The sequence below is a fragment of the Aneurinibacillus sp. Ricciae_BoGa-3 genome (genome assembly GCF_028421645.1).
Classification (GTDB): domain Bacteria; phylum Bacillota; class Bacilli; order Aneurinibacillales; family Aneurinibacillaceae; genus Aneurinibacillus_B.
Genome location: NZ_CP116887.1, coordinates 3,097,549 through 3,212,891, shown reverse-complemented (window position 1 = coordinate 3,212,891; position 115,343 = coordinate 3,097,549). Strand labels below are relative to the sequence as shown.

The 115,343-nt window shown below is 43.9% G+C and carries 115 protein-coding genes and 7 pseudogenes (2 of these 122 only partly in view); 107 read left to right on the top strand and 15 right to left on the bottom strand.

Annotation, left to right across the window (positions count from 1 at the left end; translation table 11 throughout):
* Both PP175_RS16265 and PP175_RS16260 read right to left on the bottom strand, forming a co-directional pair.
* Positions 1 to 300, bottom strand: partial view of a DDE-type integrase/transposase/recombinase gene (locus tag PP175_RS16265; RefSeq protein ID WP_272439373.1) — the 5' portion only. The gene continues 1,056 nt to the left of window position 1, outside the view; the window shows 300 of its 1,356 coding nt (coding positions 1-300); it begins with the start codon at positions 298 to 300; its stop codon lies beyond the left edge, outside the window.
* A 273-nt stretch (positions 301 to 573) separates the two neighbouring features.
* The gene (locus PP175_RS16260; RefSeq protein ID WP_272439372.1) at positions 574 to 801 is read right to left on the bottom strand and encodes a DUF6431 domain-containing protein; all 228 of its coding nucleotides are present in this window, start codon (positions 799 to 801) and stop codon (positions 574 to 576) included.
* Positions 802 to 1,095: 294 nt separating this feature from the next.
* Between PP175_RS16260 and PP175_RS16255 the strand changes: the two genes are divergently transcribed.
* The 8 genes and pseudogenes from PP175_RS16255 to PP175_RS16220 all read left to right on the top strand — a co-directional run bounded on the left by PP175_RS16255 (position 1,096) and on the right by PP175_RS16220 (position 8,484).
* A complete protein-coding gene (locus tag PP175_RS16255; RefSeq protein WP_272439371.1) occupies positions 1,096 to 1,425 on the top strand; it encodes a four-helix bundle copper-binding protein in 330 nt (109 codons plus the stop codon).
* 263 nt (positions 1,426 to 1,688) lie between these two features.
* Positions 1,689 to 2,916: pseudogene (locus tag PP175_RS16250) on the top strand (ISL3 family transposase).
* A gap of 694 nt (positions 2,917 to 3,610) precedes the next feature.
* On the top strand, positions 3,611 to 4,024 hold the full coding sequence (locus PP175_RS16245; RefSeq protein ID WP_334314216.1) for a DUF6789 family protein: 414 nt from the start codon (positions 3,611 to 3,613) through the stop codon (positions 4,022 to 4,024).
* A gap of 76 nt (positions 4,025 to 4,100) precedes the next feature.
* On the top strand, positions 4,101 to 4,454 hold the full coding sequence (locus tag PP175_RS16240; protein ID WP_272439369.1) for a DsrE family protein: 354 nt from the start codon (positions 4,101 to 4,103) through the stop codon (positions 4,452 to 4,454).
* Between the two features lie 250 nt (positions 4,455 to 4,704).
* Positions 4,705 to 5,640 carry a thioredoxin-disulfide reductase gene (gene trxB / locus PP175_RS16235; RefSeq protein ID WP_272439368.1) on the top strand — a complete coding sequence of 312 codons (936 nt, stop codon included), beginning with the start codon at positions 4,705 to 4,707 and terminating at the stop codon, positions 5,638 to 5,640.
* A 314-nt stretch (positions 5,641 to 5,954) separates the two neighbouring features.
* Positions 5,955 to 6,272: a thioredoxin gene (gene trxA, locus PP175_RS16230; protein ID WP_272439367.1), complete on the top strand. Its 318-nt coding sequence runs from the start codon at positions 5,955 to 5,957 to the stop codon at positions 6,270 to 6,272.
* Positions 6,273 to 6,660: 388 nt separating this feature from the next.
* Positions 6,661 to 8,010: a dihydrolipoyl dehydrogenase family protein gene (locus tag PP175_RS16225; protein ID WP_272439366.1), complete on the top strand. Its 1,350-nt coding sequence runs from the start codon at positions 6,661 to 6,663 to the stop codon at positions 8,008 to 8,010.
* Between the two features lie 164 nt (positions 8,011 to 8,174).
* Positions 8,175 to 8,484, top strand: a pseudogene (locus tag PP175_RS16220) (thioredoxin family protein).
* 401 nt (positions 8,485 to 8,885) lie between these two features.
* Here the strand turns inward: PP175_RS16220 and PP175_RS16215 are convergent.
* Both PP175_RS16215 and PP175_RS16210 read right to left on the bottom strand, forming a co-directional pair.
* Positions 8,886 to 9,563, bottom strand: coding sequence for a Crp/Fnr family transcriptional regulator (locus tag PP175_RS16215; protein WP_272439365.1), 678 nt, complete (start codon positions 9,561 to 9,563; stop codon positions 8,886 to 8,888).
* Positions 9,556 to 9,792 carry a glutaredoxin family protein gene (locus PP175_RS16210; RefSeq protein WP_272439364.1) on the bottom strand — a complete coding sequence of 79 codons (237 nt, stop codon included), beginning with the start codon at positions 9,790 to 9,792 and terminating at the stop codon, positions 9,556 to 9,558. Before PP175_RS16210 ends, PP175_RS16215 begins: the two co-directional genes overlap by 8 nt.
* A 185-nt stretch (positions 9,793 to 9,977) precedes the next feature.
* On the opposite strand from PP175_RS16210, the gene PP175_RS16205 reads away from it, so the two are divergent.
* From PP175_RS16205 to PP175_RS16115, 21 genes and pseudogenes are all read left to right on the top strand, one after another.
* The gene (locus PP175_RS16205; RefSeq protein ID WP_272439363.1) at positions 9,978 to 10,403 is read left to right on the top strand and encodes a DUF6789 family protein; all 426 of its coding nucleotides are present in this window, start codon (positions 9,978 to 9,980) and stop codon (positions 10,401 to 10,403) included.
* Between the two features lie 160 nt (positions 10,404 to 10,563).
* On the top strand, positions 10,564 to 10,701 hold the full coding sequence (locus PP175_RS16200; protein ID WP_272439362.1) for a hypothetical protein: 138 nt from the start codon (positions 10,564 to 10,566) through the stop codon (positions 10,699 to 10,701).
* Positions 10,702 to 10,756: 55 nt separating this feature from the next.
* Positions 10,757 to 11,338 (top strand): annotated as a pseudogene (locus PP175_RS16195) (methyl-accepting chemotaxis protein); the annotation flags it as partial.
* Positions 11,339 to 11,478: 140 nt separating this feature from the next.
* Positions 11,479 to 12,456 carry a sodium/glutamate symporter gene (locus PP175_RS16190; RefSeq protein ID WP_272439361.1) on the top strand — a complete coding sequence of 326 codons (978 nt, stop codon included), beginning with the start codon at positions 11,479 to 11,481 and terminating at the stop codon, positions 12,454 to 12,456.
* Between the two features lie 54 nt (positions 12,457 to 12,510).
* Complete coding sequence (locus PP175_RS16185) at positions 12,511 to 13,155, top strand: TVP38/TMEM64 family protein (RefSeq protein WP_272439360.1); 645 nt, start codon at positions 12,511 to 12,513, stop codon at positions 13,153 to 13,155.
* A gap of 31 nt (positions 13,156 to 13,186) precedes the next feature.
* The gene (locus tag PP175_RS16180; RefSeq protein WP_272439359.1) at positions 13,187 to 14,617 is read left to right on the top strand and encodes a dihydrolipoyl dehydrogenase family protein; all 1,431 of its coding nucleotides are present in this window, start codon (positions 13,187 to 13,189) and stop codon (positions 14,615 to 14,617) included.
* Between the two features lie 6 nt (positions 14,618 to 14,623).
* Positions 14,624 to 15,721: an FAD-dependent oxidoreductase gene (locus PP175_RS16175; RefSeq protein WP_334314164.1), complete on the top strand. Its 1,098-nt coding sequence runs from the start codon at positions 14,624 to 14,626 to the stop codon at positions 15,719 to 15,721.
* A 112-nt stretch (positions 15,722 to 15,833) separates the two neighbouring features.
* Complete coding sequence (locus PP175_RS29755; RefSeq protein ID WP_334314163.1) at positions 15,834 to 16,040, top strand: acyl-CoA dehydrogenase family protein; 207 nt, start codon at positions 15,834 to 15,836, stop codon at positions 16,038 to 16,040.
* Between the two features lie 20 nt (positions 16,041 to 16,060).
* The gene (locus tag PP175_RS16170) at positions 16,061 to 16,939 is read left to right on the top strand and encodes an acyl-CoA dehydrogenase family protein (RefSeq protein WP_334314162.1); all 879 of its coding nucleotides are present in this window, start codon (positions 16,061 to 16,063) and stop codon (positions 16,937 to 16,939) included.
* A gap of 83 nt (positions 16,940 to 17,022) precedes the next feature.
* A complete protein-coding gene (locus PP175_RS30040; protein ID WP_442870474.1) occupies positions 17,023 to 17,292 on the top strand; it encodes a signal peptidase II in 270 nt (89 codons plus the stop codon).
* Between the two features lie 497 nt (positions 17,293 to 17,789).
* A complete protein-coding gene (gene bshA, locus PP175_RS16165) occupies positions 17,790 to 18,914 on the top strand; it encodes an N-acetyl-alpha-D-glucosaminyl L-malate synthase BshA (protein WP_272439357.1) in 1,125 nt (374 codons plus the stop codon).
* 316 nt (positions 18,915 to 19,230) lie between these two features.
* Positions 19,231 to 19,689: a signal peptidase II gene (lspA, locus tag PP175_RS16160; protein ID WP_272439356.1), complete on the top strand. Its 459-nt coding sequence runs from the start codon at positions 19,231 to 19,233 to the stop codon at positions 19,687 to 19,689.
* 366 nt (positions 19,690 to 20,055) lie between these two features.
* Positions 20,056 to 21,318: an ABC transporter substrate-binding protein gene (locus PP175_RS16155; RefSeq protein WP_272439355.1), complete on the top strand. Its 1,263-nt coding sequence runs from the start codon at positions 20,056 to 20,058 to the stop codon at positions 21,316 to 21,318.
* A complete protein-coding gene (locus PP175_RS16150) occupies positions 21,302 to 22,189 on the top strand; it encodes an ABC transporter permease (protein WP_272439354.1) in 888 nt (295 codons plus the stop codon). The genes PP175_RS16155 and PP175_RS16150 overlap by 17 nt, the downstream gene beginning before the upstream one ends.
* Positions 22,189 to 23,004, top strand: a complete 816-nt coding sequence (locus PP175_RS16145) for an ABC transporter permease (RefSeq protein WP_272439353.1) — start codon at positions 22,189 to 22,191, stop codon at positions 23,002 to 23,004. Before PP175_RS16150 ends, PP175_RS16145 begins: the two co-directional genes overlap by 1 nt.
* 16 nt (positions 23,005 to 23,020) lie before the next feature.
* Positions 23,021 to 24,124 (top strand): ABC transporter ATP-binding protein, encoded by a 1,104-nt coding sequence (locus PP175_RS16140; RefSeq protein WP_272439352.1) that lies wholly within the window; start codon positions 23,021 to 23,023, stop codon positions 24,122 to 24,124.
* 19 nt (positions 24,125 to 24,143) lie between these two features.
* The gene (locus PP175_RS16135) at positions 24,144 to 24,734 is read left to right on the top strand and encodes a CDP-alcohol phosphatidyltransferase family protein (RefSeq protein ID WP_272439351.1); all 591 of its coding nucleotides are present in this window, start codon (positions 24,144 to 24,146) and stop codon (positions 24,732 to 24,734) included.
* Positions 24,735 to 24,869: 135 nt separating this feature from the next.
* Positions 24,870 to 25,220 (top strand): bacillithiol system redox-active protein YtxJ, encoded by a 351-nt coding sequence (gene ytxJ, locus PP175_RS16130; protein WP_272439350.1) that lies wholly within the window; start codon positions 24,870 to 24,872, stop codon positions 25,218 to 25,220.
* Between the two features lie 87 nt (positions 25,221 to 25,307).
* Positions 25,308 to 25,745 carry an OsmC family protein gene (locus PP175_RS16125; protein WP_272439349.1) on the top strand — a complete coding sequence of 146 codons (438 nt, stop codon included), beginning with the start codon at positions 25,308 to 25,310 and terminating at the stop codon, positions 25,743 to 25,745.
* A gap of 40 nt (positions 25,746 to 25,785) precedes the next feature.
* Complete coding sequence (locus PP175_RS16120) at positions 25,786 to 26,466, top strand: haloacid dehalogenase type II (RefSeq protein WP_272439348.1); 681 nt, start codon at positions 25,786 to 25,788, stop codon at positions 26,464 to 26,466.
* Positions 26,467 to 26,665: 199 nt separating this feature from the next.
* Positions 26,666 to 27,319, top strand: coding sequence for a peroxiredoxin-like family protein (locus PP175_RS16115; RefSeq protein WP_272439347.1), 654 nt, complete (start codon positions 26,666 to 26,668; stop codon positions 27,317 to 27,319).
* Positions 27,320 to 27,463: 144 nt separating this feature from the next.
* Here the strand turns inward: PP175_RS16115 and PP175_RS16110 are convergent.
* Positions 27,464 to 27,754: pseudogene (locus PP175_RS16110) on the bottom strand (flavodoxin family protein); the annotation flags it as partial.
* 721 nt (positions 27,755 to 28,475) lie between these two features.
* On the opposite strand from PP175_RS16110, the gene PP175_RS16105 reads away from it, so the two are divergent.
* The 3 genes and pseudogenes from PP175_RS16105 to PP175_RS16095 form a co-directional block, all read left to right on the top strand.
* Entirely contained in the window at positions 28,476 to 28,721 is a 246-nt protein-coding gene (locus PP175_RS16105) for a helix-turn-helix domain-containing protein (RefSeq protein ID WP_272439346.1), read from the top strand.
* 720 nt (positions 28,722 to 29,441) lie between these two features.
* On the top strand, positions 29,442 to 29,582 hold the full coding sequence (locus PP175_RS16100) for a hypothetical protein (RefSeq protein WP_272439345.1): 141 nt from the start codon (positions 29,442 to 29,444) through the stop codon (positions 29,580 to 29,582).
* A 189-nt stretch (positions 29,583 to 29,771) separates the two neighbouring features.
* Positions 29,772 to 30,197, top strand: a pseudogene (locus PP175_RS16095) (reverse transcriptase domain-containing protein); the annotation flags it as partial.
* Positions 30,198 to 30,281: 84 nt separating this feature from the next.
* Here the strand turns inward: PP175_RS16095 and xerA are convergent.
* Both xerA and PP175_RS16085 read right to left on the bottom strand, forming a co-directional pair.
* Positions 30,282 to 31,244, bottom strand: coding sequence for a site-specific tyrosine recombinase/integron integrase (gene xerA, locus PP175_RS16090; RefSeq protein WP_272439344.1), 963 nt, complete (start codon positions 31,242 to 31,244; stop codon positions 30,282 to 30,284).
* Positions 31,237 to 31,842 carry a tyrosine-type recombinase/integrase gene (locus tag PP175_RS16085; protein WP_272439343.1) on the bottom strand — a complete coding sequence of 202 codons (606 nt, stop codon included), beginning with the start codon at positions 31,840 to 31,842 and terminating at the stop codon, positions 31,237 to 31,239. Before PP175_RS16085 ends, xerA begins: the two co-directional genes overlap by 8 nt.
* A gap of 129 nt (positions 31,843 to 31,971) precedes the next feature.
* On the opposite strand from PP175_RS16085, the gene PP175_RS16080 reads away from it, so the two are divergent.
* Entirely contained in the window at positions 31,972 to 32,253 is a 282-nt protein-coding gene (locus PP175_RS16080) for a transposase (protein ID WP_272439342.1), read from the top strand.
* Positions 32,223 to 33,128 (top strand): IS3 family transposase, encoded by a 906-nt coding sequence (locus PP175_RS16075; protein WP_334314215.1) that lies wholly within the window; start codon positions 32,223 to 32,225, stop codon positions 33,126 to 33,128. The genes PP175_RS16080 and PP175_RS16075 overlap by 31 nt, the downstream gene beginning before the upstream one ends.
* On the opposite strand, the gene PP175_RS16070 is transcribed toward PP175_RS16075, so the two are convergent.
* Complete coding sequence (locus PP175_RS16070; protein WP_272439341.1) at positions 33,105 to 34,418, bottom strand: tyrosine-type recombinase/integrase; 1,314 nt, start codon at positions 34,416 to 34,418, stop codon at positions 33,105 to 33,107. The genes PP175_RS16075 and PP175_RS16070 overlap by 24 nt on opposite strands.
* An 86-nt stretch (positions 34,419 to 34,504) precedes the next feature.
* Here PP175_RS16070 and PP175_RS16065 point away from each other — a divergent pair.
* Positions 34,505 to 35,350: pseudogene (locus PP175_RS16065) on the top strand (reverse transcriptase domain-containing protein); the annotation flags it as partial.
* A gap of 309 nt (positions 35,351 to 35,659) precedes the next feature.
* Positions 35,660 to 35,908 (top strand): annotated as a pseudogene (locus PP175_RS16060) (MBL fold metallo-hydrolase); the annotation flags it as partial.
* A gap of 180 nt (positions 35,909 to 36,088) precedes the next feature.
* Here the strand turns inward: PP175_RS16060 and PP175_RS16055 are convergent.
* From PP175_RS16055 to PP175_RS16045, 3 genes are all read right to left on the bottom strand, one after another.
* Positions 36,089 to 37,276 (bottom strand): MFS transporter, encoded by a 1,188-nt coding sequence (locus tag PP175_RS16055; RefSeq protein WP_272439340.1) that lies wholly within the window; start codon positions 37,274 to 37,276, stop codon positions 36,089 to 36,091.
* A 42-nt stretch (positions 37,277 to 37,318) separates the two neighbouring features.
* Positions 37,319 to 38,602 (bottom strand): VTT domain-containing protein, encoded by a 1,284-nt coding sequence (locus PP175_RS16050; protein WP_272439339.1) that lies wholly within the window; start codon positions 38,600 to 38,602, stop codon positions 37,319 to 37,321.
* A 404-nt stretch (positions 38,603 to 39,006) separates the two neighbouring features.
* Positions 39,007 to 40,290: an IS110 family RNA-guided transposase gene (locus tag PP175_RS16045; protein ID WP_272438740.1), complete on the bottom strand. Its 1,284-nt coding sequence runs from the start codon at positions 40,288 to 40,290 to the stop codon at positions 39,007 to 39,009.
* Between the two features lie 326 nt (positions 40,291 to 40,616).
* Between PP175_RS16045 and PP175_RS16040 the strand changes: the two genes are divergently transcribed.
* From PP175_RS16040 to PP175_RS16020, 5 genes are all read left to right on the top strand, one after another.
* Complete coding sequence (locus PP175_RS16040; protein WP_272439338.1) at positions 40,617 to 41,186, top strand: undecaprenyl-diphosphatase; 570 nt, start codon at positions 40,617 to 40,619, stop codon at positions 41,184 to 41,186.
* Between the two features lie 185 nt (positions 41,187 to 41,371).
* A complete protein-coding gene (locus PP175_RS16035; protein WP_272439337.1) occupies positions 41,372 to 41,926 on the top strand; it encodes an RNA polymerase sigma factor in 555 nt (184 codons plus the stop codon).
* Positions 41,927 to 42,433: an anti-sigma factor family protein gene (locus tag PP175_RS16030; protein ID WP_272439336.1), complete on the top strand. Its 507-nt coding sequence runs from the start codon at positions 41,927 to 41,929 to the stop codon at positions 42,431 to 42,433.
* A 154-nt stretch (positions 42,434 to 42,587) separates the two neighbouring features.
* On the top strand, positions 42,588 to 43,280 hold the full coding sequence (locus tag PP175_RS16025; RefSeq protein ID WP_272439335.1) for a DUF8173 domain-containing protein: 693 nt from the start codon (positions 42,588 to 42,590) through the stop codon (positions 43,278 to 43,280).
* 383 nt (positions 43,281 to 43,663) lie between these two features.
* Complete coding sequence (locus tag PP175_RS16020) at positions 43,664 to 46,786, top strand: efflux RND transporter permease subunit (protein ID WP_272439334.1); 3,123 nt, start codon at positions 43,664 to 43,666, stop codon at positions 46,784 to 46,786.
* A gap of 294 nt (positions 46,787 to 47,080) precedes the next feature.
* On the opposite strand, the gene PP175_RS16015 is transcribed toward PP175_RS16020, so the two are convergent.
* A complete protein-coding gene (locus PP175_RS16015; RefSeq protein ID WP_272439333.1) occupies positions 47,081 to 47,464 on the bottom strand; it encodes a four-helix bundle copper-binding protein in 384 nt (127 codons plus the stop codon).
* 154 nt (positions 47,465 to 47,618) lie between these two features.
* On the opposite strand from PP175_RS16015, the gene PP175_RS16010 reads away from it, so the two are divergent.
* The 4 genes from PP175_RS16010 to PP175_RS15995 all read left to right on the top strand — a co-directional run bounded on the left by PP175_RS16010 (position 47,619) and on the right by PP175_RS15995 (position 51,388).
* A complete protein-coding gene (locus PP175_RS16010) occupies positions 47,619 to 48,248 on the top strand; it encodes a nitrite reductase (protein WP_272439332.1) in 630 nt (209 codons plus the stop codon).
* A gap of 272 nt (positions 48,249 to 48,520) precedes the next feature.
* Positions 48,521 to 49,219, top strand: coding sequence for a response regulator transcription factor (locus tag PP175_RS16005; protein WP_272439331.1), 699 nt, complete (start codon positions 48,521 to 48,523; stop codon positions 49,217 to 49,219).
* Positions 49,216 to 50,619, top strand: a complete 1,404-nt coding sequence (locus tag PP175_RS16000; RefSeq protein ID WP_272439330.1) for a sensor histidine kinase — start codon at positions 49,216 to 49,218, stop codon at positions 50,617 to 50,619. The genes PP175_RS16005 and PP175_RS16000 overlap by 4 nt, the downstream gene beginning before the upstream one ends.
* A gap of 160 nt (positions 50,620 to 50,779) precedes the next feature.
* Complete coding sequence (locus tag PP175_RS15995; RefSeq protein ID WP_272439329.1) at positions 50,780 to 51,388, top strand: YdhK family protein; 609 nt, start codon at positions 50,780 to 50,782, stop codon at positions 51,386 to 51,388.
* 122 nt (positions 51,389 to 51,510) lie between these two features.
* Here the strand turns inward: PP175_RS15995 and PP175_RS15990 are convergent, their stop codons facing one another.
* Positions 51,511 to 52,455, bottom strand: a complete 945-nt coding sequence (locus tag PP175_RS15990; RefSeq protein WP_272439328.1) for a polysaccharide deacetylase family protein — start codon at positions 52,453 to 52,455, stop codon at positions 51,511 to 51,513.
* A gap of 182 nt (positions 52,456 to 52,637) precedes the next feature.
* On the opposite strand from PP175_RS15990, the gene PP175_RS15985 reads away from it, so the two are divergent.
* The 7 genes from PP175_RS15985 (at position 52,638) to PP175_RS15955 (ending at position 58,145) form a co-directional block, all read left to right on the top strand.
* Entirely contained in the window at positions 52,638 to 53,480 is an 843-nt protein-coding gene (locus tag PP175_RS15985; protein WP_272439327.1) for a polysaccharide deacetylase family protein, read from the top strand.
* 382 nt (positions 53,481 to 53,862) lie between these two features.
* Positions 53,863 to 54,630 carry a ribonuclease HII gene (locus tag PP175_RS15980; protein WP_272443289.1) on the top strand — a complete coding sequence of 256 codons (768 nt, stop codon included), beginning with the start codon at positions 53,863 to 53,865 and terminating at the stop codon, positions 54,628 to 54,630.
* Between the two features lie 43 nt (positions 54,631 to 54,673).
* On the top strand, positions 54,674 to 56,359 hold the full coding sequence (locus PP175_RS15975; RefSeq protein ID WP_272439326.1) for a hypothetical protein: 1,686 nt from the start codon (positions 54,674 to 54,676) through the stop codon (positions 56,357 to 56,359).
* Positions 56,356 to 56,622, top strand: a complete 267-nt coding sequence (locus tag PP175_RS15970; RefSeq protein ID WP_272439325.1) for an EscU/YscU/HrcU family type III secretion system export apparatus switch protein — start codon at positions 56,356 to 56,358, stop codon at positions 56,620 to 56,622. Before PP175_RS15975 ends, PP175_RS15970 begins: the two co-directional genes overlap by 4 nt.
* Positions 56,622 to 56,990, top strand: coding sequence for a YraN family protein (locus tag PP175_RS15965; protein ID WP_272439323.1), 369 nt, complete (start codon positions 56,622 to 56,624; stop codon positions 56,988 to 56,990). The genes PP175_RS15970 and PP175_RS15965 overlap by 1 nt, the downstream gene beginning before the upstream one ends.
* Before the next feature lie 415 nt (positions 56,991 to 57,405).
* Positions 57,406 to 57,924, top strand: a complete 519-nt coding sequence (locus PP175_RS15960; RefSeq protein WP_272439322.1) for a reverse transcriptase domain-containing protein — start codon at positions 57,406 to 57,408, stop codon at positions 57,922 to 57,924.
* Positions 57,921 to 58,145, top strand: coding sequence for a group II intron maturase-specific domain-containing protein (locus PP175_RS15955; RefSeq protein WP_272439321.1), 225 nt, complete (start codon positions 57,921 to 57,923; stop codon positions 58,143 to 58,145). Before PP175_RS15960 ends, PP175_RS15955 begins: the two co-directional genes overlap by 4 nt.
* A gap of 369 nt (positions 58,146 to 58,514) precedes the next feature.
* On the opposite strand, the gene PP175_RS15950 is transcribed toward PP175_RS15955, so the two are convergent.
* Together PP175_RS15950 and PP175_RS15945 are read right to left on the bottom strand one after the other, a co-directional pair.
* Positions 58,515 to 58,664, bottom strand: a complete 150-nt coding sequence (locus tag PP175_RS15950; protein WP_272439320.1) for a sporulation histidine kinase inhibitor Sda — start codon at positions 58,662 to 58,664, stop codon at positions 58,515 to 58,517.
* Positions 58,665 to 58,851: 187 nt separating this feature from the next.
* On the bottom strand, positions 58,852 to 60,384 hold the full coding sequence (locus tag PP175_RS15945; RefSeq protein WP_272439319.1) for a YifB family Mg chelatase-like AAA ATPase: 1,533 nt from the start codon (positions 60,382 to 60,384) through the stop codon (positions 58,852 to 58,854).
* A gap of 230 nt (positions 60,385 to 60,614) precedes the next feature.
* Here PP175_RS15945 and sucC point away from each other — a divergent pair, with 230 nt between their 5' ends.
* The 55 genes from sucC to PP175_RS15670 all read left to right on the top strand — a co-directional run.
* Positions 60,615 to 61,775: an ADP-forming succinate--CoA ligase subunit beta gene (sucC, locus tag PP175_RS15940; RefSeq protein WP_272439318.1), complete on the top strand. Its 1,161-nt coding sequence runs from the start codon at positions 60,615 to 60,617 to the stop codon at positions 61,773 to 61,775.
* A 20-nt stretch (positions 61,776 to 61,795) separates the two neighbouring features.
* Positions 61,796 to 62,701 carry a succinate--CoA ligase subunit alpha gene (sucD, locus tag PP175_RS15935; RefSeq protein WP_272439317.1) on the top strand — a complete coding sequence of 302 codons (906 nt, stop codon included), beginning with the start codon at positions 61,796 to 61,798 and terminating at the stop codon, positions 62,699 to 62,701.
* 108 nt (positions 62,702 to 62,809) lie between these two features.
* Positions 62,810 to 63,895, top strand: coding sequence for a DNA-processing protein DprA (dprA, locus tag PP175_RS15930; RefSeq protein WP_272439316.1), 1,086 nt, complete (start codon positions 62,810 to 62,812; stop codon positions 63,893 to 63,895).
* A gap of 114 nt (positions 63,896 to 64,009) precedes the next feature.
* Entirely contained in the window at positions 64,010 to 66,088 is a 2,079-nt protein-coding gene (gene topA, locus PP175_RS15925) for a type I DNA topoisomerase (RefSeq protein ID WP_272439315.1), read from the top strand.
* A 39-nt stretch (positions 66,089 to 66,127) separates the two neighbouring features.
* Positions 66,128 to 67,447 carry an FADH(2)-oxidizing methylenetetrahydrofolate--tRNA-(uracil(54)-C(5))-methyltransferase TrmFO gene (gene trmFO / locus PP175_RS15920; protein ID WP_272439314.1) on the top strand — a complete coding sequence of 440 codons (1,320 nt, stop codon included), beginning with the start codon at positions 66,128 to 66,130 and terminating at the stop codon, positions 67,445 to 67,447.
* Between the two features lie 48 nt (positions 67,448 to 67,495).
* Positions 67,496 to 68,398, top strand: coding sequence for a tyrosine recombinase XerC (gene xerC / locus PP175_RS15915; RefSeq protein ID WP_272439313.1), 903 nt, complete (start codon positions 67,496 to 67,498; stop codon positions 68,396 to 68,398).
* Between the two features lie 26 nt (positions 68,399 to 68,424).
* Positions 68,425 to 68,970: an ATP-dependent protease subunit HslV gene (gene hslV / locus PP175_RS15910; protein ID WP_272439312.1), complete on the top strand. Its 546-nt coding sequence runs from the start codon at positions 68,425 to 68,427 to the stop codon at positions 68,968 to 68,970.
* A 30-nt stretch (positions 68,971 to 69,000) separates the two neighbouring features.
* Positions 69,001 to 70,398, top strand: a complete 1,398-nt coding sequence (gene hslU / locus PP175_RS15905) for an ATP-dependent protease ATPase subunit HslU (RefSeq protein WP_272439311.1) — start codon at positions 69,001 to 69,003, stop codon at positions 70,396 to 70,398.
* 22 nt (positions 70,399 to 70,420) lie between these two features.
* Positions 70,421 to 71,200 (top strand): GTP-sensing pleiotropic transcriptional regulator CodY, encoded by a 780-nt coding sequence (gene codY / locus PP175_RS15900; RefSeq protein WP_272439310.1) that lies wholly within the window; start codon positions 70,421 to 70,423, stop codon positions 71,198 to 71,200.
* 196 nt (positions 71,201 to 71,396) lie between these two features.
* Complete coding sequence (flgB, locus tag PP175_RS15895) at positions 71,397 to 71,804, top strand: flagellar basal body rod protein FlgB (protein ID WP_272439309.1); 408 nt, start codon at positions 71,397 to 71,399, stop codon at positions 71,802 to 71,804.
* A 5-nt stretch (positions 71,805 to 71,809) separates the two neighbouring features.
* Complete coding sequence (gene flgC, locus PP175_RS15890; RefSeq protein WP_272439308.1) at positions 71,810 to 72,268, top strand: flagellar basal body rod protein FlgC; 459 nt, start codon at positions 71,810 to 71,812, stop codon at positions 72,266 to 72,268.
* A gap of 12 nt (positions 72,269 to 72,280) precedes the next feature.
* Entirely contained in the window at positions 72,281 to 72,595 is a 315-nt protein-coding gene (gene fliE, locus PP175_RS15885) for a flagellar hook-basal body complex protein FliE (RefSeq protein WP_272439307.1), read from the top strand.
* Between the two features lie 37 nt (positions 72,596 to 72,632).
* Positions 72,633 to 74,216 carry a flagellar basal-body MS-ring/collar protein FliF gene (gene fliF / locus PP175_RS15880; protein ID WP_272439306.1) on the top strand — a complete coding sequence of 528 codons (1,584 nt, stop codon included), beginning with the start codon at positions 72,633 to 72,635 and terminating at the stop codon, positions 74,214 to 74,216.
* Between the two features lie 15 nt (positions 74,217 to 74,231).
* The gene (gene fliG, locus PP175_RS15875; protein WP_272439305.1) at positions 74,232 to 75,245 is read left to right on the top strand and encodes a flagellar motor switch protein FliG; all 1,014 of its coding nucleotides are present in this window, start codon (positions 74,232 to 74,234) and stop codon (positions 75,243 to 75,245) included.
* Positions 75,238 to 76,071: a FliH/SctL family protein gene (locus tag PP175_RS15870; protein ID WP_272439304.1), complete on the top strand. Its 834-nt coding sequence runs from the start codon at positions 75,238 to 75,240 to the stop codon at positions 76,069 to 76,071. The genes fliG and PP175_RS15870 overlap by 8 nt, the downstream gene beginning before the upstream one ends.
* Complete coding sequence (fliI, locus tag PP175_RS15865; RefSeq protein WP_442870473.1) at positions 76,058 to 77,383, top strand: flagellar protein export ATPase FliI; 1,326 nt, start codon at positions 76,058 to 76,060, stop codon at positions 77,381 to 77,383. The genes PP175_RS15870 and fliI overlap by 14 nt, the downstream gene beginning before the upstream one ends.
* 3 nt (positions 77,384 to 77,386) lie before the next feature.
* Positions 77,387 to 77,839: a flagellar export protein FliJ gene (gene fliJ / locus PP175_RS15860; RefSeq protein ID WP_272439302.1), complete on the top strand. Its 453-nt coding sequence runs from the start codon at positions 77,387 to 77,389 to the stop codon at positions 77,837 to 77,839.
* A 14-nt stretch (positions 77,840 to 77,853) separates the two neighbouring features.
* Entirely contained in the window at positions 77,854 to 78,762 is a 909-nt protein-coding gene (locus tag PP175_RS15855) for a MotE family protein (protein ID WP_272439301.1), read from the top strand.
* Positions 78,763 to 78,828: 66 nt separating this feature from the next.
* Positions 78,829 to 80,325, top strand: a complete 1,497-nt coding sequence (locus PP175_RS15850; RefSeq protein ID WP_272439300.1) for a flagellar hook-length control protein FliK — start codon at positions 78,829 to 78,831, stop codon at positions 80,323 to 80,325.
* Positions 80,326 to 80,348: 23 nt separating this feature from the next.
* Positions 80,349 to 80,807 carry a flagellar hook assembly protein FlgD gene (flgD, locus tag PP175_RS15845; protein ID WP_272439299.1) on the top strand — a complete coding sequence of 153 codons (459 nt, stop codon included), beginning with the start codon at positions 80,349 to 80,351 and terminating at the stop codon, positions 80,805 to 80,807.
* A gap of 16 nt (positions 80,808 to 80,823) precedes the next feature.
* Positions 80,824 to 81,210, top strand: a complete 387-nt coding sequence (locus tag PP175_RS15840; RefSeq protein ID WP_272439298.1) for a TIGR02530 family flagellar biosynthesis protein — start codon at positions 80,824 to 80,826, stop codon at positions 81,208 to 81,210.
* 87 nt (positions 81,211 to 81,297) lie between these two features.
* Positions 81,298 to 82,182, top strand: coding sequence for a flagellar basal-body rod protein FlgF (flgF, locus tag PP175_RS15835; RefSeq protein WP_272439297.1), 885 nt, complete (start codon positions 81,298 to 81,300; stop codon positions 82,180 to 82,182).
* Positions 82,183 to 82,331: 149 nt separating this feature from the next.
* Complete coding sequence (locus PP175_RS15830) at positions 82,332 to 82,562, top strand: flagellar FlbD family protein (RefSeq protein ID WP_272439296.1); 231 nt, start codon at positions 82,332 to 82,334, stop codon at positions 82,560 to 82,562.
* A gap of 1 nt (position 82,563) precedes the next feature.
* The gene (locus tag PP175_RS15825) at positions 82,564 to 83,016 is read left to right on the top strand and encodes a flagellar basal body-associated FliL family protein (RefSeq protein WP_272439295.1); all 453 of its coding nucleotides are present in this window, start codon (positions 82,564 to 82,566) and stop codon (positions 83,014 to 83,016) included.
* A 64-nt stretch (positions 83,017 to 83,080) separates the two neighbouring features.
* A complete protein-coding gene (fliM, locus tag PP175_RS15820; RefSeq protein WP_272439294.1) occupies positions 83,081 to 84,076 on the top strand; it encodes a flagellar motor switch protein FliM in 996 nt (331 codons plus the stop codon).
* Entirely contained in the window at positions 84,069 to 85,391 is a 1,323-nt protein-coding gene (fliY, locus tag PP175_RS15815) for a flagellar motor switch phosphatase FliY (protein WP_272439293.1), read from the top strand. The genes fliM and fliY overlap by 8 nt, the downstream gene beginning before the upstream one ends.
* Before the next feature lie 28 nt (positions 85,392 to 85,419).
* The gene (locus tag PP175_RS15810; protein ID WP_272439292.1) at positions 85,420 to 85,782 is read left to right on the top strand and encodes a response regulator; all 363 of its coding nucleotides are present in this window, start codon (positions 85,420 to 85,422) and stop codon (positions 85,780 to 85,782) included.
* A 57-nt stretch (positions 85,783 to 85,839) separates the two neighbouring features.
* Positions 85,840 to 86,445: a flagellar biosynthetic protein FliO gene (locus tag PP175_RS15805; protein ID WP_272439291.1), complete on the top strand. Its 606-nt coding sequence runs from the start codon at positions 85,840 to 85,842 to the stop codon at positions 86,443 to 86,445.
* On the top strand, positions 86,442 to 87,209 hold the full coding sequence (fliP, locus tag PP175_RS15800) for a flagellar type III secretion system pore protein FliP (RefSeq protein ID WP_272439290.1): 768 nt from the start codon (positions 86,442 to 86,444) through the stop codon (positions 87,207 to 87,209). Before PP175_RS15805 ends, fliP begins: the two co-directional genes overlap by 4 nt.
* A gap of 10 nt (positions 87,210 to 87,219) precedes the next feature.
* Entirely contained in the window at positions 87,220 to 87,489 is a 270-nt protein-coding gene (gene fliQ / locus PP175_RS15795) for a flagellar biosynthesis protein FliQ (RefSeq protein ID WP_272439289.1), read from the top strand.
* A gap of 4 nt (positions 87,490 to 87,493) precedes the next feature.
* Positions 87,494 to 88,276, top strand: a complete 783-nt coding sequence (gene fliR, locus PP175_RS15790) for a flagellar biosynthetic protein FliR (RefSeq protein ID WP_272439288.1) — start codon at positions 87,494 to 87,496, stop codon at positions 88,274 to 88,276.
* A complete protein-coding gene (gene flhB / locus PP175_RS15785; protein ID WP_272439287.1) occupies positions 88,273 to 89,364 on the top strand; it encodes a flagellar biosynthesis protein FlhB in 1,092 nt (363 codons plus the stop codon). Before fliR ends, flhB begins: the two co-directional genes overlap by 4 nt.
* Positions 89,365 to 89,391: 27 nt before the next feature.
* Entirely contained in the window at positions 89,392 to 91,425 is a 2,034-nt protein-coding gene (gene flhA / locus PP175_RS15780; RefSeq protein WP_272439286.1) for a flagellar biosynthesis protein FlhA, read from the top strand.
* Positions 91,425 to 92,684, top strand: a complete 1,260-nt coding sequence (gene flhF / locus PP175_RS15775) for a flagellar biosynthesis GTPase FlhF (RefSeq protein WP_272439285.1) — start codon at positions 91,425 to 91,427, stop codon at positions 92,682 to 92,684. Before flhA ends, flhF begins: the two co-directional genes overlap by 1 nt.
* Positions 92,677 to 93,552: a MinD/ParA family protein gene (locus tag PP175_RS15770; protein WP_272439284.1), complete on the top strand. Its 876-nt coding sequence runs from the start codon at positions 92,677 to 92,679 to the stop codon at positions 93,550 to 93,552. Before flhF ends, PP175_RS15770 begins: the two co-directional genes overlap by 8 nt.
* 13 nt (positions 93,553 to 93,565) lie before the next feature.
* Positions 93,566 to 94,708 (top strand): protein-glutamate methylesterase/protein-glutamine glutaminase, encoded by a 1,143-nt coding sequence (locus PP175_RS15765; RefSeq protein ID WP_272439283.1) that lies wholly within the window; start codon positions 93,566 to 93,568, stop codon positions 94,706 to 94,708.
* Positions 94,709 to 94,720: 12 nt separating this feature from the next.
* A complete protein-coding gene (locus PP175_RS15760; protein WP_272439282.1) occupies positions 94,721 to 96,790 on the top strand; it encodes a chemotaxis protein CheA in 2,070 nt (689 codons plus the stop codon).
* A 13-nt stretch (positions 96,791 to 96,803) separates the two neighbouring features.
* Complete coding sequence (locus tag PP175_RS15755) at positions 96,804 to 97,280, top strand: chemotaxis protein CheW (protein ID WP_272439281.1); 477 nt, start codon at positions 96,804 to 96,806, stop codon at positions 97,278 to 97,280.
* A gap of 13 nt (positions 97,281 to 97,293) precedes the next feature.
* Positions 97,294 to 97,902 (top strand): chemotaxis protein CheC, encoded by a 609-nt coding sequence (locus tag PP175_RS15750; protein ID WP_272439280.1) that lies wholly within the window; start codon positions 97,294 to 97,296, stop codon positions 97,900 to 97,902.
* Positions 97,899 to 98,381: a chemotaxis protein CheD gene (locus PP175_RS15745; RefSeq protein WP_272439279.1), complete on the top strand. Its 483-nt coding sequence runs from the start codon at positions 97,899 to 97,901 to the stop codon at positions 98,379 to 98,381. Before PP175_RS15750 ends, PP175_RS15745 begins: the two co-directional genes overlap by 4 nt.
* A gap of 2 nt (positions 98,382 to 98,383) precedes the next feature.
* Positions 98,384 to 98,776 (top strand): hypothetical protein, encoded by a 393-nt coding sequence (locus PP175_RS15740; protein WP_272439278.1) that lies wholly within the window; start codon positions 98,384 to 98,386, stop codon positions 98,774 to 98,776.
* An 18-nt stretch (positions 98,777 to 98,794) separates the two neighbouring features.
* A complete protein-coding gene (locus tag PP175_RS15735) occupies positions 98,795 to 99,583 on the top strand; it encodes a FliA/WhiG family RNA polymerase sigma factor (protein ID WP_272439277.1) in 789 nt (262 codons plus the stop codon).
* A gap of 40 nt (positions 99,584 to 99,623) precedes the next feature.
* Positions 99,624 to 101,057: a flagellar assembly protein A gene (locus PP175_RS15730; RefSeq protein WP_272439276.1), complete on the top strand. Its 1,434-nt coding sequence runs from the start codon at positions 99,624 to 99,626 to the stop codon at positions 101,055 to 101,057.
* Between the two features lie 19 nt (positions 101,058 to 101,076).
* Positions 101,077 to 101,403 carry a hypothetical protein gene (locus PP175_RS15725; RefSeq protein ID WP_272439275.1) on the top strand — a complete coding sequence of 109 codons (327 nt, stop codon included), beginning with the start codon at positions 101,077 to 101,079 and terminating at the stop codon, positions 101,401 to 101,403.
* A gap of 15 nt (positions 101,404 to 101,418) precedes the next feature.
* Positions 101,419 to 101,910, top strand: a complete 492-nt coding sequence (locus PP175_RS15720) for a DUF6115 domain-containing protein (protein WP_272439274.1) — start codon at positions 101,419 to 101,421, stop codon at positions 101,908 to 101,910.
* Positions 101,911 to 102,096: 186 nt separating this feature from the next.
* A complete protein-coding gene (gene rpsB, locus PP175_RS15715; protein WP_272439273.1) occupies positions 102,097 to 102,801 on the top strand; it encodes a 30S ribosomal protein S2 in 705 nt (234 codons plus the stop codon).
* Between the two features lie 104 nt (positions 102,802 to 102,905).
* Positions 102,906 to 103,793 carry a translation elongation factor Ts gene (tsf, locus tag PP175_RS15710; RefSeq protein WP_272439272.1) on the top strand — a complete coding sequence of 296 codons (888 nt, stop codon included), beginning with the start codon at positions 102,906 to 102,908 and terminating at the stop codon, positions 103,791 to 103,793.
* A 110-nt stretch (positions 103,794 to 103,903) separates the two neighbouring features.
* Entirely contained in the window at positions 103,904 to 104,626 is a 723-nt protein-coding gene (gene pyrH, locus PP175_RS15705; protein ID WP_272439271.1) for a UMP kinase, read from the top strand.
* A gap of 4 nt (positions 104,627 to 104,630) precedes the next feature.
* Positions 104,631 to 105,188: a ribosome recycling factor gene (gene frr, locus PP175_RS15700; RefSeq protein ID WP_272439270.1), complete on the top strand. Its 558-nt coding sequence runs from the start codon at positions 104,631 to 104,633 to the stop codon at positions 105,186 to 105,188.
* A gap of 127 nt (positions 105,189 to 105,315) precedes the next feature.
* Positions 105,316 to 106,086 carry an undecaprenyl pyrophosphate synthase gene (locus PP175_RS15695; protein WP_272439269.1) on the top strand — a complete coding sequence of 257 codons (771 nt, stop codon included), beginning with the start codon at positions 105,316 to 105,318 and terminating at the stop codon, positions 106,084 to 106,086.
* Between the two features lie 24 nt (positions 106,087 to 106,110).
* Positions 106,111 to 106,887, top strand: a complete 777-nt coding sequence (locus PP175_RS15690) for a phosphatidate cytidylyltransferase (RefSeq protein ID WP_272439268.1) — start codon at positions 106,111 to 106,113, stop codon at positions 106,885 to 106,887.
* Between the two features lie 27 nt (positions 106,888 to 106,914).
* A complete protein-coding gene (locus PP175_RS15685; RefSeq protein ID WP_272439267.1) occupies positions 106,915 to 108,060 on the top strand; it encodes a 1-deoxy-D-xylulose-5-phosphate reductoisomerase in 1,146 nt (381 codons plus the stop codon).
* 47 nt (positions 108,061 to 108,107) lie between these two features.
* A complete protein-coding gene (gene rseP, locus PP175_RS15680) occupies positions 108,108 to 109,349 on the top strand; it encodes an RIP metalloprotease RseP (protein ID WP_272439266.1) in 1,242 nt (413 codons plus the stop codon).
* 24 nt (positions 109,350 to 109,373) lie between these two features.
* A complete protein-coding gene (locus PP175_RS15675) occupies positions 109,374 to 111,080 on the top strand; it encodes a proline--tRNA ligase (RefSeq protein WP_272439265.1) in 1,707 nt (568 codons plus the stop codon).
* Positions 111,081 to 111,185: 105 nt separating this feature from the next.
* Positions 111,186 to 115,343, top strand: partial view of a PolC-type DNA polymerase III gene (locus PP175_RS15670; protein WP_272439264.1) — the 5' portion only. The gene runs 144 nt beyond the window's last position; the window shows 4,158 of its 4,302 coding nt (coding positions 1-4,158); it begins with the start codon at positions 111,186 to 111,188; the stop codon falls past the right edge of the window.

Below are 115,343 nucleotides of genomic sequence, written 5' to 3'. Positions count from 1 at the left end.
CTGTGCCACGCTTCGACTGGGTGCTTCCCTTCGAAGGAGAATCGCCTGCTCCAAAAGGTGTGCTGGAGTCGCCTCTGATTTGATCTGTATGGATTTTCCTTTCGGCTTCAATCCTGCAAAACCTTCGGTACGATACTGGGATAGATAGCGTCTTATCGTTCTTTCTGATAGACCGCTGGTCTTACAGATTTGATCCTTCAACTGCTTTACCCTTCCAGCATCAAGACCTTCAGTTAGTAGAGGTGCAATAAGCTGGAAGCGCTGTGCAGCTGTCTCTTCTGCCTTTTGCTGATCTCTCATGATAACACTCCTTTCCTTGTGTTTATCATGAGTGTAAATCAGCCTCCCCTGGACAAAAATGCAGAACGGGTATGTACCCATAAATTTATATTTACGATGGGTCGGACAATTCTCGCCAGCCATCTCGGGGCATTGCCCACTAAACGTCCAATTGTATGGAGTGCGGTCTGTGAATCTGTGGACGTCAAATTCAAAGGGTTATTTTCCTGTTTAGTGCGGAGCATAATGGACCTTAGACAACCAATCCAGTAATCTACGAAACTTTTAAACCAGTCAAACCACCGATATAAAGTAGACATCGGCAGGAATATCATGATGAGAAGGTTTCGATAAAACCTTTTCAATGCACGCTGATTCGTATCGCTTGTAAGGCACCAGAAAGTCTGGCAATTCATGATGAATTCTCCCACAATGATTACAGCTAAGACGGCGGATATTATAAACCTTTGTCTCCCCCGATCTCTGTTTAGATTTTCGGTCTCTCGTTCCGATGATTCTCATGTTTTTTGCACAACAGGGAGAAGGAATTTTCCCCGCACCCCTAACTAAAAACGCCCGAAAGGGTGTTTTCAACCAGTTTGTAATCTGATACAATAACCATAATTGTTTTTGTGGGACGTCTCCTGTGTAACTGGTGGTGCAGTTATACGTAATGGGAGACGTCTTTTCCTTTCTCCGGAATCCGTGATGATACGAGGACATTATACTCGTCAACTTCCGGACAGGCAATCCCATCAACTTTGGGTTATTTTGAGGTATCAATAACATTTTATGTAGCGAAAGGAGGCAATTACAATGACAGTAGAAGAAATAAATGAATGTATCTCGGAATGTCTGGCCTGCATAAAAGCATGCAACATTTTTTATGGTACTTGCCTTCAAGAAGAAGACCTGTCCATGATGAAAAAATGCATTCAACTTGACCGGGATTGTGCCGACATATGTGCGTTAGCCGTTCAATATATGACGACACAGAGTTCGTTTGCAAAGGAAATTTGCAGATTGTGTGCAGACATTTGCGAAGCATGCGCCGAAGAATGCACAAGACACAATCATGAGCATTGCCAAAAATGCGCCAAAGCGTGCAGAAGATGTCCACAGGCTTGCCGCAAAATGGCCGCTTAATTTAGTAAGTGAATCAGATGGAGATGAAGGGATTTAATCAACAGTTAATCCCTTTTTTTATTTGCGTTTTCCCTGCATGTTTTCATCAAATCTACTAGTAAAATAAAAAGCAATTCGGTACTTGGCCGGCTTATTTTACGTCGGATAATTTGGCTATTTAAACAAGCCATTCAATATAAATTTTTTCTGCTTCCTCGCTGTCTAGCGTGAAACATATATGTTAATGATAGAGCTATCATACTTTTTACAAGGGGAATAGCTCAATGAAAACTAATGAACAAGACTTAGAAATGTATCAAGCAGCTTTACAACTTGAATATCCTTGGTATGTCATCCGCAAGGAATTTGATTTGAACAATGGTCGTTTGGATATTTATTTAGATTTTGATCGTAAGGGCAACTTTCCCTGTGCCACTTGTGGTACAAAGAACCAGCCCTTCTATGACATCGTGGTAAAGGAACGTGTCTGGCGACACTTGGATTTCTGGCAGTATACCTCTTTTCTGCATGCTCCTCTTCCGCGTGTACGTTGCGAGCAATGCGATAAAGTGAAAGCTGCTTCTGTTTCTTGGTCTCGCCCAGGCAGCGGCTTTACGGAACTCTTCGAGTTTCGGGTATTAGAACTTGTAAAAGAAATGCCGGTGAATGCGGCTGCTCGTATTATGCGCGAACATGACACCCGTTTATGGCGTACTCTTCGCTTCTATGTCGATAAGGAACTCGAAAAGCAAGATTTGTCAAAGGTAACGAAAGTGGCCATTGATGAAACATCCTCTAAAAGAGGACATCAATATGTGAGTTTAGTTGTTGACATACAACAGCGAAAAGTCATCTTTGCTACAGAAGGAAAAGACGCTTCTACACTGAAGCGATTTAAAGCTGAATTAGAGACGAAAAATGGAGCAGCAGAACAAATAGAAGAATTCTGCAGTGATCTATCTCCCGCTTTTATTCAAGGAGTGAAAACCCACTTTCCTAATGCAAATCATACCTTTGATAAGTTTCATATTTTGAAGCTGATTAATGAAGCGGTCGATGAGGTGCGTCGACAGGAACAAAGAGAAATACCGGAACTAAAAAAGAAGCCGGTATGTTTGGCTTAAAAATGAAAAGAATCTCAATGTAAAACAGAAAGAGCAGCTCATTCGCTTAAAAGAAATGAATCTGAAAACGACGAAAGCGTATCATCTAAAGCTGGCTTTTCAAGATTTCTGGACAAGGCCCGCCTTACTAGCCGATCTTTATTTGCAAGAATGGTACAACTGGGCTGTTCGCTCCCGGCTTGAACCGATGGTTCAAGTAGCGAAAACCATTAAGCATCACAAACAAGGCATTTTACAATGGTTTCAGTCGAAAATAACCAATGGTCTCTTGGAAGGCATCAATAGCCTTGTTCAAGCAGCAAAACGTAAAGCACGAGGCTATCGAACGATACAAAATCTTATGACGATGATTTACCTAATCGCTGGAAAGTTAGAAATAGCCAAGTAAAGAAAAAAGGACAATTACCGGTATGAAAACAAGCATCATTCGCTCGTCCAACCAATAACAGTCCCTGTCCTACTCCAAGTATGAACAGGATAAGAAAAACATATACCGGGTGGATTCAAGCGGATTTCGTGAGTTTAACCAATAACAGTTCCCTGTCCTATTAATCTTTTAAATTATCTCTAAATCATGGTAATTAGCGAAGAGCCGAAAAAAGGACAATTACCGGTATGAAAACAAGCATCATTCGCTCGTCCAACCAATAACAGTCCCTGTCCTACTCCAAGTATGAACAGGATAAGAAAAACATATACCGGGTGGATTCAAGCGGATTTCGTGAGTTTAACCAATAACAGTTCCCTGTCCTATTAATCTTTTAAATTATCTCTAAATCATGGTAATTAGCGAAGAGCCTTTTTTCTTTTGAATATATGATAGTGATTGATCAACAAGTACGCTAGAAGTACACTAATGATTTCATGTTCAATGCTATTCATATTTTTATCGTAACGAAGGGGATAATTAGATAATGCTTTGTAAAAAAATTAACAAAGCATCTGTAATGTATCATACAGAACGAATCAATATAAAAAAGTAAGATTGAAACGTAAGAACGGCAATTTTTTTGCCTGGAATACAAAAAAAAATAGATAGAGAGGAGAGTGAATTAATGGAGAAACTGAATTAGGGCCGTGCGATTTGGACCGGGGTAGTCGGTACCATCCTGTTCAATATCGTGATGTATATCGATATAGCAATAACCGGTATTCCTGTAGATATTCCCGTCCTATTAGGAAGTAAACTAATCGGCGAGAGAAGTGGAACTTTGTTCGCAGGCCATCTGGTTCATCTGCTCAACGGTATTGTTCTGGCTATCATTTTTTTCGCTCTGATTCCGCATATGCCTGGAAGAAACAATATCGTCAAAGGTGTTCTGTTTGCTGTCGCTGAACTTATCGTCGGAGTTGGGTTGTTCATGCTTCCCATCATGGGAGCTGGCATCATAGGCCTTGGTATGGCAAAAGCCATCCCCATGATTACGCTTCTGCGCCATGTAGCATACGGCAACGGAATCGGATGGGTTTATCGTGGTTCTAAAGGGATTGTATAAAGCCATATTTAACTGGAGAGAGTATCGTGTTTAACACTATGGAAAATAGTAAACAAAAACTCAGGAGGAATTTAATATGAAAAAATTCGCTATTTTTGTCCATGCATCTGAAAATGAAGGAGCAAAAGCTTTACACGCATTACTCTATGCGCAAGAATTACATGAAGCCGGCCATGATGTGAAGGTTATTTTTGATGGAGCGGGTACGGTTTGGATTAAAAAATTTGAAGATGAACAAAATGACTTCAACCCATTGTACAAAGCTGTTAAGAAACTGGGAGTCATTGCAGGAGCTTGTGAATACTGCGCGGGTGCATTTGGTGTAGAGAGCGAGGTTCGCCAGTCCGGCATTCAAACTTTGGGTGAAAGCAAAGGGCATCCCAGCTTAGCGGAGTTAGTCGCAAATGATTATCAGATCATTATCCTGTAATAAAAATCATCAGTTATCCATTTGCAGTAAATTACTGTAAATGGATTAAAACATAGAAAATATCCGATTGCTTAACGAATCCCAAAAGAGAGTATATGGGGGACGGATTTGTCGTTGCGGTCTCTTTCCGACTGAAATCGGGAGATCCGTTCCTCTAAAATATCCTACTTTACTTTTGTAAGCTATCTTACAGACGTCAGAACTCCTGACGGTTAAAATGAAATAAATAATAGGGAGGGAGGTTTCGACCATGACTAATCTTTACGATTTAGTGATTTTAGGTGGAGGTCCTGCTGGGCTATCTGCTGGCGTGTATGCAGGGCGGGCTGGCTTAAAAACAGTCATTGTTGAAAAAGGATTAATTGGAGGACAGCTTCAAAATACTGAAGATGTTGAAAATTACCCGGGGATTCGTAAAACGACTGGTCCCGAGCTATCAGAAGTGATGGGAGCACACCCGAAAGATTTTGATGTGGAAGAAAAATATGGGGAAGTACAATCTCTCCAACTAACAGGTGAATATAAGATTGTTGATTTAGGTAAAGAAAAACTCACCACGCGGGCAATTTTGATTGCAACCGGTGCCACACCACGGAAATTGGGTGTTCCAGGGGAAGCAGAGCTTTCTGGACGAGGAGTATCTTACTGTGCTATTTGTGACGGTGCTTTTTTTAAGAACAAGGAACTTTTAGTGATTGGCGGCGGAGATTCTGCAGTGGAGGAAGGGAATTTCCTCACTCGTTTTGCTTCTAAGGTAACGATTGTTCACCGTCGTGACAAACTTCGTGCTACCCCGATCCTGCAGCAAAAAGCAATGGATAATCCCAAAGTTGATTTTGTATGGAATCATGCTGTGGAGAGCATCGAAGGGGGACGGAAAGTCGAGACTGTCGTACTAAGAAATACAGTGGACGGCAGCAAACAAACCGTGAAAGCAGACGGGATTTTTATTTATGTCGGGTTGAACCCGAATACTGATTTTTTGAAAGAAAGTTCGATACTAGACGAACATGGCTACATTGTAACCAATGAAGAAATGGAAACCTCTATTCCGGGAGTATTTGCAGCAGGAGATGTGCGACAGAAGAAGCTGCGTCAGATTATTACTGCAGCTTCCGATGGGGCGATTGCCGCAATGAATATTTATGAGTATATCGAGAACAAGAGTAGTATCACAGTAAAATAAATCTATATTCTCGAACTATAGAATGAGAGCTTATGTTTAAATTAGTGGTTGAATCCATACAGACGAACCTTTATTTTATGCAAGCCTTCATTCATTATGAGGGTATTGAACACTTTACTGAATTTGTTTGAGTGATACAAAATGGTTTTTCTTATTCTTCTCCCCTTTGCTTAAATCGAATTTTATAGATGGATATGAAAATTGATAGTAGCATGCTGTTAATGGTATGCGAGTGGTGAGATGAAGTACAACCGGTATATGACATAACTTTATATGTTAAGGAAGAGTTATATAAATCAAAGGAGGAATATTACATGGCGATGGTACAAGTTACGGATAATACGTTCCAAACTGAAGTAGAAAGCGGTGGCACAGTTCTTGTTGATTTCTGGGCACCGTGGTGCGGACCTTGCAAAATGGTCGCTCCTGTACTTGAAGAAATTAGCACCGAACTCGGGGATAAATTGAAAATCGCTAAAGTAAATGTTGATGAAAACCCTAGCTCTGCTCAGCGTTTCTCTGTTATGAGTATCCCAACTTTAATGGTATTCAAAGACGGTCAAATTGTTGATAAAATCATCGGCTTCCAACCGAAAGAAAACTTAATGAGCGCAATTACCAAGCATCTCTAAGTATAACGGTTTACTCAAAAATCTCCCGGCTTAATAGCTACCGGGGGATTTTTTTATGGTGGAACATTCGCTTTGCAAAAAGATAAAAACAAATCGTTGTAAAATTCGGATTAGATAGAGATAATTTTCAGGATACGCTAGTGTCTTATCTAACAATGGCAGAAGGTCTAAAACTAGTGTCGATTAAAATATATTCAAATTGTCTTGCTATGCTGGTTAATTTAACTGTAGATCATTCCATTCATCGCTATACAATTGATGGATTTTTTTAAAAAAATTTAAAACCCTGGATGAGCTACAGGGTTTGATGGTACTTCCTGAAGGGAAGTGTTATACAGACAAGTACATAGTAAAAGCATGATATATCGATAACAAGGAGTGACATGATATGAAGCGAACATTTGATTTAATTGTAATGGGTACTGGTTCGGCAGGTTCTGTAGCCGCGGCTAAATGTAACAAAGCGGGCTGGAAGGTAGCGATGATCGACTCTCGTCCGTTTGGTGGAACTTGCGCGCTCAGAGGGTGTGACCCTAAAAAAGTATTAGTAGGAGCTGCCGAAGCCATCGATTGGATACAAAGAATGAAAGGACGTGGTATTACATCAGGTAGTCGTATGGATTGGAGTGAATTAATGGAGTTTAAACGTACCTTTACAGAGCCTGTTCCTGAAAAACGAGAAGAGGGTTTAATTAAAGCTGGTATTCAAACGTTTCATGGTCGAGCAAAGTTTATCGGTGAAGACCAGATCCAAGTAGGGGATGACATTTTAAAGGGAAAATATATTTTAATTGCCAGCGGCGCTAAACCTGTTCCTTTACCAATCAAGGGAATTGAACATCTTACTTACAGCGACGGATTTCTAGAATTGGATGAACTACCTCAAAAAATCATTTTTGTTGGAGGCGGGTATATATCCTTTGAATTTGCTCATATCGCAGCGAGAGCTGGCTCTGAAGTTCATATTGTTCATCGCGGTCAACGTCCACTCGAACAATTTGATCCAGACCTGGTTGAATTATTAATGCGAAAATCGGAAGAAATCGGCATTACTTTGCATCTCGAAACCGAAGTGCAGGCGATTGAAAAACAAGGGGATGGATTTGTCGTACGAGGTACTCATAAAGGAAAAAACATAAAATTAGAAGGCAATTTAGTCGTTCATGGGGCAGGGCGTATCCCAGAATTAGAGGATATGGATTTAGAACGTGGAAATGTAGAACGAGAAAAAGACGGTGTTAGGGTGAATGATTACCTTCAAAGTATTAGCAATCCAAACGTTTATGCTGCGGGAGATGCAGCAGCTACCCATGGTCTGCCTTTAACTCCTATTGCTGGGATGGAGTCGCAAATCGTTGCCTCAAATTTATTGAAAGGAAACCACCGTAAGCCCGATTATAGAGTCATGCCAACAGTCGTTTTTACCATTCCAAAAATCGCTTCCGTAGGGTTGACAGAATCGCAGGCAAAAGATCAGGGATACGACGTGTTAACCAATTTTGTTACTACTTCGGAGTGGTATACGTATAAACGAACAAATGAAAAATATGCAGCGGCTAAAGTAATTATCGATAAGAAGACTGATCATATTCTTGGTGCGCATTTAATAAGTAATGAAGCCGATGAACTGATTAACCATTTTGCTATGGCGATACAATTTAACCTTACAACAAAAGATATTAAGAAAATGACATACGCTTATCCTACCAGTGCTTCAGATCTGAGATACATGCTATAAAGTTTATTTACTTGTGCTTTGAGAGGCAGCGGAAATTAATTCTGTGCGAATAACTGACGCCGAAGCCTTATTATATCCTTTGTGAAGTACATTACATAAATTAAGTGACTATGTATTGTATATTTATAAACGTGAAAGAAATTTACATGAAGGAGCCGAAAGCAATGCAAAAAATTTTATCTGAACAAGAGTTTCAAAATGCAATTAATCAAGAATCAGTAGTAATCATGAAATTCTCCACGACTTGGTGTCCAGATTGCAAAAGATTAAATATGTTTATTGATGATATTGTGACCGATCACCAAGATAAACAATGGTATAAAATTAATAAAGACGAGTTTCCTGAAATTGCTGAAAAATGCGGGTATTCCAAGCTTGCTTGTTTATAAAAACGGAGAAAAAGTGGCTCATTTACACAGTGCCAATGCAAAAACGGCAGATCAGGTACGGGAGTTTTTAAAGACTGTCTCCTAATCAACAACTAGCCAAAACCTTTTATTGTGAATGGTAAAATCAGGATGAACTAAATCGAATACTTGTAGTTCAATGATATTCTTGAAGTCGCTCGGATCGAAACAAATTGAATAAAATCCTAACAGTTCGCAGAAAAGATAAATCTTCAGGAGGTTTGATGTGCATTAGATAGATAAAAGCCAGGATTTTGATGTTCTGGTAGTTATTTGACGTTCACCTTGTCATTCAAAAATGTGAGGAACTTTTTCACATCAAAAAAGCCGACTTCATTAACGTATACTGGAAGTCGGTTTTTTATTCAAAAATCTTTAGTGTACAAAAATCCAAGTTCTCTGCATAACATGCCTACCATCGAATACCAAATATACAGTGGAATTAAATCGTATGAAAAGCAGCAAGCTTTAGTGTATATATTCTTTGGCTTTATTTATATTTACCTCAATGGACATCCGTCCTGTACGTACAATGTCCCTTTTTGATAATTCTTTTAGAACCATCGTAACCGACTCCCTTGTAGCTCCGACCATATTAGCCAGTTCCTGATGAGTCAAAGAAAAATCAATTTTGTGATAGTCGCCATCCTCTATACCAAACTGCTTAGATAACTTCATTAACAAATGAAGCACTCGATCTCGTAAATCTCCCAGAGCAAGTTGCTCAAGCAGAGCATCGCGTTCTTGCAAACGCTCGCTTAGGACTTTCAAAAATTTCAGTGCCAATTGAGGTCGAGAAGTGAGAAACGCTTCAAACTGTTCTTTACCGAAAGAACAGAGGAGCGTTTTATCGATCGTTTCAATAAAGATATCCCGCGTACCCAATGAAAAGGAATCTATCTCTCCGAAAAGGTTCCCTTTTCCTAAAATTCCCAACGTGAATTGTTTTCCTTCCGCATTCATTTTATAAAGTCTAAGCTTTCCTTCTTTTATAGTGTACAGTCCTTCATGAAAGGTTTCCGGCGTTTGAATAATGGTATTGCGTTCTAACGTAGACATGGGTCCCATCTTTTCCATTTCCATTAAATCTTCCTTAGGAAGAGCGTTAAACATACTGATTTGTGATAAATACCATAATTTATTCATTTTTCTCCTCCAGTACTTTGTCTAATTTTGCTCGTTCAAAGGTGTAGAAAATTTGATCGTCTATCACGATAAGCGGTGTGGCAATTCCCCCGAGCGTAAGCATTTCAACAAACTTTTCTTGATTATATGTAACATTAATTTGCTTTACATTCACCTCTTTTTCAGTAAAGTATTGAATGGCTTCTTTGCATGAAAAGCAATGATCACTTACATATACTTTTATTACCATTTTGGATCACCATATCTAAAGGTTTATTTTACACATCATTATACTCTTCTTTTAGTTTTAACCTTTGTGAAGTAGATTACATTCCGAAATTTTTGTTGCTATGTAATCCATCTTACAGAGTAATCCCTCTAAAAAGAATATTCTGGGGATGTAAGCAAAAAATTATATAGAGGAGGAAGAAAAATATGGCTCAGGTGCAAGAGAAACCGGAGGCAAAGAAAGCATGGCATTGGAAGGCGGGGATTATAGGGAGTTTGGCTGGAGGATTGGTGTTTGGTATGATGATGGCGATGATGGGAATGCTGCCCATGATTGCGGGAATAGTTCACAGCCAATCAGCAGGTATCGGTTTTCTTGTCCATATGATGATTAGCTTCATTTTCGGGATTGTCTTTACTGTTTTCACTGGAATCGTTAAATGGAATGGAATCATTTCGGGTGTGGTATATGGAATTGTACTCTGGCTCTTATTTCCTTTTATTTTAATGCCTATGATGATGAGAACGCCAAATATGGCATTCCACTTTACAACAGCCAGCATGATGAGCCTGGTTGGACACATGATTTATGGTTTGGTTACAGGAGTCGTTTACAAAAGTATGACAAAGTAAAAAAAGAAATTTATACGAAACGAACTGCTTTAAAAAGTAATCTGTCAGGCTGTGGAACTCAAACGAGTTCCTTTTTTCTTTTGTAAGCTACTTTACAGTAAGATCACAATGCTTTTGATATATTGGTTCCATACTAAGGAAAAGGAACGGTGATTGTAGGGTGGGAGAGATTTCACAAGCCATAAACAAAGTGGAGAAAGCGAAAGAAATCATGCAAGGGCAGCAGAAGCTTGTTCAATCATTGCTAGACATGTCCAGGCAGGTAGCTGTTAATGCGGGGATATACAGGGCCATGTAACCAGTATTACCGAGTTGTCCGAACAGGCGAATAATTTGACGATCGAGGGGGAAGAGCAATTACGCAGGTTGTCGATCAAATGGACCAAATCAGCAGTGGGGCAGAAGGGATTATGGAAAGGATGAACAGCCTCACAGGGTTTTCAAAAGATATTTTAAAAATTGTCAGAGTGCTACAAGAAATGGCAGCTCAAACAAAATTGTTATCACTCAATGCAGCTATCGAAGCAGCGCGTGCCGGTGAACACGGTCTTGGGTTCGGTGTTGTAGCCTCGGAAGTCAGGAAGCTGGCAGATAGTAGTGGTAACTCCGCAAAAGAGGTTGAAAGTATTGTCAGTAAGATTGCAAAAGAGATTGAGAACCTTGTCCTCGAAGCAAAATCAGGTGTGGCTGACGCAGAGAAAAGAAAATCGGAAGTGGAAAAAGCAAAAGAAAATTTTCGGATGATTTGGACAACAACATATGAACTCAAAGAAGGTAATGAAGAGTTACGTTTTAAAGCCGAGGAAATGAGCAGAATCAGCGAGCAAATTCAACACGTCAGTAACCCAATTGCGAAAAATAGGGTGTATATCTCTGAAGGCTTAGATGCGGTACGTTTCCTGCACAAGGGAGTGAGGAAATACGAGGTGGAATGAAGGCGGGTATGATGATTTTAACTGACACAGCAATCATTTTCAGTCTCGTTGTACTTGGATATCGGTGGGAACGTCGATGGAAGCTGTCGAAATGGTATATTTCGCCTCCACTTGCTGGAGGAACCTTTGGAGCCATTTTGTTGGGAATTTATTTTTATTTGACAGGTTCCTCTTGGTCGCCTTCTGATGACATCAATCACGCACTACTTACTAGTTTCCTGTTTTTTATCGGTATCAAGATAGGAATGATTTATGAAAAAAAGCATGGTCTTCGTTTGGTCTATTTGTTCCTGTTTTCAGTGTTTATTATTCTCTTATTAGAGGGTTTGGTGTGGATTTTGTTCCGGCAATCTCCATTCTTAATTCAGTTGTTCGGTTCATCCACATTAGCCTGGAATCAGGAATGGATCGAGCGTGTTTTGCCCTATTTTCCGGAAGAACATTCGGTGAATACTTATTATCAAATCACGCTACTGTTTGTCTTTTTACTGTCTCCCATCGTTATTGGACTTATGCGGTCTTTTATACCTTTGCAACAAACGCCTCAAACGAATCTGACGATACGAAACTGGAATTTATTAGCGTTGATTTTGCAAGCAACCGTTACAAGTATTGCTCTATGGCTCAAGCATGCCTGGTTATCTCATATTCTATTTCTTTTCGATTTTGTTATCTCCATGACATTTGGAATGATTACCGGATGGCTATTGCGAAAAATAACAGGAAAAGGAAGAGAACTCTTTCTTCGAACAGTACAAGAGATTGGAATCTTCTCTTTATACGGATTTATCATTGCCATGATGCTGGTTTCAGCCAGCGAGCTTTTTGTGCATGGTTCATTACTCATTATAGGGTTACTGTTTATCAAAATCATTATTGTCTCCCTTATCTATATCGGGATCTCCCGTAAATGGGCCAAAAACCACCGTCAGTTGGTTTTGTGGAGCGCGTGTTGGGCTTTTACTTTAAGCGCACCCGTTAGCTGCATGAATGCCATGCGTTCTGTAGTTGAGCAGCACGGAGAAGCGGATGAGGTACTTTTCATTGTTCCTCCAATCATATTATGGCTGATTAATTATCCGCATTACGCCATATTTGCTTGGTTCTATGGACCATGAAGAAGCAAGAATAAGATGGGGACGAACAAATGATTTATTAGGAAGGGGGTACTTATGAAACAAAAAATTTTAACTCCTAAACTCATGCTTCTTCTCGTTGTGGTAGGTCTACTTCTTTGGATTAACCACACGTATATCCATGCAACACCTCAGAGCATCCGTGATTGGATTTTATCCTTCGGTTGGATAGCTCCTCTGCTCTATATATTATTGTATACCGTAAGACCGCTTCTCTTATTTCCAGCATCTATTCTGTCATTAAGCGGAGGGCTGGCCTTTGGTACATTATTTGGGACAGTGTATACCGTGATTGGTGCCACCCTAGGAGCGGCATTGTCCTTTCTGGTTGCCCGCTATCTAGGGAAAGATCTAGTACGGAAACAGTGGACAGGAAATTGGGGCAAGCTGGAAACGAAGTTAGCGGAACAGGGCTTTTTGTATGTCTTTCTTCTGCGATTAATCCCTTTATTTCCTTTTGATTTAATTAGTTATATTTCTGGAATATCGAAAGTTCATTTCCGGGCATTTGTCTATGGCACGCTGTTCGGAATCATTCCGGCCACGTTTGCTTACAATTTTTTTGGTGCTAGTCTAACGAAGGGAACAGTAAAGGATATCATCCTTGCGATTCTTATGTTTCTTGCTGCACTTATAATTCCCCTGCTGTTTAAGAAGAAATTCGATCCATCGAAAAAATAAATGAGGAACAATTGATTAGGAGGAGCTACTTATGAAAAAGTATGATCTCATCGTGATGGGAGGCGGTGCCGGAGGCTTGACAGTCGCTGCCGGAGCTGCCAGTATGGGGGCCAAAATTGCATTGATTGAAAAGGAAGAACAGCCGGGTGGGGATTGTCTGCATTTCGGGTGTATTCCCTCAAAGGCTTTGATTGAATCGGCTAAAAAGGTGCATGATGCGAAAAAAACGGCTAAAGAATTCAATCTTGAGCTGCATGGGGAATTGGATTTTCCAGAAGCGATTCGACGAGTGAAAGCGGCTATCGCCCACATCCAAAGACATGACGATGCGGATCGGTTCAAAAAAATGGGGGTGGATGTTTATCACGGGCTTGGACGCTTTAAAGATGACCATCTTGTGGAAATCAGCAGCGGCGATGTGATATATGGAAAGCGAATCGTTATTTCGACCGGATCGCGTCCCGTCATTCCGCCCATCGAAGGGATACAGGAGGTAGATTATCTGACCAATGAAACGATCTTTGACTTAAACGATTTACCAAAGAGACTGGTCGTTGTTGGTGCCGGCCCGATTGGGTTGGAGCTTGCCCAGTCCTTTGCTCGACTTGGTTCACAAGTGACCGTCATTGAATTTGCATCCAGCTTATTGGGGCGAGAAGATCAGGATATGGTGCCGTTTGCTCAGGAGGCATTGGAAAAAGAACTTACTTTCATGTTTAGCAGCAAAGTTCAAAAAGTGGAGAAATTGCTAGATGGCGGGAAAAGGGTCACCGTGCTGCGTGGAGAAGAAGAAATCAAGCTGGATGCAGACGAGATTCTTATAGCAACCGGTCGCCAGCCGAATACGGATCAGATCGGTATAGAAAACACGGGTGTGCAGGTCGATAAAGGGTGTATTGTCGTAAAAGATACCCTTCAAACAACCGTTCCCCATATTTATGGGATCGGAGATGTACTCCGGACATTTCCATTTACGCACGCAGCAGGAATGGAAGGGAAAATTGTGGTAGGTAATGCCGTATTAGGATTAAAAAGAAAAGTCAGTTACGAGCACGTGCCCTGGGTGACGTATATTGATCCGGAAGTATTTCATCTTGGCCTCACCGAACAGGAGGCGAGAGAAAAATACGGGGAAAGTATACGGATATACAAGGTTACGCTGGATGATGTGGATCGATTTGTTGCTGATCGGGAGATGAGTGGATTGGTCAAGGTAATTACCGACCACAAAGGATTGATTTTAGGAGCCCATGCCGTGGGAAAAAACGCAGGAGACTGGATGCAGGAAATTATATACGCCAAGCAACATGGACATAAAATCGGAAACATTTCGAATGTGATTCATCCATATCCTACGCACGGAGCCGCACTGCAGCGTGCTGCCAATCAGTACTGGCGCAACAAATTGTTCAAAGGTATTATCCCTAAAATGTTAAAGAAATATATCGAGTGGTTTCGTTAGACCGAGGTGATTGATGTGAGGAAAACATTACTGCTGATTGGAGGGGGGCATACACATCTTCATATCCTAAAAAAATTGCAATCCGAGAATATACTGAATGTCAAAGTCATCTTGGTATCGCCTTCATTCTTTCAATATTATTCGGGAATGGTGTCTGGATATGCGGAGGGTCTATATGCATTGGACGAAATCAGAGTTGATCTTCAACGTCTGTCACAATTGGGCCGTGTCGAGTTTATCGAAGATCGGGCGGTTTTCTTAGATCCGCTGAATCAAATCGTTCACACACAGCAAGGGTTGGCATTGAAGTACGATGTCGTATCGTTTGACATCGGATCACGTACGGCACATCCTACTATCCCTGGTATTGCTGAAAACGAGATTATGGTCAAACCAATGGATCAGTTTGTTAAGGCCGTGCAAACATTCGACCGGGCTCAACATATCGCAGTAGTTGGGGGAGGCGCATCAGGTATTGAAGTAAGCCTGGCAATTCAGGCACGAAGACGTAAACTTGGAATGCTTACACCTGTTTCATTGGTCAGCGCGGGGCTATTGATGGAAAAGTCCGGTCATTACGTCTCACGTAAAATCACTGAAATCGTACAGCAGAAAGGAATTCGATTGTACCAGAATGATGGAGTTGTCCAAGCATCTTCGAATCGAATGTATTTACAATCAGGGAATCATGTAACATCGGATCAACTCCTATGGTTAACAGGACCGCAAGCCCCATCCTTGTTTTCGAAATCGGGTATGAAGGTGGATGAACACGGGTATCTCGCGGTCTATTCTACGCTTCAATCAGTAGAGTATCCTAATATATTTGGGGCAGGGGATTGCATATCGTTTGCAGAGTACCCTAATCTTGCAAAAGCAGGGGTGTATGCAGTGAGAGAAGCCCCAATATTATGGAGAAATTTGAAACGTTATTTTTCAGGAAATCAAATGATACAGTATCATCCGCAAAATAAATACTTATCCATCCTTTCCGCAGGTAATCGGGAGGCTTTTCTCTTGTACGGTAGTATAGCTCTACACGGTACATGGTGCTGGAAGCTAAAGCGGAAAATTGACAAAGCGTTTATGAACAAATATAAATAAAATTTTTTTCGATGATATACCTACCCATCATTTGATTTCACCAGAAGAGATTTGGATTTTTACTGAATGTATTTTGTAAAATAAAGAAATTGATAGAAAAGGCGGTTGCGGGATGACTGTACATAACGATTCGTTTGTGAAAACAGAACGACAGAAACATTTCGTTAAGTTAGCCGGTGAACTGGCAGAACAATTTTTAAAACATGTGGAATTCGTTGACAAAGAAGGTGTTTTTCCGTTTGAGAACTTTCAAGCATTAAAGAAAGCAGGTTTTTTATCTCTGACTATTCCTAAACAATATGGAGGGGAAGGCATTTAGGGACTATTATGGATGTGGCGATGCGAACTGATTGGGAAGAAACCGCATTTAAGAAATTATGTCTGGATATCGCTATCGGAAAGCATTTAATAAACCGCGTGCATACAGAAATGGAAACTGGGGATCCGTCTCGTGGAGCAGCACCGAAAACCAAGGCAATCAAGAAGAACAACAAATGGATCATCAATGGACGGAAGTCATACGCTTCCATGGCACCAGCCCTTGATTACGTGATTATTTCAGCACTCATTGAAGAAACAGGCGAAGTGGGCGGCTTTCTTGTTCCGTGCCGCTTAGAAGGTGTTCACATAGAAGAGAATTGGGACACATTGGGAATGAGGGGAACCAGAAGCGACAATTTAATCTTTGAAAATGTTGAACTAGATGTCGCTGCTCTTGTGGAATTTGTACCGCCAACAGGAAAGCAGCTCCCTCTTGGCTGGCTTTTGCATATTCCCGCTTGTTACATGGGTATTGCCATTGCAGCCAGGAATGAAGCTGTACGATTTGCAAGTGTATACAAGCCAAACAGTTTATCAGGCCCGATTCAAGAAGTACCTGAAGTAAGGCGTAAAGTTGGAAGCATCGATTTACAATTGTTAACGGCACGCCATTTCCTTTATTCTGTGGCAGAACGATGGGACAAAGAACCGGAAAAACGAGGAAAGATGGAAGCTGAGCTTGCTGCGGTAAAATATGTCGCCACAAACACTGCTGTGCAGGTCGTTGAAGAAGCGATGCGAATTGTTGGAGGGCGAAGCTTGTTTTCTTCCAACCCTATGCAGCGTTATTATCGAGATGTTCAAGCGGGTATTTACAACCCTCCAAACGACGATAGTACGATTTCATTATTAGCCAACAAAGCATTCGAATCAATTAACGATCCCACTTCCTCTTAAAATCGCATTTGTTTTATGGATATAATTTTATTATTGATACTAGATTTGGTTTCTAAAAGTAAAATGGAGACCTTGCCTTTTGGATCAGGCTTTCAACGTTTATCCCTGGCTGGTTGTCATGGAAATTGATCCATAATCCAGGTGCAAGCTTCGGTATTTCATCAGGATCCACTCCTTTTCTAACAGCAATAAGTGCTGTATCTATCTTTCTGTTGTTTTATTTGTATGAAAAAAACAACACAAAATCACTTCTCTTAAAGTGGGATTCGCGTTTGTCATTAAGCGGGGCAGCAGGCAATTTTATCAAACGGATATGGCTCGATTATGTGATTGATTTTATTGACTTTCGTTGATGGCCTGCGATTTTTAATGTCGTAAATATCGAAATTCGAATCAGGGCGATATTGCTATTATTTCTTTTTCTTTCAAAACGTGATCGTAGGCATACAGAAGGACGGACGGGATGATACTGCATTTTGTCCCTTGTTTGATTCGGATGAATTCAAATAAAGTTGTCACATAGGACGAAATTACCGTTGTCTTTGTAAGATGCTTCACAGAACAAAATCAAAAAAACCGGTAAGATTAAGTCATTACTTATAAAGGAGTAATATACCGAGAACAGCATAACCGATCCATTACTTTATAAATGACTACGTTGAACCTCAATTTATGTAGACATTAGTGACGGTATGGAAGTAGAGATACAGGTATTATCTGTTTACCAAACACAATTTAAAAAAAGAAGCTGATTCAGTGATACTCCGTTGACAGAAAGCTTAATCTATGTAAAAGGATTTGTTAGTTCGATTCTACTTTTACTTCCAACCTTTGGGAAAGGGCTAAGAGAATGAAAATTGGCATTTCGTGTTATCCATCCGCCGGCGAGTCTGGGGTTGTGGCAACTCAACTGGGGAAATTACTAGCTGAAAAAGGGCATATAGTGCATTTTATCACATCAGGTATGCCATTTCGTTTAGGGAAATATTATCAAAATATTTATTTTCATGAGGTGGATGTGAATAATTATTCAGTGTTTCAATATCCACCATATGATTTAACGCTCGCGAGCCGTATGGCACAAGTAGCCAAAAACGAGAAACTAGACGTGCTTCACGTTCATTACGCTGTACCGCACGCTATCTCGGCGAACTTAGCTAAACGAATGGTCGGTGACAGTCTGAAAGTAGTGACGACGCTTCACGGTACAGATATTACCGTTCTAGCCAATGATTACAGACTAAAAGATATTATCCGGTTTGGCGTTGAGCAAAGTGATGCAGTAACAGCTGTTTCCAAAAATTTAATTGAAGAGACCAAACAAGTGCTACAAATCGAACGGCCGATCGATCTGGTATATAACTTTATTGATAAACGGGAATATTACCCGCGTGATATGTGTGATATTCGTGGGGAATACGCACCGAACGGCGAAAAGGTGTTTATTCACATTTCAAATTTCCGCCAAGTTAAAAGGGTGCCAGATGTTATGCATGTGTTTAGTAAGGTGCGTGAAATAATACCGGCTAAGCTATTGATGATAGGTGAAGGCCCTGAACTACCGTTTATTCGTGATCTTGCATATGAAATCGGGGTAGCAGAGGATGTGATTGTTCTTGGCAAAGAAGATAGTATGGCTTGTGTGTTATCCATCGCAGATGTGCTTCTGCTAGCTTCCGAACAGGAAAGCTTTGGTCTGGTTGTGCTAGAGGCAATGGCATGCGGAAAGCCAGTCATTGTGAGTAACGTCGGTGGTCTGCTGGAAGTGGTGAAGGATGGGGATACTGGGTTTGTCCTGTCCATTGGTGATATAGAAGGAATGGCGGAAAAAGCACTACAACTCGTCCGGGATGAAGCGATGTACAAACGTTTTTCATGTGCATCAATTGATCGGGCGTACCGTGATTTTTCTCATTTTGATATTATCGAGCAGTATGAGGCGATTTATAAACGCGTAGTGCAATCAACTGCATAGAAAATATATTAACTATCATCATCGGCGGGCCGATTTTAATGCTTTATATGTATTGGCAAACGCAACGATTAGACTGACGAGGAGATTGATTCATCGGACGTTCTCTTTACTATTGGTTTCGCTAAAAGGAATGTACGGTTATATATCAATATATGGTATAAGGAATAGGCTTAATAAAGAAGAATTTCTGCAAGGTTCTGGTGCAAAGACATTCACTAGAATATATATTTAAGATAAATTAACAAGTCTTTAAACCAGGAATGAAGGGAATTCCGGATAAAACGCGTAAAATAGCTTCAGTATGGGGGGATGACATTTGTTTTATGGATCGATACTGTTATTATTGATACTAGATTTGGTTTCTAAAAGTAAAATGGAGACCTTGCCTTTGAATCAAGCTTTCAAAGTTATCCCCGGCTGGTTGTCATGGAAATTGATCCATAATCCAGGTGCAAGCTTCGGTATTTTATCAGAATCCACTCCTTTTCTAACAGCAGTAAGTGCTGTATCTATCTTTGTGTTGTTTTATTTGTATGAAAAAAACAACACAAAATCACTTCTTCTTAAAGTGGGATTCGCGTTTGTTATTAGCGGGGCAGCAGGCAATTTTATCAATCGGATATGGCTCGGTTATGTGATTGATTTTATTGACTTTCGTTGGTGGCCTGCGATTTTTAATGTCGCAGATATCGAAATTCGGACAGGATCCATATTATTATTATTTCTTTTTGTTTTAAAACGCGATCGTAGGCATACAGTAGGGCGGACGGGATGATACTTGTTTTATTCCTTGTTTCATTCGGATGGAATTGAGTATGATTTCAAATGAAATTGTCACATGGGAAACGAAATTGCCATTGCAAAAAAATCGATATGATTAAGTCATTATTTATAAAGGAGTAATAATCAATAGCTGAACTGGTTTTGACTAAAACGAATTTTCACAAACAAATTGTGCAGGTGCTTTTGGAGTATGTAATAAATTATTAGTCGTATACAGCTCTAGGAGAAAACTTTGGAAACATGCTTCCGTTCATGTATTTTCGAAAAGGAATATTAAGGTATCTTACAGAGTCATAAAGGAGGTTCTGTTAAAATTCAAGAAAGAAAAAACAAAATTTTTCGATAAGGGGATGTCTTCTTGAAACGTAAATGGGTATGGCTTAGTTTTATTCTTCTAATTCTTACAGGAATCGTTGTAACAGGCTGTTCGCAAAACAGTATGACAAACGAAAATTCAAAAGCTGCTACAGGCAACTTATTAGATGGAAAATGGGGCGAGGTGCAAGTGCAAGCGAAGGGCCAAACCGTTAACATGTACATGTGGGGTGGTAGTGACTCTATCAATCGATATATTGATGAGTGGGCTGCGCCGCGGCTTCAAAGAGAAGCAGGAGTTACTTTGAAAAGAATTCCTGTGAATGATACAAAGGATATTATTAATAAGCTGCTTGTTGAAAAGCAAGCAGGTAAAAAACGTGGAAGCATGGATATCATTTGGATTAACGGAGAGAACTTCAAGGCGGCCAAGGACAACTCATTGCTTTGGGGATCTTTCGCCAATAAGCTACCTAACGTACAGAAGTATGTTGACGTTAATGCGCCTGATATATCTAATGATTTCGGGTTGGCAACCAATGGGCTGGAAGCCCCTTGGGGAAAAGCCCAATTTGTATTTGCCTATGATTCGAATAGGGTGAAGAATCCGCCGAAGTCTATGAAAGAATTACTGGAATGGGCGAAGCAAAACCCTGGTAAATTCACGTACCCTGCTCCACCAGATTTTACTGGGAGCGCTTTTATACGCCAGGTCCTTTATGAGCAAACAGGCGGGTATAAGCAGTATTTGAAAAATGTTGATCAAAAGACGCTGGACGAGAACTCCAAGCCGACATGGGACTATTTGAATCAACTTAAGCCTTATTTGTGGAGAGAAGGAAAAACATATCCTGAAAGTGAGGCCAAGTTGGATCAATTGTACAGCAGCGGGGAAATATGGATGACTATGGGGTATGATCCAGCCAAAGCGACAAATCAAATCCAAAAAGGGAATTTCCCTAAATCGACACGCACCTTTGTGCTTGACAAAGGCACATTGTCAAACACCCATTATCTATCCATTCCGTTTAATTCTGTTCACCAGGCGGGAGCGATGGTGGCGATTAACTTCCTGCTTTCGCCTGAGGCACAAATTGCCAAGTTTGATCCGGCTAATTGGGGCGAGGATATGTCCCTCAATCCGAAAAAACTATCTGCCCAAGATCAAAAACGGTTAGCTTCCATTAACAGGGGGGTCGCTACATTGCCGGCAGGCGTACTGGCCAGCCATCGTGTTCCGGAGATGCCATCCCAGTATGTCGGTATACTTGAAAAAGGATGGATTGAGAATGTGGCGAAGAAATAAAGCGTTTCTTCTTGTACTTCCTGCATGGACAGTGATAACTATATTATTTTTCGGGGGACTAGTAGATGGATTGATCCAAAGCATGGGATATTTCCCAGCGGCGGGTCAATCCCATTTTTCCTTATTTGCTTATAAAGAACTTCTCAGATCGGATGAATTTTGGAGTTCACTGCTGCTCACGCTCCGTGTTGCCTTCCTTTCTACTATATCGGCGGGGATATTGGGTGTTTTTGTGGCGGTCTGCTTATTTATGCTGGGAAAACCGGTGCATTCCGTCTGGAAAAACGTTTGGCAGAGAACGTTTGGACTTCCCCTTATTGTTCCTCATTTGGTGGGTGCTTACCTAATGGTGCTGCTGTTCATGCAAAGCGGCTGGTTATCGAGAATGGCTTTTCATTTGGGTTGGATTAAAGAGGTGAATGATTTTCCCATCTGGATCAATGATCCGTTTGGATGGGGTATTATCTTTTCTTATGCGTGGAAAGAAGCACCATTTATTGCGCTGATGCTATATCCGGTTTTGTTGCGAACACATCGTTCATGGTTTGAAGTCGCACAGGTATTTGGTGCGAACATATGGAGTTTTATTCGGGAAATTGTGATTCCTCTTTTGTTGCCAGCCTGGCTGTCTTCTTCCTTTATTGTCTTTTCTTTTACGTTTTCCGCATTTGAAGTTCCTTTCTTATTGGGGGTGACGTATCCTAAAATGCTGCCCGTGCTTTCTTATGAACTTTATACAAGTGGGGAAATAGCACAACGCCCGGAAGCCCTTACCGTGAATGTACTATTGGCTCTTATTGCTGCAGGTTTAGGATTGCTGGCTTACCGATTAAGCAGGCGCTGGTTGATTGCCGAAGGGAGGGGATGGTAATGCTGAGCGGCAGATGGATACATACCGTTCATCTGGTGATGACAGCTTTCTTGATTTTTTTGATCCTCATTCCTTTTGTTCCTTTAATTTTATCCAGTTTCTCTGCGGGGTGGAGATGGCCTGAGGTACTGCCTCATACGTTCAGCATGCGGGCGTGGGAATATGTATTCTTAAAGAGTTCGGGAACGTGGGATGCGATCCAGACAAGCGTTATCATCGCTTTGCTCGTTACATTGATTAATTTGGTTCTTGCGGTGCCGGCGGCGGACGCGCTCGCGAGAATGGACTTCAAGGGAAAGCGAATCGTGGAAGGAATGCTGTATGCACCGATGATCATCCCGTCATTTGTCGCTGTGATGGGGCTTTACATGACGTTTATAAGGCTCGATTTAACCGAATCAATGCCCGGAGTGGTTGTTGCACATATTTCTTCGACCCTTCCTTACATGATACGGGCTCTAATAGTAAGCTTTGGGACGCTCGGGTTTCAGTGGGAGGAACAAGGCCGCATGTTAGGGGCGGGAAGATTCCAGCGCTTCCGGTATATTGTATTTCCTCACATATTACCGGGTGTGGTTGCGGGAGCCAGTTTGAGCATTCTGGTTTCTCTAAGCCAATATTTGATTACATTTCTCGTCGGAGGTGGACAGGTTATTACGCTACCACTCATTCTGTTTCCATTTATCAGCGGAGGAGACCCGGCTGTTGGTTCCGCCTATACGGTGCTGTTTGCCGGTGTATCGCTTGTCCTTCTTTGGGGTATGGATATTGGGTTAAAACGCTATTATCGTAAACAAATAACGATTCATTTTTAATGGAGGGAGGAAGCGAGTGTCGAATTTACAGATTATTAATATAGAAAAGCATTATGGAAAGACAAAGGGGGATGCTTTACCTCTCTTCTCGTTAAAGCCAGTGAGGTTGACTGTAAAGGAAGGGGAATTTTTTGCGTTGCTTGGTCCTTCCGGATGCGGAAAAACAACCCTACTGAAAGTAATTGCAGGGCTTCTCCCTCCGGAAAAGGGAGAGATTCTCTTTGGTTCACAAACGATTACTTCGCTCCCTGCCGAAAAAAGAGGTTTTGGAATGATATTTCAGCAGTCGCTGTTATTTCCGCATATGTCGGTAGAGGATAACGTTGCGTTCGGGTTAAAAATGCAGGGAATTAACAGGCGGGAGCGATTGCCGCAAGCAAGAAAAATGTTAAGTGCGGTTGGATTGGAAGGATACGGTTCGCGCCACCCAATGGAATTGAGTGGTGGTCAACAGCAGCGGGTATCCTTAGCCCGCGCTATTGTCTCTAAACCAAAATTGCTGCTTATGGATGAACCGTTCAGTGCTCTTGATCCTAGTCTGCGCGATGAAATGAGGGAATTAGTCAAACGAATCCATCAGCAATATAAGATAACCATTTTATTTGTCACCCATGACCGGGAGGAAGCGTTTCTTCTGGCCGACCGCATGGCTGTCATGAAGAATGGATCTATACTTCAGGTGGGTACACCACAGGAAATATATGAAGATCCAAATGATATTGAAGTCGCCTTGTTTATGGGAGCTAAAAATATAATCGAGGGAGAACTCAATAAAGGCTATTTTTCTGCCCTAGGTTTTCATGTCAAGCTTTATAAAGAAGATACGATAGAAAAAAAACAGGGGTGGCTTGTTCTTAGACCTGAAAGCTTGTATGCCGTAACCCGTGATGCGTTATCTTACAAAGAAGATAAATTTTCAGATACCAATGTAAGGACTCTTCAAGGCACCCTTACGGAAATGTCGTTTCGTCAGGGATTTTACCACATGAAGGTGAAAGTAGGTTCTACTATTATCGACGTGCTTGAAAAACCGGGAGGGGCTTCATTGTCGAATCACGGGGATGCTATTACCATCCTGTTTGATATCCGGCAAGCTCGTTTTATTCCGCAATACCGCTAAAAGAAAGGGGGGAAGAGTAATGCTTGATACACACGCAAGGCATTTGGTACAACCCGTAATTGGAGGAACAGCCAAATTCTTAATTAAATTAGGTTTGTCGGCAAATCAGGTTACATGGATCGCATTTTTGTTAGGTGTATCAACCGGATTCTTACTTTATATGAATCATCCGTATTTAGCGGTTATTGCACTCTGGATATCCGGGTATTTGGACGCGGTGGACGGCTCTATCGCTCGGCTTAAACAAAAATCCACTCCTTGGGGAACTCTTTTGGACATCACATTTGATCGTATTGTCGAGCTTTCGGTACTCATCGGATTGGGTGCAAAGTTTCCGGAAGCCCAATTTATGCTTCTTCTCCTTACGGCATCCATCGTATTTTCTATGACGGTTTTTTTAACCGTTGGAGCTTTGACGGAGAAAAAAGGGATGAAATCTTTTTATTATCAGGCAGGCTTAGCGGAACGCACGGAAGGGTTTATCCTTTTTACGTTCATGATCCTGCTGCCGCATTGGCTATTATGGATTACGGGAATTTTTTTAGTTGTCGAATTGTTTACGGCACTGCAGCGTCTGATGGAAGCCAGAAGGATTTTAAAGAAAGGATAAATATGGTGTCGTCGTCACCTCTATTTTTAATGGTCAATCATAGATACCGAGGAAAGGGAATGGGCTACTGTAATCTACATTACAGAAGGAGTGCGGAAAACTGTTTTATCATAAGAGAGAAGGAGGGCAATGATCATGTCGAAAATAACGGAAATCAGAAGTATAGAAGATTGGAAGACAGTCTTGCAAGGTTCTGAACATCGTCCTGCTCTTGTATTTAAACACAGTACAGCATGTCCGATTAGTGCAAATGCATGGCAGGAATATCAAAACTATGCCAAAGATGCTCACGATCAAGTTGATTTTGTATTTGTGAAAGTAATTGAAACTAGACCCGTTTCCAACAAAATCGCAGATGATCTTGCAATTAAACATGCTTCCCCACAAATCATTTTGGTTCAAAATAAAAAAGGGACATGGAACACATCTCACTGGAATATTACCCGGAAAAATATCTCAGAAGTATTGAACGAAGTATCAGTGTGAATTTTTTATCTTCATAAGTAGGGATAAACTGAGTAGAGAATAACCATGATAAAAATGTAAAAAGTACGAAACACGGAGGAATATAAAATGCCGAAAAATATTGAAAGAGTGACTGCTGTTTCACAAGGAATGCAAACAAAAGCCCGCTCGAAAAATCATGAAGTAATTATCGATGAACCCGCTGCAATGGGCGGACAAGACACTGGGGCCAACCCGCTGGGTACATTGTTAAGTGCTCTTGCTGGGTGTGAAAATGTCATCGCAAATATAGTCGCCAAAGAAATTAATTTTGATTTGCAGGGGATTGAATTTGATATCCGGGGTGAGTTTGATCCGCGTGGATTGATGGGTGATCCGAATGTTCGACCCTACTTTGAAAAAGTAACGATTCATGCAAAAGTGAAAACAAGCGAATCCGAAGAACGAGTACAGGAGCTACAGGAAAAAACGGATTTGCGCTGCCCGGTTTATACAACCCTAAAAGCGGCGAATGTGGAACTCGTACCGAATTGGGTTAAAGCCTAACACTTGCAAGAAAAACTTCATTACTTTGAGGAGGCTTATAATGGGCATATCAGGTGTAAAGGCCATTATTTTTGACGTATATGGAACATTGTTTGACGTTCATTCTGTCATTGAAAAATGTGAGGAGCTTTATCCAGGCCACGGTCAACAAATCAGTGAGCTTTGGCGTACCAAGCAGCTTGACTATGCATTCATACGACATATTATTGGACGCTATCGCCCATTTGATGAAATTACACGAAACGCTCTGCAGTATGCCTGCGAGCAATTGGGCGTATCACTTACCAAAGAAAACGAACAGGAACTCCTGCAGGCCTATTTGAAACTTGCTCCGTATGAAGAAGTCCCGCAGGCGCTTAAACAATTAGCGGGCAGCTATCAGCTTGCTGTTTTGTCGAACGGCTCACCCAGCATGCTTCATCCGTTAGTGGAATATCACCAGTTCAACCCATACTTTAGCCAAGTGATTACTGTAGATGACGTGAAACAGTATAAGCCTTCGCCTGCAGCTTATAACTATGCGTTAGAACAGTTAGACTGCAGAAGAGAAGAGATTTTATTTCTTTCTTCGAACACATGGGATATTACAGGGGCGGCTAGTTTTGGATTCCAAACGGCTTGGGTTAATCGAAAACATGCGGTGTTTGACTACATGGGTCAAAAACCAAATCAAATCATTTCTAATTTGGATGAATTGGTTCGCTTACTTGAAGGTAAATAAACAACCGTTCTAGAACCTTGTTTTACATCCACATATGTCAAACAATCCAATAACTGACAAAATCAACTATAAGTTATTGGATTGTTCAATTAAAGTAAGTGGAAAATGCACCTTACCTTTCATAGATGCTGTTAGTATGATAAAAATTGATTAAATGTTTAAAATGTAGCGAACATATTTAAAAATCGGAGGGAATAATATGGAACGCCATCAATCATTAACTCAAGAGCTTTTAGCTATGCAAGAGGCAAGCACTAAGAAAATCCCAGCAGAAAAGCTCGCTTTGATGGAACAGGCAATTAAAGAATTGAGAGAATCAGAAGCAGCAAAGGGTTTACCTGTGGGGGAGAAGGCTCCTGACTTCACGTTGCCAAATGCTTCGGGTATAAATGTGCATTTATATGAAGAACTTGCAAAAGGACCAGTTGTGCTCTCTTTTTATCGTGGTGGTTGGTGCCCATATTGTAATTTGGAACTTCGAGCATACCAACGAGCTCTTGAAAAAATTCAGGCTGAAGGAGCACAGCTAATAGCAATTAGTCCTGACTTGCCAGATGAAACAATGAGTACGCAGGAAAAAAATGAGTTGAGGTTTCATGTGTTGAGTGATGTAGGAGGAAAAGTATCTACTGATTATCGTTTAACGTATCAGCTGCCAGATTATTTGGTAGAACTCTATAAGGAATTTGGTATTGATCTTCCGAAGAAACAAGGTGTTGAATCATGGCAATTACCGATTTCGGGCACTTTTGTAATTAATCCAGAAGGCTTCATTACACTTGCAAATGTAGAGGCGGATTATAAGAAGCGTTTAGATCCTGAAGAAGTAATTAGAGAGTTGAAAAATATGTGAATCAGTTAAAAATCTAATAAAATGAACTCCTCATAATTTATAATGGGGAGCTCATTTTATTAAAAAAGCTATATGAAAGCCTAACAACTTAAAAAAGAATACGTATAAATAGCAACTATAGATTTATGCTCTATGAATAGATTCTTACTTTTTAATCACATTTCCTTCTGTTGGAATAGGGTGGTCTTTGAGCATTTTAGCAAAATGAATAACGTTATGAGTCATGATTTTTGCATGCTGCTGCGTAAAGTCATTCTTATACCCCTTCGCTTCAATATAAGATGGACCAGGCCCTGCTTCTCCTACCCAATAGGTATCAACATTGGGCGGGATAGTAAAACCAATATGAGATAGCGCATAGATGATGGAGCGGGAAACGTGTTTTCCACCGTCTTCATTACCTGTAACAATTACCCCTCCTACTTTATTGTAGAACGCTTTGGCTCATACAGTATATCTTCTTTTTCCCACGACTTATTTGCCCAATCCATTTAACACCTCCTGGGTATTTTATTAACGCGAAAGGTCAATACTTGTTACTATAATGATTTGCAATAATTCTTGATATATACACGATTCTACAATTTATTCCAAAATCCTTTTGCGTCTCAACGACAAATAAAAACCCTGTAATGACGCGATTCCCGCCATTACAGGGTTAAATTTCAGGGTCAATAGTTCTTCCTATTAAGGGACAATCTTAATTCTTTTAAGGGACAGTTGTAATTCCGCTCCACAGAACGCTATAAAAATACCCGTCTTAAATGGCCAGCGATGAGCGCGGATTTACGCACTCGTTGGTGCTCCTCTAATGTGAAAATTGAGGTTTTCGGTAAAGTGTTACGCAATCACCCAAGATACCAGGGTACGAAAGAGAATCCTAAGCGTATCCTTGTCATAACTGGTGAGCGGCGAGAAGAAAGCCCCAATCGAGCCAAGTATAACAAAGCGGAGTTACACAAATCAAGTGCTCAACAGCGAATGATTCATTACATTAAAGTACAGTTCTTAACAATAAAGTATTGTTTTTTCTTATGGATTAACAATAAAGTGTTGTTTTGATCATTAAAGTAAATAAATGGTTGATTAATAACAAGTCCCGACATCATGATTAATTTTGTGATTCGGGACTTTGTAAATAAAAAGGGAGAAGTTTATGAGGAACATTGGCGCGAGATTTAAGATGGTTAGACAGTTACATCATTTAAATCAAAAACAATTTTCACAAGCGATTAATATTTCTCAGGGGAGATTGAGTGAGATAGAGAAGGGTATTTGTAATCCATCAACTGATACTTTAATTTCTTTAGCTGAACGATTTGATGTGGATTTAAATTGGCTACTATTAGAACGTAATGTTGATTTAATAAAGTGGACCCCATCGTCAAGACACGGTTTTTAAGAATTTAAGGTGGGGTAGAACGAGGAGGTTCTACTAGATGTATACAAGATTTACAAAAAAAGACCTATCAAGGTGGGTCTGTACTTAGTTCGAATAATAGCTAATCCATTGGTCTAACACTTGAATTATGCATGACTCTTCAGTGTTGTGTCAATTTTCATTTAAAGTTCTCTCCTGCTCTTTAGCTCCCTCTCTATTATGGTGAAGAGTAACTGTATCCTTATAAACACTAATACCATAACTTTATCAATAAATTCCACTTGTTATTTCCAAACCGCAACCTTTTAAATGATTTAAGGAGTTTTTTACCTTTTTTAACCTTGATAAAAGTCCACGTAAAAAAATTTTAAAAAATTAACGTTAGTAATAATGTATTCTTTCAAGTTGTTCATATTGTTAAAGACAACAAAGTTGAATACTCGACAACAAAGTCGCATACTGAATGTAATCATCTGCGAGAAAAAGCATGGTGCTAATACCATGCTTTTTCTTATTTTAGTGCGCCCGGCATGGGCATTATCTATAGGGTTCAAGTCCCGAATGGTGAAGGCAGTAGTAACCATAGCTTAAGGCAAGGGTGTCGACCGTGAGGTCGAATCTGAAGGAAGCCGGCGGCAAACCTCCGGTCTGAGGAACACGAATCTCATATAAGGCTAACATTCGTTGGATGAGTCTGCTAAACAAGACGAAGTCCATACTGCCGAAGGCGAATGAGAGTAAATGAGGCAGATAGATGGAGGGGAAGATAATGTTCTTACCCGGGGAGATCTGTCTGACATGCCGAGTTCCCTTGGCAACCTTATCCGTGAGGATAAGCTGAACAGACAGAAGTCAGCAGAAGCCATAGTACATGGGTTGTGACGACAAACCATGGAAGGGCTGAACATTATGGAGAATGAAAGACAAGGCGTTCGAAGACACGCGATGAAGGCAGACAATCCGAAAGGACTTATCTGAAGGAAGAAGTGGTGAATCCACAGGGAACTTCAGAAGGGCGGAGTGTGCGTTCGGCACAAATTGGGCCTTTCATTCACGCAAGGAGTATACGTTATGATTGAACAATTGCTGTCACGGAACAATCTCTTACTTGCCCTAAAGCAAGTGGAACGGAATAAAGGAAGTCATGGCGTGGACGGTATGTCAGTTAAACTCCTACGAGCACATATTAAGGAACACTGGCATGACATTCGCCGTTCCATCGAGATGGGCTCCTATAAACCGAGCCCAGTCCGTCGGGTCGAAATCCCGAAACCGAACGGCGGCGTGAGGCAGTTAGGCATCCCTACCGTGACCGACCGTTTCATTCAACAGGCACTTGCGCAAGTATTGACGCCTCTCTTTGACCCTGGCTTTTCTGACCATAGTTATGGATTCCGCCCTGCAAGGCGTGGACATGATGCCGTAAGGAAAGCGAAGCGCTACATGCAGCAGGGATATAGGTGGGTGGTCGACATGGATCTGGAGAAATTTAGCGATATTAATTTAGAGTGGCCCTCGCCTATTTAAGTTAATTAACGTTTATTATCTATGTTTTTCTAATTAAATCGCAGTATTTCAGAATTACGTACCCGTTCGGGCACCGTAAGGTGCTTGAAAACAAGTTACTGGTTTACCGCATAAGCCTATGACAGTACGCATTTTACGCATCGGATGGCGTTGAGAAAGTTGTTTTAAGTCTGTAATGGTGATGTGTAGATAAATTTGAGTCGTATTTAGGCTCTTATGGCCTAATAATTTTTGAATGGCCACTAAATGAGCGCCTTCTTGCAAAAGGTGAGTAGCACATGTATGTCGCAATTTATGGGGAGTGACTTTCTTATCGATACCAGCTCGTGCCGCATATTTCTTAACCATAAACTGAATAGCTCGAGAAGTTAGCGCACCTCCCTTTTTGCTGACAAAGAGCTCAGAAATAGTGCTAGTTCTAGAAGTGAGGTAATCCTTAATGACGTCTTCAACGATTGAATCCAGTGGTACATATCGCTCCCGTCCCCCCTTTCCTTGAATCAGAATTCGTTTCTCTTCCCAATGGACATTACGTAGCTGGAGGGAGCAGATTTCACTTACTCGTAGTCCAACTGAGTAGATCAAAGTAAGGATTGCCCGGTCACGGCGGCCTAAAATAGTTGTGGTGTCTGGTTGGGTGAGTATCTGTTGAATTTCTTTGTTTTCTAAGACCACTGGAAGTCGTTCCGGTGTATCGAGAAGTTTCGGCCATTTTTTTCGTTCATCTTGTTTAGGAGTTATTATCTCCATAAGAATGAGATAGTCGATAAATGCTGAAAGGGTGGCCAATTTACGTTGCACAGCAGAAGAACCATTCTTACGGTCAACACGAAGGTAGCGGATATAATCCACAACCATTTTAGCTTTGGAGGGATTGTCCATTTGTGGGTAGTCATTTCTACAAAATGTTTGCCAAACTTTCATATCGATGGCGTAGGCATCGGCGGTTTTAGGACGACAACCTCGAACAAATTGGGTATAGTCGAGAAATTCTCTAAGAATGGCTTCATTATTCATGCTTTTTCTCTCCTGACACGGGTGGAATATTTCTGCGAAGTAGGCTAACGGCTTTTCTTATATCCTCGAAATCGGCGTGAGCATAGGGGGTGGTTTCTTTTAATGACTTATGTCCAAGTGCTTTAGCTATGACTTCTACTCTTCCACCTCGTTGGATAAGATGAGCCGTAAAAGTATGACGAATGGTATGAGGGCTAACAGGCTTTTCAATATGAGCAGCTTCGGAATATTTTCGTATACGCCTTGTTATGGTCCATGGTTTAATACGAGTTCCTTTTTGATTCAATAGGAAAGGGCCCGATTTGGCTTTGCGATAGAGCCCAACATACTTTTTTAAGTCGCCAATAGCTGCTTTAGGAATAGCTGTTTGACGATCACCTGATTTTCCTTCTCGTACATGAATCCAGCCTTCTTTTAGGTCCACATCTTCGATGTTTAGAGCACTCAGTTCTCCGACACGGAGCCCTGTTGCATAGAGTACCAAAAGAGTAATAAAGTCCGTAAAACCTTGGTTAGTTGAGCGATCAGGTGCAGAAAGTATACGTAGCATCTCTTCTTCCGTTAAATAGGTTTGTTCTTTCGGTTGTTTGGGTACCATTTTAAGTGCCTCCATCGGATTTTCAGTTCTCCAGCCACGGTCTATGGCGTTGGTGTTACCCTGAATAAGTGGACTGTTTCTTAGACACTTCGTATAATCATCAATGAAGTGTGAAAGAGGGAGATTACCATGGCAAGAAAACAGTATGATATGAACTTTAAACAAATGATTGTGGAGCTAAATCAGAACGGGCAGACAACGGCTTCACTTTCCCGCGAATATGGCATAACCGAGTCTATGATTTACAAGTGGAAGAAGCAATTGACACCTACGGTGCAAGCAGACGGTTCAACGATGAATCCTACTGACGTTAAACGACTTCAAAAGCGAATTGATGAGTTGAAAATGGAAAATGAAATCTTAAAAAAGGCAGTCGCCATATTCGCCAGTCCACCCAATTCCATCAAGTAAAGCTGATTGTTGATTCTTTCAGGGGGACGTACTCTATTACACAAGTACTTCGCGTCCTGGGGATAGCTAAATCGAGCTATTATGCGGCGTTTAAACGCTCAGAGAGCAAACGATCCCAACAAAATAAAGAACTCTTGACCATGATTAGACAAATCTGGTTCGACTCAAGAAAGCTTTATGGGGCTCCAAAGATTCACGCTGAACTTCGGAAAAAGAGTAAGCGTGTTGGGATCAAACGTGTGCAACGCATCATGAAAGAGAACGGAATAAGGTCCATTGTTCAAAAGAAATACAGACCAGCTCATGGTGCTGCTTGCTCGAAAGAGCAACCTGAACGCCTCAATTTAGTGAACCAAAATTTCGATGTACGAACAGTTGGCAATGTCGTGTTTACCGATATCACCTACATCTACACCAAACGAGACCGTTGGGTCTACTTAGCCTCATTCTATGATGCGAAAACGAAGCGAATCGTGGGATGGAATATGAGCCGCACCATTGATACAGCACTTGTACTCGAAGCGTATAACCGTATGAAGGTGCAGCTATCTTCTACTAAGAATCTCATTATCCATAGCGATCAAGGCGTTCAATATACATCAACTGCATATATCGAAGCCTTAAAAAACGACGGCTACCGTGCCTCTTATTCACGAAAGGCCTACCCCTATGATAATGCGTGCATCGAATCCTTCCACTCTGTTCTAAAAAAAGAATTGGTGTATCGTATGCAATTTAACGATTTTGAGGACGCACATCTTCGCATCTTTCAGTACATAGAAGGCTGGTATAATAACCAACGAATCCACAGCGCCTTGGGCTATCGAACACCAAACGAATATGCCAAGCTGTTAGCTCAACAAAAGGTGTCTTAAAATCGGTCCATGATATTGACGTAACATCACGTAAGCCATAAATGAGCGAAGGTGGGATAGATTTTTGTCTATCGTACAAGGAGAGATTCCGGCTTGTCTACGAGCACTAAGCCAGCGAATGATGTCTACGGCACGTAACACCTCAATTCCTTTCTCCAGACAATGTGGACAGCCTACGGCAAATCGAGTAAGACTAAAACGAAATTCCTTTAACGTACCCTTCGAATATTTCTTCATACCCTCTGCAGTTCGAAGGAATTCTTGAATTTGTTCTGCTAATTTTCCTGTAAGAGGTTCAGCTATGGGAGTCATCGTATATTTTCGACGTAGTGGTTTATTTTGGCTAGATACGTTAACAATTTCCAACTTGGGTTTTGATGAACAAGACATTTCGTTGATAGGGTGTGACTCCAGTGTTGCTTCTATCTCTGGGTTTTGAATCCGAGTATAATGAAGGGTTGTTGTCAGCCGTTTATGGCCTAACCAGTCTTTGATTTGTACGATATTGCCTCCTTGTTGATACAGATGACTTGCACAAATATGGCGTAGTTGATGGGGGCGAAGGGATTTTTCCCACATCTCATGATATTTCCTAAAGGTAGCACCTATTAAGTTGTTGTCCATCGCTTCTTTCCGCCAGGTTAAGAATAGCGGTGCGTTAGGTTCAAGATCATTACGCGTAGCTAAATAAATCTGAAGTAATTCTAATATCTCATTAACGACGGGAACTCGCCGTTCTTTTCGCCCTTTTCCTTCTCGAATGATGAGAACTTGTTCTTCCCATAGAATATCTCTGATCTGTAAGTTTGCTGCTTCTCCAGCTCGAATGCCGGAGGCATACAAAAGAGCAAATAAGGCCAGATTACGCTTTCGGATAGGGTCGAATTGACGACGGCTCAAACAACTGTCGATTTGCCTTTTTAATTCCTTTAGGCAATCTTGAATTTCCTCTATTGAAGCGATCTCAGGTAAGGATTGATAAAGATCTAGATTCGTATACCTTAGATGACGAGCAGGATTTTCTAAACGGAATTCTTGCTGCACTAAATAATTAAAAAAAGAACGAAGTTGACTAATGATTACATTTCGGTATCCAAGAGATTTACTTTCTGTACGTTCAATACAGTAGTTCTCCAGGTGAACGAGTTGAACGTTTTGAAAGTTGATGGATAAGTTCTCCAGATATTGAGCTAGCTTTTTGAGTTCCCGCCAAGTAGCTTTCACCACTTTTGGCGTATATCCTCGAATAATGGTTTGATATTCTCGATAATCCTCGATGATAGATTCCATAAGATGTGTACCTCTCTGAAGTTAGTTTACAAGATCTCACGATCTTGTCTAGGGATGATCCTATGGGTCTATCTTATATCGCTAAAGAGAAATTCTTCGACAAAGTGAATCATGATCGGTTGATGAGGAAGGTAGCGGAGAAAGTAAAAGATAAAACGGTTCTTCTCTTGATTCGTCGATTTCTTCAAGCGGGTGTCATGATACATGGAGTTGTCAGAGATTCGGAAGAGGGCACGCCGCAAGGTGGTCCACTAAGTCCGTTGCTTTCCAACATCGTATTAGATGAACTGGATAAGGAACTGGAGAAGCGAGGACACAAGTTTGTCCGCTATGCAGACGACTGTAATATTTACGTTCGTACACGTAAAGCGGGAGAACGGGTGAAAGCATCGGTGACCAACTTTATTGAAGAAACACTCAAGCTTAAAGTGAATCAGGAAAAGAGTGCGGTAGACCGTCCATGGAAACGCAAATTTCTAGGATTTAGCTTTACCTTCCATGTCAATCCGAAAGTCCGCATCGCTCCCCAATCTCTGAAAAGAGTTAAACAGAAAATCCGCGCGATCACGTCCCGGAAGAGTCCGATGGCTATCGATGATAGAATCGAGGAACTCAATCAATATCTCGTGGGATGGTTGGGATACTTTGCGCTGGCAGATACGCCAAGTGTTTTCAAAAGTCTTGATATGTGGATTCGCAGACGATTGCGGATGTGCCTATGGAAACAGTGGAAACTTCCCCGTACAAAAGTAAAAAGGCTTATCGCTTTAGGTGTTCCTAAAGCAAAAGCCTTCGAGTGGGGTAATTCCCGCAAGGGATACTGGCGTATTTCCAACAGTCCTGTCCTGGATCGAACGTTGAATAATCGATTCTTCGAATCGCTTCAGCTTAAGAGTCTGGCAGAACGATATGACTCGTTGCGGAGTACATAATGAACCGCCGTATACCGAACGGTACGTACGGTGGTGTGAGAGGTCGGGGGTTAATCACCCCCTCCTACTCGATTGTCAAAAGGTTCTGCTTTGCGTAGCCCTATTCGTTTTTATTGGTGGAACCAATTGTTTAAGGATTTCATCTTTTATTCTTTTGGTGGAAAAATTCAAAAGAGGTTTTAATTCCTGATGTATAAAGAAAATAAAGTTGGTAACTGAAAAAAATAGTTGCTAACTTGCCCCTAATCTAATTACGGGTGTTTTAGGTAAAAATATATCGGAGGTAGGTGTTTTCGTTAAATAAAGATTATACGCGGCAACATACCAATGAATATAAAAACACAAGCAGGTGTATTGCTCCAAGAGGGCGATCGAATTGGCTCTCTACTTTCATTGGCAACACCAGGTCATACCCCCGGTTCGATGCTTTCCTCGATTTGCGTAACCGTATTTTATACGCGGGTGATGCTTTTCAAACAGCAGGCGATATTGCGGTGGCTGGACAATACTTATCCAGCTCTGGGAACATGGAACAAGCTGATTTCGGTGGAGAGTGCTCATACATAAACAATGGATGGGTAATGGTCAGGTGTGGACAATGTATTACCAGACATTTTCGAAAAAATCTGGTTATAAAATCTGGGGGCAATTTCGGCTGTTAGGAAACGGTGCATACCATACGTTTTTGTAGTAAATCACCATAGTAATAAACAATAAAAAAGACTGATTCAAATAGAATTAGTCTTTTTTATTGTTTATATGCTGTACCGTATCCACACTCATGATGGATTCCTTTTTAAGCAAAAGTGTTAAAAGTAAAGCTGTAACGATAGCTACACCGCTGTTTAAATAAAAAGATGAAGCTGCACCAAAACGATTCCAGATAAAACCTGTAAGTAGGGATGCAGGTAATAATCCTATTCCTGTTACCATTGAATACAACCCGAGTGCCGTCCCTTTTAGGTGCCCTGGCGCAACATCGGCAACAAGAGCTTTTTCTATACCTTTTGTGATTCCTGTATACACACCATACAATCCAAAAAGCAACCAAGTCCATTGAACAGAAGAAATAAGGGCAAATCCAAGGTAAACGATACCATACAAAAAATATCCTGAAATCAATAACTTTTTTCTTCCCCATCGATCAGAAAGAACTCCTACAGGAAAAGAACAGAAAGAACCCACCAGATAGAACATTAAATACAGAAGAAGAACATGGGCGGTTGAAACTCCTAGGGTAGATGCACGTAGTATAAGAAATTGATTCGATGAATTAGCTAGTGTAAAAAGCAAAATGATAATAAGTAGCCGTTGTCCATTTTTGTCCAATTTTCGCCAGCTTAGATCAATGTGTTTCTTTTTCAAGATTGTTTTATCTTTTGGTTCTTTAATAAAAAAGAGCAGGAAGACTCCTATCACCACAGGCACCATGGAATACTGAAACACAGATGGGTAGTTAAAGCTTGCTCCGTAAATCATTGCGTAGGCTATGAGTACGCCAAGTGCAGAGCCGAGCATATCCATCATCTGTTGGATTCCAAAAGAACGACCGTGTTTCCCTTTTCCTCCAGATTCTACAATCAGCACATCTCTGGGTGCAGTTCGGATTCCCTTGCCAAACCGATCGGAGAATCGCCACAAAAACACACCCAACCACGAATTTGAAAAGATAAGCAATATTCGTCCCACTGCGGATAACCCATACCCGTAAATCGCCAGTTTTTTTCTGTTTTGCATTCGATCCGCAAGATACCCGGTGAGAAACTTCAACAGACTGGCAAGGCTTTCTGTGATGCCTTCGATAACGCCTATGCCCAGCGGCGTGGTGCCCACCGATGCAAGAAATAAAGGGATTAGTGGGTATACCATATAGGTTCCCATATCCGTAAAAAAACTGACAAAAGACAGAATCCTGATGTTTCTCATTGGACTGCCTCACCTCCATTTCGTATTAATTTTATAGGAATGCTAGAAAGTCTTTTTAAGCAGACGGAAAATTTCCATGAGAAAAATGGTTAAGCTCAACCATACGCCTCCGAACACATATCCTGCAACAGTTCCGCTAGGAGACTCGGTACCAAAGTATATCCCGTTTAACCCAATTACAAATAAAAAGAGAAGTGTTAGCAACGAAACAAGAATCGATATGGATGGTTTTATTGAAGCGCGTGCAAGCACAAAAGAGGTAAAACCATACACAATGGTTGCCATGAGTGTTTGCTCATTGGGAAATGGATACAGGCTGCTTCCTACATTGGGAGAAGGATGAACAACCGTAAAAACATGTCGGAGAAGTTGCTTCCAAAGTTCACCTCCTCCAACCGCGATAACCAAAAACCCCGCCTCGACCACTCGTTCTTTTCCCTTCAAACAAACCCATACAAAAGTTAAAATGCCAAGAATCCATAGCATCTTAGCTGATGCGAGTAAACCGAATGCATCCATCCATGGTATCCAGCTTTTATCAAATATTAAACTCACTAGCACAGATACCACTGCATTAAAATCTTCAAATTCACTGCTTAAATAATCTTGAATTAAACCGCCCATAAAAACAACAAGTCCAAGAAAAACGGCAGCGATCGCAAGTATAAGAAGCCTTACTCTACGGAGGGAATGAAACAAATGTATCCCCTTGCTTAAACCATTCGTTAGCTTCTCCTTAATCCGTTCCTTATGTTTCTTATAAGCATAAACAACTGCAATTACCACTGCCGCAATGATTCCGGCTATCAGCAAATATTTTTTGATGGAGTTGTGAAAATGTTCCCACTGTGGACCTAACACTTTGCCTAATGAAATAAAAGTGCCGGTGTATAATAAAGCGCCTAGATAGGCATACAAGGCAAAGGTACGAAAGCGAATTCTGGTTATGCCGGAAAAGTAACCCGTAATGTGGCGAACACCTGGGATAAAATAAGCGATAATCAGCATCTTATTACCGTATTTCTCAAACCACTGGGATGTTTTTTCTAACTTTTCGGGTCCCATATGAAACTTATGCCCGTACTTTTTAAAAAAAGGGGTGCCTAACTTGAACCCTATCCAGTAGGCAATTGATATCCCAATACAGCATCCTATCCATGCAGTGAATATACTCAGTATCCAATTCAGCTTCCCCTGGAACACAAGGACACCCGTGTAACCCATCAACACTTCACCTGGCACAGGAACCGCAATAAGCTCTAATGTAAAGGAAATTAGCAATACGATATATCCGTAATGGTTCATTAACGTTGTTAGATACCCCAAAAGTTTCCCTCCCTCTATAAAATAAGTTTTTCTCTTGAATACTCTTATTTTCTCAGTATTTCTTGCAAGTCAGCAAACGTTATAAAACCAAAAATAATAAGAAGTGGTTTTATATGGATAGAAGAAAAGGGCAAAAACGGGGTGACCGAATTTTCTTATAAAAAATAAAAATTATGGTAGCACAATGGATCTCCACAATAGCCCAGGTGGTGTACCCTCCCATGTCTCACGGGGTCCTTACGGCCCTTACATTCCTTCGTTCTACCTATCCGTGGGGTGGAGGCTGAAAAAGCTCCTTTGCAGGGTCAAATGCCCGAATGGTAAAAAATAACGCTCAGCTTCTCCGTGCTTACTTTTTTACAATGATGAATGAGAAAAACTAAGTATGTTCAAGAAAAAATAGATTACGCAACGTTTATTTTAAGTGCATGTTGAGATGGATTACTCACAAGCGTAGCGTCATATGGCTGTTGTTTGCGCCCTAATGCAAAGAAAATACGAATCAATTTACAACATAAAGCAATAAGCGACTGCTTCTTACGAAGCGGGTTCACAGCTCGGGTAGTAAACTCATGGTGTAGGGCTTTAAACTGCTGGTTTTTAGCGACAAGTGGCATCACACATTTAAACAGGAGGGCACGCAGTTTCGGACGACCTCTTTTCGTAATACGGGTTCTGCCTTTATGCTTGCCTGAACTGTTTTCTTTTAAATTAAAGCCAGCTAATTTTTGAATCTGACGAGGGTGAGAGTAACCCATAAGATCCCCGACTTCCGCAAGGAAGCCTGCCACTGTAACCAGTCCTATACCAGGGATCGTCATCATCTGAGCGGATCCAGGAATCTCTTGAATCAGACACTTGATTTGTTCCATACACGCTTCAAGCTGTTCACAAAGCAACTTGTGTTGGCTCAACAGAGCTTGGAGTCCTTGTCGGGCCATTCTTACTCCAGACTGAAGCCCGATAGACTTCTGAGCCACTTCAATAAGCTGAGAGGCTTTTTTTATCCCAACAGCACGTTTAACCTCAACTCTCCACACTTGGACAATACCTTCTGCATCTCGCTGTACAATATCCTCTGGTAAAGGAAAATGACGAAGTGTAGATTGCGCTGCTTTTCCCTCCCAATCTTTAAAGACTGTTAAAAACTCAGGGAAATAGCGATCTAGCCAGTTGTGAATTCGCCCTTTAACTTGCAATAAGTCTTTAGATAGCTGTTCTCGTATGTTCATTCCGACACGAAGTTCGGCATAGATTCCTTGCGGAATCTGGGGTTCAGAGTAACGACCATCTTTCATAAGTTGTGCAATGACACGGGCATCTTTCACATCATTTTTGGTTGGTGAGTTATCATCAAGTTCTTTACTACGCTTAACGTGCAGCGGATTAACCAGAACAACGGGAACGCCTTCGTGACGTAAAAACTGAGCTAGAGGCATCCAGTAGTGCCCCGTCGGTTCCATTCCAAATAAAACGTGAGTTTTACAATGGGCTTCCATAAGCGAACGTGTCCATTTCCACAAATGAGTAAATCCAGACCGTGAGTTGTCAAACGTACAAGGTTTCCCAATTTCGATGCCTCGATAATCCTGCGCCCTCGCAACATGTTTGTGCTTGGCGATGTCAACCCCTACCACTAATGTAAACTCATTCATTTGCTCGATACGCTGATTTTGCTTATAATTCATGGTGTGTACCTCCTCTGTTATTTAAAGGTCGCCTGCAGGCTGACACCTCGTATGTTAACAGGAGGTACTTTTTTTATCGAACCTCAAATTTTCCCTTAACAGGAATGCTCCTTATATATATTTGCATCTTCGACGGTTTATCGTTTTCACATCATTTGTACCTTATACTCTTTTTACCCTACATAAATAAAAGACGAAAACTCGTATGCAGTAGTTCATTTTCAAGGTAATTACACATGCATGTGGGATTTAAAAATAAAAATGAACTTTTTGGGCACGGTAATACGTCTTGTATTTATGAATGACAAAAGAAGGTGAGGTCTATCATGAATTATTATTTGTTTCATTTAGTTAACCAATGGGCAGGCAAATTGTCGTGGCTTGATGCAATCATGTGTTTTATCACGAATTACGCGCTTGTTATATATGCCCTAATATTAATTGCCATTTGGCTTGCCGGAAATAAAATGGATAAACGATCGGTACTTTACGCGGGAATAACCGGGGTACTTGCTATCGTATTCAATTTAATTATTAGCAAGGTATACTTTGAACCAAGACCGTTTATTACGCACCATGTTAATCTGCTACTTCCGCATCCCAATGATGCATCTTTCCCGAGTGATCATACATCCGGTGCATTTGGATTAGCTATCGCTATGTTAATGTTTAAACCCAAATGGGGATATGGAATGCTCGTGTTAGCCGTTTTAACCGGATTTTCTCGAATCTTTGTTGGACACCACTACCCCGGCGATGTTCTTGGTTCAATTATTGTAGCGATCATTTCCGCTTTCCTCATTAGTAAAGGAAAGAGGTTATTAGAGCCCGTGGTTCGTTTAGTAATAGCTATATACGAAAAAGTTACTTCCCGTCTGCCCTTTGTTTCGCATTAAATATCAAGCTGTAAGTCTCATTTCAGTCAGCGAAAGAGGCTGGAAAACCATCTAAAAGAGTTAGGGAACACTAGCTCTTTTCAGTGGATTAATAAGGTTGATAAAGAGCGATACTGGAATAATAGACCTTATTCATGCACGATTTAAATTTAAGGGTTCGAAATGAGGATGTGGAGGGTTGTTTCATGGTTAATCCCGATATTGAACCTGTGATTCAATCCGCCATGCAGGGAAATCGGGAAGCTTTTACAGAAATCGTACACCGATACCAGTCATTTGCTTTTCGTTTAGCGTATGGCATCTTAAATGATCGAATGGAGGCAGAAGATGCTGTACAGGAGGCATTTACCAAAGCGTTCTTTTCGATAAAAAAATTAAAAAGCGCGTATGCTTTTCATTCATGGCTCTCACGTATTGTGACGAATAACTGTCTTGACCGTTTAAAAAAAAGGCGTTCTACCGTTCAATCCGAGGATATAGAAAATATGGCACATTCACAATCCTTGGTTCAGGAAGAACAATTGCAATCAATGAACCGTCTATCCCTGCAAGAAGCACTTGCCCAACTTTCGCCTGAAAAGCGTGTGGTTATTGTTTTGAAAGAAGTCCATGGATTCGACTATCAGGAGATTGCAGATCTATTATCGATTCCACTTGGTACGGTTAAATCAAGATTGCATACTGGCCGTCTACAGTTGCGTCAGTTCCTTTTACAACAAGCTGACGAGGAGGGAAAATAATTGAGTGATGTACATGTAGTGGACCAGTTATCGGATTTCCTTGATAAGGAGCTGCCCAAGGAGGAGGAACAAAGGGTTTCAGAGCACCTGCACAGATGTCAATCTTGCAGGGCGCTGTTTGAAGACTTGAAATTAGTATCTACAATAATTCATGAAGATTTTTTAACTTATACAGCTTCGGACAATCTAACAGATCGTATTTTCGCCGGAATAGAGGAATCACAAAGCCTATTAAGTAGAAAACGGTGGGTTATCGGCACTGCACTGACCATTCTCATGAGTGGGCTGCTTATATTTATCGGGCTATTATCTGGTTGGGGCTTGTTTGAAGGGAAAATCCTTTATCTATTTATGCATGTTGCCTATCGAGCATTGTCGGTGTTAACTTTGCTTGTCGGTGAGAACACTATTTTACTTGGAGAACTTTTATTAATTAGCTCAGCTATAATGATTTTCGGCGTTTGGAGTCTAAAGAAACTGTTGAGAAATTTCGCTATGAATGGGTGAGTATGTGAAACACTTAGTGAAAATTGCAGTTCCATACCTTGTGATGATTGTATGTGTTGTTTCTTTTGTTTTGCTCTCTTCGAAATCGGCTTTGGCAGCATTACCGAATACGATGATTCGAAACGCTCCCACGACTATTTCGGAGGGACAATCAATGGAAAGCTTGGTTGTCATTGGTCATAATGTAACCATTTCTGGTACTGTCACCGATACAGTCTTTGTGATTAATGGGGATGTGCAATTGACAAGAACGTCACATACGGGGGTGGTTATTGCCCTCGGTGGTACCGTAAGACACGAGAGTGGAGCCGTCGTACAAGACAGCATAAGTCTTGATTTTAACAATACCTTATTGAACAATGTCCTAATGGCGCTTGTGATCATGGTGGGATTTTGGGGCATCCGAATAGCACTTAGTGTTGTATTACTCGTTGTTCCAATTTTTGTTGTACTCTTATTTCGCAATCACCTTCAAAAATCGATTGATCTACTAACGCAATCCGCAACAAGATTGGGAGTCATTGGTCTCGTTTTATCTGTTCTTGTAGTCGTTGTAAGCAGTTTGATTGGACTTACTATCATCGGATTGCCAATTACCGTCATTCTTATCATTCTCTTATTAGTTATCGCTTCCTTTGGATATGGTGTGGTTGCTTTTCATGTCGGTGATGTGCTTTTGCATGATCGGTTTAAACGTGATGAGCCTTGGTTTACTACCTTGTCAGGAGCAATCTTTATTACGGCTTTAAGTAACATCCCAGTTCTCGGTTGGATTCTTCTTTTTATTGTAATGTGTATCTCCGTAGGTGTTTCAGTTGTCCGTCTTTGGCAGAGACGAATCAGATGAAGGATAGTTTGTGGAAGGAGGGAAAATGAGTATGTTCAGTATTGTGGCATCAGGTATTGTATTGGTGGCAACTGGCGTTCTGGCTATGTCCTTAAACGTTTTGTGGAGAACCGCTGTAAAACAGATCAATCATAACGGTTGAATGGTGAGGCTTAAGTGGAATGCTTCTATAGGAAATACGAAATCCTCCTTATCGGTTAAAAAAGGGGGATTTTTTTATGAGCAAAAAAACTTTTGTTGAAATGAACTTTTTGCTCCTTGCCAGCCGTCTTGTTAAATGAACAGCTAGCTTAGGGATTTTGTGTGCACAGCAATTCCAAGTTCAACAAAAGACAATATGAGGAGGGAATTTGAAGTTTTAAGTTAACTTCAAAAACGAAAATATGAAAAAAATAATTGAAGCGACGATGCAACGAGCAGTGCTTCTCCTGGTATGCATCATCCTTATTGTTGCCTGGGGAGGAATTTCAGCGTTTCAGATGCAGCGTGACTACCTTCCAAGCATAAATAACACCACACTGCTTGTCTCACTTCGTACTCCTTCTTATCAAGCGGATCAGATTAAACAGACGATTACGGACAAAGTGGCGGATGCTGTTCTTTCAACGGATGGACTAAGCCACCTAGAGACGACTTCCTACGACGGGGGACTTCTCATGAATTTGTATTTCCCGATGGATTTTGATATGGCCCATGCTGAGAACCAGGTGAAACAAGCACTGGAGAGCGCCAGTCTTCCGGATGGTGTAAACCAACCCACCGTCACGCGTGTAACTACGAACTCTTTTCCAATTTTAAGCTACAGTCTATCCAGTGATCGCATTGATGGAACTGCACTTCGATCTACGGTTCAGGCTACTATTACAAAACAGCTTAAATCAGTACCAGGGGTTGCCGATGTACAGGCTATTGGTGCTGCGAATGCTGGGTATGTGATCACTGTACGCATGCACGATCTCAAAAATTATGGACTTACCGTAGATGACCTAAGCAAATCTCTTTCATCCGCTATGCCTGCCTGGGCATCCGGTTCAATTCCTAACGGTAAGTCTTCCGTGCCGATTACTATTCAGGGGTTAAACTGGAGTGATCAGCAGGTTAAAGACATCTCCATTCAAAATAAGCAGGGAAAAACGATACCTCTTTCTAGTGTTGCAGATGTGTCTCATTCTTTAACCGATGTTAAGACGGTTTCAAGAACAAATGGAAAGCCAAGTGTTCTGCTTAATGTATTAAAGACGCCGTCAGCCAATATAACAGATGTATCGGACCGTGTTCAGCAGCGGGTCGCACAAATCGCTCCCATCAAGAACGGAGATGTTTCTCTCACTGTTATGCTTGACCGAGCACATGAGCTAAATGCTTCACTTTTAGGATTGGTTCGCGAGGGCTTGCTAGGCTGTGTATTCTCGATGGTTTGTGTGTTCCTGTTCTTCCGAAATGTACGTTCCACGTTGTTGATTGCAGTGTCTTTACCTATCTCCCTGCTGGGAACCACCGCTGTCCTTAAATGGATGGGGATCACGCTTAACATCCTTACCGTTTCTGGACTCATCGTTGCCATGGGAAGAATTGTAGATGATTCCATTGTCATTTTGGACAATATTTATCGAAGAATACAGGAATCAAAAGGAAATCCTGATAAAACAATGCTGCAAACAGCTGTTTCTGCTGTGAATGAAATGGTACCCGCGATTTTCGCATCTACAGCGACTACCATTGCAGTGTATGTGCCCATTGCCTTGGTAGGTGGCATCATCAGTGCATCGTTTTCAGGATTCGCCTGGTCAGTTGTCACAGCACTCGTTGTTTCTTTCTTTGTTGCCATACTCGTGATCCCATCCTTTTTCTTTATGGGATGGAAAGGGGTTAGTGGTGAAGCAGTAACACTTGAATCAAAAATGAAACCTTTTCTGAATTTCGCTTTTAGAAGAAAGTCTGTTGTCATACTCTCTTCGATTGTGCTTTTTGTGGGTGCCGGAATTTACTCCTCCTTCTTACCGGTGAACTTTTTGCCAAGTGCAAAATCAGGTCAGGTGGCAGTGAAAATTGAGTTGCCAAAAGGAAGCTCATTAGCTCAGGTTGATTCAGAAGTGAAGAAAGCAGAAAATGTTCTTCGGTCTAATCCTAACGTAGCTGCCTACTCCGCTACCTTTGGTTCAAGTTTTGAGCCACAGAGCGATGATGTATTCGATCAGGGCGGCGGTTCCATCGCGCAACCAAATGTCGCCAATTTATCTGTAACACTTAAGGACAAGAGCCAACTTACTTCTGTCATTGCCAGTCTTCAGTCTTCTCTTTTGCCACTTTCAAACAAAGCTAACTATACTGTGTCAAATCAGAATATTTCTGGCGATGATTCGCAGTTAAAAGTGATGCTTACAGGTCCGGATCAGAAATCAGTAGATGAGGCAGGACAAAAAATCCGAACTGCATTAGTACACATCTCCGGACTCAGTGTAGATGGAAAAGTGGATATGACAAATGGAATGCCGAAGTATACAGTTGCGCTTGATCAAAATAAAATTAATCAGGCTGGTGTAAAGCTCGATGATATTACACGCATCTTCACTCGTTACTTCAACCAGCCGAAAGATTTCTCAATTACCACGAGCGCTCGTGCGATTCCGGGGGATATGTATCTGGATCAGTTGCAGCAAAAAAGCAGCGGTGCAACCCTGAATGCTACAGATCCATCCAAACTAGTCGCTTCGCTTGGTGCTGAGACAGTTACCGGAAAGAACGGACAAAAAATTCGCTTAGATCAGCTTGCGACTATTACCACAAATCACACACCTTCTTCTATCCAGGAGCGTGACGGGCAGCCATATACCTCGGTGACAGCTCAGATTACATCAAACGATATGAGTGGTGTGTCCGCTCAAGTAGAGAAAACCCTGGAACAGACATCTCTGCCCAAAGGCGTCACGTTCTCATTAGGCGGAATTTCAGACCAGGTAACACAAATGATTGTTGACATGTCAATAGCTTTGGCTTTCTCTGTCCTGCTTGTCCTGTTGATTACCAGCGCTGTCTTTAAAGGATGGAGAGCACCTCTTGCCGTTCTTCTTAGCATTCCACTGGCATTGAGTGGGGTCGTACTGAGTCTTATTCTCTTTGGAGGAGAATGGAACCTGGCTGCGTTGATCGGTGTACTGATGCTTGTAGGTATTGTGGTTACAAATGGTATCGTTATGATTGACAAAATTGAGCGTAATCGGTTAGAGGGAATGGAGCTCCGTGACGCTATTATTCGCGGAAGCTTATCCCGGGTACGTCCGATTTTCATGACGGCTGGAACGACCATTTTGACTCTTTTGCCGCTAGCACTTACACATAGCACAGATACAGTCATTTCCCAAACACTTGGAATAGTAGTCATCGGAGGGATGATTACTTCAACCCTCAATAGTTTCCTTGTTATTCCTGTTATTTATGAATGGCTGCAGAGTCGCAAGGTTGAGAAACACCAATCTCTTATTAAGTCATCTGAAAATCTAGCCTAGGAATAAGGTTGATGACCTTATAGAGTAGGAAACGCACGCAATGCGTCAGCCGATTTGGCTGGCGTATTTTTTAAGGTCATACTCTTTTAAACACGGAGCCGTAAAAAAGCGTGGCACATCATGTGTGTCACGCTTTTCATGTCAATAACCTGCGAATTACTTTTCGAATAGACGGTCTGAACCATTTGCTATTCAGTTTCCAATTTCGTGTTTTGCACCTCTGAAGGGAACCCCTTCACGAAGCAGAAGAGGTTTTAATTCCTGATTATTCATCACTACTATGATCAAAATCAATTATTCCCAGTTTGGATCAGCGCTCCCGACTCCCATTACAAATGCTCGGCATTCTGCTGCGCAATGTAGGCAGACGCGGGCACACAGTTGCGATGCTTCATCTGGGAATTGCAAACAGTAAGTTCCGCAGGTTTCACAAATACGTGCACATTTCTTAGCAAGCGATTTGGAAAACATGCTGTTACGTGCGATATACCTCGCAGTTGAATCACAAATATCAGCGCAGTCACGGAGTAAGTCAATTTGAGTCGTTCTAGCATAAACATCGGGACTGTGAAGAAACATCTTTCCCATGTGTTCACAGTGAGATGCACAATGTTGTATCGTTCTCAGTACCGGAAACATCTTGTAAATAAAACCACCCATCATATACATATCTTCCATTTGATTTCCCCCTAAATGGTTTTTTGCACGCTCCATCATATGTCACGGCATATGACCTGACTCTAGACATAAGCCCATATATTTAATAGTAGCGCGAAGTTGTTGAGAACCATTTTCTTAGAATAAAGTAGAAAGGGTGAGGAGATTGAACAAAGTGAGTCTAGCAATAAGCCCCGAAATTAGAGTGGGTGGATCGGTTTTTACTTCAGAGGATTTAATGGAAATTGCAAAAGTAGCCGGAAATGATGTCAAAATTGAGTTGACCACTTTTCAACAACTTATTATTGAAATAGAGGCAGAACAGGCAGAACAGGCAAAGCGACAGTTAGAGGAGCAAGGGCTGTGTGTCTACCAAACAGGTTCGGTTGTGGAGAATCTGTCTGTATGCAATTTCTGTAAGGGAGCAGAAATTGAAGGGTTAGATGCTGCGCGGAATGTAAATGAGGCGATCGCTGGGATTCCAACCCCCTTCACGATGAGAGTGGGCTACTCAGGATGTCCCAATGCTTGTGGCGAACCATTGTTAAAGGATATAGGGATTGTAAAGCGGAAGCAATCCTTTGACATTTACATTGGAGGTACACCGAAAACATTAAAAGCGGGTACAGCAAAATTATTAATGGAACAGGTTAATGAGACAGAACTGCCTGAATTGGTTAAGAAACTCATTACTTTGTATCAGCAATATGGATTAAAGAAAGAGAAATTTAATGAATTCATTAGTCGTCACGGAATGGAAAGTATCAAAAAACAATTGAGCATCCCAAAGGATTCCGTTGGCTAAACCAATTTTCCTCAGATATTGGTATGAAAACTCCTGATGAGCGAAACCATCAGGAGTTTTTCACATTCCTTGATACAATTCTGCATTTCAGCGGTGGCCATATGGATCCCTCCCTGTTAAATACTTGGTAAGACAACACTAATCATGTACCTCTTTCACTGTGCGTGAAACGAAAGTGCTCTTCATATTTTCTTCAAATTTTTGCAGTATAAAGGAGAAAGGATAGATCCAAAAAAATAACCTTACACTAACGCGGTTAAGAGGGTGGACAAGTGCAGCAACAAACAGTGATCTTAATTGTGGACGATGAACAACCGATGCGTCAGCTTCTTTCCGTTTATCTCAGTCAGGTGGGCTATAGAACAGAAGAAGCTGCTTCTGGGGAAGAAGCATTAACTGCGATTCGAAAAAAAAGATACCAGCTTATTCTGCTGGACGTAATGATGAAGGGAATGAGCGGATGGGACTGCTGTGAAACCATTAGACAAGAAACAACGATTCCCATCATTATGTTGACCGCAAGGGAAGCAACAGGAGATAAAGTACAAGGGTTGCGTTTAGGAGCGGACGATTACATCACAAAGCCTTTTGACAAGGAAGAGTTGTTGGCGAGGGTTGAAGCCATGCTGCGTCGCAGTCAAATGCACAGTCAAGATGCATCCCCTAGTTACAATATGTTAAGACATGATGGGATTACGGTAGACGTAGATAAACGTGAGGTTTTTTATAATGAGCAGCGACTTTCTTTAACACGAAGAGAGTATGACATTTTATATATGCTTATGAAAAACAAAGGTCAGATTTTTACTCGGGATGATTTGTTAGCCCTTATCTGGACAGATCGTAGTGTGGAAGATTACCGCACCGTGGATACGCATGTCAAAAATCTTCGCGAAAAACTAAGAGCTGCGGGAGCGCCAGCACACGATGTCATCAAAACGGTATGGGGGGTGGGGTACAAATTCCAATGAACCGAAAACCATGGATCGATGTGGTACGTAATCATGTATCTTTGAAACTTGGATTCTTATTGTTATCCATTTTTTTTATCATTCTATTTTCACTTGGAAGCATTCTTTACTCTCTTTTTCTTAACTTCTACCTTTCCCATGTAACGGGAGAATTGACACAACGAGCACACAGCCACGCAATGGTGCTAAGTGATCACTTTGAAAGCATGACGATTAGCCATGTACTGCGCATGGAAAAAGGGTCAAGTAATATGGTGGTGATTCAAGATCGTTACAACAATGTCCTTGGAAGTTCCGGTGAAATAACCCCACAGAAATGGACATCTCTGTCACACTCCCATATTGGATTAATAACGCCAATTGTGAGCGAAGATTGGAAAGCGAAGCCGTTCCTGGTTTCGCAATATCCTGTGTTACAGAATGGGGAGACCATTGGTGAAGTCACCATGTTTAGCCCGACGGCTCCTATTCGTGAATCGGTCAATTTTCTTCGCAACATGTTACTAATTGCAGGCGGCATCACCTTAATTATTGTAGGAGGGCTCCTCTTTTTTATTTCTCGAATGATTGTTCGACCACTTGTTCAAATGAAAAAAGCCACGGGGGAAATTGCAGAAGGGAAGTATTCAATAGAACTTCCTATAAAAGGTAATGATGAGGTCGCACAGCTTGCTGAATCCATTAACGATATGTCTCATCGGATACGCTTTTATCAGGAGCAACGGAATGAATTCCTGGCAGACATTAGTCATGAGTTACGAACCCCTATTACCTATTTAAAGGGGTACTCGGATATTTTGTCTCAAATTGATCTACCCGTTGAGGAACGTTTGCAGTATGTAAAAATTATTGGTGAACAAAGCAGCCGATTGCAACGATTGGTGAAGGATTTATTTGATTTATCTCGTATGGAACAAGGGGATTTTTCATTTCACATCAACCGATTTCGGATTGATGAGGCGGTTACGGATGTGCTTTCGTTGGTAGAAGTTTCAATGGATGACAAGAACATTCATCTTGAATACTTTCCTCCCGAGACTCCTTTATTTATTGAAGGGGATAGAGAAAGAATTACGCAAGTGTTGATTAACATTCTGGAAAACGCCAGAAAGTATACGCCACCTGGTAGTAGTGTTTATGTGCGAGTCGCTAAAAACGACAACAGCGTTGTCATAGAGATTGAAGATACAGGACCAGGTATTCCTGAGTCAGAAATTGCTTATGTCACAGAACGGCTGTATCGAGTGGAAAAATCGCGATCGAGGGAAACGGGAGGATCGGGAATAGGACTAGCTATCAGTAAAGAAATTATCGAGAAACATCATGGTACCTTAAGGATAAACAGTGTCGAAGGACACGGAGCTGCTTTTATTATTCAATTACCGGTCGCATTAGGATAACACTGATTGTTTCTTCATAATTTCTTCAAACATTCGGTTCTCCACAGTTTCTTCACAAGTTAGAGGTAGACTAATAAATAGGGATGGTTGGGCTGCAAATGACTACCCACTTTTGTTAGTTCATGCAGTTCAATTTGATAAATATGGAAGGAGTCAAGGCATGTCGAAAATCAAACCAATTTTAATATCTTCAGCGTTGTTATTCCTTCTAGCTGGATGTAGTTCGAATAATAACCAAAATGCCAATCCAAATACGAATCAGGGTAACAAGAGCCAAGGGAATATGAACCAAGGCAACATGAATCACAATAGCATGAACCATGGCAACATGGATATGAGCCATTCGTCTTCAGGTGCAGTTGCTAAAGGGTTAAAAGAAGCGAAGAATCCCGCATTCAAAATAGGAAGTCAAGCCATTATTCAAGCAGACCACATGCCTGGCATGAAAGGTGCAAAGGCAACGATCGTAGGTGCTTATGATACCACAGTGTATTCCGTTACCTATACCCCAACTACTGGTGGACCGAAAGTGACGAATCATAAGTGGGTTATTCATGAAGAAATTAAAGATGCTGGCAGCCAACCTTTCAAACCGGGTGAAAAAGTTACATTAGAGGCTGATCATATGCCCGGAATGAAAGGTGCTCCTGCTACTGTAGATACAGCGCAGCATACGACGGTGTACATGGTTGATTACACGCCAACAACTGGTAGACAACCAGTGAAGAATCATCAATGGTTAATCGGCAGCGAACTTTCAGCTGAATAATTCAGACAAATCATACATAAACCACCAAGATAGTTTGGTGGTTTATACATAGCATTAAATGGGGTTTGTCAAAGATCAGAAAAACAACCAGCCAAACGTGGACTGGTTGTTTTTCTGTAAAATCATGCCGGAACTTGTTTTGAAGCGACATGGTATTTATCGTTAATGCGGTTTACTATCAAACCAATAATTTTTTTAAATTCCTTAAGACTTGTATAAGGATATACTCCGTATCGAGGCAGTTCATATATAGGACTGCCTGGATAAACTTTTCCTGCATGGGTGGTAAATGCCAAATGCAATCCTTCTTGTTTCAGTATATTGATCGTGTAAGGATTGTATTGACCGTACGGATAAGCAATATATTGACCATGTGTTAATTCCTTCGCTGTATGGATGTCGTTTTTAACCGCAGACAGTGGTTGTGCGACAAACCAACTTTTCTTACCCATCAAACGGTGAAATTTATGTGCATGTGGTTGATAATCGAACACATCGCTATATTTTGGTAGTTCAGTCCAGCTAACATGATTTAACTTATCCGGGTTAAATGCATCTGGTTTTTGATGCATCGATCCGGTCATTAGAAACAAGGTTGCTTTGTAATGATAGTGTCTGAGTACCGGCGCTGCATACCGGAAATTTGATTCATACCCGTCATCAAACGTTAAAACAACACACCTCGCTGGTAGCTTTATTTTTCTAGTGACGTATTGTTCAAGCGTAGGAAGTTGTATCACCTGGTAGTTATTATCATAAAGGATTTTCATTTGTGCTGCAAACTGCTCAGGTGTAATTACCGCCGCGTTGTTTCGAAACTTCTTGTTTTCTTTTGGCTCTAAGAAATGGTGATACATCAGAACAGCAACACCTGGTACCGTTGTATCCATTGTAGTCTTTTCGTATGGTTTATCGGGAAAGATCGGATAACCGAATGAAGTCACTTTAGGTGTGATTTTTGCTGGAGCATTAACTTCTTTATCTTTTGGGATATAAGTATTACTACAACCAGTAAGCATACATAACGCAAGTAAACCGGAAAAAACAAATTTCATGTTCTGTGTCAATTTAATTCTCCCCATTTATTAACAATTGGAGTTTCTTTTAGTTCGTGTCCTTATTTTAGTACGCAAAAATGAAGATTTAATAAGGATTTAATAGTTATAGGGAGAAATTTGAAATCTAATTCTATCTTAACAAAATCCGTGTACGATACAGCTAAAGAGAAAAGAAGAAAAGGGGAAAAAAGTTGAAACCAAAAATAAGAGCAGTCCTGATATGGTCTGCAATTGGTGGTTTGGCACTGATCGTTATTATCAATTTTATTTTTAACCATGCAGCCACATCTTCTGCCAGTCCTACAAATGTAAGTACATTAAAAGGAGACACGAATAAAGAACAACAGAAGGAGCTTCAAAAAAGAAAGACCCCATTACCGATAACCGTTACCGAGCAAGGGAATGTTGCATTACCACTAGGTAAATTAATTGATAATATTCCTACAAAGGATAACAAAACGGTATATTTGACCTTTGATGATGGTCCTGGAGTGTACACTAAAGAAATTGACTCCATTCTTCATCAAAATGGTGCCCATGGTTCGTTCTTCTGGATTGAAGACCAGGTCACAAATGATCTCGGTCAGTTTGGTCATCAAATGCTCCAGCAAGGTGATGTAATTGGCTCTCACACGATGCATCACGATGCCCTTGGTAAGGAAAGTGCTGAACAACAACAACAGGATTTGACCAAGTCAGCCGACCTGATTGGAAAGAAAATCGGTCAAAAGATTGTTTACATGCGTCCGCCTTATGGCTCAGTAAACAAATATACAAAAGTAGTGACCAAAGGCATTGGCGAATATATCATTTTTTGGCAGGTGGATAGTCTGGATTGGAGTTTATCACACAAACCAGAAAAAATCCTTAGTAATATCGAGCATGAAGGTGTGAAACCAGGATCCATAATTTTAATGCACGAACGGAAACAAACCGTTAAAATGCTTCCACAAGTCATTCAGTATTTGCATAGCAAGGGATATAATATGGCGGCACTTCCTGCGTCTCCTAATCCTAAAAATGAAAAAAGATGATAAATAATATCAAACGTAGTGTTTTAAAAAAGAGTGAGAGCTACTCCAGTATCAGCGGGTTATTAATAAGCTAAAATCACGAATTTTAGTTCTAGTTGACAGATAGTTGCATTCGAAACAGAAAAGTTTACCGAAAAGCGGTAGACTTTTTTTGTTTGTTCTGCAATCCTCTTTTCGAGAAGAGCATACGGGTAAATATCTTTACGAAATATTAAATAAAAAAATAATAAATAGGGCGAGAACGCTTCTTTTTTGTAATTGAATAAAGGATAATCTTCACTCTTTATCGAAAACCTATTTTAAAATTTGTGATAAATAGGAGATGGATATCTTTGTATGTTGATAATGTACGAAAAGCTCTAGGTGAGACAAGTTAATGGATATACATAAAATGACGATAAAAGACATAAAGAATTTTCTTGATGCACGCACGGAGATTGCTGCGCAAGAGGAAGACTTGCTGAGGGCTGATGATCGCACCGGTGTGAAAGCAGTCTTTAGTGCCTGGGAAAAACGCAAAGATAAAGAATCTGCTCTGCGTGCGCGCTGGGAAGAAATGAGCCGAATTGAACGGGAGTTGTGGGCGTCTGGGCATGCATACATTGCCGGTATTGATGAAGTGGGCCGCGGCCCGCTTGCAGGGCCTGTTGTGACGGCTGCTGTTGTACTGCCGCAGAACTTTTATCTACCGGGTCTAAATGATTCAAAGAAAGTTCCCGAACGGCAGAGAAGAGAAATGTATGCCCATATTACAGCGAATGCAGTAGCCTATTGTGTAACAAGCTGTGGTCCCGACATCATTGATCAGATCAACATCTATCAGGCCACGCTCCGGGCGATGGCGCAAGCGGTGGCCAACCTGGCTGTAACTCCGTCTATTACCCTCAATGATGCAGTAAAAATTCCACATTTAACAGTTGAGCAGAGGCCGATTATCGGCGGAGATGGCAAAAGCATTTCGATTGCTGCCGCATCCATTGTAGCAAAGGTAGAGCGCGATGCCATGATGGCAGAATACGATAAACAATTCCCGGGATACGGGTTCGCTGCAAATATGGGGTACGGAACGGCTGAACACCTTGCTGCATTGCGCAGGCTAGGTCCTACCCCGATCCACCGCCGCAGCTTTGCCAGGGTCATTAACGAATAGAGAGTATAGGACCATAATTTGCTGGGAAAGGAGGGCAGCTGCTGTGATACATAATTCACTCATAACCGGCTTGTTGAATCAAATATCCCCCGGGAATCTAACGCAAATTGAGCTTCGTGCCGGTCAAATTATTAAAGGAACGGTGCTAAAGCTTTACCCGGATAATCATGCTGCAGTGCAGCTGGGCGGGATCACGGTAACAGCGAAGCTCGAGACTCCCCTGGAAATTGGGCAGAAAACGTGGCTGCAGGTGCAGCCTGGCGCGGGTCCCGTAACGCTAAAGGTGATTACACGGCCAAATGAGGCGAACCAGGCGTCAGAAGGGACGATGGAGGGATTGGTTAAAGCGCTCGGAATAAAGTCTACCCCGGGCAATGTGGGGCTTCTTAATAAGCTGGTCCAAGCCAACATTGCCTTGAAACCAGAAAACTTGAAAAGCTTTTTACAGGCAGTGGGACAAGTGGGAGACGACGCCGAAACGGTGAATGCAGCGATTGTTGCGTTAAGAAAGGGGCTGCCCCTGACAAAAGAAACACTGCTGGCACTTCGTACATTCAGTGACAACAAAAATGTGGGGTCCATGGTGGATCGGCTGTTAACGGACACAGGCAGTCTGCTGCAATCAGCGGACATGAATCAATCGCCTGAATTAAAAATGAAATTCCAGCAATTTTACACAAATTTACAAAACATGAAAAGTTCACTTGTTGAGCTTGCCGCAAGTATTTCGAAGGGCGAGTATGCACCAAGTACGGAGGCTGGCAGCCCCGATAACATTCACGCGGATAGGGGCCAGCCTCAACCGGCGCAGCCGGGGACGCTGCTGGCAGATGAAGCAGCTAACCGTTCCTCCTCTGCTGACCGCCGAACCATCGCGAATGATCTGTCAGTCCATGGTGAGCTCGCAGCTAAACAGGATAAAGAACAGCAGATCCTGATCCAGAAAGCGGGCCGCCAGCAGCAAATAGCAGGCAAGCAGGAAGTTGGTGGCCTTCAGGAAACGGCTGGATCGCAAGAGGTTCAGCAGCAAACCGGTGCCCAGTTGGCAAGCAATTCGAATCTTTCTGCTAGAGCCCAGGACCATCCTATTCAGGAGCTGTTTAACCGGATGGGGATCAACTATGAAAATGATGCTTTTCGCGGTTTCAATGGCAGTGGGAGTTCTGCCGAAAGCAAGCAAATCGAAAACTTAAAAGCCTCGGTTTTGCAACTGCTTGACCCTGCGGATGCCAACCCTATCCCACAGCAAATGAAAGAAGAGATGCAATCCCTCGTTTCGCATATCACCGGCCAACAATTGATGATGGCACCGGATGCCGGTTCCCCGTTAATTCAGCTGATGCTGCATGTACCCATGCCTGGTGTTCACAATGCGAATGCGGTTATCCAGCTGGAATCCCGCCAGAAGGGTAAAGGGAGCGTGGATCCTGACAACTGCCGATTGTTTTTTTATTTATCGATGGATAATCTTGGCGAGACAATGCTGGATGTCTCGATAGTCAATAAAATACTATCCATAATTATTTATAACAATAGAGCAGATGTTTCAGCGTTAATCCAGGCAACGCGACAGGATTTGGAAAAAGAGCTCTCTGATAAAGGCTATAAGTTATCGAGTGTGCGTGTGCTGCCAGTGAAGGATGAGAAGCAGGAGGGCGCAAACTTTGCACAGAAAACGGGCTACTCAGCAGGGTTTGCGGGCTATAAGGGGGTAGATTTTCGCGTATGAAAAAGCGTAAAGAAGCTGTTGCGATTCGCTATAATCCTGAAGAGGCTGAGGCGCCGTATGTTGTGGCGAAAGGCAAGGGGATTATCGCGGAGAACATTCTTGCACAAGCGCAGCAAAACAACGTCCCCGTACAGGAAGATCCTTCACTAGTCCAACTTCTCGGGCAGCTGGAGCTCAACCAGCAAATACCTGGCGAGCTGTATCAAGTTGTCGCTGAAATTCTCGCTTTTGTTTATCGGACAGATAGGCGGGCTATAGACTAATGGAAGATAAACCAGGAAGTTCTAAACGCCAACTGCTTGGCAGACTTGGAGAAGAAACCGCCCGGAAATATCTGGAAGAAAAGGGTTTTGTTTTTCAGCAAGCCAATTTTCGCACGAAAAACGGGGAAATTGATCTGATCATGCTTGACGGCAACCAGCTCGTATTCATCGAGGTGAAAACGAGAAAATCTTCGTTGTTTGGCCATGGAGTAGAAGCGATAACCCCCCGGAAGCAGAGCAAAATACGGGCGGTTGCTATAGAGTACCTCCAGAAGTACAAAGGCCAGGCTGGTATCCGGTTTGATGTCGTGGTACTTACGTACACCGGACAGCAGCTGGACATATTGCATATTCCTTACGCCTTTTAGCTCAAGGGTATGCCCTGATAGCAGCCGTTTTCGAAAGAAAATATTTTCTCAAACACGGGCTGTTGTACCCGTCCTTCTCAAAGGAGCAGGCATACAATGGGGTAAGCTCGACATCAACCTCCTCTTTTGATAGGCTGCTGAACTTCAGCAGTCTTTTTTTATATGCGCTTTTTTATATGCGCTTTTTTATATGCGCGCCCAGCCAAGCTAGGCACAACTAGCCGGTGAAAGTCCGGTCGAGGTAAGAACCAAGTCGCCTCGTAGCTATCAGGCAACTGGTGGAGAAATCCTAAGGTTGAAGCCCTGTGAAAACGTAGCCCCGCAAGGGGAGCAAGCAAAACAGCAGACCGTAACATGAAGTGAATCCTGCCGCATCGCCAAAAAGAACCTGAAAAGGACAAGGGAGAGCCGAGCCTTGCGAATATGGGCGAAGGCCAAGGAACGTGTGAAGAGCTTGGAAGCGCAGCATGGAAGAACTCTCCGGTGTATGGGGATCGGTATGTTGTACGAGACTGCAATCGGAAGTCCACAAGGTGGTGTCATTTCCCCTTTGTTAGCCAACATTTATCTTAATTACCTGGATACGATTTGGGAGAAGAAATTCACCGAACTCGGCACGCTGGTGCGATATGCCGATGATCTCGTTATCTTGTGCAAAACCAAGAAACAAGCCTTAGAGTCGATCAGCGTGCTCAAAGCTGTGTTCTCAAAACTGGAGTTACAAATGAACACGTCTAAATCCAAACTGGTCAACCTATGGGGGGATCAAGAAGGTTTCGATTTCCTGGGGATGCATCACCGGAAAATTCCAAAACAGATTAAAGGAATGGAGCGCCATATCCTAAGAAGCTACCCTTCGAAGAAGGCCATGAAGAAAATGAAGCAAAAGGTAAAAGAGTCACAGAGCCGAGAAATCGACTGTTCTGGACGATGAATCAGATGGTTGAAGAACTTAATCCACGCATACAAGGGTGGAGAAACTACTATGCCTTGGACTCGTTTGCCAATAAATTTCTAAATAAAATCGACTGGTACATTCGAAAGAGACTGACACTGTTTTGGAACAAGAAACTGAATCGTCGTAAAAAACATCATAAATTCGGACTGGTGGGCATCATGGCTCAAAAATCTGGATTAAAGAAACTTGTGGTCTGAGAAAGTACCGTAAAGCGGAGGAAAGAAGAACATCGGAAAGTTGGATGAGGGAAAACCTCACGTCCGGTTTGATGCAGGGGGAGCTGGAAAAAGTAAAAGCGGACTTTCGTCCGCAATGAAATTTCAGTTCTCTACTCAACATGTTACTTTAAAGTGTTAAAGTAATTGTTTATTCTTATTGTACCAGCGTGATTTTTATGTTGATCAACATAAAAAAAGATTGTTCACCCGGTTCCCAAGTGATCAATCTTTTTGCAGAGTTCGTTTATCGCATCGGCTTAAGGAAATCTTTCTTTCAATGTATCAGAGCAGCTTCGCTGTTACCCCCCAGTCACAGTATGCTGCATGCCATTTCGATGTTGCAGTAGACTATACAATTAAAAACCGAGGTTCTTGGATCTCCGGCAGATTCCTTCTTTGAATTTCGCTATACAGCAGCAGGATGAAATCTTTTTCAAGCTTTAGTTGTATGGCCTTAAAGTACGCATCAAGGAGCACTTCATCCGAGAGTAAATTCATATTAAGCCCCCCAGTGTTCACCTTTTTCCATATTGTAGCACCGTTTTATGTACAGAACAAGCGTTCTGTTATCCACAATGGGTTGTTAATAACCTGTGTATGAAATCTGCTGAGACGTGAAATTTCCTGCTCCCAGAAGAATCTCTGTTGTAGATATAGTTATCCACAGAAAAAATTGTCGAAACTTTTATTTCTCCCAGTAGCTTTGATCCAGGCTGCGATATTGTAAAGCTTCTGAAATGTGGAATTCGGTTACCTGTTCATCAGCGGATAAATCGGCAATCGTTCTGGCCATTTTAAGAATTTTATCATAGGAACGGCTGCTCAAACCTAGTGTCTCATACAGGTTAGAAAGCCACATCTTCGTGGAAGAAGTAAGGGGTATGTAATGGCCGATAAACCGCCCGTATAAATCAGAGTTAAAGCGAAATGGCGTTCCTTCATAACGGTTTCGCTGAATCTCTCTTGCTTTAATGACCTGCTTTTGCATTTCTGCCGACGTTAATGAACTTTGGGCATTCAGTTCGTGCAGGTTTATGCGCGGCACTTCAATCTGTACATCTATCCGGTCTATCAAAGGTCCGGAGAGCTTTTTTCGGTACCGTTTGATTTCACTGGGGGTGCAGGTACATGTATAGGTGGGCGATTCAAATCCCAATGATCCACAAGGACAAGGATTTAATGAGGATAATAGTAAAAAATGGCAAGGATATACAATTTTAGCACCTTTACGCACGAGAGTAATATACTTGCTCTCCAAGGGCTGGCGCAGCAACTCCAGCACGTTGCGTGAAAACTCGGCGATTTCATCCAGAAAGAGAATTCCGTTATGGGCCAGACTCATTTCTCCAGGCAGTGGATACGCTCCACCGCCCGCGAGTCCAGCCGCTGTACTTGAGGAATGAGGCGATCGGAATGGCGGAAGCTTCTCCCTGCCTATCCGCTGCTTAAGCAATCCGCAGGCACTGTATATCGTATCGACTTCCAGAGATTCCTCTTCACCTAAAGGCGGCATAATGGTGTGGAATCGTGAGGCAAGCATGGTTTTCCCGGTCCCTGGCGGGCCAACCATTAACAGATGGTGAAAGCCCGCAGCGGCTACCTGGAGAGCGCGCTTGGCCTGAGTATGGCCTTTTACATCGCTGTAACATTCAACGGATTGAATCGGCGGCTGTCCAATGACACACCTGTTGGAAGCTGGAATGTCTTTACCACCGGATAAATATTGGATGCAGTCTGTTAATGAGTGGCTGCGAACCATCGGTATTGGAATTCGCTCGGCATTTTCCGGGCTTCGGCGGGGGAGTATGACCCCTGATAAATGGTGTTTTTTTGCGGCAAGCACCATCGGCAGAATACCGTGAATGGGCCTCAAATTGCCTTCTAGTGAAAGTTCACCAAGCACAATCCAGTCCGCGAATTCCGGGTGTATGTTAATTTGTCCGCTAGCAGCTAATATCCCCACAGCAATGGCGGCATCGAGCATGGATCCGGTTTTTCTCAAATCGGCTGGCGCTAAATTAATCGTGATCCGTTGAAGGGGAAAGTTAAACCCGCTGTTTTTGATAGCGGCTTTAACCCTGTCTCTTGCCTCTTTGACAGAGGATGCTGCGAGGCCGCTGACTTCAAAGGATGGCAACCCGTTGGAGATGTCTACTTCTACCTCTACAATAATACCTTCGATGCCGAACACAGTGGCACTAAGTACGCGGACAAACATCGTTCTCACCTCTTTCCGGTTATTTTAATTATATCACATTTAAGTAAAAAAACGGAAATAAAGATCGGATTTTAGCATCCATCTTAATTTATTTGTTCAGAAATTACAGCAGGTATTTGCCGAAATATAGCGAATAAGCTATACTTGTATCCGCAGTAGTAGGCTCATAATGATCGTATTATGGGACCCTTTGCGTTATTGGTAGAAATTTTGGATTAGGAGGATGGAGAATGAATATCCATGAGTATCAAGGTAAAGAGATACTTAAGCAGTACGGTGTAGTCGTGCCGAATGGAAAAGTTGCTTTCACTGTGGATGAAGCTGTTGAAGCTGCAAAGACACTCAACTCCAGCGTTTACGTCGTAAAGGCACAAATTCATGCTGGCGGCCGCGGAAAAGCAGGCGGTGTTAAAATTGCAAAAAACCTCGATGAAGTTCGTACATACGCACAGGAGATCCTTGGAAAAGTGCTTGTCACGCATCAGACGGGTCCCGAAGGAAAAGAAGTTAAGCGCCTTTTAATTGAAGAAGGATGCGATATTAAGAAAGAGTATTATGTAGGCGTTGTCGTAGATCGCCAGACAGGCCGCGTAGTTATGATGGCTTCTGAAGAGGGCGGTACGGAGATCGAAGAAGTAGCGGAAAGATCCCCGGAAAAAATCATTAAAGAAGTAATTGATCCTGCCGTAGGCCTGCAGCCGTTCCAGGCACGCAATCTGGCCTTCGCGATCAACATTCCAAAAAAACTTGTAAATAAAGCAGCCAAGTTTATGCTTAGCTTATACGCGGCATTTGTGGACAAAGACTGCTCCATTGCTGAAATTAATCCGCTCGTTGTAACCGGTGATGGGAATGTCATGGCACTTGATGCCAAGCTAAACTTTGACTCCAATGCGCTTTTCCGTCACAAAGACATAGTAGAACTGCGTGACCTGGAGGAAGAAGATCCAAAAGAAAGCGAAGCTTCAAAATATGAACTGAACTATATCGCGCTTGACGGCAACATTGGTTGTATGGTTAATGGTGCAGGTTTGGCCATGGCCACGATGGACATTATTAAGCATTACGGCGGAGATCCGGCTAACTTCCTCGACGTTGGGGGCGGTGCAACGGCTGAGCGGGTAACAGCAGCCTTTAAACTAATCCTTTCCGATGAAAACGTCAAAGGCATCTTCATTAACATTTTCGGCGGTATCATGAAGTGTGATGTTATCGCTTCCGGCGTTGTAGAAGCTGCAAAAGAGGTTAAGCTGGACCGTCCGCTTGTGGTTCGCCTCGAAGGAACGAACGTTGAACTCGGCAAGCAAATTTTAAGAGAATCCGGCCTAAATCTCGTTGCTGCAGAATCGATGGCTGATGGCGCACAAAAAATCGTTGAATTAGTAAAATAGAAAGGTGGGGCATACGCGTTATGAGTATCCTTATTAATAAAGATACAAAAGTAATTACCCAGGGGATTACAGGTGCAACAGGTTTATTCCATGCGATCGGCTGCCGCGAATACGGTACGCAAATGGTTGGCGGTACATCACCAGGCAAGGGTGGTACCGAAGTAGAAGGCTTCCCGGTATTTGATACCGTTGCGGAAGCTGTAAAAGAAACAGGCGCTAACGCATCCGTTATTTATGTACCGCCGGCTTTCGCAGCTGACGCGATTATGGAAGCGGTCGCAGCGGAGATTGAGCTGGTTGTATGTATCACTGAAGGCATACCGGTGCTGGATATGGTTAAAGTAAAACGCTACATGGAAGGCAGTAAATCCCGCTTGATCGGACCCAACTGCCCGGGTGTTATTACACCTGGCCAAAGCAAAATCGGCATTATGCCTGGCTATATTCATGCACCAGGTAAAGTCGGCATTGTTTCCCGTTCTGGAACCCTCACATATGAAGCGGTCCACCAGTTAACGACAAACGGCGTTGGCCAATCTACAGCTGTAGGTATCGGCGGAGACCCGGTTAATGGGACTAACTTCATTGACACACTTAAGCTATTTAATGAAGACCCGGATACAGAAGCGGTTATCATGATCGGTGAAATCGGCGGTACTGCTGAAGAAGAAGCTGCTGAATGGGTAAAAGCCAATATGAAGAAGCCTGTTGTAGGCTTTATTGGCGGCCAGACTGCACCTCCAGGAAAACGCATGGGACATGCTGGTGCCATTATTTCCGGTGGTAAAGGTACAGCTGCTGAAAAGATTAAAACAATGGAAGCATGCGGAATCCGTGTTGCTAAAACGCCTTCTGTTATGGGTGAAACGCTTATTGCTGTTCTGGAAGAACGCGGGCTGCTTGAAGCATGCAGAACGGTAAAATAATAGGGATTACTGAAGAGCTCTCGAATTTCGGGAGCTCTTTTTTTGTTTTAAAGATATGGAAGGATTTAACATTTTTATAGAGAAAATATGCTGAAAGGAGGAGATAAAATGGAAAACGCTATTCTTATTATGCTCGGATTGTCATCCATTGCAAACGTAGGGCGTAAAACGTTAAGAAGAGCTGCCCAACAAGAGTATCGCACCAACTACTCAAGGGATTCTGTCAGCAACATTCAGGAGGCCCTTCAAGTCTCAGCAGAATTGGCAGATTTAATAAAAAATCAATTTTCCCTTGAAGCGGCAAAGCGTAAATATGCGTATTGTAGAGAGAGAAACATTCATATTCTCACGCGCAAAGATGAAAGATACCCTGGTTGTTTGTCTGAAATTCCCGATCCGCCTGAACTGCTCTACGCGATTGGCAATCTTGAATTGCTAAACAAGGACAAATTGTCGATCGTTGGCACCCGAACACCAACGGTATATGGGAAAAATGTCGCCTGCTCACTCGCACAGGAGATAGCTGACAGAGGTATTCCAGTTGTATCCGGCCTGGCCCGTGGCATTGACAGCCAGGCACATAAAGGGGCGTTAGAGGCAGGTGGACTGACTATCGGTGTGCTTGGATGTGCCATTGATCAAATTTATCCAAATGAAAATAAAGCATTATTTGCCAGAGTTAAAGAATATGGGCTGCTGCTTTCCGAATATCCGCCGGGTACGGCGTTTAATAAAGGTTACTTTCCCGAAAGAAACCGGATCATCAGCGGTTTGTCACTTGGCACGATTGTGGTCGAGGCAGCATCAAGAAGCGGTTCGCTCATCACGGCAGATATGGCGATGGAGCAGGGCAGGGATGTCTTTGCTATCCCTGGCCCAATCCATTCTCCTAAGAGCGCAGGCTGCCATTATTTGATTCAGCAGGGGGCAAAGTTGGTGCACAGCATTCAGGATATAATAGAAGAGTATCCCCACTTACTTTCTGCTCCCCAGAATAGACAGTCGACCGAAGCCGGGCTCACGGATGAAGAGCTGGTGCTTCTGGAGCAAATACCCTTTGATTGCATTTCTCTGGAAGCGCTGGCTGCAAAAATAAATATTGCTGCTTCACATTTGTCTTATATTCTGTTATCGTTGCAAGTAAAAAAATACATCATCCAAAGCCCGGGTCCTGTATATACAAGGACTAGGTGAGGGATGGTTTGACAAATGCAAGTTGTGTAATTAATAATAGGAAGAATTCTTTTTTCGACTTCTGCCAATCTGTTTGGAGGCAGCAGCCAGTTTTTATCAAAGGGGGAAACATGCTTGGCAGATTCACTGGTAATAGTGGAGTCTCCCGCTAAGGCGAAGACAATCGGAAAATATCTGGGCAAGAAATATATCGTAAAAGCATCAATGGGGCATGTCCGTGACCTGCCTAAAAGCCAGATGGGCGTTGATATAGAAAAGGATTTTGAACCTAAATATATAACAATTCGGGGCAAGGGCGACATCTTAAAAGAACTGCGCGATGCCTCACGTAAGGTTAAGAATGTGTATCTTGCAGCTGACCCTGATCGCGAAGGGGAAGCCATTGCATGGCATCTCGCTCACAGCTTAAATATAGACGAAACGAAAGCGTGCCGGGTCGTGTTTAACGAGATTACCAAGCAGGCTGTAAAAGAAGCGTTTAAAAATCCCCGCAAAATTAACATGGATGTGGTAAACGCCCAGCAAACCCGCCGGATACTGGACCGGCTTGTTGGATATAACATTTCACCTCTGTTGTGGAAAAAGGTGAAAAAAGGTTTGAGCGCCGGCCGCGTCCAGTCGGTTGCGGTTAAATTAATAAATGACAGGGAAAAAGAAATAAATGCCTTTATACCGGAAGAGTACTGGTCAGTTACTGCCAGCCTTCTCTCCGGAAAAGAGCCGTTTGAAGCGAAGTTCTACGGAATCAACGGCGAGAAAACAGAAATCCGGTCCGAAGAGGAAGTAAAGAAGCTGCTCTCCGAGATTAAAGGGAAAGACTTTATTGTATCAGAGATAAAAAAACGCGAACGAAAGCGCAATCCGGCCGCACCTTTTACAACAAGCTCTCTGCAGCAGGAAGCTGCCCGTAAGTTGAACTTCCGCGCTTCCAAAACGATGATGATAGCCCAGCAGCTTTATGAGGGTATCGATCTAGGCAAAGAGGGCACAGTTGGTTTAATTACGTATATGCGGACGGATTCCACACGTATCTCGCAAATAGCCCAGGAAGAAGCGAAGAAATATATCACGGAGGCGTACGGGCAGCCCTATGCTTTGTCTGAGCCCCGCCAGTTCAGCAAGAAAGAAAAAGCGCAGGATGCCCATGAGGCGGTGAGGCCTACGCTTGTCGCCACGACTCCCGCTGAACTGAAATCGTTCTTGTCCCGTGACCAGTTTAAGCTGTACCAGCTTATCTGGGAGCGTTTCATTGCGAGCCAGATGGCGTCAGCCGTACTGGATACCGTATCGGCGGAGATTTTATGCGGCAACGCTGTCTTCCGTGCAAGCGGTTCACAAATTAAATTTCCTGGATTTATGAAGGTGTATGTCGAAGGAACAGATGATGCTGAGAAGGAAGATGACAGAATGCTTCCTCCGCTTGAGGAGCAGCAGAAATTAATGCTTAGCAATGTTGAACCGAAACAGCACTTTACCCAGCCGCCGCCGCGTTATTCAGAGGCTAGGCTTGTTAAAACGCTTGAGGAATTGGGGATTGGGCGACCGAGTACGTACGCTCCGACGCTTGAAACCATTCAAAAACGCGGCTATGTTTCCATGCAGGACCGCCGCTTTGTTCCCACTGAGCTTGGAGAAATCGTCATTACTCTGATGGAAGAATTTTTCCCGGAAATACTAGATACGGAATTTACGGCGAAAATGGAAGCGGACCTTGACCATATTGAGGAAGGAAAAGAACAGTGGTCAGGCGTGCTGCGTGATTTTTACAGCGATTTTGCCAAACGCCTGGAAGTTGCCGAGCAGCATATGCAGGAAATTGAAATTGAAGAAGAAGTATCCGACATCGTCTGTGAAAAATGCGGGAAGTATATGGTTTATAAAATGGGCCGCTATGGAAAATTCCTGGCTTGCTCAGGTTTTCCTGACTGCCGGAATACGATGGCCATCACGAAAGAGATAGGCGTAGACTGTCCGAAGTGCGGCGGCGCTGTAGTGGAGCGCAAGAGTAAAAAGAACAGGATTTTTTACGGCTGCAGCCATTATCCTGATTGCGATTTTGTATCCTGGGATAAACCGCTTCCGCGAAAATGTCCAAAATGCAGCGAACTGCTTGTTGAGAAGAAGAAAAAGGGCAAAGGCGGCGGTACCACAGTACATTGCGCTGCATGCGACTATGAAGAGCAATCCTCATAGCGAGCCATATCAGAAGAATTGAAGAAGGGATAACACAATATGCAAAAGGTTAAAGTCATCGGGGCAGGTCTTGCGGGAAGCGAGGCTGCCTGGCAAATCGCACAGCAGGGCGTACAGGTTGATTTATATGAAATGCGGCCGGTAAAGCAGACACCCGCGCATCATACGGATAAATTTGCGGAGCTTGTGTGCAGTAACTCTCTGCGGGCCAACGCACTTACCAATGCAGTGGGCATACTAAAAGAAGAAATGAGGCGACTGTCTTCTGTCATCATCAGTTCCGCTGATAAATGTTCTGTACCGGCTGGAGGGGCGCTTGCGGTTGACCGGCATGAATTTGCGGAAGCTGTAACTACAGCGGTACGCAATCATCCAAATATCGAAGTCAAAAATGAAGAAGTAACGAATATTCCGGAGGGAATAACGGTGATAGCAACAGGCCCTTTAACTTCCCAGGCACTGTCTGCTAGGCTAAAAGAGCGGTCAGGGCAAGAAGACCTGTATTTCTACGATGCCGCAGCACCCATCATTGACAAAGAGTCGATTGACATGGAGAAAGTTTTCCTGGCTTCACGGTACGACAAGGGGGAAGCCGCGTATTTAAACTGCCCGATGGATGAAGAAGAATTCAATGCGTTTTACGAGGCACTCATAACTGCCGAAGAAGTAGCGTTAAAGGAATTCGAGAAAGAAGTGTTTTTTGAAGGCTGTATGCCTATTGAAGTGATGGCCAAGCGAGGCAAGCAGACGATGTTGTTTGGGCCTCTCAAACCGGTTGGACTTACCGATCCGCGAACCGGCAAACAGCCATTTGCCGTCGTCCAGCTTCGCCAGGATAACAGTGCCGCAACACTTTACAATATTGTCGGTTTTCAGACACATTTGAAATGGCCAGAGCAGAAACGCGTGTTCGGTATGATTCCAGGGCTTGAAAAAGCGGAGATTGTCCGGTATGGCGTGATTCATCGCAACACGTTTATGAATTCTCCACGTCTGCTGTCGCCGACATATCAGTTTAAAAACCGTCCGGACCTATTCTTTGCGGGCCAAATGACTGGAGTGGAAGGGTATGTGGAATCTGCCGCTTCGGGATTAATTGCCGGCATGAATGCAGGGAGAATGGCGCGGGATCTGGAACCGCTTGTATTTCCTCAGGAAACGGCAATGGGGAGTATGGCACATTATATTACGACCGCTAATCCTGACAACTTTCAGCCGATGAATGCTAATTTTGGGTTATTCCCGCCGTTGGACAAACGAATCCGGAATAAAAAAGAACGCTACGAACAGTTTGCTAACCGCGCACTGGAGAAGATTCAGAATTTTATCCAAAACCTGGACAATATAAGTTGCAGTTAATCGCATGGATATGTTACTATGTATGTGCTCGGTGAGGGAGGTAATTGAATGGAAGAATCTAACTCCGATTCGTTGCTTCTATTATTTAAACAGTATTTGCAAATTGAGAAAAACGCCTCAGCACTGACGATTCTAAATTATGAGAAGGATATACGCGCGTTTAAGGCTTTTATGGAGCAGCATGCCATCAACGATTATGCTGCTGTTTCGTATGTTCATGTCCGCTCTTATCTTTCTGAACTGGCCCATCAAGCTTATTCACGTCGGACTATTGCCCGTAAGCTATCCGCCATGCGCAGTTTTTACCGCTTCATGTTGCGTGAAGAACTTGTCGAACAAAATCCTTTTAAAACCGTTTCTACGCCTAAGCTGGATAAGCGTTTGCCCAACTTCCTTTATCCAAAGGAAGTTGAAATGCTTCTGGAGCTGCCTGACACCACGACACCCATTGGTATCAGAGACCGAAGCATAATGGAGATGCTCTACAGCAGCGGTATGCGTGTTTCCGAACTTGTTCATTTAACCGTTCGCTCGATCGATGTCAGCGTAGGTACCGCCCTTGTTTACGGGAAAGGTGCCAAGGAACGTTACGTACCGCTTGGTACATTTGCTCTGGAGGCGCACCGATTATATTTACAAGAAGCGAGGCCGGCACTCAGTCAGGGAAAAAAGGTAGATGAGTTATTTTTAAACGCTCGGGGCACAGCGATCACCGACAGAAGCATCAGGCGCATCATTGAAAAATATGTGGGACGGGCGAGCGAAGCGCTCAAGGTTAGCCCGCATACTTTCAGGCATTCATTTGCCACCCACCTGCTGGATAACGGTGCTGATCTTCGCAGCGTACAGGAGATGCTTGGACACAGCAATATTTCGTCCACACAGATTTATACGCATGTTACACGTGAAAGGCTGCGTATGGTATATAATCAGGCTCATCCACGAGCCTAAAACTTGAGTGACGCGGGGTGAAGAACATGGATATGACATTTCATGCGACAACGATTTTTGCAGTCCATCATAATGGTACATCAGCTATGGCTGGAGATGGTCAGGTAACATTTGGAAATAGTGTGGTTATGAAGCAGACGGCCAAAAAAGTGAGAAGAATTTATCATGGAGAAGTCGTAGCTGGATTTGCCGGATCCGTAGCAGATGCGATTACGCTTTTTGAGAAATTTGAAGGAAAGCTGGAGGAATACCATGGAAACCTGCAGCGCGCCGCGGTCGAACTGGCAAAAGAATGGCGCATGGACAAAGTCCTCCGCCGGCTTGAAGCGCTTATGATCGTCATGAATCAAGAACAGCTGTTGCTTATTTCAGGAAACGGTGAAATTATTGAACCAGACGACGGAATTCTTGCAATTGGGTCGGGCGGCAACTATGCGCTAGCTGCAGGCCGCGCGTTGAAACAGCATGCGCCCAATCTTTCTGCGAAGGAAATCGCGACAGCTGCGCTTAACACAGCGGCAGACATTTGCGTATTCACCAACCATAATCTGATCGTTGAGGAAATTAAGTAAACTTTTTATAAAATGGAAGGGGGCTGTACTTTGAATATTAATGAACGTTTAACTCCCAGACAAATCGTCGAGCAACTGGACCATTTTATTGTCGGCCAGAAGCAGGCAAAGCGATCTATGGCCATTGCGCTGCGAAACCGGTATCGCCGCAATCAGCTGCCTGATGAGCTGCGCGATGAAGTTGTCCCGAAGAATATTCTAATGATCGGGCCCACAGGCGTCGGGAAGACTGAAATTGCACGCAGGCTTGCAAAATTAACTGGCGCTCCTTTTATAAAAGTGGAAGCGACGAAGTTTACAGAGGTCGGTTATGTTGGCCGGGACGTTGAATCCATGGTTCGCGACCTGGTGGAAACCGCCATTCGTATTGTTAAAGCTGAAAAAATGGAGCAAGTAAAAGACAGAGCGGAGAAAATGGCAAACGAGCGGCTTGTACATATTCTTGTGCCTGGTAAAAAAACCAACAAAACCTTCAAGAACCCGCTGGAAATGTTCTTTGGCGGCCAGGAGGCCCAACAGACTGCGCAGCAGAACGATCCGGAAGAATGGTCTATTTCTCAACAGCGCAGGCAGGTTGAGCACCAACTGGCAATGGGTGAGCTAGAGGAAATGGCTGTGGAGATTGAAGTGGAAGATTCAACACCTGTTTTTGATATGTTTTCCGGTTCAGGCATCGAACAAATGGGTATTAATATGCAGGAGATGCTTGGAAGTTTTCTGCCGAAAAAAATGAAAAAGCGCAAGCTGCCGGTGAAGGAAGCAAGAAAAGCACTGATCCAGGAAGAGGCGCAAAAACTCATCGATATGGATGATGTTATACAGGAATCTGTACAGCGCGCCGAGCAATCGGGGATTATCTTTATCGATGAGATTGATAAAATAGCAGGAAAAGAAGCGAATTCTGCTTCCGTATCCCGTGAAGGTGTGCAAAGGGACATTCTTCCGATTGTTGAAGGATCAACCATAATGACGAAGTACGGCCCTGTAAAGACAGACTACGTTCTCTTCATTGCGGCAGGAGCTTTTCATATGGCGAAGCCTTCCGATCTCATTCCTGAACTTCAAGGACGTTTTCCGATTCGTGTTGAGCTGCAAAGCCTGCGAGTTGAGGATTTTGTCCGTATTCTGACTGAACCCAAGAATGCACTAACCAAACAATATGCATCCTTATTGCAGACGGAAGGAATAAAAGTCGAATTTTCTGACGATGCTATTAAAGAGATTGCGATTCTTGCAGCACAGGTTAATCAGAATACAGATAATATTGGAGCTAGAAGATTACATACCATTCTTGAAAAATTGCTGGAGGAACTGTCCTTCGAAGCGCCCGACATTCACCTGGATCACATTTTGATTACACCTGAATATGTAAAAGAAAAGCTGAAAGATATCGTAGAAGACCGAGATTTAAGTCGGTATATATTGTAACTATTTAGGAGGAACCACTTTTATGGATTTACTAGCAAAAATTAGACGCATTAACCGATTGTTGCAAAAAACGGCCGGTCACCCGGTTAATTTTATTGAAATGGCTGAAGTGTTAAGTGAAATCATTGAAGCCAACATCTTTGTCGTAAGCCGCAAAGGAAAAATTCTTGGCCATGCTATTGCTCAGGAAGTTGACAACGAACGCATTCGAAAAATGATGGAAGAAAAAAGATTTCCAGGGGATTACAGTACACTTCTTCTCCGTGTAGATGAAACTTCTGCTAACCTCGATATTGATAGCCCGTATACAGCTTTTCCTGTAGAGATGAAAGATTTCTTTGGAAAAGGTTTAACGACTATCGTTCCTGTCATTGGTGGGGGCGATCGTCTTGGAACACTTATTCTAGCACGTGTAAATGAGAATTTTACAGATGATGACCTCGTTCTCGCCGAAGTCGGAGCCACAGTAGTTGGGATGGAAATTCTTCGCGAACGCGCCGAAGAAATTGAGCAGGAGGCAAGGAGCAAGGCGGTTGTGCAAATGGCCATCGGTTCCCTGTCCTACAGTGAGCTTGAAGCGGTAGAACACATATTTGAGGAACTGGATGGAAAAGAAGGATTGCTAGTGGCCAGCAAAATCGCAGATCGCGTGGGAATTACCCGCTCTGTCATCGTCAATGCGCTTCGCAAGTTAGAAAGTGCCGGAGTTATTGAGTCCCGTTCGCTGGGCATGAAAGGTACGTACATTAAAATATTGAATGAGAAACTCTTGCCGGAGCTTGAGAAATTGAAAAGTTCATGAGAAAGTGTATAAGCAGTAAATAAGCCCTATCTTTAAGATAGGGCTTTGTTCATTTAATGCCATCTGCTAATATAAGGTATGGTAATTATTTTCATGGCATTCAATGAATATATCGGAATTTTTTTGGAAGATTTTAATTGACATGGAAATGTGATATAAATTAATCTGGATCATTTATTTTCAAGGGGGAAGAAAGATGAATATGCCGTCAATCCTGCCGCTGCTTGAGCAGGGATTGCATGCAGCTTCTCTTCGACAGCAGGCGATAAGCAACAACATTGCCAATGTAGACACACCGCATTATAAAGCTCAAACCGTAACTTTTGAGGCAGAACTTCAAAAAGCACTACAGCAGGATGATTCATCGTTTACTGCTTATCGGACCAATCCGAAGCACATAACTTTCGGTGTTTCGGACCCACTGAATGTAGAGCCCGTCCTGCAGCAGGAGAATACTGTCGGACCCATGCAAAATTCCGATAACAATGTCGATTTAGATAGCGAGATGAGTAATCTAGCGAAAAATCAGATATGGTATAATGCCCTGGTCCAGCAGACGAGCGGACAGTTCAGCAAACTTCGCATGGCTATTGAAGGGAGATAATTGACATGAGCTTATTTGGTAATTTTGATATAAGTGCCTCAGCCCTAACAGCCGACAGGCTTCGCATGGATGTTGTTTCTAGCAATATTGCCAATGCCAACAGTACACGGGCTGAATATGTAAATGGGGCCTGGCAGCCTTACCGAAGAAAGATTGCTGTCGTAGAGCCGAAAACTTCGACATCCTTTGACAATTATCTGCAAGCCGCCATGGGAAATACCGGAGGGAATGTTGTGAGTGGCGTCAGAGTGACAAGCATAGCCGCCGATCCAACCCCTTTTAAATCTGTCTATGATCCTACCAACCCTGACGCCAATGCGAGGGGGTACGTCCAAATGCCCAACGTAGATATGTTAAAAGAAATGGTAGATTTGATGCAGGTTTCCAGGGCCTATGAATCCAACGCAACAGCAGCTAATGCCGCAAAGGCGATGGCTTTAAAAGCATTAGAAATCGGCAAATAGGAGGGGGAACAAATGGTAGACAGCATAACAAATAGCGTTCTGGCACCGCTGCAGAATTCAGGGGCAGCCCCTTCGCAGGCTGCGGCTCCAACCCCATATGAGGTGACGAATTCTTTCGCATCCTATTTGACAGGGGCAATACAGGATATAAACACCCAGCAAACTGCGGCTGATAAGATGAATCAGGGACTGTTGACTGGGCAGGTGCAAGATATGAGCCAGGTAATGATTGCTTCGCAGAAGGCTGCTTTATCTCTTGATTTAGCGGTGCAAATCCGCAACAAAGCGATTGATGCTTACCAAGAAATAATGCGCATGCAGATTTAAATTTTTTACTTAATTAATGGTCATTGGCGGGGTGGAGATGAACGAAAGATTACAAATGATTCGATCCCGTATTACAGAATACTGGAATCGTTTTTCTAATAAGCAAAAAATCTGGATAGCTGCTACGATCTTTTTTCTTCTTATATCGACATCTTTATTTGTATATTTCGTATCAAAACCGAATATGGTTCCTCTTTTTACCGGAACCTTAACAGAACAGGATATCGGACAAATTAAGACAGAATTAGACGCAGAAGGATACAAAAATTATCAGATTGTGGGCGGAAATGTTTTGGTTCCAGAAAAGGATAAATACACCGAAGCGGCGAATCTGGCAGCCAAAGGCATACCGAAGAGCGATGGGGTCAAACTCGACATTTTCAGCCAAAACATTGGCATGGGCATGACAGACAGGCAGTTTACTGTTGTGGAGCGGGATGCCATGCAGAACCAGCTTGCTGATCTGCTTAAAACAGTTGATGGTGTACGTGGTGCAAAAGTCATCTTGACCATGCCGCAGCAAAGCGTATTTGTCCAGCCTAATGACAGCCAGAATAAAGCATCCGCATCTATTGTGGTAGATGTTGACCCTGGCAAACAGCTGGATGATCCGCAAATTCGCGCACTTTACAATCTTGTGTCGAAGAGTGTCCCCAATCTTCCGACTGATAACATTGTCATTATGAATCAATACAGCCAGATGCTTGAGTTAACAGATAATCAAAAAGATGGAGGCAATGCGCTCACCCAGTATGACCAGGAGCGTCAAATCCAGAAGGGCGTTGAACTCGATATTCAGCGAAATTTGCAGAATATGCTCGGAACAATTCTCGGACAGGACAAAGTATATGTCTATACATATGTAAAACTAAACTTCGATAAAATCCAGACTGAGAAGAACCTTGTCCAGCCGGTCGACCCGCAAACAAATCAAGGCATCACGATCAGCGAACAGAAAATTGCTGAGTCGTATACGGGAAAAGGCGCCCAGGCTGGAGGCCAGGCGGGTACAGGGCAGACGAGTATCCCGCAGTACGCAGGAGCCAGTTCAAGTGGGGATAGTACGTATGAGAAGACGCAGGACAGTGTAAACCGCGAAGTAAACCGGATTAAGCAGTCAATCACCAGCCAGCCATACCAAATGGACGATATTACAATCAACGTGGGGGTTGAGCCTCCAAATCCGGCTAATCCAGCTAGTTTAACACCGCAGACCCAGGCTGAGATCCAAAGACTTATTGGAAATGTTGTTAGGGCATCGCTGCCTCAGGGAAATCAGCTGACTCCACAGCAACTCAATAATAAAATATCTGTGTTTCCGCAGGCCTTTAATGGTAAACAAACCATACCTGCTACAACTAACTGGAATACGATTATTTTGTACAGCATTATCGGTCTTGTCGTTTTGGCGGCAGGCCTTACAGCGTTCATCTTAATTCGCAGAAGAAAGCGGGCTGACGAAGAAATTGTGGATGAAACACCGAAACTTCCCGTTGATATTCCTGAAATTGAATACGAGGAAGGCGAGGATGCTGTTGTGCGAAAGCAGCTTGAAAAACTTGCGAAACAAAAACCCGAAGAGTTCGTCAACCTGCTTCGTTCCTGGTTAGCAGATGAGTAAAAGTGGGGGATGAAAATGGCACGTTCAGCTAAGGAATTGAATGGTAGGCAAAAGGCGGCTGTTCTTCTAATTTCGCTTGGTCCAGAAGTATCTGCCCAGGTATTTAAGCACCTAAGGGAAGAGGAGATTGAACAGCTTACGCTAGAAATCGCCAACGTCAGAAGAGTGGATACAGAAGATAAAGAAAGTGTGCTTACAGAGTTTCATCAGATTTGTGTCGCGCAGGAATACATCTCCCAGGGCGGTATCAATTATGCGAAAGATATTTTGGAGAAGGCACTCGGGCAGCAAAAAGCTTTTGATATTATCAACCGTCTAACTGCCCACCTGCAGGTCCGGCCTTTTGATTTCGCACGTAAAGCCGATCCAAATCAAATACTGAACTTTATTCAAAATGAACACCCTCAGACGATCGCACTTGTTTTATCTTATCTGGAAGCTGAGCAATCCGCTGCGATTATCGCGGCACTGCCCCAGGAAAGACAGGCAGAGGTGGCCAGGCGAATCGCACTGATGGAAAGCACATCACCTGATGTCATCAGCCAGGTTGAACATGTTTTAGAACAGAAGCTATCTGCTAATCTTGTGACTGACTATACGCAGGCTGGTGGCATTGAGGCGGTTGTCAGTATGCTTAATAACGTCGACAGAAGTACAGAACGCAGCATTCTGGATACTTTGGAGATTCAGGATCCAGAACTGGCTGAAGAAATTAAAAAGAGAATGTTTGTATTTGAAGATATTGTTCTGCTTGACGACAAATCCATCCAACGTGTTATCCGGGATATTGAGAATGCCGACCTTATGCTGGCGCTTAAAGTGGCCAATGAAGAAGTTAGGGATGTGGTATTTCGAAATATGTCGAAACGGATGGTCGAAACCTTCCGGGAAGAAATGGAGTATATGGGACCTGTACGCCTGCGTGATGTAGAAGAAGCGCAAACGCGGATCGTAGGCACAATCAGACGCTTAGAAGAAAGCGGAGAAATCATCATCGCGCGTGGCGGGGGAGATGAAATTATTGTCTAGGATTATCAAATCCGCCGCTTATTCTGCCATAAATGAGAAGTATATTCTTCCGCTCACGCATAAAAGCGATAAGGAGCGCGAAAATAGCCAGAATCATCATTTATCTCCAGAAGATATCGGTGGCGAGGATCCACCTTTTGAATCGGAGGAAGCAGCAGTATTGATTCAGCAGGCTAAAATCGAAGCAGAAGCGATTCTGCGCAGAGCGCGGGAGCAAGCTGATCGGCTTGCGGAAGAATCCAGGCAAGAAATCAATTTATGGTGGGAACAGCGCAGGCAGGAAGATGAAGAAGTCCGCCGGCAGATAAAGGAAGAGGGGTATCAGCAAGGTTTGGATCAAGGGCGCAGGGATGGCGAACAGGCCGCCTATGATGAGTATATAACGGCCATTAACGAGGCGCGCGCTATGCTTGAAGAAGCCCCGTTGTTGAAGAGAAAAATGATAAGCGAGGCTGAACCCTTTATTCTGGAATTAACAATGGGCATCGCAAAAAAGGTTATTTATGAGCATCTAGGGGACAATCCGGATAGTACAATTAGAATCATCAAAGAGGCTTTGGCCAGAACGCAGGAATATAAAACGCTCACAGTATGTGTAAACCCGGATGTTTATCCATACGTTCAGGAGAACAGGCTAAAGCTGCTTGAAAGCCTGGACAGTCAAATTGAACTGACCATAGTACCCGATCATACCGTTGCTGATGGTGGATGTGTGGTGAGAACTTCCTTGGGCAGTGTAGATGCCAGAGTAGACACACAGCTTGAAGAAATTAAAGAAGCTCTTTTTTCACTGGCAATTGAAAATGAGGAGCATTCAGATGTTTAGTATTGATAAGTATCTATCTTACCTGCAGACGATTGACACTCTTAGGATGAATGGAAAGGTTTCCCAGGTTATCGGGCTTACGGTTGAGTCCCTCGGCCCGAACGTTAAAATTGGTGAGGTTTGCCACATCTATCCGGCGGGAACCCAGGTGCCTGTCAAGGCCGAGGTAGTTGGATTTCGAGACAATAAAGTATTGCTTATGCCATTAGGTGAGCTCGGTGCAATTGGCCCTGGATGCGACGTTGTAGCAACCGGTAAGCCGTTGACAGTAAAGGTAGGTATGGAGCTGCTGGGTAAAGTATTAGATGGAACTGGAAAGCTCATGAATAAGCAATCGTTTCCTGTCGGAATGACCGAGTACCCGGTAGATAACGCTCCGCCAAACCCTCTAGACAGGCCGCGAATCATAGACCCCTTATCGGTTGGCGTTCGCGCGATAGATGGGCTGTTGACTGTTGGCCGAGGGCAGCGAATCGGCATTTTTGCAGGAAGCGGTGTTGGAAAAAGCACACTGCTAAGCATGATTGCCCGCAATACGGAGGCGGATGTTAACGTGATCGGCCTCGTTGGCGAGCGAGGGCGAGAAGTTGCCGATTTCATTGAGCGTGATCTGGGTGAAGAAGGATTGAAACGATCCGTAGTTGTGGTAGCCACATCCGACCAGCCGGCCCTGATTCGAATAAAAGGGGCACTGTTAACAACCTCAATTGCGGAGTACTTTAGGGATCAAGGCCTAAATGTTATGTTAATGATGGATTCTGTTACACGTTTTGCTATGGCACAGCGTGAGGTTGGGCTCGCGGTTGGCGAACCACCGGCAACAAGAGGCTACACTCCTTCTGTGTTTGCGTTGCTTCCGAGACTGCTTGAGCGTGCTGGAACATCTCAAGCCGGGTCCATCACAGCCTTTTACACAGTTCTAGTAGAGGGTGATGATATGAATGACCCCATTGCCGATTCTGTGCGGGGGATTTTAGACGGGCATATCGTGCTCAGCAGAAAAATTGCGCATACCGGCCATTATCCTGCAATTGATATTCTATCAAGTGTTAGCCGGGTGATGAAAGAAATAGTAGACCCGGAACACTATGAAGCCGCCAATGAGTTAAAACGCCTCCTGGCTGTCTACCGGGACGCGGAAGATTTAATTAATATCGGGGCCTACAAGCAGGGTGCCAACAAGGACATAGACACAGCAATCCGTTTTAGGGATTTAATCATGGGATATACAGCCCAGAAAACGGATGAGAGAACGGGTATAGAGGACGCGGTGCATTCTTTGATTTCTACTTTTGGCGGAAGGCAGGTGTAAAGCATGTCGTTTGTTTATTCCTTTCAGAAGCTGCTTGACTTAAAGGAGAAGGAAAAAGAACAGGCACAAATGGGGTATGCAAAATCCCGTGAGGCGCTGGAACAGGAAGATGCCCGTCTTCAAAAACTAGTACAGGATAAAGTCCAAATGCAGCGTGTAATCTATCAAAAGACAGAAGCCAATATTACCATGGCAGATTTGAGAAACTCCTATGAATACCTTGACCACATGCAGCAGCTTATTATAAAAGCGCATCACACCAGGGCAGAAGCTGAACAAGTTATGAGGCATCAACAGGAAGCACTGCAGCAAAAGGCATTAGATGAGAAGGTATGGAAGAAGTTGAAGGAAAATTCACATATGCAGTATACAGAAAAACTTAAACAGCAAGAACAGAAAGAATTAGACGAGATGGCTGTTGCCCGTTATTTCAGACAACATGTTAGACCGCGTTAAGGTGGGAGTTAACTATGGAAGAAGTTAGCGAAGAGCAATCCTATAGCAAGTTAGAATGGATATTTTACATTATCGTCATTCCCTTGCTTTTTACGCTTGTTCTATCGGGAATCATCGCACAGATGTTTGGTTATAACGTTGTGGGTGTCCTCGCGAAGTGGCTGCACCAGGTACCTGTTGTTCAGAAAGTGCTTCCGGCGGATTCATCCTCTAGTTCACCAGCAACATCGGCTAATAATACCGATGCAAAAACAAAGGAAATTGATAGTCTCAAAAAACAGCTGCAAACCAAAGATAAACAGATCAGTGACTTAACCAAGCAGGCACAGTCTGACAAGCAGACCATGCTGCAAACACAAACGCAAGCGCAAGATGCCAAAAGAACGGCTGATGCCAACAAGCAGGCACTTGACCAGGACAGGCAGAAACAGCTTGCAACCCTGGCGAATATTTACACATCAATGTCACCCAGTAAGGCAGCACCTATTATGGAGAGGTTAACGCTTCAGGAGGCCTCTCTTATATTAAAAACCATGCAACCTGCTGATAGTTCCGCTATCCTGTCTAAGATGGATCCGCAGAAGGCCGCGGACGTCTCAGCCATTCTTAAGGATACAACCTTAACCAAGGACACCGATCTTGCGGCCATGCAGAAGCGGATCCAAAATTTGACGGATTCCTTAAGCAGAGCGCAAAAAAACGCCGCAACGCTGCCGGAGATGGTTAATTCATTTGGTTCCATGGATCCTGATAGCGCGGCTAAAATTCTATTAAAGATGGATCAGGCAAATGAAAGACAAGTAATGGCCGTTCTTGCTCAGATGAATGCGCAACAAAGGGCGCAAATACTAACGAGCATGTCGAAAGACCCGAAAAATGTAGAAACTGCAGCAAGAATTAGTCAAAAATTGTTAGTTTACTAGATCATATATTTTATTGTGTTTTATCGTATATTACACTATATTAAACATGAAAGGTGGTGATAAGAAATGCCAATCATGCAAGTCAATGGAAATATGCAATCTCTCAATTCTTCCCAGAAGCCTGCTACTAAAGAAGCGGAGAAAAAAGGCGGATTTGCCGATATTTTAGGTTCGGCAATGCAAAATGTGTCACAGGATTCACAGGATTTGAAGTCGAATAATGGCGAAAACGTGAATCTGGATGCCCAGAAGATCGAACTTAAAGATATGCAGAAACTCCTTTTGTCCCTGGAGCAATTGATCGGTAAGAGCAAAGAAAAAGAGGTGCCGGGATCTGTCATGGACGAAAATCAGTTAATGATGGCCCTGCAGCAGCTTTACCAAATGATTCAGCCGTCAAACGCTGTGCCAGCCGAAACCGCGTCGAATCAGGCAGCCGGAAGTTCGTCCCTTTTACAGTTGCTGCCCAATACACCTCAACAAACTACCAATCTGCTGGCGCAAGATTTAGTGAAAATGTTCGCTGTAATGCAAGCACAGGGCAAAGATGGTTTAAACAGCGGGTTGAACAGCGAAATTGCCCAGGTTGTGAAAGGCCTATCTGATCTGATTAAAGGGATGAAGGCTGACGAAAGTGTGATTCCAGAGACTGAGAATGCCACGATTAATAATGAAGCCACAAACCTAGCACCGGGTGCTTCTGTTGATGTGGGTATAAAGCCGAATGCTAGTGCTAGCACAGCTTCGAACACTCCTTTGCCACAAAATCTATCAGATTTTACGGGGCAGAAGGCTGCGAACAAATCAGCAGGCGTAAACACTGCAAATCCCATTGTAAACCGGACAAAGCAAGCAGAAGGTGAACAAGCGGCTCAGATTACTGTCACCCAAAACCAGGCGGATCAGTTTAGTGATCCAAGTGCGGTGAACAGCGATGAAGGAACGTCTGTGAAGGGTAAGCAGACAACTCAAATTACTGACAGCAGTGACACACAGAAGGTTGTATACCATCAGTTGCAAAACCCGTTATCAGCTGATAGCAATAATGGGGCACAGCTTAAAAAAGCTGATCTTCCGTTGGTACCTTCGCGGTTTTTTGTTAAGGAAATGGAAGTGGTTATCTCCAATCAGGTACGAATAAACAATGGAACAGGCGCTTATGAAACAACTTTGCGTTTATTCCCGGAAAATTTAGGCCGGGTGGATGTTAAGATTTCGGCCCTGAACGGACAGATTACCGCTCAGTTTCTAACGAGCAGCGCTGCAGGAAAAGAAGTAGTAGAAAGCCAGCTTGATCAGTTAAAAAACACGCTTGTTAATCAGGGGCTGGAAGTTAGCAAGCTAGAAGTGGTTCAAAACCCAGTTACACCAAGCGACTCATCAAACAATCAATCCAATGGAAATCTTGGCGATCAGCAAAAAAATCAGTCGCACCAGCAAGAGTCTAATAAAAAGGATGAGCAGCCCGCAAAAAACTTTTTTGACGATCTAAGACACGCTGCCGGCGAAGGCGAACAGCCTGATGATCCCATTGAGTTGGATGGGGTGGATATGACGGCTTAATTAAGGGCGAAAGGAGCGAGAATATGGCAACCAGCAGTGTTAGTAGTGCCACAACAACAGTTAATAACACCCAGGCAACAAGCGGTTCCAACAAGTCACAGTTGGGGAAAGATGATTTTTTGAAATTGTTAATTACCCAGCTGCAAAACCAGGATCCAACACAGCCAATGGACGACAAAGAATTCATCTCCCAGATGGCACAGTTTAGCTCGCTTGAACAGATGACGCAGTTGAATAGTAGTTTTAATAAATTTGCGCAGGCGCAGGCGATGGGGACTTATTCCAATTTGATTGGCAAACAAATATCCTGGACGGAAACATCCACACAAGGTACAGGGGATCAGGCCACAACAACCAGCGTTGCTAAACAGGGTGTTGTTTCGTCGATTCAGATGAAGGACGGAACAACTCAAGCGGTACTTTCCGACGGAAGCCAGGTGGATGTTGCGAACATAGAATCTATTTCACAGGCAGGGGCTTAAGGGAGGGAGCGTCCTGATGAATAACTTGAAAGCCGGGCAAATCTATTATCCTTCGTCTCTACCAAGTGCTCACCCTGTAAAGAAAAAAGGTATTGATTCAAGCCAGTCTTTTGAAAAAATTCTTCATCAAAAACTAGACGAGACTGCTCAAAAATTAACCTTTTCCAATCATGCGCTTAATCGGCTGCAGAATAGGGGGATTACCCTGGATGCCGAGGATTTATCCCGTTTAAACGGAGCGGTGCAGAAAGCAGAAGAGAAAGGCGCAAAGGAATCGCTCATCTTAATGAAAGATTTCGCTTTTATCGTGAGCATAAAAAACAAAAAGGTTATTACAGCTATGGAAAGTAATTCGTCTGAAATGAATGTTTTTACGAATATCGATAGTGCTGTCATTGCGTAGACTAAAAGAAAACACAGGCTGGACCGATAAGGAAGCCTGACATCCGCCGTCCGAATGACGCGGGTCACTAAGAGGAGGAAAAAAAGAATGCTTCGTTCGTTATACTCTGGAATCGGTGGTATGCGTGGATTTCAAACAAAACTCGATGTAATTGGAAATGATATTTCAAATGTTAATACTCCAGGTTATAAAAAAAGCCGGGTCGAATTCCAAGACATTCTTAGCCAAACGATGCAAGGTGGCAGTGCCCCTGCTGGAACTGCTCCCGGAACAGCAACAACTCCGGCAATAGGCGGAACTAATCCTAAACAGGTCGGCTTAGGTTCAACAATGGCTTCTATTGATGTCATTCAGACTCAAGGTGCGTTGCAAACTACGAATGTGCCTACCGATTTAGCAGTGCAGGGAAATGGCTTTTTCGTTGTTCAAGATCCTTCTGGAGGCTACCATTTAACCAGAGCGGGCAACTTTGGATTTGATGCCAACGGAAATTTAGTGAATTCCAATGGGTATTTTGTTTGTGATACAAGTGGCAATGCTATTAAATTAAAAACAGGTAATCCTGCTGGTTTAACAATTAATAGCATGTCTGATGTAACGTCATTTTCAATCGGCAAAGATGGGAAAATCACCGTTACGGATGCAAACGGAAAGACGGGTACCACGAGCACCGGTATTGGTTTGTCCGTTGTTGCGAACCCAGCTGGATTAGAAAAAGAAGGTAACTCTTTGTATAAATTAACACCTTCCGCAGATCCTACAAATTTCAGCAATCCAACAGCTACTATAAAACCAGCTAATGCGGGTTCAGCTGGCCAAATACTTGCGGGAGAGCTTGAGATGTCTAACACGGACCTCTCTGAGGAATTTACCGATATGATCGTTGCCCAGCGTGGTTTCCAGGCTAACTCTCGTATCATTACCGTATCTGATTCCATCCTTCAGGAGTTAGTTGATTTGAAACGTAGCTAAGCGGCTTAGATAATAGGGAGGATTAGACTCCTCCCTATTTTTTACGGAGTAATGAAGATAGGTTTTGGTAAATAGATTAGGGAACTATTGCTGTTATCGCTAACAACGCATTGGCGTAGGCATAGGTTTTTTGATTGGAGGAGAGATTGGTGATTCAAGTTACCCGCCTTAATGGAACGAAGCACTATATCAACGCTTTGTTTATTGAAGACATTGAAGCCACCCCGGATACGGTTATTACGTTAACAAATGGAAAAAAACTAGTAGTGAAGGAATCGGTCAGCGATGTAGTAAGCCTGGTCAAGGACTTCTATAAAGAGATTAATGCAATTAAAGTAGCAACAATGCCGAATGCAGAGGACGAGGAAGAGGAGAACTAATATGTTTAAGAATAAATTGCTTACAATAGCGTTAATTATTATTATTGCTATTGCTCTCCTTGGCGTAGTGGCCTTATTTCTTTGGCAAACTTACTTGAAGCCACAGCCAGATAAGGCGAAGGCGCAGAGTGAACAGAAAATAAGTGCGGATGAATTTCAAAAGGTTACGGTGGAAACGGATCAGATTCCAACGAACCTGCTAACCGGAGAAATCGTTATGGCCCAGTTTGCCATGCAAGCTGATACAACAAAAACAAAAGATGAATTGGATAAGCGAAAACTACAAATTACGCATATTATAATTGAAACCTTAGCAACTCTGAAACCGGATGACATAAAGGGTGCCAAAGGGTTGACCGCAGTTGAAAATGACATCAAGAAGCAAGTCAATACGATCTTAACGGATGGACAGGTCGTAAAAGTTATGACAACACATATGGTTCTACAGCAATAATACATACGCTGCAAAGTTTGAACGTGTTGCAAGTAGAACGTCACATTATAAGGGGGTGACACTTATGACAGAGGTATTGTCACAATCAGAGATCGATGCTTTACTGGCTGCTCTATCTTCTGGTGAGATGAATGCGGAAGAGTTGAAAAAAGAAGAAATAGAGAAAAAGGTGAAGGTATACGACTTTAAACGAGCCCTTCGTTTTTCAAAGGATCAAATACGCACTTTAACCCGTATACACGAGAACTATGCGAGACTGCTTACAACCTATTTTTCCGCTCAACTCCGAACATTTGTCCAAATAAGTGTTGCGTCGGTTGATCAGTTGCCTTACGAAGAATTTATTCGTTCAATTCCAAAGATGACGATCCTGAATATTTTTGAAGCAGAACCATTGGAAGGCCGCATGGTTATGGAAGTGAATCCTAACATTGCTTTTGCTATGCTTGAAAGATTGTTAGGAGGTACAGGAACCTCCCAGGCAAAAATGGGTTCGCTGACCGAGATTGAAACGATTATCATGGAGCGGATTTTTAGCCGGGCGCTGGGAAGTTTTGCAGAAGCATGGAAGAATGTCATTGACATTGAACCTGAACTGGAACTAATGGAAGTGAATCCCCAATTTATGCAAATTGTTTCCCCAAATGAAACAGTTGCGGTTATTTCGCTTAGTACCAAGATTGGCGAGACAACGGGGATGATTAATCTTTGTTTGCCGCATGTCGTGCTTGAACCGCTGATGGTGAAACTGTCGGCGCACTACTGGCTTTCAACGCAGAAAAAATCCCGCGATGAGCGAGAAGTCCAGTCTTTGCAAGAAAGGGTACAGCGGGCGAAAGTGCCTTTGATTGCTGAAATAGGCAGGACGACGATTTCAGTTGGTGAATTCATAAACCTCTCTGTAGGTGACGTGATACAACTTGATAAACGGACTGACGAGGATTTGCTCGTTCGTATTGGTCAAAAACCAGGGTTCTTAGTGCGGCCTGGCATTCAAAAGGGCCGCGTCGCAGTTAAGGTTGAACATTTAATAGAGGAAGAGGTGGGAGAAGATGAGTAGAGATATGCTTTCTCAAGATGAGATTGATGCCCTGTTAAAACAAAATAACTTAGAGGACACAGATGACGACACGGCAGACGGTGAAATCTTGCCGGATATTGACGAAATTCTTTCGCCGCTTGAACAGGATGCGTTGGGTGAGATCGGAAACATTACTTTTGGAAGTGCAGCTACCGCTCTTTCTAGCCTGCTCGGCCAAAAGGTTGACATAACGACACCAAAAGTAGGCGCCATTAGCAGAGAGGCCGTGCAGAATGAATTTCCGCAACCATATGTTGCTGTCCATGTTGAATATACAGAAGGATTTGAGGGAATCAATCTGCTCGTGATTCAGACAAGGGATGCTCAGATTATCGCTGATTTGATGATGGGAGGGGACGGTACCGCTCCTACAGAGGAATTGTCCGACCTTCATTTGAGTGCGGTTCAAGAAGCGATGAACCAAATGATGGGGTCTGCGGCCACTTCGATGTCGACGATATTTAACAAGCTGGTAAATATTTCGCCGCCGGGGATTGATTTACTTGACCTTCCACAGGGACAGGGCGTGGAGAACTTTCCTCAGGAAGAAGTTTTGGTTAAAATCTCCTTCCGTTTAAAAGTAGGCGACTTGATTGACTCGAATATTATGCAATTAATACCGGTGTCATTCGCTCGCGCCATGGTCAATATGTTGCTAGGCGGAACAGACGAGGTGGCACAGGATGTGGCAGTTGAAACACCACCTGCCTCTGCACCGGCGCAAACGCCGGAACCCGCTCAGAACGGGGCGATGGCTGCATCACCTGCGCAAACTGGGATGGGGGTTCCACCATCAACCCCTGCTGCAGCATACCCGCCTGTAAATGACCCAGCAGCGTACCCGCAGCAGCCGGTGTATCAGCAGCCAATGTATCAGCAGCCGTACCCGCAGCAACCGATGTACCAACAGCCGATGTATCCTCCGCAACAGCCGCAGTATGCACAGGCACCTTCCGGTTTTCAGCAACCCCCAATGAATGTGCAGCCTGTCCAATTTTCTTCCTTTGATAACGGATCGGGCCCACAGGGAACGCCGCAAAATCTGGGGATGCTGATGGATATCCCGCTACAGGTTACAGTTGAGCTTGGACGGACAAGAAGGCAGATTAAAGACATTCTTGACCTGTCACCTGGCTCCATTATCGAACTGGATAAACTGGCAGGTGAGCCTGTCGATATTCTTGTTAACAACAAACTAATCGCAAAAGGCGAAGTTGTCGTCATTGATGAAAATTTTGGGGTCCGGGTAACGGATATTATTAGCCAGTTTGACCGTGTGCAAAAATTACAATGATAGAAACCATTTGGGAGGATGATAGAGCATGAGTAATAAAGTCCTAGTTGTAGATGATGCTGCATTTATGCGTATGATGATTAAAGAAATTCTAACAAAAAATGGTTTTAATGTAGTTGGAGAAGCGAGTGACGGATCACAGGCGGTGGAGAAGTATAAAGAATTAACGCCGGACTTAGTTACGATGGATATTACCATGCCTGAGATGGATGGTATTACGGCTTTAAAAGAAATAAAGAAAATCGATGCAAGCGCAAAAGTTATCATGTGTTCAGCAATGGGGCAGCAGGCTATGGTAATCGATGCAATCCAAGCTGGTGCCAAGGATTTTATTGTGAAACCTTTTCAAGCGGATCGCGTAATTGAGGCCATCAGAAAAACACTGGGATAATCACAGGGTTGTGTTTTTGCCGGCTGCAGCCGGTTTTGATAGAGGGGAAAAGAAATAATGAGAAAAAAATTTTTACAACTTAGCGTAACGATACAGATAATATTTTTCCAGTTCCTGCCTTCTGCCATGGCAGGTTCCGCTATTCCGACCAAGCCTTCTTTAAATGAAAGCCAGCCAGTAAGCGGGGATTCGTCATCCGTGTTCCCTCTGCTGCTTCAGACCTTCTTTGCCTTATTTCTAATCATCGGTTTCATCTACTTGCTTTTTCATTTTTTAAACAAACGGCAGCGTCAATTTTTTGGCAAAACTTTTGTCCGGCCCCTGGGCGGCTGCTCACTGGGACCGCAAAAATCGCTCCAGTTGGTGCAGATTGGCTCTTCCATTTACATAGTAGGCGTGGGAGAAGACGTTAGCCTCATTCAACAAATTAATGACCCTGCTGAAGTAGAAAAATTGTTGAACGCTGTAGACGCACAGTTTGATACAACAAATGCCATGCAGCTACCTAATTTGTTGGTTAATTTCATACAGAAGAATCGGTCGCAAGGCTCCGCAAAGAAGTTTACAGCCGTTTTGCAGGATAAGTTGATGGAGGCAAGAAAACAACGGGAACGCTTAAAAGAAGAACTGGCTGAAGATCGGGAGAAGGGGAACAAGGAATGAAAAGGTTCAGTGTAGGCATTGCGTTATTGCTGCTTATTATTCTCTCGTTCCCCGAGATGTCGTTCGCGGCTGCTGCTTCCAACCCGGTTACCGTGCCGGGTGTAGATATTAATTTAGGAACATCCAACAAACCGGAGGATGTCTCTGTTACGCTACAAATTGTATTAATGTTAACCGTGTTGTCTGTTGCACCTGCTATTCTATTAATGATGACCTGCTTTACACGTATTGTGGTCGTTCTTTCATTTGTTCGCCAGGCGCTTTCAACCCAGCAGGCACCACCCACCCAGGTGTTAATAGGCCTCTCTTTATTCTTGACTTTTTTTGTTATGAGTCCTACGCTGTCAGCTGTAAATTCGCAGGCGGTTCAGCCCTATTTTAAGCACCAGATTACACAGCAGCAGGCTTTTGAGCGAGCGCAGGTTCCTCTGAAACAATTTATGGTGAAATACACCAGAGAAAAGGACTTGAATTTGTTTCTGGAATATACGAAAGCACCAAAACCAAAGACGACAAACGATATACCTTTAACGGCTCTTGTTCCTGCCTATGCGATTAGTGAAATGAAGACCGCCCTACAGATCGGCTTCATGATTTTTATCCCGTTTCTTGTAATCGATATGGTTGTTTCCAGTGTGTTAATGGGCATGGGGATGATGATGCTGCCGCCTGTAATGGTTTCTCTGCCTTTCAAAATTCTGCTTTTTGTAATGGTAGATGGCTGGTATCTTGTCGTTAAATCCCTGTTACTAAGCTTCCAATGAGGTGCCAATAATGTCACAAGAATTTATTATTTCACTTGCCCAACAAGCTGTTTATACGGTGCTCATCACAAGTGCCCCTATGATAGGAATTGGTTTAATAGTGGGGCTTTTGGTCAGTATTTTTCAGGCGACAACATCCATTCAGGAAGCAACACTGGCCTTTGCCCCTAAAATAGTGGCGGCCTTGATTGCCTTGATTATTTTTGGCCCCTGGATGCTCAATCATATGATAGATTTCACCAGCGGTATTCTTGGAAATCTGTACAAGTTTATAGGATAACAATATGAATTTACTACTTAATCTTCTTCCAGGTTTCATGCTTGTATTTATTCGGCTTACGGCTTTTTTTCTGACGGCTCCTATTTTCTCCAGCAGAAATATTCCCGGTACCTATAAGATTGGCCTGTCGTTCTACCTGGCTCTGATTGCATATCCCCTGGTAAAGGCGGACGGGCCGGTTCAACTTGATTGGTTTTATGTCATGCTGGTCTTAAAAGAAGTGATTGTTGGACTGGTTATTGGATTTATCGGGATGATGCTGCTGTCTGCGATACAGATGGCTGGCTCATTAATTGATATGGTGATGGGTTTTTCCATGTCGAATGTGATTGACCCGATGACAGGCGCCCAAGCGCCGTTAATGGGCAACTTTAAGTTTATCCTAACCATGCTGTTCATTCTAACCGTAAATGGCCATCATCTTCTTATCCAGGGAATATTGTCCAGCTACCAGGTAATTCCGCTTGATCGGTGGTTATCTGGAATGGCAAATGGGAACATCTCGACGTTTCTTGTGCAAAAGTTTTCCTATATGTTTTTGAGTGGGCTGCTGCTTGCGGCGCCTTTGATTAGTTCGATGTTTGTGGTGGATGTGGGGCTTGGCATTGCGGCAAAGACCGTCCCCCAGTTGAACATTTTTGTAGTTGGAATGCCCGCTAAACTTCTAGCCGGATTTCTCATTCTGCTTATCATATTTCCGGGCTACTTTTATGTAATGACGCGCTTGCTGGAAAACCTGTTTTCCTCTATGGCCCAGTTGATAAATATTATGGGGGCTGGAACATGAAACACAATATTTATCCAATAAACCTTCAGTTTTTCGCGGGGGAGAAAACAGAAAAGGCGACACCGAAGAGAAGGCAGAAAGCTCGTTCAGAAGGCCAGGTTGCAAAAAGTCAGGAAGTAGCCGCCGCGCTAATTCTACTGGCTATTTTTTTATTGTTTTTAATACTTGGCAAATCAATGGGTCAAAGAATGTTCTATCTTTTTCAAAATATGTTTAGCCATTATTTGCTGTTTGAGCTCACGCAAGACTCTGTTAAAAAGCTAACGCTTGACATGGCGTATCAGGGCGCAATGATTGCCGGGCCCGTGCTTCTGGTGGGCGTTATCGTCGCCCTCGCCGCATCCTATGCGCAGGTCGGTACTTTGTTTACCACAGAACCGCTTAAATTTAAATTGGACCGGTTAGACCCTATCAAAGGAACCAAACGGCTTTTCTCCCTTCAAGCGGTTGTTACCTTAATCAAATCTTTGCTCAAGGTCGGTTCCGTGGGCCTGGTCGCATGGTTTGTAATTTGGGGTGCAAAAGGCGATTTGTTAACCCTGGCTACTAAATCAATTGGTGATATGATAACGGTAATGGCCCGGCTCACATTGGAGCTTGGTTTTGCAATCGGGCTTCTACTTCTGATTCTGGCGATGTTTGATTACTTCTTTCAGAAATATGAATACGAAAAAAACTTAAAAATGTCCAAACAAGACATTAAAGATGAATATAAAATGTCCGAAGGGGATCCGCAGATCAAAGGGAAAATTAAACAGCGCCAGCGGGAAATGGCTATGCGCCGAATGATGCAGGAAGTGCCAAAGGCTGACGTTGTCATAACGAACCCTACCCACTTTGCGATCGCTATCCAATACAAGCCTGAAGAAAGACAGGCCCCGGTCGTCATTGCGAAGGGACAGGATTTTGTGGCTCTCAAAATCAAAGATGCAGCCAAACAGCACGGCGTTATCACGATGGAAAACAAGCCGTTGGCCCGAACTTTATACGCAAATGTTGAAATTAACCAGGAGATTCCGGAAGATTTATTCCAGGCTGTCGCCGAGATTCTCGCTTATGTTTATCGATTAAAAGGAAAGATTAGATAAATTCTTTGGAGGGGAGGAGAGGATATAATGGGCAAAAAAGATATATCCGTAATGTTATTAGTCATAGGGATCGTAGTGATGATGGTCATTCCCATGCCCACCTTTCTTCTGGACTTTCTATTAATTATTAACATCTCAATCGCACTAACTGTACTCTTGGTAGCAATGAATACGAATGATGCCCTGCAGCTGTCTGTTTTTCCGAGCTTGCTGCTAGTTACCACATTGTTTCGGCTGGCGCTAAACGTTGCCTCCACCCGAAACATACTGGCTAATGCACAGGCAGGGAAGGTAATTGAAGCTTTCGGGTCATTTGTTGTCGGTGGAAATGCGGTTGTCGGTTTCGTGGTGTTTTTAATTCTTACATTAATCAATTTTCTGGTTATCACGAAAGGCTCAGAGCGGGTCGCAGAAGTTGCCGCCCGATTCACGCTGGATGCAATGCCTGGTAAGCAGATGGCCATTGACGCGGATTTAAATGCCGGGGCTATCTCAGATACGGAGGCACAGGCCAGACGGAAAAAAATTGGACAAGAAGCTGAATTTTACGGGGCAATGGATGGTGCCAGTAAATTTGTAAAAGGGGACGCCGTAGCAGGCATTGTTATCCTTCTTATTAATGTAATCGGCGGCTTCATTATTGGCATGGTCATGCATGGCATGGCTTTTGCTGATGCAGCCAAAACATTTACCCTCCTTTCGGTCGGGGATGGTCTGGTCAGCCAGATACCGGCCCTGCTGATTTCCACGGCGACAGGTATCATTGTCACACGGGCTGCCTCCGGCGATACCATGGGCCAAGAACTGTTACAGCAGCTGCTGGGCTATCCTAAACTGCTTTATATCGTTGCAGGCACAGTGGCATTGATGGGTATCTTCACACCGATTGGCATCCTCCGCACGTTTCCAATCGCGGCCCTGTTAGTCTTTGGGGGAAGAAGAATGCAGCAGGCGGCAGCAGTCCAGGAAATCGCGGCCGATCAAACCTCTGAAGAAAAAGAAATAGATGATGTCCGCAGCCCGGAAAGCGTAGTGAGTTTGCTGCATATCGACCCGATAGAATTTGAATTCGGATATGGTTTAATTCCGCTCGCGGATGCCAACCAGGGGGGGGATTTACTGGATCGGGTTATTATGATCCGCAGGCAGTGTGCGCTTGAGTTGGGGATTGTGGTTCCCGTCATCCGCATTCGGGATAATATTCAACTTCGTCCAAATGAATATGTAGTGAAAATAAAAGGAAACGAAGTAGCAAGAGGTGAAATCATGCTTGACCACTACCTCGCCATGAGTCCCGGCATTGAAGACGAAGGGGTATTCGGGATCGAAACGGTTGAACCGGCTTTTGGGCTGCCTGCGCTGTGGGTAACAGAAGAAGTAAAGGAAAGGGCAGAAATGGCGGGCTACACTGTGGTGGATCCGCCATCTGTGGTTGCCACCCACTTAACGGAGCTGATTAAAAAATATGCGCACGAACTGCTTACCCGTCAGGAAACGAAGTCGCTTATTGATAATATCAAGGAGACAACACCTGCACTTATTGATGAGTTAATACCCGGCGTGTTAAGTGTCGGTGATGTACAAAAAGTGCTGCAGAAACTGCTTCGGGAAAAGATTTCAATTCGCAACCTGCCTACGATTTTGGAAACCTTGGCAGATTACGGGACCTATACAAAGGATACGGATGTGTTAACGGAATACGTCCGCCAATCCCTTTCCAGGCAGATCACGCTCCAGTTTACCATTCCTACTGAGCCACTGCGTGTGGTAACAGCCGGACCAAGCCTGGAGAAAACCATTTCAGATGCCGTTCAGCAAACAGATCAGGGCAGTTACCTGGCTATCGATCCGGATACATCCCAACGAATTTTTGGGGCATTATCTGAGCAGATCAACCGTATGCTTCAGACAGGCCAGCAGCCTGTTGTGCTTACTTCCCCCGCTATCCGGATGTATTTGCGCCAGCTGGTGGAACGGATGATGCCAGAGGTCCCTGTCCTTTCTTATAACGAACTTGAGCCTGATATTGAGATTCAAAGTGTAGGGGTGGTGAATCTGTAATGCGCGTAAAAAGATATGTAGCAGATACCATGTCTGATGCTCTGCAGCAAATTCGTGGTGAACTGGGCAAGGACGCGATTATCTTAAATACAAAACCGATTAAGGTCGGCGGATTTTTAGGCCTGTTTTCAAAAAAGAAAATTGAAGTGATCGCAGCAATTGATCAGAGCGATAAACCTGCTGCGGCCGCCAAACAGCCGCCAGTAAAAAAACAGCCGGATAGATATGCCGAACTTGAAAATCCGATTTTTCCGCCTGTTCTCGCGAAAGAGGAAGCCAACAGTGCCGAAAACACAAATCATACAATGAAAACAGGCTCCTACTCACAGCAGCAGGCAAAGAAAGAGATAAAAGAAATAGGCCGGGATACGAAAGAAGTCAGCAAGCTTTCCAGGGAAATTGAAGAAATGAAAGGAATGTTCTGGAAGCTAATGATGACAGAAGGCAGCCAGGGCCATCTTCCGCCTGCACTCCTCGCTATATCCCAAAGGCTCGCTGCTCAGGAAGTGCATGAGAAAATTATTATGTCTGTGATGGAGCGGGTACTTGAGGAGCTTGAGCCAGAGGATCTTCAAGATGATAAAAAAGTATACAGTAAAGTTAAGGATCACCTTTATAGTCTGCTTGTGCGCTCACCTGGGTATGCTGAGCCCATTGGGCAAACGATACGTTTCGTTCAACTGATCGGTCCAACCGGAGTAGGAAAAACAACCACTCTGGCAAAACTTGCGGCTGAGAATGTGATTGAGCATGGAAAACGGGTCGGTATGATGACCTCGGATACGTATCGGATAGCTGCAGTTGAACAGCTCAAAACGTATGCGAATATATTAAACATTCCGCTGAAGGTCGTTTACTCGCCGGATGAATTGGCGCCATCACTGGAAAGACTTTCAGATTGCGATCTCGTTTTTCTTGATACCGCAGGGAGAAATTATAAAAATAGAGAATTTGTTGAAGAGATAAACCGTTTTCTCTATAAGGATAAACAAAGCCTAACTTTTCTTGTGGTTAGTTTAACATCCAAATATCAGGATATAGAAGCGATCCTTCATAGTTTCGAAAGTGTACATATTGATAAAGTGATTTTTACCAAGTCTGATGAAACGTCCACATACGGTACGGTACTTAATCTGGTTGTTAACTACGGCCTCTCCCTCTCATATATTACGACAGGTCAGAACGTACCTGATGATATAGAAATTGCATCACCTGAGCGGGTTATTTCAATGCTGGTAGGAGACGGGGCAAATGAATGACCAGGCACAGTCTTTACGCGAAAAATTAAATAGAAATAGAGAACTAGGGCCATCTGATAGAAAGACGAAAGTGATAACTGTTACGAGCGGGAAGGGAGGGGTAGGAAAGTCTAATTTCTCCCTTAATTTCGCGTTAGGACTGCAACAAAAGGGTCAAAAGGTGATTTTAATTGATATGGATTTGGGTTTTGCCAATATCGATATCTTGATGGGCATCTCCTCTAAAAAAAATATTGTAAATATGATAGACAATAGGACTTCTATTTGGGATATTATTGAGTTAGGGCCTGAAGGCTTACAATTTATCGCCGGGGGGAGCGGATTGTCCCAGGTGATAGATATGGATGAACATAAATTAAACTACTTTTTTGACCAAATGGCCCTTTTAAATGGGTATGCAGACACAGTTATTTTAGATACAGGAGCAGGGGTAACAAAAGAAACGCTTCGCTATATTTTATCTGCGGACGATGTTGTACTCGTGACAACTCCTGAACCAACATCCATTACAGACGCCTATGCGGTTATGAAGATGACATCCCAAAGTAATCCCAATGCGCATTTTAGTATCGTCGTGAATAGAGCCGTTAATAGAAAAGAAGGCAGGATTACGGGTGACCGATTGCTTATGGTAGCCCGGCAATTCTTGCAGGTACAGCTTATTATGCTGGGGTATGTCCCCGATGACGCCCATGTGACAAAAGCTGTTAAAAAACAGGAACCATTTTTGCTCGCCTACCCAAACAGCAGGGCTTCTGAGGCTATTCGCAGCCTTGTTGAATCCTATCTAAGTCATAAACACACCTCTGCTGGTGAAGCAGGAATCAAGGGATTTGTCATACGGCTGCGGCATTTATGGAAGAAATAAGGGAGGTGTACCCGTGAAAAAAATAAAGACGCTTGTTGTCGATGATTCCGCTTTTATGAGAAAAGTAATCGGCGATCTTCTTAGTGAAGATCCGGACATAGATGTTGTTGGCAAAGCCAGAAACGGGATGGAAGGCATCGAACAAATTAAAAAGTTAAAGCCGGATGTCGTAACACTGGATATCGAGATGCCTGTGATGAACGGCTTGCAGGCGTTGGAAGTCATTATGAAAAACCACCCCGTTCCTGTAGTTATGCTAAGCAGCTTAACACAGCAGGGAGCGAATGAAACGATACAGGCGTTAGAAATTGGGGCGGTCGATTTTATTCGTAAGCCCTCTGGGTCCATTTCTCTTGATCTCCACACAATAGGGGCCGAAATTGTGGAAAAAGTGAAAGCCGCTTCACAGGTTAACATGATGCGGATGAAACAAACAAGGGTAACACAGACCAGGCCGTTTCCTGCGCAACCTATTTCAAGCCAACAACAAATCCCACCTGTAAAGCCTGTAGTAAAAGCAACTCCGGAAATGAGTAACCAGGCACCTGCTACGGGCCTTAGGGGTGACCGCACAAACATCCCCAACATCATCGCAGTAGGCACTTCTACAGGAGGTCCCAAAGCACTCCAAATTTTACTGTGCGAGCTGCCGGAGAGCATAAACGGATCGCTTTTGATTGTACAGCATATGCCAGCTGGTTTCACGCGATCGCTTGCCCAGCGCTTAGATTCACTTTGCAATATCAGGGTGATGGAAGCGGAGGATAATCAAATTGTTGAGAAGGGTTGCGCATACGTTGCGCCAGGCAATTACCATATGGAAGTAAAACAGCAGGCCAGCGGCCAGTTTTATATTTCGCTAAATCAAAATCCCGCACGCGGGGGCCATCGTCCAGCTGTAGATACTTTATTTGAATCGGTCGCTGCTGTGCAGCACCCTGCCAAGCATGCTGTTATTATGACCGGAATGGGAAGCGACGGGACAGTAGGATTAAAGGCGCTCAAAGAAAAAGGGCTCGTGACAGCTATCGCTGAAGATGAATCAACCTGCGTTGTATTTGGAATGCCACGGACAGCCATTCAAACGGGACTCGTTGATAAAGTTGTACCACTACATGAGATTGCAGAGCAGCTAATGCTTTCTCTTAAACGCTAAGGAGGTGGGTGCATGGATACGAACCAATACCTTGATATGTTCGTTGAGGAATCAAAGGAACATATACAGGCCATAAATGACCATTTACTTGAACTTGAAAACGCCCCGGAAAGCATCGATATTGTAAACGAAATCTTCCGCTCCGCCCACACCCTTAAAGGGATGGCAGCTACGATGGGTTTTGAAGATATGACGACGCTGACGCACGAGATGGAGAACGTCCTTGATCAGGTGCGCAACCACAAGCTGGTTGTAAACAGCGATATGATGGATGTTATTTTCCGTTGCGTCGATCTGCTGGAGCGCATGCTGTATTCCATCGCCGGCGGTGGAGACGGACGTGAAGATGTGTCGGCCGTAGTCGCTCAGCTGCACGCTATCCTGAACGGGGAGACGGTTGTGCAGGCAGCGCCGAAGGTCCTGCCGGAGGACTCAGCGGCAGCGAACCCTGAAGCGGCACCCGATGTTGAAGCTTCCGCTGCTTCCCGGCTGCATGCGTTTGACCAATTTGAGATCACCGTACTGGATCAATCCGTTCAAGCGGGCCATCAGGCTTATTGGATCAAGACATCCGTGCGTGATGACTGCGTATTGAAGGCAGCGCGGGCGTATATGGTATACGACAACCTGGAATCGCTTGGTGAGGTGATCAAAACCACGCCTTCGGTTCAGGATTTAGAAGAAGAGCGGTTTGAGAAATCCTTTGAGATTGTGCTGATTACCAGGGAAAGCCAGGAGAAAATCGAGTCGACTGTCCTCAATGTTTCCGAGATTGAAGGGGTAGAAGTTGAGCTTATCGATATCCATTTATATAAGGCGGACCACCTGAGAGAAGCAAAACCGCAAGCCCAGGCTAAACCAGCGGCAGGAACAAAACAAGCTGGCGCAAAACCTGCAGATGCGGATAAATCAGCCCCCAAGAAGGCAGCTGCCGGCAAAACCATCCGCGTGGATATCGAACGGCTGGATGTGCTCATGAATTTGTTCAGCGAGCTTGTGATTGACCGGGGCCGGCTGGAGCAGCTGGCGCATGAGCTCAACAAGAGCGCCCTCACCGAAACGGTGGAGCATATGAGCCGCATCAGCGGGGATCTGCAGAGCATCATTCTCACGATGCGGATGGTGCCGGTTGAACAGGTGTTTAACCGTTTCCCGCGGATGGTGCGCGACCTGGCTAAAGAGCTCAACAAGAAAATCAACCTTGAAATTATCGGGGCGGAAACTGAACTCGACCGCACGGTAATCGATGAAATAGGCGACCCGCTCGTGCATCTGCTGCGCAACTCGCTCGACCATGGCGTGGAGCCGGCAGACAGGCGGCGGATGGCGGGCAAGCCGGAAGAAGGGCTTGTGCAGTTGAAGGCGTATCACAGCGGCAACCACGTCTTTATAGAAGTAAAGGACGATGGAGCCGGCATTAACCGGGAAAAGGTGCTGGCCAAAGCGCTGGACAAAGGCGTTGTAACCGAGCAGCAGGCCCAGTCGCTTACCAACAAGCAGATCGATGAATTGCTGTTTGCTTCCGGCTTAAGCACAGCCGATAAAATTTCTGATATTTCCGGGCGCGGCGTCGGGCTCGACGTGGTGAAAACCAAGATCGAATCGCTCGGCGGAAGCGTCAGTGTCGATTCCAACCCGGGCGTAGGCACGACGTTCTTAATCCAACTGCCGCTAACCCTGTCGATTATCTCTGCGATGCTCGTGCAGGTCGAAGATGAGAAGTATGCCGTACCGCTGAGCTCCATTATCGAGACCGCCGTGTTCTCACCGGATCAAATTATGCATGCCCACAGGCAGGATGTCATTGATTTCCGCGGACGGGTCGTGCCGCTTGTATCGCTCAAGAGCCTGTTCTCCATACCGGACAACGGCATCGCGAAAGAAGAAGACATCTCGGTTATCATTGTACGCAAAGGCGACAAAATGGCCGGGCTGGTGGTGGATTCGTTCATCGGCCAGCAAGAGATCGTCTTAAAGTCGCTGGGCAAATACCTGACAAATGTGTTTGCTGTATCAGGCGCAACCATTCTTGGAGACGGACAAGTGGCGCTTATTATCGACTGCAATGCATTAATTAAATAGGGAGGAAACATTGATGCTTGATCATAAAGAAATCGTTGAGGAAATTAAAGTTATTGTATTTCGTTTAATGGATGAAGAATATGGGGTTGAGGTAGACCAGGTTAAATCCATCGAGAGACTAGAGCATATCACCCGCGTACCGCGGACGCCAAAATTCGTAAAGGGTGTCATTAACCTTCGCGGTGTTGTGACACCTATTGTTGATCTTCGGAAACGTTTTGGGCTTGCTGAAGCGGAATATAACGAAACAACACGCGTTATCATTGTGGCTGTCGGCGAGGTTGAAGTGGGCCTCATTGTGGACTCGGCCAATGATGTTATTGATATCCCAGTTAACGCCATTGAGCCGCCGCCTGAAGTTGTCGGGGGAATTGAAGCCGTATATCTTCGCGGCGTAGCCAAGCTGGATAAACGATTGCTCATTCTGTTAAATTTGGATAAGGTACTAAACACCGAGGAGTTAAAACAGCTGGAAGTTATCGAAGGATGAGGACCCAGGGTATATGAAAAATTTTGATGACTTTCAATTTGATGTGCTCCGCGAAATCGGAAATATCGGGGCCGGCAATGCGGCAACCGCCTTATCAAAACTCATCCAAAAAGAGATTGATATGAAAGTGCCCCAAGTTAAAATTATATCGTTTGATGAAATTGCCGACTTTGTCGGCGGTTCGGAGAATATCGTGTGCGCGGTACTCCTGCGGGTGCTTGGCGATGTTCCCGCACATATGTATTTTATCATTTCGCTCCCGTCCGCTAAAAATCTAATCAAACAGTTGCTCGGAATCGATACGGGAGAAGAAGAATTCACCGAGATGGAATTGTCAGCTTTAAATGAAATTGGCAATATTCTCGCCGGGTCCTATCTTTCTTCGCTTGCTGATTTTACCAATTTGAATATGCAGCCCTCCGTACCCGCTGTAGCGATCGATATGGCTGGCGCGATTTTATCATATGGCCTGGCGGAAATTGGCCATGCAGGAGATTTTGCTCTTACAATCGATACAGCTTTTTTCGAGGGGAATGAGGAAGTTGAAGGCCACTTCTTTCTAATTCCTGATCCGGATTCATTAAAACAGCTATTTATAGCACTAGGAGTACCTGTTGAATGAATATTGTAAAAGTAGGAATGGCAGATTTAAATATAACAAAATCTCCTGATAGAATTCGTACCACAGGTTTGGGTTCCTGTGTGGGCGTGGCGCTGTTTGATAGCTCAAACAAAATAGGAGGCCTGGCACATGTTATGCTTCCAGATTCATCCCTGAGCAAGGGGGCATTAAATATAGCAAAATATGCCGATACGGCGATACCCAAATTAATAAGCGATATGGTAAAGGCGGGGGCAAACCGGGTGAAAATCGTAGCGAAGCTGGCAGGCGGTGCGCAGATGTTTGCCTTCGCTTCTGGCAATGATGCGATGAGAATCGGGCCGCGCAACGTAGAAGCATGCAAGATTGCCTTAAACACTGCCCGTATTCCAATCCTGTGTGAAGACACGGGAGGAAATTGCGGCCGCACTATCGAATTAGACAGTATTACCGGAATGTTAAATATTCGAACGGTTAATCAAGGGGTAAAGGAAATATAATCATGCTGGGTTCTATAAGATGGAATATTGGAATGGCTCTTATTGTTAGTCTCATTACTTTTATCGCGAATATTTTACACAATTTATTGGCAGAGAGCCTGGTGCGCTCTCTCTTTACCTTTATTGTTTTTTTTCTGCTTATGTTTGTAGTGCGCTATCTAGCGGGTATCGTTTTTGGCGATATTAATAATGATGGGTTATCCGCCGAACCAGAAGCAAGGAACTCAGAGAACAATGCCATGGTGGGTGGATCTGGAGATAGTATCCCTGCAAGCGCTGATGACTTCGAAGAATTTAGCGCGCTTTCTCTTCCACAGCTAAGCAAGAAACCTCAGACATCCAATGTAAACCCGGAAGATGTAGCCAATGCACTACGGGTATTCTCCAATGAGTAAAAGGTGGTGAACTGTCGCATGGGGCGCAAAGCTAAAAAAACAATTGATGTAGAAAAATGGAAACGCTGGCGTGAACAGGGCGACCGTCAAGCTGAAATTGAATTAATTGAGCAATATCTACCGCTTGTTAACTATGTGGCTGCACGACTGGCGATCGGGCTTCCTGATACAGTAAGCCGGGACGATTTAGTAAGTTTTGGACGTTTTGGCTTACTTGATGCGTTGAAGAAGTTTGATTACATGCGAGGGCTTCAGTTCGAAACGTATGCGATGTGGCGCATAAGGGGCTCTATGATCGACGGGCTGCGAGAGGTAGATATTATACCGCGCTCCGTAAGAGACAAGGCTAAAAAAATCGAAGAAGCCTACACGGCCTTAGAGCAGCAGCACTTGCGGTCTATAACAGATGAAGAGATTAGCGGCCATCTGGGCATATCTGTGAAAGAGTTAAACCAAACCATGCAGGATGTTTCCTTCGCCTCGATTTTATCGCTGGATGAACCTATTACAGATGACGAGGAGCAGAAGCATTCCCGTCAGGCGGTTATCATTGATGAGCGTGCGGAAAGGCCTGAGTCAGCGCTCCACAAAGATCAGCAGAAAAAAATACTTGCAGAAACAATTGAAAGGCTGCCGGATAAGGAAAGAACCGTTGTTTCTCTTTTTTATTACGAAGAATGTTCACTAACTGAAATAGCAGAAATAATGGGGCTTTCGGCTTCGAGAATTTCCCAGCTCCATTCCAAGGCAATTTTTAGAATGCGAGGGGCCTTAAACCGTTCGAAGGAGTCTTTACTGAACGAATAGGTTAGCTAGAATGATGTTAACGGGAAATGGGGGGCTGAACATGGAGGAGAACCATAATACTGAGCCTCCGAAAGAGAAAAAATTGCTTTCAGACATGGTTGTCATTACAATTTCGCGGGACAAACTAGAAGCGACAATGGGCCTTTATTTAGAAGGTGAAGAAATTACTGCAACCTATGAGGAGCTTGCAGACCTCCTCAAAAAGAATAACGTTACATACGGCATTGACGATCCCTTGCTTAGAGAGATTGTCCGCGACATTAACCAGTACCGAAATCAGACAATCACGATAGCGCGCGGCAAGGAGCCTGAGGCTGGCATAGATGGTCGAATAGAGTACCTGTTTAAACTGGATCATTCAAAGAGTCCGAAAGAACGGGAAGACGGCAGTGTTGATTATTACAGCATTCTTAATCTGTTAAATGTAACAAAGGGCGAACTGCTTGCAAAAAAAATCCTGCCGACTCCTGGCACGCCAGGAAAATCTGTAACCGGCGAAGAAATAAAGGCGAAAGACGGGAAAGATGCCCGGTTCCAGATAGGGAAAAACGTGCTGCTTGACCAGGAAAAAATGAACGCCTATTCGGCTGTGGACGGGCAGATTTCCTTTACTGAAAAGACTAAACTGAATGTTTTCCCTGTCTTTGAGGTCAATGATGACCTTGATTTTAGTACAGGCAATATTGATTTTATAGGCAATGTCGTCATCCGGGGTAATATTCACCCTGGTTTTATTATAAAGGCAGGCGGAGACGTAAAAATACAGGGCAGCGTTGAAAGCGCCACGATTGAAGCGAACGGCTCTATTGAAATCCTCGGCGGGGTAATCGGCAGACATAAAGGCTATCTGAAGGCAGGTGTAGATGTTAAAACCGGCTTTATTCAGGAAGCCACGATAACAGCGGAAAATGATGTGATCGTAGCTCAGACGATTATGCACAGCAGCGTTAGCGCGGGCAGAGATGTGGTATGCCGGGCAACCAAAGGTTTAATTGTGGGCGGCACTGTCCGGGCAGGGGAGCAAGTCGTGACGAAAATCGTAGGCAACATGACCAATACACCGACCACGATTGAGGTTGGGGCTAAACCATGGTTGCGGGACGAGTACGAGAAGCTTAAATTGGAAATAAAGGAACAGAGCAAAGAAATACAGACGGCAGATATTTCGCTCCAATTTTTGGATAAATTAATTGCGGCTCATGGCCAATTGCCGCCTGACAAGCAGAAGGCGCAAATCAGGTTTTTAAACAGCAAATTGCTGGCAGAGAAGAAAACAGAAAAGGTTCGGACCCGGATTAAAGAGATTGAAGAGCAATTAAATAATTTTGAGAAAGCGCGTATAGAGGCTTCTTTAATTATGTACGGTGGGGCTAAACTGGTGATTGGAAATGCAGTCCGATATATAAAAGAAAACTACCGTAAAATGTATTTTACACTAGGTGAAGATGGCGAGATAACAGGCCATATTTTATAGACGTGCGAGGTGACATAACATGTCATTACGTAATGTTGAGCTGCAAATTGCCATTCCGCGAACGCAGGAACTGGGTAAAATGCAGGATGACATACAGCAGCACCCCCGGCAGGAGCAGGCGGGAATTGCTATGTCTAATCATGAACAGTGGAAAAGGGACGGCTCTCGGCCACTGGCATCCCAGGAGTCGGAAGCAACCCATTTAAAAGAGCGCGAGAGGGAAAACAATAAAAGAAAATCCCCGGCTGCAAAACCGAGTATGAAGCGTACTGGGGTACAAGATACGCAAACAATGCAGCAAAACCTTCATCCTTATATAGGACGGAATTTTGATATTACTTTCTAATAGTTGGTGAAATTGATGTGGATACAAATATGGCTCGGAATCGTAACCATCTTACTTGTAGTTTTATTCATGTGGATCTTACGAAGGCAGGCTCCGAATGCAGACTCCGTGCTGCAAGATGAAATGGAATCATTCTTTGCGGAATTTGAACGTGAAAACAACGAAATGCTTGAGGCAATCGCTCGCTTTAAACAAAATATGACGATGCAGCTGAATGGGCAGGCAGCGGATTTAAACAGCCTGCGGGAACAGGTTACAGCCCTCCATTCGCAATGTGAAGAGCTAAGATCTCTAATGGAGGGCAAAGAACCGCTCCCGGAGATGGTGGAAGACAGGGAGACGCATCAGCCTTCTGCTCTTTCGTTTCTGCGGGATGATTATAAAGAAATTCCTCCTCTTTACCACAGCGGATTCTCAGTCCCAGATATTGCCCGCAAACTTGGGCTGGGGAGCGGGGAAGTCGAAATGGTTGTCCAAATGCTCAAAAAAAACCAAGAAAAAGGGTAACCCTCCTACGCTTATTTTTTCAAGACAGAGTGTTGCAATTCCTTCCTGCCTATGGTATATTTACAAGCGGTGTGAAAATACACACGTCTTTCAATTTGGATGAGGGTGCTTACTCCCTGTAAGTCTCGTCTAAAGATGCGAAAGGCGGAGGAATAAAAAAACCATTTAGAGGAGGTGTCGTTGGAGATGGCAGTAATTTCTATGAAACAATTACTCGAAGCGGGTGTGCATTTTGGTCACCAGACTCGTCGTTGGAACCCAAAAATGGCTCGCTATATCTTCACCGAACGTAACGGTATTTACATTATTGACTTGCAAAAAACAGTGAAAAAAGTGGACGAAGCGTATAACTTTGTTCGCGAATTAGCTGCGAGTGGCGGCAAAATGCTCTTTGTCGGCACGAAGAAACAAGCTCAAGAATCTGTAGCGGAAGAAGCAGCTCGCTGCGGCATGTACTACATCAACCAGCGCTGGTTAGGTGGTACGTTAACAAACTTCAGCACCATTCAAAAGCGTGTAGCTCGTCTGCATCAGCTGAATAAAATGGAAAACGACGGCACATTCGAACTTCTGCCGAAGAAAGAAGTTATTTTACTTCGCAAAGAAATGGAACGCCTGGAGAAATTCCTCGGCGGTATCAGTGAAATGAAACAACTTCCAGATGCTATGTTTGTTATCGACCCGCGCAAAGAGCGCATTGCGGTAGCAGAAGCACGCAAACTGGGTATCCCAATTGTAGGGATTGTAGATACTAACTGCGATCCGGATGAAATTGATTATGTAATTCCGGGTAATGATGATGCTATCCGTGCCGTTAAACTTTTAACTGGAAAAATTGCTGACGCGATCATGGAAGCAAACCAGGGTGAAGAAACTGCAGTTAATGCATAAGTTCCGCAGGTAATGTGAGGGTGGCGGGAGGTTTAGAAACCTTTTACCACCCTTTTATTACACTCCGGAGCATTACTATACATTATTCTTAGGAGGACCTACCCATGGCAATCAGTGCAAGCATGGTTAAAGAGCTGCGTGACAAAACAGGCGCAGGGATGATGGATTGTAAAAAAGCTTTGCAAGAAGCAGATGGAGACATGGAAAAAGCCGTTGATATTCTCCGTGAGAAAGGCATTGCAAAAGCAGGTAAAAAATCTGATCGCATCGCCGCTGAAGGTCTGGCAGCCGTTGTTGAAAAAGGCAATGTTGCCTGCATCGTAGAAGTAAACTGTGAAACAGACTTTGTAGCAATAAACGACAACTTCAAGAATTTCGTAAATGAAGTTGCTGAACATATTATCAGCCAGCGTCCTGCATCTGTTGATGAAGCACTGGGCCAGGCTTATAAAGGAGAAGGCGCACCGCTTTCTGAAGTACTTAACGAACAAATCGCGAAAATCGGTGAAAACCTGAGCATTCGCCGTTTTGAAGTAATCGAAAAAGCTAACAGTGCCGTGTTTGGTAAATATCTCCATGGTGGCGGCCGCATTGGTGTACTTCTTGTCTTAAACAATTCAACGAACGAAGAGCTTGCTAAAGACCTTGCGATGCAGGTGGCTGCAGCTCGTCCAACGTATATCAACCGCGATCAAGTGGATGCTTCTGAGCTTGACAGAGAGCGCGAAGTATTGACAGCGCAAGCTCTTAACGAAGGCAAACCTGAAAACATCGTTCAAAAAATGGTGGAAGGCCGTCTTAACAAATACTATGAGGAAGTATGCCTTGTGGAACAAACATTTGTTAAAGATCCGGATAAAAAAGTTAAAGCCCTGCTTAAAGCTGAAAACGCGGAAATTGCCCGTTTTGTACGTTATGAAGTCGGTGAAGGCCTTGAGAAAAAAGTAGACAACTTCGTTGAAGAAGTCATGGCACAAACGAAAAAACAATAAGCCTGTCATAAAAGAATAGCCAATGATACAAATAGGGAGCACTTAGTGTTCCCTATTTTACCAATTACAGAACAGTACAGAATACGATGTAAGAATGGAGTTGTTTTTTCATGCCTCTTCCCGCGTACAAGCGTGTTGTATTAAAATTAAGTGGAGAAGCCCTTGCTGGAAATATTGGATTTGGAATAGATTCAGCTGTCATTACGTCTATTTCAGAACAGATTAAAGAAATCGCCGAACTTGGTGTGCAGGTTGCAATCGTAGTAGGCGGCGGGAATATCTGGCGTGGACTTTCAGGAAGCGAGAAAGGAATAGACAGGGCCACAGCCGATTATATGGGAATGCTGGCCACCGTGATGAACAGTCTGGCACTTCAGGATGGACTTGAAAAAGCAGGGGTGCCTACCCGGGTTCAAACCTCTATTGAAATGAGACAGGTTGCTGAACCTTACATAAGAAGAAAAGCCATTCGACATCTGGAGAAAAATCGTGTCGTGATTTTTGCTGCCGGGACAGGGAACCCATACTTTTCAACCGATACGACCGCGGCTCTTCGCGCGGCTGAAATCGAAGCAGAAGTTATCCTGATGGCGAAAAACAAGGTCGATGGCGTATACAGTGCCGACCCATCCCATGATTCAAACGCTGAAAAATTTGATTCCCTCACTTACCTCGAAGTATTAAATAAAGGCCTCGGTGTGATGGATTCTACGGCTTCAAGCCTGTGTATGGACAACAATATCCCGCTGATCGTATTCTCCATTATGGAAAAAGGCAACATTAAGCGGGCTGTAATGGGCGAAAAAATAGGTACAATAGTGAAAGGAGACTAATGATATGCCGCAAGAAGTAATGAAAGAAGCAGAGCAGAGAATGGAGAAAGCTATCTCCGCGTTAAAGCGGGAATTAACAACGCTTCGGGCAGGACGGGCAACTCCTGGCATGCTCGACCGGGTTATGGTTGACTATTATGGCACGCCGACCCCGGTTAACCAAACAGCGAATATTACAACGCCTGAGCCTCGGATGCTTGTCATTCAGCCTTGGGAGAAGTCGCTGCTTGGGCCGATTGAAAAAGCTATTCAAAAATCTGATCTGGGCCTTTCCCCAACAAACGACGGTGTGGTCATTCGCCTGTCCATTCCACCTCTCACGCAGGAGCGCCGAGCTGAGCTGGTTAAGCTTGCGAAGAAATACGGTGAAGAGGCGAAAGTAGCCATCCGCAACATCCGACGGGATGCGAATGATTCTTACAAAAAGCTGGAGAAGGATGGCAGTGTTACCGAAGACGAACTAAAGCGGTACCAGGAAAAGGTGCAAAAAACGACCGATAAATACGTTGAATTAGCCGATAAAACGGTGGCTGACAAAGAAAAAGAAATCATGGAAGTGTAATGTTCTCGCCCCCTCTTCCTGAGGGGGCTTGTCGTATTTTCTAGAAGATAACAAACTGCAACTAAGGCTATCGCTTTCGCCTGTGGCTTAGCGCTAGCCAAGTTTTCTAATATGGGGGAACATACAGATGATGAATAAGCTGTCGAAGTGGATGCAAAAAAAAGACGGCTCTGTAGAAGAAAACGATAAACAGGCAGATAACATTCCACAGCACGTCGCGATTATTATGGACGGCAACGGCCGCTGGGCCAGGCGAAAGGGGCTGCCGCGGGTGGCGGGACACCGCGCAGGGATGAAGACCGTCATAGAGATTACAAGGGCCGCGGATGAAAAAGGGGTTAAAGTGCTGACCCTCTATGCCTTTTCCACGGAGAATTGGAAGCGGCCGCTGGAGGAAGTTGACTTTTTGATGCGCCTGCCAGGCCAATTCCTCGCTTCCGAACTGGATGAGCTAATGGACCGAAATGTACAGGTACGCATGGTCGGCAGTGAAGAGAATCTTCCATCCTTTACGGTAGAAGCTGTAAGAAGAGCCCAGGAAAGGACCGCCAATAACACCGGCCTTATCCTTAATTTCGCTCTGAATTACGGCAGCCGTACGGAAATTGTGAAGGCAATTCAGGACATAGCGGGTAAAGTAGCGGATGGCGCATTCTCTGTGTCAGATATTGATGAAAGCATGATTCATGACCATCTGGAAACAAAAAATCTCCCTGATCCCGATTTACTCATTCGCACCAGCGGGGAACTTCGGTTAAGCAATTTTATGCTCTGGCAGCTAGCCTACAGTGAACTTTGGTTTACGGACGTATACTGGCCCGACTTCTCACAGGAGCATTTTAACGAAGCAATTGCCGCTTACCAGCAGCGGAGCAGAAGATATGGAGCTCTCACATAAGAACGAATTCTCAGGGGTGGAATCTTGAAAACACGTGTATTGACTGGAATTGTTGCGGGGGCTGGTTTTCTTCTTGTGGTTTGGGCGGGAGGAGTCTGGTATACGGCCCTCATTTTTTTCATGGCAACCATCGCTTATTTTGAAATGATTAAGATGAACCGCATGAAAATTGCAGATTGGCCGGAAATTGCAGGCCTAGTTTTTCTTTGGCTTATCTTGTTTCCTCACGTGATCTGGAATGGATACTATCTTCGCGGAGACGTATTGTACACTTTTGTTCTCTTGTTTTTATTTATAACGGTTGCTTCAAAGAATCGAATCGAATACCAGCAGGTAGCTTATCTGCTATTCAGCTCGGTGTACATAGGAATCGCTTTCCACTATATGAACGAGACACGAATGGTCAGTGGATTATGGATGACGGTTGCGATTTTGTTTACCACCTGGGCGACAGATACAGGTGCCTACTTTGGCGGCAAATTTCTGGGGAGAAGCAAGCTCTGGCCCTCTATCAGCCCGAATAAAACCATCGAGGGTTCGCTCTCAGGCATCATTTTGGCCATTGTTGTCATGGTTATCGTGTCAACCACAGCCCATCTTGTACCTTTGTCGAAAGCGGTTATGATGGGATTGGTTATCTCCGTTAGCGGACAACTGGGTGATTTAATGGAGTCAGCCGTTAAACGTACGCTAGATGTCAAAGATTCGGGGAAAATCTTGCCTGGACATGGCGGGATTCTGGATCGTTTCGACAGCTTGCTCGTGGTGTTCCCGGTCCTGCATCTGCTGCATTTACTGTAAGCCAGCTTTGAATCGAGGGGATTTGTAATGAAAAACATTAGCATACTCGGCTCCACCGGTTCTATTGGTGTCCAAACACTGGATGTTGTCCGTCAGCATCCGGATTTATTTCGTGTAACTTCGCTGTCCGCAGGAAAGAACATCACACGGCTCGCCGAACAGGCGAATGAATTTCACCCGAAACTTGTCAGTGTCCAAACGAAGGAGCTGGCAGATAAAATAAAATTGGAGTTGCCTCCCGAAATTGAGGTATTATATGGAGAGGAAGGGGTATCACAAGCAGCTGTTCATCCAGACGCTGACTTCGTCGTTTCCGCTATAGTAGGAAGCGCAGGCCTAACTCCGACGCTTCATGCCATTGAAGCGGGGAAAACAATTGGACTGGCCAATAAAGAAACACTTGTAACAGCAGGCCACATAGTTATGCAAAAAGCGAAAGAAAACGGTGTAGCCGTCATACCTATAGATAGTGAACATTCCGCGATTTTTCAGTGCCTCCATGGAGAGAATCCACAGAGCGTGAAGCGAATCATTATTACTGCTTCGGGCGGGTCATTTCGAGACCGAACCCGAGAACAACTGACAGGTGTCACAGTGGAAGAAGCGTTAAACCACCCAAACTGGACTATGGGTGCTAAAATTACGATAGATTCGGCTACCATGATGAACAAGGGGCTGGAAGTCATCGAAGCCCACTGGCTTTTTGGACTGCCGTATTCCCAAATTCATACGATTCTGCATAAGGAGAGTATTGTTCACTCCATGGTCGAGTTTAGAGACCATGCCGTGATGGCCCAATTAGGAACACCGGATATGCGTATTCCGATCCAATATGCTTTAGGCTATCCGGCGAGGCTCACCATGTCAGCGGAACCGCTCGACCTGGTTAAGGCGTCCACGCTTCATTTTGCGGAAATGGATTTTAACCGCTATCCATGCTTAATGTTGGCTTATCAAGCAGGTGAGATCGGCGGAACCATGCCGGCTGTGCTGAATGGGGCTAATGAGGCTGCGGTGGAACGCTTTTTGCGCGGTGAAATTGAATTTCTTGCTATTGAAGAAATAATTGGGTCCGTTATGGATAAGCATAAAGTCATTGGCAATCCTTCTGTGGAAGAAATTATACAGGCAGATAAATGGGCGAGAGAGGCAGCCAGAGGGGGAAGGAGTTAGGCCGTTTCTCTTGGGCGGTTAAACAAACAGGAAAGGTGGAACCATCATTGACGCAGGTTTTAGCCATAATTCTTGTGTTTGGTTTACTCGTTTTCTTTCATGAATTAGGACACCTGTTACTTGCAAAACGCGCGGGTATATTATGCCGTGAATTTGCAATCGGTATGGGACCTAAAATTTTCTCCTTTATAAAGGGGGAAACACGCTATACACTGAGGCTTCTGCCGATAGGCGGTTTTGTGAGGATGGCGGGGGAAGATCCCGAGCAGGTAGTTATTGAGCGCGGACAAGATATGGGCCTTGAATTTGACAAAGAAGGTCGCGTTGTGCGTATTATTTCGACAGACTTTGCTAATCATCCACAGGCGCACATGTTAACCGTGGAGAACGCTGATCTGGAAAAAGAGTTGGTGATTCGAGGGATAGAAGACGGGGAGCGGGTTAGTTATCCGGTACATCCGCAAGCCATGTTCCTCCACAAACACCAGGAGATCCAGATCGCGCCGCTTGACAGACAGTTTGGCAGCAAAACAATCGGCCAGCGTGCAGCCGCTATTTTCGCCGGCCCATTTTTTAACTTTATCCTTGCGTTTGTTCTGCTCACGGTGATGGGTCTGTCTTACGGGGTGCCAGTGAATAAACCGGTAATGGGCGAGGTAATCGCAAGCAGTGCGGCTTCCCAGGCTGGGTTAAAGCCGGGAGATGAGGTGCTGGATATCAATGGGACACCCATCACCTCATGGGCAGATATGGTAAAAATCGTCAGCTCCTCTCCGGGAAAAGAATTGACGTTCACCGTGAGAAGAGGACAGGAAACGATTCAGAAGAAAGTGGTACCAGCATCGGATCCGCAGAGCAAAACGGGGAAAATTGGTGTGTACCAGCCCTTATCCCGCTCTTTAACAGGGGCTGCAAGCTATGGAGCCAAAACAACGTATGATTTTTCAAAACTGATTTACACGAGTTTGTTAAAACTGTTCACGGGAGCCGTTCCTGTGAAGGATTTGTCGGGTCCTGTGGGCATTTTTAATTATACGGCGAAAGCCGCCGAGAACGGGATGGCCATCCTTTTACAGTGGACAGCCGCTCTAAGTGTTAATTTAGGGATTATCAACCTGCTGCCGCTGCCGGCGCTGGATGGGGGACGCCTGCTGTTCCTCTTAATTGAAGCGGTACGGGGCCGGCCGGTCGATCCAAATAAAGAAGGGATGGTTCACTTCCTTGGATTTGCGTTTTTGATGCTGCTTATCCTGGTTGTCACCTGGAATGATATCCAGAAGTTTTTCTAATGTCGTTAAGGAGGTAGAAGGTTTTTGAAACAGTCAAAATTATTTCTTCCAACTCTACGGGAAACTCCTGCAGAGGCGGAGATTGCCAGCCATAAATTCATGGTGCGTGCCGGAATGATGCGTCAGCTTGCATCCGGCGTGTATACATACTTGCCTCTGGGGTATCGCGTGCTCCGTAAAGTACAGCAGATCGTGCGAGAAGAAATGGACAGGGCGGGAGCGCAGGAGATCGTGATGCCGGCTATTCAGCCTGCTGAATTATGGCAGGAAACAGGCCGTTGGGAAGCGTATGGGCCTGAACTGATGCGGTTAAAGGACAGGCATAACCGGGATTTCGTTCTCGGACCCACCCATGAAGAAGTGGTAACGAGCCTTGTGCGCGATAATCTGAATACTTACAAGAAACTTCCTATCAATCTTTACCAAATACAGACTAAATACCGCGATGAAGTTCGCCCGCGTTTCGGTGTTATTCGCTCGCGGGAATTTATTATGAAGGATGCCTACTCCTTTGATACAGACCGCCCAGGACTGGATCAAAGCTACCAGGGAATGTATGATGCATACACCAGCATATTTACCCGGGCAGGACTGAAGTTCCGTGCGGTAGAGGCGGATGCCGGCGCCATTGGTGGCAAGGGAACCCATGAATTTATGGCCCTCTCTGAAATTGGCGAAGACACCATTGCTTACTGTACTTCTTGTAACTATGCAGCTAATCTGGAAAAGGCCGAGGTCGTGTACAAGCCTGACGGCGGTCAAAAAGATCAAGCTGAAATGGAAAAGGTGGCTACACCAGACGTTAAAACGATTGCGCAGCTCATGAACCACTTCAATGCGGAAGCCCGGGAATTCATTAAAGCTATCGTCTTTAAAGCGGATGACCGATTTGTTATGGCGCTTGTCCGAGGTGACCATGAGGTCAATGATATCAAGGTGAAAAATCTGATCGATGCAAATGTTCTAGAGCTGGCTACCGATAAAGAAATTGCTGAAATTCGCCTACCACTTGGTTTTATTGGGCCTGTGGGCCTGCCAGATGGCATTGAAGTAGTCGCTGATACTGCAGTCCGGGATTTAGTTAACGTGGTATGCGGCGCGAATGAACAAGATTTCCACTACAAGAATGCAACGCCTGGAAAAGACTTTCAAGTAAGCCAATATGCTGATTTGCGCAATATTGTTGAGGGGGATGAATGCCCTCGCTGCGGCGGCCACATTGCCTTCGCCCGCGGTATTGAAGTAGGCCATGTATTTAAGCTTGGGACACGCTACAGCGAAAAAATGGGCGCCAAGTTCCTCGATGAGAACGGGAAAGAACAGCTGATGGTAATGGGCTGCTATGGCATAGGCATTTCCCGTACAGTTGCAGCCTGCGTGGAGCAGAACAACGACGAAGATGGCATCGTCTGGCCCTGGGGTCTGGCGCCTTACCAAATCCATGTTGTTCCCGTCAATGTGAAAAATGAAGAACAGAGAAACCTAGCAGACACTATCTATCAAACGTTGCAAAAAGCAGGCTATGAGGTTCTTCTTGATGACCGTCCAGAGCGGGCAGGTGTTAAATTTAAAGATGCCGATTTAATCGGCCTTCCGATTCGGATAACGGTGGGCGGCAAAGCCGCTGAAGGTCTTGTGGAATGCAAAATCCGTAAAACAAGGGAAACCCAGGAAATGCACATCGACAGCCTTCCAGATTTTGTGGCTGAAATCAAACAATCCTTACAGTAAAATAAAGTACAATAGAGAATGGTACTCCTTAAACGTTTGGGAGTACCTGCTTATTTTTGGCCTGTCTTGGCCGTAGGAGAGGAAAAAGGGGGAAAGGTGCAGCATATGGCGAACGAATCAGGGAAGCAGGAGCGGTTTGCCCTGCTCCTTAAACAGTTAGCGATTCCACCCGAATTTGTTGACCAGTATTTTTACGGAGGCAGCATTGAACAATTAGACGTGTACCGGCAGGAGAAGAAATGGCATTTCCATTTCCGCCTTCCCCAGACGGTACCCGCAAATGTATATCAGGCATTTTATGCCAAATTGGTTCAGGCATTTCAGGAGATCGCAGAGGTTGATTGTACGGTAAGGTATGAAGCTCCTGTTGATTTAAGCGGATTTTTTTCTGACTATTGGAGTTACATAGTAGAAAAGGTGGCCCCCCATATAAACTCTACAGCGGTTTATTTGCGGAATGCTTCCTATGAGATTGTAGAGAAGCATCTTAAAGTGGGCGTGCCGGATGATGTTGCAATGGAGATGGTAAAACGCCGCCGCGTAGATGAATATGTCATGCGCACAGTTGAACAGCTGTGCGGTGAAAAAATAAAAGTATCGTATTACCAGGCGCAGGATGAATCTTCCTATCAGCAATTTGTCGAACAGCGTGAGGAAGAGGACCGGGCCCGCGCAATGGAAGCACTCGTTGAGAAGAAAAAAGAAGATCTCAGTTCAAAAGATGACAGCGGAGAGGTCCCACAGGTTGTTCAAATCGGGTATGAAATTAAAGATGAGCCTGTACCCATCCGTGATATACAGGAAGAGGAAGGGCGCATCTGCATCCAGGGCCTTGTATTTGGCGCAGAGGTACGGGAACTTCGCAGCGGCAGATCGTTGTGCACCTTCTACGTTACGGATTATACGGATTCGCTTCAGGTTAAAATATTCGCGCATGATAAAGAAGATGTCCCGATGTTATCCGCGATTAAAAACGGGCTCTGGGTGAAAGTCCGCGGCATGGTGCAGGACGACCAGTATGCCCGCGAACTTGTTATGACGGCTAAAGACATCCGTGAGATTAAACCAGCTGCTTCCCGCCAGGATACGGCACAAGAGAAAAGGGTCGAGTTTCACTGTCATACCAATATGAGCGCCATGGACGGCATTGCCTCTGCGGAGCGCATCGTGAAACAGGCAGCGGCATTTGGCCACAAGGCGGTGGCCATTACCGACCACGCCGTAGCCCAGGCTTTCCCGGAGGCCTTTAATGCTGCCAGGAAGCACGGGATAAAGGTGCTATATGGCATCGAAGCAAACGTTGTCCAGGATTCGACGTTTATGGTGTACCAGCCACAGGACCGCGACCTCGCCAGCGATACGTACGTTGTTTTTGACGTGGAGACAACCGGTCTATCAGTGGTAAACAACACGATCATTGAGCTTGCCGGTGTGAAAATGAAGGAAGGCGAAATCATCGGGCGTTTCGAATCGTTTGTTAATCCGCATGTGCCGATTCCGCTGAACATTCAACAACTGACAAACATTACGGATGACATGGTACAGAACGCGCCCGAACTTGATCAGGTTATTCGGGACTTCCTTGCCTTTACAGGCGATGCGGTGCTCGTGGCCCACAACGCCCGGTTTGATATGGGCTTCCTGCAGACCAGTTGCAAGCAAGTTGGACTTCCGAAGGTTGAAAATCCGTTCCTGGATACGCTGGAGATGGCACGTTTCCTGTATCCGGGCATGCGCAACCATCGGTTAAATACACTGGCGGGCAAATTTAATGTAAGCCTGGAAAACCACCACCGGGCTGTAGATGACTCGGAAGCAACCGGCTACGTTTTTTTTAACATGCTCAAAGAAATCATCGAGCAAGGGATTACAAATCTGGGGGATATGAATAACCATGTGGGGCTGGATCTTCACAACAGCCGGCCTTTTCACTGCAATATCTACGCTTTGAATGAGGTAGGGAAGAAAAATTTATATAAAATCATTTCCCTGTCCCATACGGAGTTTTTATATAAAACACCACGCATTCCTAAATCAAAAATTGTTCAGTACCGCGAAGGGCTGATCATCAGCTCCGGCTGTGAGAAGGGGGAACTTTTTGAGACCGTTCTAAACAAAACGCTGGAGGAAGCGGAAGAGGTGGCCCGCTTCTATGACGTACTGGAAATTCAGCCGATTGAAATTAACCGCCATCTGGTCGATAAACAGCTTGTGGCAGGCGAGGCTGCGCTGATCGAGGCCAATCGAAAAATTGTCCAGCTCGGTGAAAAATTGAACCTTCCTGTCATTGCGACTGGCAATGTGCACTATATCGATCCGCACGAAAAAATATATCGGGATATTCTAATCCAGGGCATTACGGGGTTCAGCCCGCTTAAAGACCAGCGGAAACCTGATGCCCATTTCCGCACGACGAACGAAATGCTTGAAGAGTTTTCTTACCTTGGGGAAGAAAAAGCGAAAGAAGTGGTCATAACCAATCCGAATATGCTGGCGGACCGGTTTGAAGAGTTACAGATTGTGCCGAAGGATTTGTATACGCCGAAGATTGAAGGGGCCGAAGAAGAAATTCGCTCCATGAGTTACAACAAAGCGCGTGAATTGTATGGCGAGCCGCTGCCGGAGATCGTCGAAAAGCGGCTTGAGAAAGAATTAAACAGCATCATTACGCACGGATTTTCGGTAATTTATCTCATCGCCCATAAGCTGGTTAAGAAATCGATAGATGATGGCTATCTGGTCGGGTCCCGAGGCTCGGTCGGCTCTTCCTTTGTCGCCACGATGACAGAAATTACCGAGGTAAACCCGCTTCCTCCGCATTACCGCTGTCCAGAGTGCAAACAAAGCGAATGGTTTACGAAAGGGGAATATGGCTCAGGGTTTGATTTGCCACCGAAGGATTGTCCGACATGCGGCATTCCAATGACAGGTGACGGCCATGACATTCCTTTCGAAACGTTCCTCGGCTTCAAAGGGGATAAGGTACCTGATATCGACCTTAATTTCTCAGGTGAGTACCAGCCAACTGCCCATAACTATACCAAGGTTTTGTTTGGCGAGGATTATGTGTACCGCGCAGGGACAATCGGTACGGTTGCTGACAAGACAGCATATGGATTCGTCCGCAAATTCGGGGAAGAAAAAGGCTTTACATGGCGTGGAGCAGAAATGAACCGGCTGGCCACTGGCTGTACAGGTGTTAAACGAACGACAGGCCAGCACCCAGGGGGCATTATTGTTGTTCCCGATTATATGGATATTTATGATTTTTGCCCGATCCAGTTCCCGGCGGACGATAAAGATGCGGAATGGAAAACCACTCATTATGATTTTCATTCCATCCACGACAATTTGCTTAAACTGGATATTCTTGGCCATGACGATCCGACCGTTATTCGAATGCTGCAGGATTTAACCGGGCTTGACCCCAAAAAAATCAACGTTGGCGATCCGAAGGTGTTGGCCATCTTCAACGGAACAGATGCATTGGGCGTGACGCCTGAACAAATTGATAGCAAAACAGGAACGCTCGGCGTACCGGAGTTTGGAACCAAATTCGTCCGCCAGATGCTTGAAGATACGCATCCGTCGACTTTCGCGGAACTTCTGCAAATATCCGGACTATCACACGGTACGGACGTATGGCTCAATAACGCGCAGGAACTCATACGCAATGGTACGTGCGAATTAAAAGATGTAATCGGGTGCCGAGATGACATCATGGTCTACCTGCTGCATAAAGGGCTTGAGCCTTCCTTTGCGTTTAAGATTATGGAGTCGGTACGGAAGGGCAAAGGCCTCACGGAAGAGATGGAGGAAGAAATGAAGGCCAATGATGTGCCTGACTGGTACATCTGGTCCTGCAAGCAGATTAAATATATGTTTCCGAAAGCCCACGCTACTGCGTATGTATTGATGGCCTTGCGGATTGCTTATTTTAAGGTGTATTATCCAATCCACTTCTACGCGACCTATTTTACCGTGCGGGCAGACGATTTTGACGTCGCGCTGGTTGTTAGAGGATCGGCGGCCATCCGGGCGCGGATCAAAGAGATTGTAGAGAAAGGCAACGATGCACTGCCAAAGGAAAAAACGCTCTTGACGGTATTGGAGCTTTGCCTGGAGATGTGCGAACGCGGCTTTTCCTTTAAAAACATTGACCTGTACCGATCCGAGGCTTCCCGGTTTATCATCGACGGCAACAGTTTAATTCCGCCGTTCAATGCGCTGGCCGGCGTCGGCACAAGCGCGGCGGAGAACATC

Coding starts and splice junctions, on each gene's coding strand:
- fliP (WP_272439290.1), top strand. CDS start 86,442: ATGAAAAGGTTCAGTGTAGGCATTGCGTTATTGCTGCTTATTATTCTC.
- flhF (WP_272439285.1), top strand. CDS start 91,425: ATGCGCGTAAAAAGATATGTAGCAGATACCATGTCTGATGCTCTGCAG.
- fliY (WP_272439293.1), top strand. CDS start 84,069: ATGAGTAGAGATATGCTTTCTCAAGATGAGATTGATGCCCTGTTAAAA.
- PP175_RS15970 (WP_272439325.1), top strand. CDS start 56,356: ATGAAAAAGCGTAAAGAAGCTGTTGCGATTCGCTATAATCCTGAAGAG.
- PP175_RS16225 (WP_272439366.1), top strand. CDS start 6,661: ATGAAGCGAACATTTGATTTAATTGTAATGGGTACTGGTTCGGCAGGT.
- PP175_RS16085 (WP_272439343.1), bottom strand. CDS start 31,842: ATGGTACCCAAACAACCGAAAGAACAAACCTATTTAACGGAAGAAGAG.
- xerC (WP_272439313.1), top strand. CDS start 67,496: ATGGAAGAATCTAACTCCGATTCGTTGCTTCTATTATTTAAACAGTAT.
- PP175_RS16185 (WP_272439360.1), top strand. CDS start 12,511: ATGAAACAAAAAATTTTAACTCCTAAACTCATGCTTCTTCTCGTTGTG.
- PP175_RS16035 (WP_272439337.1), top strand. CDS start 41,372: ATGGTTAATCCCGATATTGAACCTGTGATTCAATCCGCCATGCAGGGA.
- PP175_RS15945 (WP_272439319.1), bottom strand. CDS start 60,384: ATGTTTGTCCGCGTACTTAGTGCCACTGTGTTCGGCATCGAAGGTATT.
- PP175_RS16020 (WP_272439334.1), top strand. CDS start 43,664: ATGAAAAAAATAATTGAAGCGACGATGCAACGAGCAGTGCTTCTCCTG.
- PP175_RS16150 (WP_272439354.1), top strand. CDS start 21,302: ATGTGGCGAAGAAATAAAGCGTTTCTTCTTGTACTTCCTGCATGGACA.
- PP175_RS15745 (WP_272439279.1), top strand. CDS start 97,899: ATGAATATTGTAAAAGTAGGAATGGCAGATTTAAATATAACAAAATCT.
- PP175_RS29755 (WP_334314163.1), top strand. CDS start 15,834: ATGACTGTACATAACGATTCGTTTGTGAAAACAGAACGACAGAAACAT.
- PP175_RS16180 (WP_272439359.1), top strand. CDS start 13,187: ATGAAAAAGTATGATCTCATCGTGATGGGAGGCGGTGCCGGAGGCTTG.
- trmFO (WP_272439314.1), top strand. CDS start 66,128: ATGCAAAAGGTTAAAGTCATCGGGGCAGGTCTTGCGGGAAGCGAGGCT.
- tsf (WP_272439272.1), top strand. CDS start 102,906: ATGGCAATCAGTGCAAGCATGGTTAAAGAGCTGCGTGACAAAACAGGC.
- PP175_RS16145 (WP_272439353.1), top strand. CDS start 22,189: ATGCTGAGCGGCAGATGGATACATACCGTTCATCTGGTGATGACAGCT.
- PP175_RS15840 (WP_272439298.1), top strand. CDS start 80,824: ATGAATAACTTGAAAGCCGGGCAAATCTATTATCCTTCGTCTCTACCA.
- fliQ (WP_272439289.1), top strand. CDS start 87,220: ATGTCACAAGAATTTATTATTTCACTTGCCCAACAAGCTGTTTATACG.
- hslV (WP_272439312.1), top strand. CDS start 68,425: ATGGATATGACATTTCATGCGACAACGATTTTTGCAGTCCATCATAAT.
- PP175_RS16015 (WP_272439333.1), bottom strand. CDS start 47,464: ATGGAAGATATGTATATGATGGGTGGTTTTATTTACAAGATGTTTCCG.
- trxA (WP_272439367.1), top strand. CDS start 5,955: ATGGCGATGGTACAAGTTACGGATAATACGTTCCAAACTGAAGTAGAA.
- PP175_RS15755 (WP_272439281.1), top strand. CDS start 96,804: ATGCTTGATCATAAAGAAATCGTTGAGGAAATTAAAGTTATTGTATTT.
- PP175_RS15730 (WP_272439276.1), top strand. CDS start 99,624: ATGGAGGAGAACCATAATACTGAGCCTCCGAAAGAGAAAAAATTGCTT.
- flgB (WP_272439309.1), top strand. CDS start 71,397: ATGAATATGCCGTCAATCCTGCCGCTGCTTGAGCAGGGATTGCATGCA.
- fliJ (WP_272439302.1), top strand. CDS start 77,387: ATGTCGTTTGTTTATTCCTTTCAGAAGCTGCTTGACTTAAAGGAGAAG.
- PP175_RS15735 (WP_272439277.1), top strand. CDS start 98,795: ATGGGGCGCAAAGCTAAAAAAACAATTGATGTAGAAAAATGGAAACGC.
- PP175_RS16055 (WP_272439340.1), bottom strand. CDS start 37,276: ATGAGAAACATCAGGATTCTGTCTTTTGTCAGTTTTTTTACGGATATG.
- PP175_RS16210 (WP_272439364.1), bottom strand. CDS start 9,792: ATGGTAATAAAAGTATATGTAAGTGATCATTGCTTTTCATGCAAAGAA.
- PP175_RS15695 (WP_272439269.1), top strand. CDS start 105,316: ATGATGAATAAGCTGTCGAAGTGGATGCAAAAAAAAGACGGCTCTGTA.
- PP175_RS15760 (WP_272439282.1), top strand. CDS start 94,721: ATGGATACGAACCAATACCTTGATATGTTCGTTGAGGAATCAAAGGAA.
- PP175_RS16100 (WP_272439345.1), top strand. CDS start 29,442: ATGAGGCAGATAGATGGAGGGGAAGATAATGTTCTTACCCGGGGAGAT.
- PP175_RS15770 (WP_272439284.1), top strand. CDS start 92,677: ATGAATGACCAGGCACAGTCTTTACGCGAAAAATTAAATAGAAATAGA.
- PP175_RS16135 (WP_272439351.1), top strand. CDS start 24,144: ATGCTTGATACACACGCAAGGCATTTGGTACAACCCGTAATTGGAGGA.
- fliG (WP_272439305.1), top strand. CDS start 74,232: ATGGCACGTTCAGCTAAGGAATTGAATGGTAGGCAAAAGGCGGCTGTT.
- flgF (WP_272439297.1), top strand. CDS start 81,298: ATGCTTCGTTCGTTATACTCTGGAATCGGTGGTATGCGTGGATTTCAA.
- flhB (WP_272439287.1), top strand. CDS start 88,273: ATGAAACACAATATTTATCCAATAAACCTTCAGTTTTTCGCGGGGGAG.
- sucD (WP_272439317.1), top strand. CDS start 61,796: ATGAGTATCCTTATTAATAAAGATACAAAAGTAATTACCCAGGGGATT.
- trxB (WP_272439368.1), top strand. CDS start 4,705: ATGACTAATCTTTACGATTTAGTGATTTTAGGTGGAGGTCCTGCTGGG.
- PP175_RS15725 (WP_272439275.1), top strand. CDS start 101,077: ATGTCATTACGTAATGTTGAGCTGCAAATTGCCATTCCGCGAACGCAG.
- PP175_RS16105 (WP_272439346.1), top strand. CDS start 28,476: ATGAGGAACATTGGCGCGAGATTTAAGATGGTTAGACAGTTACATCAT.
- codY (WP_272439310.1), top strand. CDS start 70,421: ATGGATTTACTAGCAAAAATTAGACGCATTAACCGATTGTTGCAAAAA.
- ytxJ (WP_272439350.1), top strand. CDS start 24,870: ATGTCGAAAATAACGGAAATCAGAAGTATAGAAGATTGGAAGACAGTC.
- pyrH (WP_272439271.1), top strand. CDS start 103,904: ATGCCTCTTCCCGCGTACAAGCGTGTTGTATTAAAATTAAGTGGAGAA.
- PP175_RS16120 (WP_272439348.1), top strand. CDS start 25,786: ATGGGCATATCAGGTGTAAAGGCCATTATTTTTGACGTATATGGAACA.
- fliE (WP_272439307.1), top strand. CDS start 72,281: ATGGTAGACAGCATAACAAATAGCGTTCTGGCACCGCTGCAGAATTCA.
- PP175_RS16115 (WP_272439347.1), top strand. CDS start 26,666: ATGGAACGCCATCAATCATTAACTCAAGAGCTTTTAGCTATGCAAGAG.
- PP175_RS16080 (WP_272439342.1), top strand. CDS start 31,972: ATGGCAAGAAAACAGTATGATATGAACTTTAAACAAATGATTGTGGAG.
- PP175_RS15825 (WP_272439295.1), top strand. CDS start 82,564: ATGTTTAAGAATAAATTGCTTACAATAGCGTTAATTATTATTATTGCT.
- PP175_RS15810 (WP_272439292.1), top strand. CDS start 85,420: ATGAGTAATAAAGTCCTAGTTGTAGATGATGCTGCATTTATGCGTATG.
- flgC (WP_272439308.1), top strand. CDS start 71,810: ATGAGCTTATTTGGTAATTTTGATATAAGTGCCTCAGCCCTAACAGCC.
- PP175_RS15740 (WP_272439278.1), top strand. CDS start 98,384: ATGCTGGGTTCTATAAGATGGAATATTGGAATGGCTCTTATTGTTAGT.
- PP175_RS16000 (WP_272439330.1), top strand. CDS start 49,216: ATGAACCGAAAACCATGGATCGATGTGGTACGTAATCATGTATCTTTG.
- rpsB (WP_272439273.1), top strand. CDS start 102,097: ATGGCAGTAATTTCTATGAAACAATTACTCGAAGCGGGTGTGCATTTT.
- flgD (WP_272439299.1), top strand. CDS start 80,349: ATGGCAACCAGCAGTGTTAGTAGTGCCACAACAACAGTTAATAACACC.
- fliF (WP_272439306.1), top strand. CDS start 72,633: ATGAACGAAAGATTACAAATGATTCGATCCCGTATTACAGAATACTGG.
- bshA (WP_272439357.1), top strand. CDS start 17,790: ATGAAAATTGGCATTTCGTGTTATCCATCCGCCGGCGAGTCTGGGGTT.
- frr (WP_272439270.1), top strand. CDS start 104,631: ATGCCGCAAGAAGTAATGAAAGAAGCAGAGCAGAGAATGGAGAAAGCT.
- PP175_RS16205 (WP_272439363.1), top strand. CDS start 9,978: ATGGCTCAGGTGCAAGAGAAACCGGAGGCAAAGAAAGCATGGCATTGG.
- sucC (WP_272439318.1), top strand. CDS start 60,615: ATGAATATCCATGAGTATCAAGGTAAAGAGATACTTAAGCAGTACGGT.
- PP175_RS16255 (WP_272439371.1), top strand. CDS start 1,096: ATGACAGTAGAAGAAATAAATGAATGTATCTCGGAATGTCTGGCCTGC.
- PP175_RS15850 (WP_272439300.1), top strand. CDS start 78,829: ATGCCAATCATGCAAGTCAATGGAAATATGCAATCTCTCAATTCTTCC.
- fliM (WP_272439294.1), top strand. CDS start 83,081: ATGACAGAGGTATTGTCACAATCAGAGATCGATGCTTTACTGGCTGCT.
- flhA (WP_272439286.1), top strand. CDS start 89,392: ATGGGCAAAAAAGATATATCCGTAATGTTATTAGTCATAGGGATCGTA.
- PP175_RS16125 (WP_272439349.1), top strand. CDS start 25,308: ATGCCGAAAAATATTGAAAGAGTGACTGCTGTTTCACAAGGAATGCAA.
- PP175_RS15855 (WP_272439301.1), top strand. CDS start 77,854: ATGGAAGAAGTTAGCGAAGAGCAATCCTATAGCAAGTTAGAATGGATA.
- PP175_RS15950 (WP_272439320.1), bottom strand. CDS start 58,664: ATGAATTTACTCTCGGATGAAGTGCTCCTTGATGCGTACTTTAAGGCC.
- PP175_RS16170 (WP_334314162.1), top strand. CDS start 16,061: ATGCGAACTGATTGGGAAGAAACCGCATTTAAGAAATTATGTCTGGAT.
- PP175_RS15965 (WP_272439323.1), top strand. CDS start 56,622: ATGGAAGATAAACCAGGAAGTTCTAAACGCCAACTGCTTGGCAGACTT.
- PP175_RS16045 (WP_272438740.1), bottom strand. CDS start 40,290: ATGAATTATAAGCAAAATCAGCGTATCGAGCAAATGAATGAGTTTACA.
- PP175_RS15955 (WP_272439321.1), top strand. CDS start 57,921: ATGAATCAGATGGTTGAAGAACTTAATCCACGCATACAAGGGTGGAGA.
- PP175_RS15720 (WP_272439274.1), top strand. CDS start 101,419: ATGTGGATACAAATATGGCTCGGAATCGTAACCATCTTACTTGTAGTT.
- PP175_RS16070 (WP_272439341.1), bottom strand. CDS start 34,418: ATGGAATCTATCATCGAGGATTATCGAGAATATCAAACCATTATTCGA.
- dprA (WP_272439316.1), top strand. CDS start 62,810: ATGGAAAACGCTATTCTTATTATGCTCGGATTGTCATCCATTGCAAAC.
- PP175_RS16025 (WP_272439335.1), top strand. CDS start 42,588: ATGGAAAGCTTGGTTGTCATTGGTCATAATGTAACCATTTCTGGTACT.
- PP175_RS16040 (WP_272439338.1), top strand. CDS start 40,617: ATGAATTATTATTTGTTTCATTTAGTTAACCAATGGGCAGGCAAATTG.
- fliR (WP_272439288.1), top strand. CDS start 87,494: ATGAATTTACTACTTAATCTTCTTCCAGGTTTCATGCTTGTATTTATT.
- PP175_RS15750 (WP_272439280.1), top strand. CDS start 97,294: ATGAAAAATTTTGATGACTTTCAATTTGATGTGCTCCGCGAAATCGGA.
- PP175_RS15805 (WP_272439291.1), top strand. CDS start 85,840: ATGAGAAAAAAATTTTTACAACTTAGCGTAACGATACAGATAATATTT.
- PP175_RS15685 (WP_272439267.1), top strand. CDS start 106,915: ATGAAAAACATTAGCATACTCGGCTCCACCGGTTCTATTGGTGTCCAA.
- PP175_RS16260 (WP_272439372.1), bottom strand. CDS start 801: ATGAGAATCATCGGAACGAGAGACCGAAAATCTAAACAGAGATCGGGG.
- PP175_RS16215 (WP_272439365.1), bottom strand. CDS start 9,563: ATGAATAAATTATGGTATTTATCACAAATCAGTATGTTTAACGCTCTT.
- PP175_RS15995 (WP_272439329.1), top strand. CDS start 50,780: ATGTCGAAAATCAAACCAATTTTAATATCTTCAGCGTTGTTATTCCTT.
- xerA (WP_272439344.1), bottom strand. CDS start 31,244: ATGAATAATGAAGCCATTCTTAGAGAATTTCTCGACTATACCCAATTT.
- PP175_RS16240 (WP_272439369.1), top strand. CDS start 4,101: ATGAAAAAATTCGCTATTTTTGTCCATGCATCTGAAAATGAAGGAGCA.